The 115343-nt window shown below is 53.3% G+C and carries 101 protein-coding genes, 1 tRNA gene and 3 pseudogenes (1 of these 105 running past the window's edge); 66 read left to right on the forward strand and 39 right to left on the reverse strand.

Annotation, left to right across the window (positions count from 1 at the left end; translation table 11 throughout):
- Positions 1 to 276 precede the first annotated feature (276 nt).
- Entirely contained in the window at positions 277 to 999 is a 723-nt protein-coding gene (locus BUB22_RS04535; RefSeq protein ID WP_073114114.1) for a hypothetical protein, read from the forward strand.
- 33 nt (positions 1000 to 1032) lie between these two features.
- Here BUB22_RS04535 and BUB22_RS04540 read toward each other — a convergent pair whose 3' ends face one another.
- Genes BUB22_RS04540 through BUB22_RS04560 form a run of 6 tightly spaced genes read right to left on the reverse strand, consistent with a single transcriptional unit; the run spans position 1033 to position 6892 of the window.
- Positions 1033 to 1794: a tetratricopeptide repeat protein gene (locus tag BUB22_RS04540; protein ID WP_072807609.1), complete on the reverse strand. Its 762-nt coding sequence runs from the start codon at positions 1792 to 1794 to the stop codon at positions 1033 to 1035.
- The gene (locus BUB22_RS16625; protein ID WP_175547237.1) at positions 1795 to 1938 is read right to left on the reverse strand and encodes a hypothetical protein; all 144 of its coding nucleotides are present in this window, start codon (positions 1936 to 1938) and stop codon (positions 1795 to 1797) included.
- A 35-nt stretch (positions 1939 to 1973) separates the two neighbouring features.
- Positions 1974 to 3311 (reverse strand): ATP-dependent 6-phosphofructokinase, encoded by a 1338-nt coding sequence (locus BUB22_RS04545; RefSeq protein ID WP_072807610.1) that lies wholly within the window; start codon positions 3309 to 3311, stop codon positions 1974 to 1976.
- A 39-nt stretch (positions 3312 to 3350) separates the two neighbouring features.
- On the reverse strand, positions 3351 to 5228 hold the full coding sequence (locus BUB22_RS04550) for a sensor histidine kinase (protein ID WP_073114115.1): 1878 nt from the start codon (positions 5226 to 5228) through the stop codon (positions 3351 to 3353).
- Positions 5210 to 5938: a response regulator transcription factor gene (locus BUB22_RS04555; protein WP_072807612.1), complete on the reverse strand. Its 729-nt coding sequence runs from the start codon at positions 5936 to 5938 to the stop codon at positions 5210 to 5212. Before BUB22_RS04555 ends, BUB22_RS04550 begins: the two co-directional genes overlap by 19 nt.
- A gap of 36 nt (positions 5939 to 5974) precedes the next feature.
- Positions 5975 to 6892 carry a hypothetical protein gene (locus tag BUB22_RS04560; RefSeq protein ID WP_073114116.1) on the reverse strand — a complete coding sequence of 306 codons (918 nt, stop codon included), beginning with the start codon at positions 6890 to 6892 and terminating at the stop codon, positions 5975 to 5977.
- 249 nt (positions 6893 to 7141) lie between these two features.
- On the opposite strand from BUB22_RS04560, the gene BUB22_RS04565 reads away from it, so the two are divergent.
- A complete protein-coding gene (locus tag BUB22_RS04565; protein ID WP_073114117.1) occupies positions 7142 to 8113 on the forward strand; it encodes a DUF6175 family protein in 972 nt (323 codons plus the stop codon).
- A gap of 1 nt (position 8114) precedes the next feature.
- Positions 8115 to 9314: a hypothetical protein gene (locus BUB22_RS04570; protein ID WP_073114118.1), complete on the forward strand. Its 1200-nt coding sequence runs from the start codon at positions 8115 to 8117 to the stop codon at positions 9312 to 9314.
- An 84-nt stretch (positions 9315 to 9398) separates the two neighbouring features.
- Here the strand turns inward: BUB22_RS04570 and BUB22_RS04575 are convergent, their stop codons facing one another.
- A complete protein-coding gene (locus tag BUB22_RS04575) occupies positions 9399 to 9941 on the reverse strand; it encodes a PEGA domain-containing protein (protein ID WP_072807616.1) in 543 nt (180 codons plus the stop codon).
- 118 nt (positions 9942 to 10059) lie between these two features.
- Between BUB22_RS04575 and BUB22_RS04580 the strand changes: the two genes are divergently transcribed.
- Positions 10060 to 11745, forward strand: coding sequence for an ABC-ATPase domain-containing protein (locus tag BUB22_RS04580; RefSeq protein ID WP_073114119.1), 1686 nt, complete (start codon positions 10060 to 10062; stop codon positions 11743 to 11745).
- A gap of 57 nt (positions 11746 to 11802) precedes the next feature.
- Here the strand turns inward: BUB22_RS04580 and BUB22_RS04585 are convergent, their stop codons facing one another.
- Positions 11803 to 13323, reverse strand: coding sequence for an esterase (locus tag BUB22_RS04585; RefSeq protein WP_073114120.1), 1521 nt, complete (start codon positions 13321 to 13323; stop codon positions 11803 to 11805).
- A 208-nt stretch (positions 13324 to 13531) separates the two neighbouring features.
- Between BUB22_RS04585 and BUB22_RS04590 the strand changes: the two genes are divergently transcribed.
- Together BUB22_RS04590 and BUB22_RS04595 are read left to right on the forward strand one after the other, a co-directional pair.
- The gene (locus tag BUB22_RS04590) at positions 13532 to 17935 is read left to right on the forward strand and encodes a cadherin repeat domain-containing protein (RefSeq protein WP_083535384.1); all 4404 of its coding nucleotides are present in this window, start codon (positions 13532 to 13534) and stop codon (positions 17933 to 17935) included.
- Between the two features lie 62 nt (positions 17936 to 17997).
- On the forward strand, positions 17998 to 19803 hold the full coding sequence (locus BUB22_RS04595; protein ID WP_083535385.1) for an AAA family ATPase: 1806 nt from the start codon (positions 17998 to 18000) through the stop codon (positions 19801 to 19803).
- A gap of 2 nt (positions 19804 to 19805) precedes the next feature.
- On the opposite strand, the gene rsmA is transcribed toward BUB22_RS04595, so the two are convergent.
- Positions 19806 to 20588 (reverse strand): 16S rRNA (adenine(1518)-N(6)/adenine(1519)-N(6))-dimethyltransferase RsmA, encoded by a 783-nt coding sequence (gene rsmA, locus BUB22_RS04600; RefSeq protein WP_073114232.1) that lies wholly within the window; start codon positions 20586 to 20588, stop codon positions 19806 to 19808.
- Between the two features lie 44 nt (positions 20589 to 20632).
- On the opposite strand from rsmA, the gene BUB22_RS04605 reads away from it, so the two are divergent.
- From BUB22_RS04605 to BUB22_RS04615, 3 genes are all read left to right on the forward strand, one after another.
- Complete coding sequence (locus BUB22_RS04605) at positions 20633 to 21211, forward strand: DNA-deoxyinosine glycosylase (RefSeq protein ID WP_083535386.1); 579 nt, start codon at positions 20633 to 20635, stop codon at positions 21209 to 21211.
- A 77-nt stretch (positions 21212 to 21288) separates the two neighbouring features.
- A complete protein-coding gene (gene nhaA / locus BUB22_RS04610; protein ID WP_073114123.1) occupies positions 21289 to 22650 on the forward strand; it encodes a Na+/H+ antiporter NhaA in 1362 nt (453 codons plus the stop codon).
- Positions 22651 to 22724: 74 nt separating this feature from the next.
- Positions 22725 to 23147: a GIY-YIG nuclease family protein gene (locus tag BUB22_RS04615; protein WP_254794634.1), complete on the forward strand. Its 423-nt coding sequence runs from the start codon at positions 22725 to 22727 to the stop codon at positions 23145 to 23147.
- A gap of 103 nt (positions 23148 to 23250) precedes the next feature.
- Here the strand turns inward: BUB22_RS04615 and BUB22_RS04620 are convergent, their stop codons facing one another.
- Genes BUB22_RS04620 through BUB22_RS04630 form a run of 3 tightly spaced genes read right to left on the reverse strand, consistent with a single transcriptional unit; the run spans position 23251 to position 28772 of the window.
- Entirely contained in the window at positions 23251 to 24024 is a 774-nt protein-coding gene (locus tag BUB22_RS04620; RefSeq protein WP_073114125.1) for a sulfite exporter TauE/SafE family protein, read from the reverse strand.
- The gene (locus BUB22_RS04625; RefSeq protein WP_073114126.1) at positions 24021 to 25310 is read right to left on the reverse strand and encodes a hypothetical protein; all 1290 of its coding nucleotides are present in this window, start codon (positions 25308 to 25310) and stop codon (positions 24021 to 24023) included. The genes BUB22_RS04620 and BUB22_RS04625 overlap by 4 nt, the downstream gene beginning before the upstream one ends.
- 57 nt (positions 25311 to 25367) lie before the next feature.
- Positions 25368 to 28772, reverse strand: coding sequence for a transglycosylase domain-containing protein (locus BUB22_RS04630; RefSeq protein ID WP_254794635.1), 3405 nt, complete (start codon positions 28770 to 28772; stop codon positions 25368 to 25370).
- A 163-nt stretch (positions 28773 to 28935) separates the two neighbouring features.
- Here BUB22_RS04630 and BUB22_RS04635 point away from each other — a divergent pair.
- Positions 28936 to 29024 (forward strand) — tRNA-Ser (locus BUB22_RS04635).
- Positions 29025 to 29162: 138 nt separating this feature from the next.
- Entirely contained in the window at positions 29163 to 29522 is a 360-nt protein-coding gene (locus BUB22_RS04640; protein ID WP_072807625.1) for a hypothetical protein, read from the forward strand.
- Here the strand turns inward: BUB22_RS04640 and BUB22_RS04645 are convergent, their stop codons facing one another.
- On the reverse strand, positions 29523 to 29945 hold the full coding sequence (locus BUB22_RS04645) for a (deoxy)nucleoside triphosphate pyrophosphohydrolase (protein ID WP_073114127.1): 423 nt from the start codon (positions 29943 to 29945) through the stop codon (positions 29523 to 29525).
- Between the two features lie 159 nt (positions 29946 to 30104).
- Here BUB22_RS04645 and BUB22_RS04650 point away from each other — a divergent pair, with 159 nt between their 5' ends.
- Both BUB22_RS04650 and BUB22_RS04655 read left to right on the forward strand, forming a co-directional pair.
- Complete coding sequence (locus tag BUB22_RS04650; protein ID WP_073114128.1) at positions 30105 to 30650, forward strand: glutathione peroxidase; 546 nt, start codon at positions 30105 to 30107, stop codon at positions 30648 to 30650.
- Positions 30651 to 30658: 8 nt separating this feature from the next.
- Positions 30659 to 31093 (forward strand): MarR family winged helix-turn-helix transcriptional regulator, encoded by a 435-nt coding sequence (locus BUB22_RS04655; RefSeq protein WP_073114129.1) that lies wholly within the window; start codon positions 30659 to 30661, stop codon positions 31091 to 31093.
- Positions 31094 to 31114: 21 nt separating this feature from the next.
- Here BUB22_RS04655 and BUB22_RS04660 read toward each other — a convergent pair whose 3' ends face one another.
- The 4 genes from BUB22_RS04660 to BUB22_RS16290 all read right to left on the reverse strand — a co-directional run bounded on the left by BUB22_RS04660 (position 31115) and on the right by BUB22_RS16290 (position 33693).
- Entirely contained in the window at positions 31115 to 32479 is a 1365-nt protein-coding gene (locus BUB22_RS04660) for an ATP-binding protein (RefSeq protein ID WP_073114235.1), read from the reverse strand.
- Positions 32480 to 32658: 179 nt separating this feature from the next.
- Positions 32659 to 32835: a hypothetical protein gene (locus BUB22_RS16875; RefSeq protein ID WP_217650349.1), complete on the reverse strand. Its 177-nt coding sequence runs from the start codon at positions 32833 to 32835 to the stop codon at positions 32659 to 32661.
- Positions 32836 to 32924: 89 nt separating this feature from the next.
- Positions 32925 to 33524, reverse strand: coding sequence for a GNAT family N-acetyltransferase (locus BUB22_RS04670; protein ID WP_073114131.1), 600 nt, complete (start codon positions 33522 to 33524; stop codon positions 32925 to 32927).
- Positions 33499 to 33693, reverse strand: a complete 195-nt coding sequence (locus tag BUB22_RS16290) for a hypothetical protein (protein ID WP_073058087.1) — start codon at positions 33691 to 33693, stop codon at positions 33499 to 33501. The genes BUB22_RS04670 and BUB22_RS16290 overlap by 26 nt, the downstream gene beginning before the upstream one ends.
- 238 nt (positions 33694 to 33931) lie before the next feature.
- Between BUB22_RS16290 and BUB22_RS04675 the strand changes: the two genes are divergently transcribed.
- Positions 33932 to 34249: a hypothetical protein gene (locus BUB22_RS04675; protein WP_073114132.1), complete on the forward strand. Its 318-nt coding sequence runs from the start codon at positions 33932 to 33934 to the stop codon at positions 34247 to 34249.
- Between the two features lie 186 nt (positions 34250 to 34435).
- On the opposite strand, the gene BUB22_RS04680 is transcribed toward BUB22_RS04675, so the two are convergent.
- From BUB22_RS04680 to BUB22_RS16880, 3 genes are read right to left on the reverse strand one after another with little or no spacing between them, the layout of a single operon-like run.
- Complete coding sequence (locus BUB22_RS04680) at positions 34436 to 34819, reverse strand: (deoxy)nucleoside triphosphate pyrophosphohydrolase (protein WP_073114133.1); 384 nt, start codon at positions 34817 to 34819, stop codon at positions 34436 to 34438.
- 1 nt (position 34820) lies between these two features.
- Entirely contained in the window at positions 34821 to 37700 is a 2880-nt protein-coding gene (locus tag BUB22_RS04685; RefSeq protein ID WP_217650350.1) for a DEAD/DEAH box helicase, read from the reverse strand.
- Between the two features lie 24 nt (positions 37701 to 37724).
- Positions 37725 to 38222 carry a helix-turn-helix domain-containing protein gene (locus BUB22_RS16880; protein ID WP_217650351.1) on the reverse strand — a complete coding sequence of 166 codons (498 nt, stop codon included), beginning with the start codon at positions 38220 to 38222 and terminating at the stop codon, positions 37725 to 37727.
- Positions 38223 to 38557: 335 nt separating this feature from the next.
- On the opposite strand from BUB22_RS16880, the gene BUB22_RS04695 reads away from it, so the two are divergent.
- The 16 genes from BUB22_RS04695 to BUB22_RS04770 all read left to right on the forward strand — a co-directional run bounded on the left by BUB22_RS04695 (position 38558) and on the right by BUB22_RS04770 (position 54334).
- A complete protein-coding gene (locus tag BUB22_RS04695; protein ID WP_073114134.1) occupies positions 38558 to 38890 on the forward strand; it encodes a type II toxin-antitoxin system RelB/DinJ family antitoxin in 333 nt (110 codons plus the stop codon).
- A gap of 331 nt (positions 38891 to 39221) precedes the next feature.
- Positions 39222 to 40256, forward strand: a complete 1035-nt coding sequence (locus BUB22_RS04700; protein ID WP_073114135.1) for an ORF6N domain-containing protein — start codon at positions 39222 to 39224, stop codon at positions 40254 to 40256.
- A gap of 109 nt (positions 40257 to 40365) precedes the next feature.
- Positions 40366 to 41340 carry an ATP-binding protein gene (locus BUB22_RS04705; protein WP_073114136.1) on the forward strand — a complete coding sequence of 325 codons (975 nt, stop codon included), beginning with the start codon at positions 40366 to 40368 and terminating at the stop codon, positions 41338 to 41340.
- 415 nt (positions 41341 to 41755) lie between these two features.
- The gene (locus BUB22_RS04710; protein ID WP_073114137.1) at positions 41756 to 42796 is read left to right on the forward strand and encodes an ORF6N domain-containing protein; all 1041 of its coding nucleotides are present in this window, start codon (positions 41756 to 41758) and stop codon (positions 42794 to 42796) included.
- Between the two features lie 110 nt (positions 42797 to 42906).
- Positions 42907 to 43947 (forward strand): PDDEXK nuclease domain-containing protein, encoded by a 1041-nt coding sequence (locus BUB22_RS04715; RefSeq protein WP_073114236.1) that lies wholly within the window; start codon positions 42907 to 42909, stop codon positions 43945 to 43947.
- Complete coding sequence (locus BUB22_RS04720) at positions 43944 to 44189, forward strand: winged helix-turn-helix domain-containing protein (RefSeq protein WP_073114138.1); 246 nt, start codon at positions 43944 to 43946, stop codon at positions 44187 to 44189. Before BUB22_RS04715 ends, BUB22_RS04720 begins: the two co-directional genes overlap by 4 nt.
- Before the next feature lie 76 nt (positions 44190 to 44265).
- Positions 44266 to 45933 carry a thiamine pyrophosphate-dependent enzyme gene (locus BUB22_RS04725; protein WP_073114139.1) on the forward strand — a complete coding sequence of 556 codons (1668 nt, stop codon included), beginning with the start codon at positions 44266 to 44268 and terminating at the stop codon, positions 45931 to 45933.
- A gap of 15 nt (positions 45934 to 45948) precedes the next feature.
- The gene (locus tag BUB22_RS04730; RefSeq protein ID WP_072807646.1) at positions 45949 to 46422 is read left to right on the forward strand and encodes a 2-oxoacid:acceptor oxidoreductase family protein; all 474 of its coding nucleotides are present in this window, start codon (positions 45949 to 45951) and stop codon (positions 46420 to 46422) included.
- A gap of 183 nt (positions 46423 to 46605) precedes the next feature.
- Positions 46606 to 47529, forward strand: coding sequence for an LPS export ABC transporter periplasmic protein LptC (gene lptC, locus BUB22_RS16070; RefSeq protein WP_254794636.1), 924 nt, complete (start codon positions 46606 to 46608; stop codon positions 47527 to 47529).
- On the forward strand, positions 47526 to 48881 hold the full coding sequence (locus BUB22_RS04740) for an LPS-assembly protein LptD (RefSeq protein WP_073114140.1): 1356 nt from the start codon (positions 47526 to 47528) through the stop codon (positions 48879 to 48881). Before lptC ends, BUB22_RS04740 begins: the two co-directional genes overlap by 4 nt.
- Positions 48878 to 49615, forward strand: coding sequence for an LPS export ABC transporter ATP-binding protein (gene lptB / locus BUB22_RS04745; RefSeq protein WP_072807647.1), 738 nt, complete (start codon positions 48878 to 48880; stop codon positions 49613 to 49615). Before BUB22_RS04740 ends, lptB begins: the two co-directional genes overlap by 4 nt.
- Positions 49616 to 49623: 8 nt before the next feature.
- Positions 49624 to 51309, forward strand: a complete 1686-nt coding sequence (gene rpoN / locus BUB22_RS04750) for an RNA polymerase factor sigma-54 (protein ID WP_073114141.1) — start codon at positions 49624 to 49626, stop codon at positions 51307 to 51309.
- Positions 51310 to 51484: 175 nt separating this feature from the next.
- Entirely contained in the window at positions 51485 to 51802 is a 318-nt protein-coding gene (hpf, locus tag BUB22_RS04755) for a ribosome hibernation-promoting factor, HPF/YfiA family (protein ID WP_072807649.1), read from the forward strand.
- Between the two features lie 3 nt (positions 51803 to 51805).
- Positions 51806 to 52837 (forward strand): HPr(Ser) kinase/phosphatase, encoded by a 1032-nt coding sequence (gene hprK / locus BUB22_RS04760; protein WP_073114142.1) that lies wholly within the window; start codon positions 51806 to 51808, stop codon positions 52835 to 52837.
- A gap of 26 nt (positions 52838 to 52863) precedes the next feature.
- On the forward strand, positions 52864 to 53781 hold the full coding sequence (locus BUB22_RS04765; RefSeq protein WP_073114143.1) for an MlaD family protein: 918 nt from the start codon (positions 52864 to 52866) through the stop codon (positions 53779 to 53781).
- A 79-nt stretch (positions 53782 to 53860) separates the two neighbouring features.
- Positions 53861 to 54334 (forward strand): TraR/DksA family transcriptional regulator, encoded by a 474-nt coding sequence (locus BUB22_RS04770; protein ID WP_072807652.1) that lies wholly within the window; start codon positions 53861 to 53863, stop codon positions 54332 to 54334.
- A gap of 322 nt (positions 54335 to 54656) precedes the next feature.
- Here BUB22_RS04770 and BUB22_RS04775 read toward each other — a convergent pair whose 3' ends face one another.
- On the reverse strand, positions 54657 to 55784 hold the full coding sequence (locus BUB22_RS04775) for a serine hydrolase domain-containing protein (RefSeq protein WP_073114144.1): 1128 nt from the start codon (positions 55782 to 55784) through the stop codon (positions 54657 to 54659).
- Positions 55785 to 55917: 133 nt separating this feature from the next.
- Between BUB22_RS04775 and BUB22_RS04780 the strand changes: the two genes are divergently transcribed.
- Genes BUB22_RS04780 through BUB22_RS04800 form a run of 5 tightly spaced genes read left to right on the forward strand, consistent with a single transcriptional unit; the run spans position 55918 to position 59049 of the window.
- The gene (locus tag BUB22_RS04780) at positions 55918 to 56346 is read left to right on the forward strand and encodes a hypothetical protein (RefSeq protein ID WP_139258714.1); all 429 of its coding nucleotides are present in this window, start codon (positions 55918 to 55920) and stop codon (positions 56344 to 56346) included.
- 20 nt (positions 56347 to 56366) lie between these two features.
- Positions 56367 to 56906: an NUDIX hydrolase gene (locus BUB22_RS04785; protein WP_072807967.1), complete on the forward strand. Its 540-nt coding sequence runs from the start codon at positions 56367 to 56369 to the stop codon at positions 56904 to 56906.
- Positions 56903 to 57775 carry a patatin-like phospholipase family protein gene (locus BUB22_RS04790; protein ID WP_254794637.1) on the forward strand — a complete coding sequence of 291 codons (873 nt, stop codon included), beginning with the start codon at positions 56903 to 56905 and terminating at the stop codon, positions 57773 to 57775. Before BUB22_RS04785 ends, BUB22_RS04790 begins: the two co-directional genes overlap by 4 nt.
- A complete protein-coding gene (locus BUB22_RS04795; protein ID WP_073114147.1) occupies positions 57768 to 58007 on the forward strand; it encodes a DUF1653 domain-containing protein in 240 nt (79 codons plus the stop codon). The genes BUB22_RS04790 and BUB22_RS04795 overlap by 8 nt, the downstream gene beginning before the upstream one ends.
- 34 nt (positions 58008 to 58041) lie before the next feature.
- Positions 58042 to 59049 (forward strand): fibrobacter succinogenes major paralogous domain-containing protein, encoded by a 1008-nt coding sequence (locus BUB22_RS04800; RefSeq protein ID WP_073114148.1) that lies wholly within the window; start codon positions 58042 to 58044, stop codon positions 59047 to 59049.
- Positions 59050 to 59067: 18 nt separating this feature from the next.
- Here BUB22_RS04800 and BUB22_RS04805 read toward each other — a convergent pair whose 3' ends face one another.
- The 4 genes from BUB22_RS04805 to BUB22_RS04815 form a co-directional block, all read right to left on the reverse strand.
- Positions 59068 to 59982, reverse strand: a complete 915-nt coding sequence (locus BUB22_RS04805; RefSeq protein WP_083535389.1) for a DMT family transporter — start codon at positions 59980 to 59982, stop codon at positions 59068 to 59070.
- 28 nt (positions 59983 to 60010) lie between these two features.
- Positions 60011 to 60349 carry a hypothetical protein gene (locus tag BUB22_RS04810; RefSeq protein ID WP_073114149.1) on the reverse strand — a complete coding sequence of 113 codons (339 nt, stop codon included), beginning with the start codon at positions 60347 to 60349 and terminating at the stop codon, positions 60011 to 60013.
- A gap of 104 nt (positions 60350 to 60453) precedes the next feature.
- Positions 60454 to 60612, reverse strand: a complete 159-nt coding sequence (locus tag BUB22_RS16630; protein ID WP_175547238.1) for a hypothetical protein — start codon at positions 60610 to 60612, stop codon at positions 60454 to 60456.
- 126 nt (positions 60613 to 60738) lie between these two features.
- Positions 60739 to 62025, reverse strand: coding sequence for a hypothetical protein (locus BUB22_RS04815; RefSeq protein ID WP_073114150.1), 1287 nt, complete (start codon positions 62023 to 62025; stop codon positions 60739 to 60741).
- 466 nt (positions 62026 to 62491) lie between these two features.
- Here BUB22_RS04815 and BUB22_RS04820 point away from each other — a divergent pair, with 466 nt between their 5' ends.
- The 5 genes from BUB22_RS04820 (at position 62492) to BUB22_RS04840 (ending at position 70420) form a co-directional block, all read left to right on the forward strand.
- Entirely contained in the window at positions 62492 to 63985 is a 1494-nt protein-coding gene (locus BUB22_RS04820; protein WP_073114151.1) for a type I restriction-modification system subunit M, read from the forward strand.
- Positions 63986 to 64831: an FRG domain-containing protein gene (locus tag BUB22_RS04825; RefSeq protein ID WP_073114152.1), complete on the forward strand. Its 846-nt coding sequence runs from the start codon at positions 63986 to 63988 to the stop codon at positions 64829 to 64831. It abuts the gene before it with no gap.
- Positions 64831 to 66021, forward strand: coding sequence for a restriction endonuclease subunit S (locus BUB22_RS04830; protein WP_073114153.1), 1191 nt, complete (start codon positions 64831 to 64833; stop codon positions 66019 to 66021). Before BUB22_RS04825 ends, BUB22_RS04830 begins: the two co-directional genes overlap by 1 nt.
- A gap of 86 nt (positions 66022 to 66107) precedes the next feature.
- Positions 66108 to 68981 (forward strand): type I restriction endonuclease subunit R, encoded by a 2874-nt coding sequence (locus BUB22_RS04835; RefSeq protein ID WP_073114154.1) that lies wholly within the window; start codon positions 66108 to 66110, stop codon positions 68979 to 68981.
- A gap of 161 nt (positions 68982 to 69142) precedes the next feature.
- Positions 69143 to 70420, forward strand: a complete 1278-nt coding sequence (locus BUB22_RS04840) for an O-acetylhomoserine aminocarboxypropyltransferase/cysteine synthase family protein (protein ID WP_073114155.1) — start codon at positions 69143 to 69145, stop codon at positions 70418 to 70420.
- Between the two features lie 20 nt (positions 70421 to 70440).
- Here the strand turns inward: BUB22_RS04840 and BUB22_RS04850 are convergent.
- Positions 70441 to 72311: pseudogene (locus tag BUB22_RS04850) on the reverse strand (LTA synthase family protein).
- Between the two features lie 76 nt (positions 72312 to 72387).
- Positions 72388 to 73323: a hypothetical protein gene (locus BUB22_RS04855; RefSeq protein ID WP_083535390.1), complete on the reverse strand. Its 936-nt coding sequence runs from the start codon at positions 73321 to 73323 to the stop codon at positions 72388 to 72390.
- 30 nt (positions 73324 to 73353) lie between these two features.
- Here BUB22_RS04855 and BUB22_RS04860 point away from each other — a divergent pair, with 30 nt between their 5' ends.
- Positions 73354 to 73737 carry a co-chaperone GroES gene (locus tag BUB22_RS04860; protein WP_073114158.1) on the forward strand — a complete coding sequence of 128 codons (384 nt, stop codon included), beginning with the start codon at positions 73354 to 73356 and terminating at the stop codon, positions 73735 to 73737.
- A 27-nt stretch (positions 73738 to 73764) separates the two neighbouring features.
- On the opposite strand, the gene BUB22_RS04865 is transcribed toward BUB22_RS04860, so the two are convergent.
- The 3 genes from BUB22_RS04865 to aroC all read right to left on the reverse strand — a co-directional run bounded on the left by BUB22_RS04865 (position 73765) and on the right by aroC (position 77323).
- Positions 73765 to 75237: a hypothetical protein gene (locus tag BUB22_RS04865; protein ID WP_073114159.1), complete on the reverse strand. Its 1473-nt coding sequence runs from the start codon at positions 75235 to 75237 to the stop codon at positions 73765 to 73767.
- A gap of 97 nt (positions 75238 to 75334) precedes the next feature.
- On the reverse strand, positions 75335 to 76216 hold the full coding sequence (locus tag BUB22_RS04870; RefSeq protein WP_073114160.1) for a tetraacyldisaccharide 4'-kinase: 882 nt from the start codon (positions 76214 to 76216) through the stop codon (positions 75335 to 75337).
- 24 nt (positions 76217 to 76240) lie between these two features.
- On the reverse strand, positions 76241 to 77323 hold the full coding sequence (gene aroC, locus BUB22_RS04875; protein WP_073114161.1) for a chorismate synthase: 1083 nt from the start codon (positions 77321 to 77323) through the stop codon (positions 76241 to 76243).
- A gap of 106 nt (positions 77324 to 77429) precedes the next feature.
- Here aroC and BUB22_RS04880 point away from each other — a divergent pair, with 106 nt between their 5' ends.
- Positions 77430 to 78011, forward strand: coding sequence for a hypothetical protein (locus BUB22_RS04880; protein ID WP_073114162.1), 582 nt, complete (start codon positions 77430 to 77432; stop codon positions 78009 to 78011).
- Between the two features lie 107 nt (positions 78012 to 78118).
- Here BUB22_RS04880 and BUB22_RS04885 read toward each other — a convergent pair whose 3' ends face one another.
- From BUB22_RS04885 to BUB22_RS04895, 3 genes are read right to left on the reverse strand one after another with little or no spacing between them, the layout of a single operon-like run.
- The gene (locus BUB22_RS04885; protein WP_073114163.1) at positions 78119 to 78520 is read right to left on the reverse strand and encodes a Fur family transcriptional regulator; all 402 of its coding nucleotides are present in this window, start codon (positions 78518 to 78520) and stop codon (positions 78119 to 78121) included.
- A 21-nt stretch (positions 78521 to 78541) separates the two neighbouring features.
- The gene (locus BUB22_RS04890) at positions 78542 to 79198 is read right to left on the reverse strand and encodes a potassium channel family protein (protein WP_072807667.1); all 657 of its coding nucleotides are present in this window, start codon (positions 79196 to 79198) and stop codon (positions 78542 to 78544) included.
- A gap of 29 nt (positions 79199 to 79227) precedes the next feature.
- Entirely contained in the window at positions 79228 to 80631 is a 1404-nt protein-coding gene (locus BUB22_RS04895) for a TrkH family potassium uptake protein (RefSeq protein WP_083535391.1), read from the reverse strand.
- A gap of 88 nt (positions 80632 to 80719) precedes the next feature.
- On the opposite strand from BUB22_RS04895, the gene BUB22_RS04900 reads away from it, so the two are divergent.
- From BUB22_RS04900 to BUB22_RS04910, 3 genes are read left to right on the forward strand one after another with little or no spacing between them, the layout of a single operon-like run.
- Entirely contained in the window at positions 80720 to 82006 is a 1287-nt protein-coding gene (locus BUB22_RS04900) for a hypothetical protein (protein WP_175547239.1), read from the forward strand.
- A 12-nt stretch (positions 82007 to 82018) separates the two neighbouring features.
- A complete protein-coding gene (locus BUB22_RS04905) occupies positions 82019 to 83593 on the forward strand; it encodes an FISUMP domain-containing protein (protein ID WP_083535392.1) in 1575 nt (524 codons plus the stop codon).
- A gap of 23 nt (positions 83594 to 83616) precedes the next feature.
- Positions 83617 to 84528 carry a hypothetical protein gene (locus BUB22_RS04910; protein ID WP_073114166.1) on the forward strand — a complete coding sequence of 304 codons (912 nt, stop codon included), beginning with the start codon at positions 83617 to 83619 and terminating at the stop codon, positions 84526 to 84528.
- Here the strand turns inward: BUB22_RS04910 and BUB22_RS04915 are convergent.
- Positions 84500 to 85669 (reverse strand): acyltransferase, encoded by a 1170-nt coding sequence (locus tag BUB22_RS04915; protein WP_073114167.1) that lies wholly within the window; start codon positions 85667 to 85669, stop codon positions 84500 to 84502. The two genes, BUB22_RS04910 and BUB22_RS04915, sit on opposite strands and share 29 nt — an antisense overlap.
- A 56-nt stretch (positions 85670 to 85725) precedes the next feature.
- Here BUB22_RS04915 and BUB22_RS04920 point away from each other — a divergent pair, with 56 nt between their 5' ends.
- A complete protein-coding gene (locus BUB22_RS04920; RefSeq protein WP_073114168.1) occupies positions 85726 to 86487 on the forward strand; it encodes a DNA alkylation repair protein in 762 nt (253 codons plus the stop codon).
- 69 nt (positions 86488 to 86556) lie between these two features.
- Here BUB22_RS04920 and BUB22_RS04925 read toward each other — a convergent pair whose 3' ends face one another.
- Positions 86557 to 87447, reverse strand: coding sequence for a patatin-like phospholipase family protein (locus tag BUB22_RS04925; RefSeq protein ID WP_073114169.1), 891 nt, complete (start codon positions 87445 to 87447; stop codon positions 86557 to 86559).
- Between the two features lie 189 nt (positions 87448 to 87636).
- Between BUB22_RS04925 and BUB22_RS04930 the strand changes: the two genes are divergently transcribed.
- The 7 genes from BUB22_RS04930 (at position 87637) to BUB22_RS04955 (ending at position 95321) form a co-directional block, all read left to right on the forward strand.
- A complete protein-coding gene (locus tag BUB22_RS04930; protein WP_083535394.1) occupies positions 87637 to 89352 on the forward strand; it encodes an MATE family efflux transporter in 1716 nt (571 codons plus the stop codon).
- A 25-nt stretch (positions 89353 to 89377) separates the two neighbouring features.
- Positions 89378 to 89539, forward strand: a complete 162-nt coding sequence (locus tag BUB22_RS17040; RefSeq protein WP_254794638.1) for a hypothetical protein — start codon at positions 89378 to 89380, stop codon at positions 89537 to 89539.
- Between the two features lie 5 nt (positions 89540 to 89544).
- Positions 89545 to 89715, forward strand: coding sequence for a hypothetical protein (locus BUB22_RS17045; RefSeq protein ID WP_254794639.1), 171 nt, complete (start codon positions 89545 to 89547; stop codon positions 89713 to 89715).
- 191 nt (positions 89716 to 89906) lie between these two features.
- Complete coding sequence (locus BUB22_RS04940; RefSeq protein ID WP_139258716.1) at positions 89907 to 90644, forward strand: hypothetical protein; 738 nt, start codon at positions 89907 to 89909, stop codon at positions 90642 to 90644.
- Between the two features lie 80 nt (positions 90645 to 90724).
- The gene (locus BUB22_RS04945) at positions 90725 to 91366 is read left to right on the forward strand and encodes a hypothetical protein (RefSeq protein WP_175547240.1); all 642 of its coding nucleotides are present in this window, start codon (positions 90725 to 90727) and stop codon (positions 91364 to 91366) included.
- Between the two features lie 122 nt (positions 91367 to 91488).
- Positions 91489 to 92472 (forward strand): AAA family ATPase, encoded by a 984-nt coding sequence (locus tag BUB22_RS04950; protein WP_072807678.1) that lies wholly within the window; start codon positions 91489 to 91491, stop codon positions 92470 to 92472.
- A gap of 95 nt (positions 92473 to 92567) precedes the next feature.
- The gene (locus BUB22_RS04955; protein ID WP_083535395.1) at positions 92568 to 95321 is read left to right on the forward strand and encodes a TIGR02171 family lipoprotein; all 2754 of its coding nucleotides are present in this window, start codon (positions 92568 to 92570) and stop codon (positions 95319 to 95321) included.
- 116 nt (positions 95322 to 95437) lie between these two features.
- Here BUB22_RS04955 and BUB22_RS04960 read toward each other — a convergent pair whose 3' ends face one another.
- From BUB22_RS04960 to BUB22_RS04970, 3 genes are read right to left on the reverse strand one after another with little or no spacing between them, the layout of a single operon-like run.
- Entirely contained in the window at positions 95438 to 96724 is a 1287-nt protein-coding gene (locus BUB22_RS04960) for a hypothetical protein (RefSeq protein ID WP_139258721.1), read from the reverse strand.
- Between the two features lie 18 nt (positions 96725 to 96742).
- Positions 96743 to 97204: a hypothetical protein gene (locus BUB22_RS04965; protein WP_073114174.1), complete on the reverse strand. Its 462-nt coding sequence runs from the start codon at positions 97202 to 97204 to the stop codon at positions 96743 to 96745.
- Between the two features lie 34 nt (positions 97205 to 97238).
- Entirely contained in the window at positions 97239 to 98030 is a 792-nt protein-coding gene (locus BUB22_RS04970) for a hypothetical protein (protein ID WP_073114175.1), read from the reverse strand.
- A gap of 92 nt (positions 98031 to 98122) precedes the next feature.
- Here BUB22_RS04970 and BUB22_RS16300 point away from each other — a divergent pair, with 92 nt between their 5' ends.
- Positions 98123 to 98380 carry a hypothetical protein gene (locus tag BUB22_RS16300; protein WP_139258723.1) on the forward strand — a complete coding sequence of 86 codons (258 nt, stop codon included), beginning with the start codon at positions 98123 to 98125 and terminating at the stop codon, positions 98378 to 98380.
- A 142-nt stretch (positions 98381 to 98522) separates the two neighbouring features.
- Positions 98523 to 98642: pseudogene (locus BUB22_RS16305) on the forward strand (ATPase); the annotation flags it as partial.
- 127 nt (positions 98643 to 98769) lie between these two features.
- On the opposite strand, the gene BUB22_RS04975 reads toward BUB22_RS16305, so the two are convergent.
- Positions 98770 to 100413, reverse strand: a complete 1644-nt coding sequence (locus tag BUB22_RS04975; protein WP_254794641.1) for an SGNH/GDSL hydrolase family protein — start codon at positions 100411 to 100413, stop codon at positions 98770 to 98772.
- A gap of 178 nt (positions 100414 to 100591) precedes the next feature.
- Here BUB22_RS04975 and BUB22_RS04980 point away from each other — a divergent pair, with 178 nt between their 5' ends.
- The 11 genes and pseudogenes from BUB22_RS04980 to BUB22_RS05025 all read left to right on the forward strand — a co-directional run.
- Entirely contained in the window at positions 100592 to 101449 is an 858-nt protein-coding gene (locus BUB22_RS04980) for a TIGR02147 family protein (RefSeq protein WP_072976530.1), read from the forward strand.
- Positions 101450 to 101463: 14 nt separating this feature from the next.
- Positions 101464 to 102813, forward strand: coding sequence for a LamG-like jellyroll fold domain-containing protein (locus tag BUB22_RS04985; protein WP_073114176.1), 1350 nt, complete (start codon positions 101464 to 101466; stop codon positions 102811 to 102813).
- A 186-nt stretch (positions 102814 to 102999) separates the two neighbouring features.
- Complete coding sequence (locus tag BUB22_RS04990; RefSeq protein ID WP_254794642.1) at positions 103000 to 105123, forward strand: family 43 glycosylhydrolase; 2124 nt, start codon at positions 103000 to 103002, stop codon at positions 105121 to 105123.
- Between the two features lie 21 nt (positions 105124 to 105144).
- Entirely contained in the window at positions 105145 to 106728 is a 1584-nt protein-coding gene (locus BUB22_RS04995; protein ID WP_073114178.1) for a glycoside hydrolase family 43 protein, read from the forward strand.
- Positions 106729 to 106762: 34 nt separating this feature from the next.
- Positions 106763 to 107641: pseudogene (locus tag BUB22_RS17050) on the forward strand (glycoside hydrolase family 43 protein); the annotation flags it as partial.
- Between the two features lie 33 nt (positions 107642 to 107674).
- Positions 107675 to 108421 carry an RICIN domain-containing protein gene (locus BUB22_RS17055; protein ID WP_254794650.1) on the forward strand — a complete coding sequence of 249 codons (747 nt, stop codon included), beginning with the start codon at positions 107675 to 107677 and terminating at the stop codon, positions 108419 to 108421.
- Between the two features lie 384 nt (positions 108422 to 108805).
- Complete coding sequence (locus BUB22_RS05005) at positions 108806 to 109249, forward strand: mobile mystery protein A (RefSeq protein WP_073114179.1); 444 nt, start codon at positions 108806 to 108808, stop codon at positions 109247 to 109249.
- 59 nt (positions 109250 to 109308) lie between these two features.
- A complete protein-coding gene (locus tag BUB22_RS05010) occupies positions 109309 to 109896 on the forward strand; it encodes a mobile mystery protein B (protein WP_073114241.1) in 588 nt (195 codons plus the stop codon).
- Between the two features lie 156 nt (positions 109897 to 110052).
- Positions 110053 to 111873 carry a glycosyl hydrolase 53 family protein gene (locus BUB22_RS05015; RefSeq protein WP_254794643.1) on the forward strand — a complete coding sequence of 607 codons (1821 nt, stop codon included), beginning with the start codon at positions 110053 to 110055 and terminating at the stop codon, positions 111871 to 111873.
- A gap of 15 nt (positions 111874 to 111888) precedes the next feature.
- On the forward strand, positions 111889 to 113544 hold the full coding sequence (locus tag BUB22_RS05020) for a right-handed parallel beta-helix repeat-containing protein (RefSeq protein ID WP_139258725.1): 1656 nt from the start codon (positions 111889 to 111891) through the stop codon (positions 113542 to 113544).
- Positions 113545 to 113738: 194 nt separating this feature from the next.
- Positions 113739 to 115343: the 5' portion of a rhamnogalacturonan lyase family protein gene (locus BUB22_RS05025; protein ID WP_083535396.1), read on the forward strand. It continues 1305 nt past the right edge of the window; 1605 of the gene's 2910 nt are visible here — the first part of the coding sequence; it begins with the start codon at positions 113739 to 113741; its stop codon lies off the right edge, out of view.

A 115343-nucleotide genomic window follows, 5' to 3' on the forward strand; every position in this document is an offset into this window, starting at 1 on the left:
GTATACCACTTAACAAGAAAAAAGGATATATTTTAACTTAACCGGTAATGAATATGGTTGTTCATGAACCCACTATTAAAAAACCTACAAATCCAAGGTGAATGGGCGGGTTTTTTGTATGCGCCGAACGCAAAGGTTGTTCTTGGTCAGTCTAAATATAAGGTTGTTTATGGACAAATTCTTGGTAATGGCATAGATGTGCATCAGTATTCAAAGATATATAGAGTGAAATATATGCCTATAAAGGAAATGATTCTCGCGAGGAGGATATGATATATGAAAAAAATAGCGCTTATGTTATTGGTTGTTATAGGGATGGCGCCTGGACAGGTGACGATTACGACAAGTGTTGAGATGTCGTTTCCGGGTGATGTCTGGCATAATCTCGATACAGAATATTATTGGGATTCGCCAAAAGAAAGTCCCCGTTGCGATTCATGCTTTAATTTGGATAAAGGAAATTTCGGCGACCCTCTTTTTTATTCTGCCTTGGATACTAATGTGTTCTATATTACGGAAACGAATTTTTTGGGCAGAAATGGCAAGCTAGAATTTACCTTTTGGGTTCTTTCCTCTGCAACCCATTCCCTAAGCGAAGTTATAAGTGATGAATTTTCGCGTTTTAGGGAGTGTGGATTTATTGTGCTGTCTGAGGAACGCCTTGAAGAAATGTTGGATACGGTTACCGTCATCATTGATTCTGTTTTGGAACAATATCCCGATGGCTTCCTGTACGAACATAACTGTTTTGGCAACGAGGATCTTGGGCCTTGTACCTATTTTCCGACTATGCCTGCGGGGGGTGGGGACTCCTGGTATGTTCCTGACCCTCTCGAAGAAGAAATAGCCCGACAGAATGCCGCGCTGTCGGCCATCCCAGTGAAGTCGCGAGCGCGTATCGAAAAAAGATGGCCCTATCGGGCTTACGACGTGAAAGGTCGCACTCCGCAGAACGCGCACATGCGAGGAAGGTCTCCTATAAGACTCTTCTATAAATGAAAATGTGCATGGTCGAATTTTTTTATGGACAGGTTATTTCTTGTCTAACTTCGCGTTGATTTTCTTCTTCAGTTCTTTCAACTGCCAGCGCCCGCGCTTGTCTTCCATAAAGTAGCTCGTGCGTATTCCGCGGGAAAGTCCGCGCTCTATCAGGTCGAGCGCGTCGGCGTATCGCTTCTGCTCGAACCGCAGTTCGGCAAGGAAGAAGTAGTTGTATAGGTCCTTCGGGTCCTGCTGCAGGGCCATGTTCAGGTACTTGTCGGCGAGGTCCTTGTCGGGCCACGTGAGAATCAGGGGCACGTAGGGCAAAAGCTGGTGTGCGCGACCGAGCACTTGCCAGTCCTCGGTCTTCGTGGCCACGTCGCGCACGATTGTCGCAATCCCGTCCTTTACCGCCTGCAGCGGGTTCTTGTCGGCCCCCCACATCGATACCGCGGTTGCGTATATATGCGAGATGTCCTTGTTCTTCGGGAACTTCGCATAGGCCGCCTCGCTGATGTTTTTCAGGGAGTCCAGCTTCTGCGAGCGCTTCTTTTTGTCGAAGGGTACAAAACGGAAAGAAAAGTACAGGCTCTTCACGTAGCCCTCGGTCGCCGCCTCGGCAACAGATGCGTCGTCCATCGCCTTCCTGTAGGCATCGATCATGAGTTTCGCATTGTGCGCATCCGCCTTGTCGCCCTTTGCACGTTCGGCCCTGGCCGCATAGCACGAATCCGCAAAGCGCAGGTCGTCGTTTGCGAAAACCGTGAACGTACAGAGCAGTACGGCAAGTGCTATTTTGGATGCAATACGCATTTAGGTCTGCCAGTTCCTCAGAAACTTGTTGACGTGCGCAATCCTGTTCTTTTCTTCGTCGGTGCCATGGAATGTCTTGAACAGCAGGTTACGGTATTCCATCATGGCGGTGCGAATCAGAATCTTGTCTTCTTTCTTGAGCATAGTGCGGTAATAATACAAAAAAATTAAATGTTACTTTATTTGTTGCCCTTGCCCTTGCCTGCAAAGTAATCCTGCTGGCGGGTGGCCCCGAGCACGGCGTGCCACAGCGTGCCGTTCGGGTCGATCTTCTTCCTTTCGTTCACGGCGTACTCTATGGGTACGTGGCTGAACTGCTCGTTCATGCTGCCCACCACCATGTCGGTCTTGCCCGCCATGCCGGCGTGCACCGCGCTTTCTGCCAGCTGGAAGCAGAAGATGGCGTCGGTTCCCTTCGCGGGGATGCTTCGCACCATGTAGCTCGGGTCGAAGTACTTGATGTTCACTTCCTTGCCGACCTTGTCGAAGTGTTCCTTTATCTTGCGCGTCAGGAATTCGCCGATGTCGTTCTTCAGGATGTTCCCGCTCGCGTCGCGGCGTTCTTCCTGGTCCTTGAACAGTTCCTGCCCGGCGCCTTCGGCGACGGCGATAACCGCGTGAGTCTTGCCACTGCTGTAGCGGCTCTCGAGAGCCTTGAACAGGCCTTCCAGCGTGAAGGGAACCTCGGGCACGAGGCAGAAGTTCACGACCGTAGTCGCGAGCGCTGCGTATGCGGCAATGAAGCCCGAGTCGCGGCCCATGAGCTTCACTAACCCAAGCCCGTTGAATGCGCCGTTCGCCTCGTTGTGTGCGCTCGTAATCACGTCGGTCGCGCTGAGGACCGCGGTCTCGAAACCGAACGTGCGGTCGATGAGGTTCAGGTCGTTGTCGATAGTCTTCGGGATGCCGATAATCGAGATGGGCTGCCTGCGCTTCTTGACCTCTTCGGCAATCGCGTGTGCGCCGCGGAGGGTGCCGTCGCCGCCGATGCAGAACAGCACGTTGATGTTGAGGCGCATCAGGGTATCCACCATCACCACCGGGTCCTGCATGCCGCGCGAACTCCCGAGAATCGTGCCGCCGTCTTCCTGGATGGAATCGACCACGTCGGGGTTGAGCGTGATGGGCGAGTAGCCGTATGCGGGGTTGAGTCCGCGGTAGCCGTAGGGGATGCCAAAAATATTGCGGACGCCGTAATCGAACCAGAGCACCTGTACGAGGCCCTTGATCACGTTGTTGAGGCCGGGGCAGAGCCCGCCGCAGGTCACCACGCCGGCGCGTGTCCAGGCGGGGTCGTGGAAAATGGTTTCGCGCGGGCCGGCCGCCTCGAGCGACGGGACCTCGATACCCTTGTCTATGAATTCGTGTATGCGCTTGATGTCGGTGGTGAGGCTGATGCGGTCGTCTTCCGAGACGAACTTGATTCCCTTCATGGGGGATTTCAGCGTGCCTTTGCCGACGGTTTCAATAGAAAGGTCAAAATCTTTCGGGTTGGCGAGAATGTCTTCTTGGGTCATAGTGACCCTAAAATACTAAAAATCCGGAGCCCGCGCCCACTATACCATCGGCGGGAAATGGATTTTCGTGCGCAAACCGGGGTTCGCGTTCTCTATCTCGATTTTCATGTTCGAGAGCGCGCAGAGTTTTTTCACCATCGAGAGCCCGATGCCCGTGCCCTTCGTGGTGCGGGTCATCTCGTTTTCTACGCGGTAGAATTCCTGGAACACCTTCTTCATCTCGGAGGGCGGAATGCCCGGGCCGTAGTCGCGCACGGCGAGGTACACGTGGTCGCCTTCCGTCTTCATCTCGATGATAATCATCTTGTAGTCGGCGTTCTTCGAGAACTTGAGCGAGTTGTCCACGAGGTTCGTGAGAATCTGCATCACGGCGTCGCGGTCCATCATCAGCTGCACGCGGTCAATATCCGAGTCGCACGACACGGTGAGTGAAAAACCGTGGTCCTCGATGTTCTTGGTGTACATGGTCACGAAGTCGTCGAGCACGGCCTTCGGCCAGTCCTTCCTGATGTTTGCCACCCAGCGGTTGCCGTCAATTTTCGAGAGGTCGAGCACGTTCTGGATAAGCCTCGTGAGACGGTCGCTCTCGCTTGCAATCTGGTCAAAGCTGCGCTTGCGCTTGGCGTCGTCCATCTTCTGATAACTTGTCTGTAATATCTCGGCGCGCATCTTGATGGTGGTGAGCGGTGTCTTGAGCTCGTGACTCACCGCTGATATAAAGTCCTGCCGCTTCTGGGCCAGGTTGAGCTGGCTCTGCGTAAGCCGGTAGATAGAGATGAGGCCGCCCCCCAGAAGCAGGAACATGATTCCGCCTATCAGGAACAGCAGCTGCCCGTTGCTGATAATCTGGCCGTTGCCGCCTGCCTCCTGCACCGACTTGTCGACGTAGACGCTCATGGTGATGGCGTTCAGCGGTTCGGCGAGGTTTTCCTCGAACACCTTCACGGCGAATCGGGTGTCGATACCGAACGATACGAGGTCTCCCTTGTACGTAAACTTCAGGGCGAGGTGGTTGTCTTCGTTCGCGTAGTCGCCCACCTCGAGATCCACGATGCTCCTCAGGTATTCGCGAAGGTCTACCACGAACCCCTGCACAAAGTTCTCCTCGCCGCGCAGCACGTTCCTGTAGAACACGATGTATTGGCGGTTCAGTTCCGCCTGGAACGATTCGATGGCGATGTCCATCGTGCCCACGTACGGGAATATCCTGTACAGGCCCGAGGTGTCCATCTTGGCCGATTCCACGTTGAACGCGAACTGCTCCTGCTCGGAGGTGCGCTCCACGCGCATGCGCTTCTTGCGGTTCTTGCTCTTGGAAAGGTCCACCTCGTTGGCGAGCTGGTCAAGCGCGTTGGAACTTTCGCCTGCAATCTTGGAGGTATCCAGCGTGGCGGCCGTCCCCTTGTTCTTGATGCCCATGTCGCGCACGATGAACTTGAGCCTGTTCTGGAACGACTCGCGGATATCCTTGTTCTCGAGCTGCACCTGCCCGAGCGCGCCCGCCGGCAGGTAGGGGGTACTGAACACGCCGTCGGGGTCTATCTGGAAATGCCCGATAAGTCCGGCGTACTGGCTGCAGTAGTCCAGCTTGCTGGAATCGCTATTACACGATGTTACCGGGAAGTTGAGCGCGAGGTCCGAGTAGGTGGGCTGCTCGCCTGCAGAAATGGTCTTCGCGACCTTGATGAACCTGTACTCCATGAAGGAGCGCTTGTTCTCTATCGCGAGGTCGTCCTTGATGCGGTTGTTCGCCATCTTCAGGACCTGCGTTGCGTGCATGGCCCATTCCGCCTTCGACTCGTCCTGCATGTGCAGGTACGAATCGTAAAGCAGCCCCGCCACCGGGAGTGCAATCACGGCGAAGATGGCTGAATAGATGAGAACGAGACGTTTCTTTATTAAGCGGTTTTTGAGCATTCAGGTGTAGAACGCATCTGGTAGCCTTCGCCACGGAACGTGACCAAGAGCTTCGGATGGGAAGGATCGTCCTCGATTTTCTTGCGGAGCTTGGTGATGTGGATGTCGACGGTGCGGGTATCCACGGATTCGGCGTTCTCGTAGCCCCAGACTTCGCGGAGCAGTTCGGAGCGCGGGACCGCATGGTCACGGTTGTTCCACAGGTATTCGAGGATTTCGATTTCCTTGCGGGTGAATGCGAGTTCTTCCTTGCCGCGCGTGCCTGCGTATTCGCGGAAGTTCACGCGGAGGTTGCCTGCCACGAGCTTGCCTTCGTTTTCCATGGACTGGCGGCTGCGGCGGAGTACGGCCTCGATGCGTGCGAGCAGCATCGGGGTGGAGAACGGCTTCGGGATGTAGTCGTCGGCACCGAACTTGAGGCCGTTGATGATGTCTTCGTCGGTGTTCTTTGCAGAGAGGATTATAATGGGGAGGCTTCTGTCCTTTTCGCGAATCTTGTCGCAGACCTCGAAGCCGTTCATGCCCGGGAGCATCACGTCGAGGAGCACCAGGCCGTACTGTCCGGTGAGGGCCTCGGTAAGGCCGCTTTCGCCGTCGGCGACATGCTTTACGTGGTAGCCGTTGAGCTCGCAGAGGTCTACGAGGCTTTCTGCAATTGCAATTTCGTCTTCAACAATAAGAATGCTAGTGTTGCTAGTATTGTTAGCCATTTTTGTTTCCCTTAAACTCCTATGGGGGTATTTAGTTTAAATTGCGAGACCGACGCCGATTTCAGCAGCCATGCGCCCCGGTTCGATTTCTTCCGGGAAGTCGCCGCCGAAGTAGTACTTGAAGTTCGCGTATGCGGCAATCGGGATAATCGGAAGCTTTGCACGCAGGCCAACGAGAATGTGGCCGCCGATGCTGGTCTTGAGGCCTTCCTCGAGGGCGGCGTCCTGGATATTTTCGACGAGGGCGTCGGTGAGGCGCTGTGCCATTGCGTTCTGGTCGGGCAGGGCAATGGAATTGGGGTCGAGCGCCGCTGCCGGGTTGCTCATCACGCCGTCAATCGCGTTCTTCATTTCAGTCTCGAGTTCGGCCTTCACCACGTTGTAGGTGCCGCCCACGACCTTCGAGGTGAAGGGCTGGTTCAGGATGAACGTGTTCATGTAGTAGGTAAGGCCGCCGCCGATGTAGGGGCGGATAATGGGAATGAACGTGATGGGGTAGGTAATGGAGAGGTCGCCGTTCATCTGCACGAACTTCGGGTTCGCCTTGCCGAACGGGGTGCCGCCGAGTTCCACCTCGAGGTCAATCTGCTGGTAGGCGCTCGGGTCGGCTGCCGCAGGACCCGCGAGAACTGCGGTCGGGTCCTTGATGACGAACAGCGATGCGTCGTAGGAGCCGAACTGGATGTTGAAGGTCGCTTCGATGTCGATGATGGGGAGGATATCCACCCACACCTTGAAACCGAAACCGTGCATCATCTCGTCGAATCCACCGTGCCACAGCTTGACTTCGTTCGCACCGGAAACGTCGACGCTGTTGTTGAACCTGTCTGGGGTGGCCGAGAAACCGGTCATCTTCGTCCCGAAATTGGGGGTGTAGTGCGCGCCGATACCGATGATGGCGAACGACTGCGAGGCGAGCAGGGCACCTGCTGCGAGTAGGATTTTAGCGTTCATAAATGCTCCTAGGAAAACTTCTAGACTTGAAACTAGATAAAAATTTTCAAAATGGGGCGCCCCCTGGGGCGAAAAAGTGCCAAAATCCGCTTTTTTGTGATGTTCCGGCGCATTTTATCGGTATTTATGGCTTATTTATCAAGACAATGTAAACAAAATTGTATATACCCGCGAAAAAAAGTATATATTATGTAAGTTTTAAGGGGGTCCCTTGGGATTCCCGGCGACTTTCTTTCCAAGAGGAGAAATATGCGCAAACTGATAACACTGATCGCCCTTATGGGACTCATGGCGAGCCTTTCCTTTGCGGCAGACGATGCCGCTACCCGCCGCCGTTCCGCAAAGGCGTTCGACGAACTTGATGCCGACGAGGCAAGGCCCGCGAAGAGGCCCGCCTACGAGAAGCAGGCCCCTGCCAGGCAGGCGCCCGCTCCCAGACAGCAGTCTATAGCTATGGGCAACCAGGCGTTGCCTACGATTATCGTTGTCCCCGCCCAGAAGGCGAAGGGCATGAGCGACCTCCAGGCGTTCCAAAGCAACCCGAACAACCGTATGGCCATCGAGGCCATCAACGGCTACCTGACCCAGCGCCAGTACGAGGTGAAGTCGCTTGCCGGCGAGGAGACCCTCGGCGAGGTCATCCAGATGCAGCAGGATATCGCCGAGACGGAAGAAGACCTTTCGTACCTCGCGAGCCTCGCCCTGAGTGCCGATATCTACATCAAGTTCTCCGCCTCCATCGAAGGCGGTATCGTGCTTATCGAGCTGAGCGCCTACGAGGCGGCGACTGCGCGCCTGCTGGGTAGCCAGACGAGCCAGGCTGCCGCAAACGGGCAGAGCAAGGGCGCCATCGCGCAGGCGGTATTCGATGCCGCGAACCGTGCCATGCCGGGTCTCGAGAAGAAAATCAAGGGCTACTGGGAAGTGGACCGCAAGAACGGCGTTCAGTACAAGGTAATAATGAAGTTGCAGGGCGACTTTGACGAGCAGCGCGTGGAAGATATCCAGGACGACGTGAACATGCTCGCGAAGAAGGCGTTCAAGCGCGTGAACACGAACGTGCAGACGGCAAAGACTATCGACATGACCGTGTTTGCCGACATGGACAAGTTCGCCGACTCGCAGGAAGTCTACAGCTACATCCGTCGCGGGCTCAAGGGTTCCGTGACCGTGCGTAAGATAAACATTACCAAGAAACTGATTTTGATCGAACTCAAGTAGTATGAACATCAAGAAGTTTGCCTTTTTGCTGCTTTCCCTTTCTGTAGCCGCGTTTGCGGGCAAGGTAATCACGTACACCGCCTCCTCGGAGGTCTCGCAGGAACAGGCGAACAACACGGCCATCGCGGGTGTCGCCAAGCAGGTTTCCTCGACGGTCGTGACCGACGACAGGCTCCGTACCGAGGATGTTTCCGCGGGCGGCAAGGAAAAGATTTCGCAGACCTACACCTCGAACAAGAACGTGAAGACGAATGTCGACCTCAAGTGGGTGAAGGTGCAGCCGCTCCCGAAGGACGGCAAGAAGTTCCGCGCCACGGCGACGCTCGACGTGGACGAGATGACGAACAACATCCGCCTGCAGATGGCTAACGCGAAGGAGAAGATTGCGAAGTACGAGGCCGCCGGCCGTGCCGCGCTGGAAGCATCGCGTTACGACGAGGCTATCCGCATGCTCACTGCCGCAGAGGCGCTCATTGAGCCTTACAGCGCGCTGAAGAGCGAACTTGCGCAGGTGTTTACCCTGAACGAGTCGTTCAGCCTGAAGCATAACCTTCCGGGCCTGCGTGCCGATATCGCGTCTAAGCTCGGTAACCTGCAGGTAAAGACCGCGCCCGAAAAGCTCGTGCTCGAGAAGGACGTGATAGAGAACCTCACGGTGACGGTTACCGACGCGAAGGGCGCGGTGACGGACTTCCCGCTCAAGGCGGTGCAGGACGGCAAGAAGCTCGATTCCCGCCGCACGCAGGATAACGGAACTGCCGTGTTTACCATCCCGAACGTGAACTTTGGGGCGGGGACGCTTGCCATATCGTTCGTGCCCGACTTCCCGAAAGATATCCTGAAGGCGGCAAGGCTCGAGAAGGGCTTTGTGGTGCCCTACGAGGTGAAGCAGGCTTCGTGCAACGTGCGGTTTGACTGCACGGGTAGCCCCGAGGGCTGCAAGGCGCTTGCCGACCAGATGGCAAGGCAGGGGGTGCTCGTGGGCAAGAACGCGAAGGACCCGGTTATCAAGGCCGAGGTGAAGGCGACGCCCAAGGGCTCGCTCAACCAGCTGCTTTCCTTTGACGTGATGGTGTCTGTTTCCGGTGACAAGGTAAGTTTTACCAAGTCATCGAAGGGCGTGGGCAAGACCGAGGCCGAGGCGGTGACGAAGGCTGTCGGCAAGCTCAAGGTCAAGGAATTCGACAAGGTTTGCAAATAGAGACTAGGGCGGGCAAAACCCTCATCCTATAAAAAAAGAAAGGGCGCCGAGGGCGTCCTTTAATTGTAATGCCTGACTGAGCGATTACTTCTTTTTCTTCTTGCTGCCGCTGGTGGCGTCGAGCTCGATCTTGACGGTTTCTTCACCCTTCACGGTCACGAGCATTTCAGCAGACTTGCGGTTGGAGCATTCTGCGCGAACCAGGTGGTCGCCGGCATCCAGGTTGTGGATGGTGAGCGCTGCACCGTCGGTCTTGTCGGAGTTTTCACCGTCGACGTAGATGATGCACTTGCCCGGCTTGGTGGTCACTTCGATGTTGCCCTTCGGGATCTTGGTACCGTAGTCGAAGGTGTTACGCTTGTCGTTACCCGGCCACACGTTCACGCGCTGGTTCACCAGTTCGTAGCCCTGGTCGATGACGATAAGCGTCTGGCGGCCCGACTTGACCTGCATGTTCTCGATGGGGCTCTTGCCCAGGAGTTCGTTACCCAGGTACACGTCGCTGTTGGGCGGGTTGGTAATGATGGTCACGGTTGCGGCCTTACCGCGCGGGGGTGGATCTTCGTCGGCGACAGCCGCAGTAACAAGGAACGCCACCATAAGGGCGAAAATGTAGAGCTTTTTCATTTGCTTACTCCTATTTGCGTTTTACCCTAAAATATAAAGATTTCCTTGAAGTGGCTCGCATTTTATAATATTTTGTAGGTAAAATTCTTTTAAACGAGCCTTTCGGGCCTGATTTTATATGAAAGCACTGTACCAGAAGATACGTTCCCTCGATGGGAAACCCTACGGGACCTACAAGAACCTCGCCACGCGAGAATGGGATTTCGGCGATTTTGTGCTGGAATTCATCCACGTGCAGGGCGACCCGTATGCGCCGGCATCGCGCGTGCTGCTGCGTGCGAAACTCGCGACGCTCGGGTATGCGCCGGAGTGGGGTTCGGATTTCGAGCACCGGCTTGCGCTGAGCGACTTTCTGTACCGGAGGCTCGGACGTATGGTACAGGAACGCTACCCGGGTAAGGATGCCGCCGTGGTGTTCGACACGGCGGGACCCGAAATGCTGGTGCGGAACAGCCTGTGGATAGACAACGGCGAGATCCGCGCGTGCCTGCAGGTGAGGCTCCCGGGCGAGGGCCGCAAGATCCAGGCGGAACTCGCCGCAGAAATCCTCACGATGGTCATGCCCGACCTGGTAGCGGCGGGGCTCTACTACACGCAGGGCGACGAACCCGCGATGCAGCGACATTACCGCGTGCTTGCCGAACGCAGGGAAATCCTTGCGCAGCTGGACGGGCGCGGGCTCTGCGCGTTTGTGCCCGACGGGGCTGTGCTTCCGCGGGCATCGGGCCTGAGCGAAATGCCGCTTGAAGGGGCGGTGCCGTTTGCAGCGCCTGCGGAACTTGCGGTGACGTTGAATGCCTGCGGGCGCGAAATCCGCGGGATGGGTATCCCGAAGGGGATTACGGTAATTACCGGCGGTGCGTTCCACGGGAAGTCCACGCTGCTGCAGGCGCTTGTACGTGCGGTGTACCCGCATGTTCCGGGCGACGGGCGCGAGGGTATAGTCGTGGACGATACTGCTCTCCGTGTGGGCGTGGAGGACGGGCGCAGCGTACGCGGGACCGACCTCTCGATGTTCGTTCGTGACCTGCCCGGTGGTATAAGCACGAAGGATTTCAGCACGCTTTCGGCTTCGGGTTCCACGAGCGAGGCGGCGAACCTGCTCGAGGCGATGGAAGCGGGAGCGCGCACGTTCCTTATCGACGAGGATTCCTCGGCGGTGAACTTCCTGATTCGCGACGTGCGCGTGCGCAAGCTGCTGGGCGACGAGCGCGAACCGCTAATCCCGCTGACCGACCGCATTCGTTCTCTCGCTTCTGCGGGTATGAACTTTATCCTTGTCGCCGGTGCCTGCGGGGACTATCTCGACCTTGCAGACAACATAATTGTCATGGCGAACTATAGGGCGGAATGTGCAAAGTCCACAGTGTCATCCTGGAAGGCCGAAGGCCTGATAGGATCCACAGTAAATGCGCGCCCCTTCGCCGCCTACATGCAGCCCCTGCAGAAACATGTGCGGCCTGCCTCTGCGGTGGAGCGCCAGGTGAAGGTGAAACTCGCCGGCGATTCGCTTTTGCAGATTGGTTTCCTTGTGGCCGATACCTCGCGCCTCGTGACGCTTGTAGATAAGCAACAGCGGCTTGGTGCAGGGTTCATGCTGCTCAATATGCTCCAGAACGCGGCGAGCAATACCGCGGAGGGTTCTGCCCCCGCAGGTGATTCCGTTGCGGGTGTGGCGCAGAAACTCTGCGATGTGGTATGCAACGTGGGGTTCCGCAACCTGCCGCAGGGCATGAGCCGCGAGATGAGCCTGCCCCGCGCCGTCGATATCGCCTGCGTGGCTTTCCGGCTTAACGGAAAATAAAAAAAGGCCTGCCGTGTTACCGGCGGACCCTAGGGTAGTTTATGGAGGTGTAAAACTCTAGAACTGCTCGAAGAACTCGTGTACCGCTTCGGGAACCCAGGTCTGTTCCCAGTTCCAGCCGACGCCCATGTTGCCGGTGTCGTGCGCGGTCCACTGGTGGTCACCCGGCCAGGTGCACCACTTGACGGGGAAGCGTTCGTCTACGTTCTTGAAGTCGTAGCACACGTGGCCCGTATTGCCGCTGATTTCCTTGGGCTTCTCGGAACTTGCGTCGGTGAAGTCGCCGTTCGCGTCGGCCTTGCCGTTACGCTTGAGGATGCGCGGAAGGGCGCTGTTCTTTGCACGGTCGTAATTGCAACGGCCATCGTTTACGCCATGTACGTTCATCCAGGCGATGGGCAGGTCCTTCATGTTGTTGCCTTCGGGCAGCCAGATGTTGTAGTCGGCCACAGCGTAGGTCGCGGCGGCACGGACGCGGGTCTGCATATCTTGCATAAGCGAGTAGCTGAACATGGCGCCGAAGCTGAAGCCTGTAATGAACACGCGGCTCGTGTCGATGCAGTAGTTCTCCTCGAGGGTGGTGAGCGTCTGCGCGAAGAAGTCGTGGTCGCCCTGACCCTTGGTCCACAGGCCGCCAACCGCATCGAGAGAAACGAAGATGTAGTCGCCGTTCTTGTCGAGCACTTGCTGGCCGTAGTACGGAGTGGGGTGGTCGTAGTCGGCCTTGTGGTGCACGAAGTCCTCGCCATTGCTGCCGTAGCAGTGCAGTGCAAAGAGCACCTTGTGCGGCTTCTTGTTGTCGTAGTTCTTGGGCAGGGTAATAAAGTATTTGCGGGTATCGCTTCCGACCCGAATCTCGAACTGGTCGCCGTTTTCGACGCTCTTGACCTTTTGCAACTTGGAGTTGGAACCGCAGCCCTTGCTCGGGGTGGGTTCGTTCCCCAGCGCATAACCGAACTTGAACTGCGGTGCCACTGCCTTGAGTTTCACGTTGAGCGTGGTGTCGAGCGTGCCGAGCGGTACCGTGAGCGTGTCGAAGCCCTCTGCCACGAAGCGGATTGCCTCGCCCTGCGCTACCTCCTTCAGGAGTGCGCTTGCATGTGCGCTGAAGGTGTTGCTGTAGCTGCCCTCGGTAGAGAACTTGAAATTCTGCCTTGCGTTACCTACGGTTACCTGCGCGAAGTAGGTGCCGTGCGCCTTGATGGCCCTGTTCAGGTCGAACATGCCGGAGCCCTGCAGGGTCTTGCCGAAAACCTGGTTCCCCAGCGAGTTGAATATCTGCACGTGGACGGGCGCGCTGGTGCTCTGCGAGTAAGAGAGCACGCCGTTGTTGACGCTCACGTACCCGACGGAATTCCTGACGGCATGGAAGCCGATGGTTTCGTCCTCGAAGAGGGTGAATTTGCCCTGGTTGTCGGTGGTGGTCGCCTTGCCCTCTTTGAGGAGGCTTACCGAGACGCCCTCGAGCGCTTTGCCCTGCTCGTCGGAAACGCTGCCCGACACGGTGTAGGCGGAAGCGAGCCCGCAAAAAGCGAGAATGCCTGCCGTTACAAGAAAACTGCGCGTGATAATACTCATTTGTACTCCTTTTTTGCCCTAGTCCACCTACGGAGCACACCCTGACATTAAGTAATCTAATGTGGTATAGGAAAAATGTTCCCCGCCGTTCCTCGATACTTATGGATGAATTGTCTATAAAAGGGGCAATTGCGGACAAACGTTTACTTTTTTTTATTATATTTTTTTTACGTACGGGGTGCTTCGAGCATTTATTAGGAGAAAAACGATGAATCAGTGTAAATTGTCGTTTGCACTAGGGACGCTGTTCCTGTGCCTTGGGGGCGTGGCGGAACTTTTCGCCTCGGAAATTACGCCGTTCTATTTCGGTGCGAGTCCTGACGCGTTGACGGATAAGGAGCAGAACGACGAATGGCAGAGACTCATCAAGTACAAACTATGGGGGACGGGCATAAGTGGGGATGCCTATGGCGTCGCCTTCATTGGGCAGGACGTGCAGATTACTGATTCGGTCGGGTATTCGGGGAGCGCGATTGCCGGGCTTGAAATGCGCAACATCAAGCACAGCATTGGTGGCCCGCTCGCCTTTGCAGGGAATTTCCAAAACGGGGATGGCCAGGACAATATCGTGACTGGCCCTTCGTACTTCGGCGGAAATTTCAACATAGGCAATAACGCCGTTAACAGCGATAACGTGGAACTTCACGGGAACTTCTGCGTGCGTGGGGACAAGTCTACCATGACCAAGGGCTTGGCCAAGGGCGGGGGAAAACTTGACTGCGCCGCAAGTGATATCCCGGCACTTGATAGCACACTGGATGTGCCGCGCGTAGACCATTCCACGATTACCTATGACCTGGAAGTCGATTCGTACACGTTCAGCGATAAGACCAACTACATCGACATTCCATCAGGTTCCGGCCAGTTCTACAATATCCATGTGAAAGGGGACATGCTGCTGGACAACAACAACGACAACCTGTTCATTCGCATGTCGGGGAATCGTTATGTGAGAATCTTTGTCGACGGGAATCTTACGGTTACATCTACGTTGCACAACATTGTCATTTTGAACGTGACGGAGGGTTCCTGGAACGAGACGACACAGCAGTGGGAAGGCGGTACCCTGGACACCACGCTGAATAAGAACTACGGCGGAAATCTCCTTTTCTACACGCCGAACGACATCGCGTTCCCGGCAGAGAACTGCACTATCCAGGGAACGTATATTTCGGGTGGCACAATCAGTTTTCAGCAGCATTACAACTTTGCGGGGCAGCTCCTGGCAAAGAAGGTTTCCATCAATGCCGAATTCAAGGCGGGCGACTTCCGTTACGTGCCGTTCAGACCTCCTGTAATCAACATGGCGGTGGGTTCCATGGCCTACGAAGATAACGAGGCCCGCGGCGATACGGTGAAGCTCGTGCTTTCGAAGGACCCGCCGACCCGCGTGACGTTCGACTACTGTTTTTCCCTGAAGCCCGCGAGCGAATGCGACGGCTTCATGGACGACCCTGCCTGCAGCTTTGCAAACGCGAATGACGTGCTGGAATCGAACTACACCGAGATTCCGGTGTGCGGGAGAGATACGGGGCATGCGGCGTTCCCGCAGTTCTCGAAGGATTTGGAAACGCCCATCGTTTTCCACGCGAAGGACGACATGCTCGAGGAAGCGGACGAGCTCGTCTTGGTGAAGATTTTCAACCTGACGGCGGCGATTACCTCGGACGGCGACCGCAATGCGGATTCCAGCTACTCGATGGAGTATGTCATCGTGGATAACGACAAGCGGCCCGTATCGAAAGATACTTCCGTCACCGTCATGATGAACGAGACCTTGCCGATAACTGCTTTCCCGGCGTACGAGAATGACGGCGTGACTGTACTCGACAAGTACGGTGTGATTATCAAGACGCTCCCTGCCTCGGGCACGCTCAAGTACAACGGCGCTCCCGTAGCGGTTGGAGACTTCATCAAGTTCCCCGGTAGCCTGAACTACACTCCGGCGCATGACGAGTACGGCTCGCCCTATACGACATTTGAATTTATGGTGGCGAACATCCATAACCCGGACATCAGCGATTCCGCGAGGACGATGACGATAAACGTGGTGCGGTTCCAGTACACCATCAACGAGAACGCTTCGGTCGATACGCTCGTCGGGATTATAGATGAGCTGCGCATTAGCGACATCGAGAGCTGCGCTATCGTTTCGGGCGATACGGGTGCCACCTTCAGGTTCGATACTACGCGCATATACGTCAACGGGGTTCTCGATTTTGAGACGCAGTCCTCCTACGTGTTCTTTGTGAAGTGCGCAAACAGCACGTCCGAAGATTCGACCGCGGTGGAAATCCTGATTGTCGACGAGAACGATCCGCCTTCCGTGACGGATACGGTAATGCAGGTTTCCGAAAACATGCCCGTGGGGAAGACCGTCGGTACGATGCTCTACTACGACCAGGATGGCGAAAATTCCGGATTCTGCGTGAACAGCTTTAGCCTCGTGGGCGGCGATTCGAGCTTGTTCAAGATTGATGCGCAGACGGGCGTGATTACGACGCGCGAGGTGTTTGACTACGAGGCGCTCCCGGACAGCCAGAAGTACTACGTGGTAAAGGTCCAGATTGCCGATACCGACGGCAACAAGAGCGTGGCCGAAGTGAAAATCAACATCGTGAACGTGATGGAGACCTCCGTGATTGTCGTGACCCACGCGGAATCGGGCAACGGCAACTATAGCGAGTCGAACCCGAAGGAGCCGATTAAGATAAACGACAAGACGCTCACGCTCTCGTGGACGGGCGACGCCATTCCCCAGCCGGATACGACCCTCACGGACTTGCACGAGGGCTACAATGTGGTGACGCTTACCTATTACGACAAGACGAAGGACATGCCCGCCGTGAAGGAGGTGACGATATTCGTTTGTACGAAGACTCCCGAGGTGCAGGTTTCTACGACGGTCGAAAAGATGCCCGATGCGAATATCTATACCATCGCGGAAGAACCCGCCGAGGGCGATACCGCGTTCTACGTGAACAAGAAGCAGAACGATATCTCCGTCAAGGTCAAGGAACCGGTTCTCGATTCCACGTACACGGATTCTACCTGCAAGTACACGGAACGCGAAATCATCGTTTCTGCAGTTATGTTCGAGACGCTGAACGTACCGCAGGCGACGTTCAAGACGGTCGAAAAGATTGCTTCGGAAAAGCCCGTGCTGAACGATATGCCCGCTGGCAGCGTGAAGCAGGCGCCCTTCAACGACAGCCTCGTGCTCGTGAGCTACAGGGAGGCTATCGGGAACGATACCGTGACCGTCTCTTACGTGACGAACGTGAAGGGCGACGTGGTGGACGGGCAGATAAAGGTTTCGTTCACGACGAAGATTGACGGGAAGGCTGTCGAGATTTCGTATGTGGCGGATGCCTTCACCGGCGCGCCCGTGGAATCGGAAACGGGTGCGGTCTATACGGTAAGCTACCGCTATACCGACAGGAACGGTGAATCGGTCACGGTGGGCTATGCGCTGGATTCCAAGGGCAAGACCATCGAGGACAAGGACGGCAACGTGGGCTACGAGGTAACCTACACGTACGAGAATGCGTTCGGCAATGTATCTAGCCAGTCCATCTATATCGTGGTCGACGTGATTCCCCCGAAGGTGGAAATCCTTTCGCCGGAAAACAACGCTATATTCTATGCCAACTACGTGGACGTGAAATGGACCGTTGACAGGAACGACGGCAACGGCCCCGTGGTGATGGACACGCTTACCGAGCAGGGGCTCGTGAAGGGTGGCAATGCGATTGTGCGCTTCTACCGCGACAAGGCGGGCAACGTGGCGAGCGATACGGTGAAGGTCATTATGAAGAACTCGAAGGACCTGGATATTTCCGTGGTCACCCCGGTGACAATCGTGACCCGCGAGAAGACCGAGGAATACTATGCCAGCAACGAACCGAAGGAAGGGCAGACCTTCGCGGTGACCATCTACAATTCGAAGGCGGACAAGGAAATCGAGACGCTCCGTGGCGGCGATTTCAAGACGGAGGAAGGGAGCGGCGATGAACCGTACCCGGGACTCGAGGGGCACCTTGGCCCGACGCTCGCCATCGACACGAAGCTCTCCACGATTCGCCCCACGCTTGGCCTCGCCACGCTCGATGACCTTGTCGGGAAGGACGGCCTTGTAAACTACGATGGTATCGATTCCGAGAACGGCGACAAGCACACCGTCGAGGAATACGTGCGTGAACATTGCACTGCGAAATTCCAGGAATCCCTCGGGAGCGACATCTCGAAGGCGAGCCTGTACCACACGACGATGAAGGTAAAAATCTGGGTGTACACGACGCTCGGGAATTTTGTGGACTACTTCTCGTTCGAGCAGGAGCTCGACAAGCCCGAATACACGAACGATGCGGGCGTGATGACGCTTTACTTCGAGCAGAAACCGGACAAGGACGGCTACGTGAGAACGGCGGACGGACGCCAGTACGCGACCGGCGCATACCTGTACAAGACCGATGTCTCGGTCAGGTCCGAACTGCAGTGCGATACGCCTCCCGTGGAAAGGGACAAGGAATCCAACAGGAAGGGTTACGTGCGCAAGGTGCGCGACGACCTGCTGAAGCCCTTCGGCTACAAGAGGCCGAACCGCAAGTAATTTTCTGTTGTCCGCATGCCTGGCGCTCTTTTCCGGATATTATTTTATAGATTTGGAAAGGTATGCCGAGAAGAAAGATAAACCAGACAATGCTTACGTGCATCACCATCGTCATGATGTTGGTGATGCTTTTTGGGTCTTTTGGGATAATCAAGCTCACTACTATTCTCGGCCCATCTTCGTACTTCCTCTTTATTTTGCTTTTCCTGATCGTAGCGGTTATCGGATTCCATATATGGACCCGCTACCGCTCTACCGAGACCGCGCAGCAGGTTGCCGACCTCATGAAGGAGGTAATGACCTCCCCGCTGGAAAAGTCTCTCGCGGGCGATTCGCAGTATGCCGTCGCCGTAAGGCCCGATGGCAAGATAGACCCGAAGCTCACGAAGTACATGACAAAACTTGCACCAACGGTGAATGCCATCTCGAACTTTTTCAAGGATTTCATTTACTACGACGGCGTTGCCGAGAAATTGCGCCAGCATTTTGAACTGGGCGAAGGCACGGATACCTTCCAGGAACTTTCGACCGTATTCCTTTCGGATGTCAACTACCTCTCGGAAAAGCTCGGGCACGAGATGAGCCTGGACGATTACGAGTCGTGCGGATTTGTATCCCTGCTGTTGCGCCTGCGTACGAACGCCCCTGCCACTACGGACTGGAACCGCCTTGTACTGCAGTCGTTTGTCGACAGGGAAATAGAGATGGGCCCGCTGGTCCATAACCTCGAGAAGAACCACGCGCAGTTGGAATCTACGGGAGAACTCTTCCTGTTCTCTGCAATTTTTGGCGGGTATTCGCCCGATGCGGTCCGCAAGTACATGCGCCTGATGTACGATTACTCCGCGGCGCTCGCGAACATTGACGGCAGGCTCACTCCCGAAGAGGTACAGTGGCTGCAGTACCTGGAACGCTATATCGGCAACAACCGCTCGGCGGCGCGGCGCCCGGGATTCGTGAAATGCTCGACGCGCGTAGTGAACTACAAGGATACCCCGCTGAAGGATGCCGTAAAGCGGAATTTCCGCATACAGAAAGAGGAACACGTCCCGTCCGGCGAGGCGGTGAAGCAGCTCGATTCCCTCATCGGACTTTCGACGGTAAAGAAAGAAGTCGTCACGTTCTACAACTTTATCCGCGTGCAGAATGAACGCAAGAAGAAGGGACTCTCGGTGCCCCCGACATCGTACCACTTCGTATTCTCGGGGAATCCCGGTACCGGCAAGACGACGATTGCGCGCATCATGGCCGAAATTTTCAAGGACCTGGGTGTGCTCCGGAAGGGCCACTTGGTAGAGGCGACCCGTGCGGACTTGGTTGCGGGTTACATGGGGCAGACCGCCATCAAGACGAACAAGGTAATTGACGAGGCGCTGGACGGCGTATTGTTTATCGACGAGGCCTACACGCTCGCGCGCAGTGCGGAAAACGACTACGGGCAGGAGGCGATTGACACGCTCCTCAAGCGCATGGAAGATGACCGCGAAAGGCTGGTGGTGATTATCGCCGGCTATACCGAAGAAATCAAGCGCTTCGTGAATTCGAATCCGGGTCTATCCTCGAGGTTCAACAGGTACATAGACTTCCCCGACTACACTGAAGACGAGCTTGCGCAAATTTTCAGATCGTTCCTCAACAAATACGACTACAAGATGGGCACGGCCGCGGCTGCAGCCATGAAGCGCTGCATTGCAGAAGCGGTGAGCCGGAAGGATAGTAGGTTCGGTAACGGGCGCTACGTGCGCAACCTGTTCGAGAAGGTCATCGAGAAGCAGGCGAACCGCTTGGCGGCATCGCCCGACCTGGGCAGTGTTGACGTGAGCAGCCTTGCCGCGACTGACTTCGAGCAGGCCACGGCTGAAAAATAAGGTTATTCCCCGACGATGACCTTGTAGAATTCAAGGAACTGCGCGGGGGAAAGTTCCTCGGCGCGTACCGTAGTGGGGTAGTCCAAAAGCTCGATGGCTTCCTGGATTTTCTTCTTGTCGTAGGCGCGGCCGAACGAGTTCGCGAGTGTCTTCCTCTTTTGCGTGAAGGCGGCGCGTACGAACTCGAAGTAGCCCTCGGGAGCGGCAAGCGGGCATTCCTTGGGCGTGAGGAGCATCGTGGCGCTGTCTACGTTCGGGCGGGGCGTGAAGTGCTCGGGCCCGATCTTGCGCAATATCTGCGTGTCGGCGAACGCGGACACGAGCACGGAAAGGCTCCCGTAGTTGCTGCTGCAGGGGGTGGCGCAGATGCGTTCGGCGACTTCCAGCTGGACCATTCCCATGAATCCCTTCGTGAGGTGCAGGCGAGGCATGAGCCCCGCGATAATCGCGGTAGACACGTTGTAGGGCAGGTTCCCGGTAACCCACGGCTTTTCGTGCGCGTCGAGGAATGCTTGCAGGTCGAACTTGAGGAAGTCGCAGTTTACGATGTGGAAGTTCTCGCGGCCCTGGAATTTCTGTTGCAGAAATTCCACGCACTGCTCGTCGATTTCGACGGCAGTGAGTTGCACGGCGCGGTCGAGCAGGTGTTCCGTGAGGGCGCCGTGCCCAGGGCCGATCTCGAGCACTGCCTCTCCGGCATTTGCAGGCAAGTCGCCCGCAATCATCTGTGCGGTAGGTACATCCAGAAAGTTCTGGCCAAACTTGCGGCGGCGTGCTCTGTCCATGCAGGGAAAGATAGAAAATTTCATATTTTTACCCGCAGTTGCTTATGACCACCAGAACAGAAAATACAACGAACCGCGCGCATCTTGCTGCCGGCAAGAAGCCGACCGCAGGTAAAAAGCCGCCTGCCGGCAAAAACGTGCGCGCCCGCGTGACGCACGAGTTCCCCGCAGTTTACGACCGGGATTCGCGCGTGCTCCTGCTGGGCTCGATACCATCCCCCAAGTCGCGGGAAGTGGGCTTCTACTACGGGCATCCGCAGAATCGTTTCTGGAAGGTGCTCGCAACAGTCCTCGGCGAAAAAGTTCCCGAGACCATCCCGCAAAAGAAGGCCATGCTCAAGAGGCACCACATCGCCCTCTGGGACGTGCTCGAAAGCTGTACCATCGTGGGGGCGAACGACACGAGCATCGAGGATGCCGTCCCGAACAAGATAGCCGCGCTGGTGGCAAGGTCGAAGGTAACCCGCATATTCTGTACGGGCGCCACTGCGCACAAACTATACCAGAAGTACTGTGCCGCCGATGTAGGCATCGATGCGGTCAAACTCCCCTCCACGTCGCCCGCGAACTGCGCCATATCGCTCGAAAGGCTTGTGGATGCCTACCGCGATATACTCGTTTAGGCCCGTTTATCGTAAAATTTTGCAGTTTTTCGCTTTTCCGTCAAAGATTTTTTCAAAATAATCTATATTGTTTTTGTATGTCAGCAAAAGTTACTAGCAGCGACAAGATTGAAGATCTGTTCCCGGAAACCCCCGTCCGGAAAATCATTACCCCTGTTGAACGCCTGATGAAGGTGGAAACGACGGGCGGCATCGTGCTCATAATCATGACGCTTGCCGCTCTTGTCTGGGCGAACCTGAGCCCGGAATCGTACCACCACTTTTGGCATATGCCGTTCTCCATGACGATTGGCGGCTGGACTGGCGCTGGCGACCTGCACTGGTTTATCAACGATGCCCTGATGACGATATTCTTCTTCAATATCGGTCTCGAGGTCAAGGGCGAAATGACATACGGCGAACTGCATGACCCGAAGGCGGCGAGCTTGCCCGTGATTGCCGCTGCGGGCGGTATGCTTTTCCCTGCACTTATTTACTTGCTCCTTTGCCCGCATGGCGAACATAGCGCCGCCCACGGATGGGGCGTGCCGACTGCTACCGATATCGCCTTCGTGGTGGGCTGCATGGCCATTCTCGGGAAGAAGGTGCCGCATGCCCTGCGTGTGATGATTTTGACCCTCGCCATTGCCGATGATATCGGCGCCATCCTCGTGATTGCGATTGGCTACCCGAGCGGCGACGGCATCAACTTTGTGGCCCTCGGGACAGGCTTTGCACTGCTGGTGCTTATCAACGTGCTGTTCCGCATTGGCGTGCGTAACCTGCTGCTGCACGGCGTGATTGGCGTTGCGGTGTGGGCGTTCTTTGTGAAGAGCGGCGTGCACCCGACCATCGCGGGCGTGCTGCTTGGCCTCTCGGTACCGGCGAAGCCCGTGCTCGCGAAGGGCAGGCTTGCCCACTTTGCGGGTAGCCTGGGCGGCGCGCTTTCGGGCGAGGCGAAGGACAGGAACGAACAGTACGAGGTGTTCCAGCAGCTCAAGCGCGGTGCGCGCGAGAGTATCTCGATGCAGGAACGTTTCTTCAAGCCGCTGGTGCCCTGGGTGAACTTCTTCATTATGCCGCTGTTCGCGCTCAGCAATGCGGGTGTCGAAATCAAGCTCGGCGGCGTCGAGATTCCGGTGATGGGTGCCGTGGCAATCGCCCTCATTCTGGGCAAGCCTATCGGCATATTCCTGTTCAGTTTGCTCTCGGTCAAGATCGGCATTTCCAAGAAGCCGAGCTACCCCTGGAAGGTCCTTTGGGGTGGCGGCATGCTCGCGGGCATCGGCTTTACCATGGCGCTCTTTGTCGCGAACCTCGCCTTCGACGTGGGCGACCGCCAGGATTCCGCGAAACTCGGCATATTGCTCGGAAGCTTCTGCGCGGCAATCCTCGGTACGATATACATGAACATCGTGTCGAAGCCGCATGACGCTCCCGAAAAGCCGAAGAACGAATAATACATGAGATGTGAAATAATTCATTTCACATCTCACATTTCACATTCCACATTTTTTTACCCTCTTGTTTAATTGTGCCCCACTTCGTTTACATGCTTCGCTGTGCGGGTAACCGCATATACACGGGCTATGCCGTAGATGTCGAGGCGCGTTTTGAACAGCACAAATCCGGAAAGGGGGCGAAGTTCACCAAGGCGTTCCCGCCGGAGTGCATACTGCGCAAGTTCGAACTGCCCTCGCACGAGCAGGCGCTAAGGCTCGAGGCGCGTATCAAGAAGCTGGCCCGCGAGCAGAAGGAATTGCTTGCCGGCGGTGACGATGCGATTGCGACGGAACTGCTTGCGGGTTTGAACGAAACCCTCGAGGAAAAGTCTGCACGTGAAAGGAAAGAACGCCGCGCAGTCAAGACCTGCAATAAAACGGTCAAGACCTGCGATAAAAAAGTCAAGACTTGCAATAAAACAGTCAAGAACTGCGAAAAAAAAGCTGCGCGATAAACGGAAACGACTGAAGGAATCCGTTCAGGATGCGTGAATTCTAATTCATTAAATTAAATGAATTATACCTGTAAAACGCATTTAATTCGCATAATATTGCGAATTAAATAACAAGGTCCACAATCAGGTACACGGCCATCGCGACGCTACAGGCGCTGATAAAGTGCTGGACGAACCTGTTGCCCTTTTTCCTCTGCGTAAAGCTCCCGAGGTAACCGCCGAACCATGCACCCGCGGCCATCACGAGGGCGATGGGCCAGTCGATCTTGCCCGCGATGCCGAGTGCCATGGTACTCACGATAAGGAACACGTTGGTGAGCGCGTTCTTGAGCGCGTTCACGCGGACGGCGTCCATGCCGGTGTAGCGCGTAAGCCCGAATATCTGCACGAACCCGACACCCACCTGCACGATGCAGCCGTAGATGGCGATGCCGAAGAACCCGAGCGCACCCTTCCACGTGAGTTTTTCGGGGGGTGTCGCGGGAGGCTTGCCGAGGATGTCCTTGCGGAGGTTGCTCATGACCACCACGACGCAGATGACGACCGCGAGTATCGCCTGGAACGCCTTGTCGCCGATGTGCACGAGGAAGCATGCTCCCACGAGCGCGCCCAGGAAGGTGGGTATCACGAGCTGCATGAAGATTTTCTTGTTCAGGTAGCCGTGCTTCATCAGGTTGTATGCGCTGCTGCAGTTCCCGATGATGAGTCCGATTCGGTTGGTGCCGTTCGCGACGGTCGCGGGCATGCCGAGGAAAATCATGATGGGGAGGCTCAGCGTGGAACCGCCACCCGCGATGCTGTTGATGAGGCTGACTACTGCCCCCAGCACAAAGAATGCGGGGTACTGCGCGTATTGCCACACTTCGGAGTCAATCATTTCGCGAGTTCCTTCTCGAGGAAGCTCTTGTTGTCTACGACCTTCTGCTTCTGCGTGTATTCGGGGTATTCCGCGAGGCACTTGTCAAGCGGTGCGATGGCGTCCTGGAGCAACTTCTTTTTCTTTGTGGCATCCTTCTGCTTCTGCGCCTTCGCGAATAACTGCGATGTGGTTTTGCGCTGCGCGTTGCAGAACGTGTTGGCGAGTTCCTGGTACTTTGTACCCGCCTCCTTGCGTAGCTTGCTCGCCTTGAGTTTGGTGAGCAGCGACTTGGCTTCGGCGTACTTGCCTGCCTTTACGAGTTCGCCGGCTTTTGCGAGGGCCTCGGCGGGGTCGTGCGATTCCCAGTACTTGGTTGCCTCCTCGTCGTTTGCGGCCATGAGGCCCGCGATGTAGTCGATAAGCGCCTGGATCTGAATTTCTTTCTCGAAATCGCGGTAGCGCATCTGCAGTTCGTTTGCCTTCTGTGCCGCCTCCTTGAACTGGGCGTGGTCATCGGCGAGCGCCTTGATGCTTGCGTATTCCTTCTTTGCCTTCGCGAGCGTGTTCTTGTAGGCGACTTGCATCTGGCCGTTCGCCCAGTTCACGAGCGAGTCGCCCGGGGCGAGCGCGATGAGGCTATCCGCAGTCTCCTTGACCATGCTGTAGGCGGCCTGCACGCGGTTCATGTTCTGGATGGTAAGCACGTAGGGTTCGAACGCCTTCGCCTTCTCGGCGCGGGTCTTGCCGAACTCGTTCAGCATGGAATCGGTCTGCGTTTCCCAGGTGTTCCAGAGCGGCTTGATGATGCGGAAACGTTGCAGGTATGCGCTTGCGGAATCGGTCAGACCCTGCGCGTAGAGGGAATCCGCGTATGCGAACACGCGGGAGACCAGCGCGGGGAAGGCGGTGTAGGGGTCTACGGGAACGTCGCTCATTATGGGAATGGGCGTATTATGGGCAACGTTGTCTGCACTGCCGCCTTTGTGCGGGCTTGTCGCGGGAATGGAATCCGGAGAGGCGAGCCTGTAGCTGTCGAGCGCACTCGATGTAAAGACGGGCGATGCGTCAGATTGCGGGGCCACCGCCTGCTTGCCGGGCGCGGATGCGGACTTGTCGCCGGCTATGGAACTTTCACCCGCGGGCGCGTTGCCCTGCGGAACGGCCTGCGTGTCGGCCGCAACTTCACCTGCACTTGCCTGCGGTGCTGCGTCGGTCGCGGGGCAGGGCGTGTTCCCTGCGCAGGCGGCGAGCGCGAAAGCCACTGCCGGCATCAGGAGGGATTTGTACAAAAATTTCGTGCTCATTTCGCACTCCTCATTTCACACTTCTGTAGGCGCATCGCGCCGTTCTTTAACCTGGTCTTATTCCGCCTCGATAGGTACGAATGCGCCACCGTCCATACCGGCGGGCAGATCCCAGTCGTCGTCCTTCGGCATGGCGGCCTTCGGTTCTGCCGGGGCGGCCGCGCCGTTTAATGCCGCGCCGCTGTTTATAGGCGCTTCGGCCTGCGCGTTTTCAACCGGCGCAGGTGCCGCCGCAGCGTTGCCTGCGGGCGCGGCGGGCTGCTCTGCAGGGGGAACTGCTTGTGCGGGCTGCTCTGCAGGCGCCTGTGCTGCAGAATCCACTGTTGCTTGTTCCGCGACCGGTGCAGCATTATTCTGCATGGCGCCGGCATCCGGCCCGGCCTCTGCAGGTGCGGCAGCCGCCCCGCTATTGTCCATGGTGCCGTGCATTATGTCGGGCATCGGCATGCTCGTCATAATCCCGGTGGTCGCGATGGCCTCGGCCGCCTTCTCCTGGATTTGCGGCGGTACGTATCCCGGTACCTCTATGTAGGGGAGCGGCCTGCCCTGCGATGCGTCGGCGATGTAGAACCCGGTGACGGGATCCACGCTAATCTGCCCGCGCTCGTTTGCCAGGTGCAGCGGGACTTCGCCTGCGGCGAGCATCGAGATGTCGAAGAAGTCAATCATGTTCGGCGTCCCGAGGATTTCGATTTCTTCTTTAGCGAAGGCGGCCCATTGCGGCAGGCCACCCGAGGCTCCCGCGATGCGGGTCTTGCCCGACTTGAGCGGCTTGTTGTTGTCAAAGCCCACGTAGCTGCCGATTGCCACTACGGTATCGAGCGCCACGGCCTCCTTCTCGGTAACGTACACCGGGAGTGCGCCCATGAACGCCACGTTCCTGTAGTCGTTCGTGGTACCCGTCTTGCCGAGGGCGGGGTAACGGAGCGATGTTCCCTTGTCGGGGCTCGTTACCGTGAGGGCGCCCACCTGGCTACGTGCCGTACCGTTCGTGAACACGGAGCGCAGCATGGCGCCCATCTGCGATGTCACGAGCGAATCAAGAATCACCTTCGATTCCACGGAGTTCCTGAATATCGTCTGCCCGTCCTTCTTGATTTCCTTGATAAAGCACGGTTCGTTCCAGTCGCCGTCCTTGCACTTGTAAACCTTGCCCGTGAGTATGGACTGGTATGCCGTGCTGATTTCGGCAAGGGTAATCTCGTTCACGCCGAGCGGCATGCTGAACACCTTCTGCAACTTCTGGTTGATGCCGATTTCATGTGCGAAGCGTGCGTATTCCGCCATGGAAAGGGAGCGGCGGAAATCCGGCCAGTAGCGCAGGTGCTCCGCATCCAGGTAGTCCACCTCGGAATTTACCGGCTGCATCTTGACGGTAATGCGCTTCAGGTCGCCGAGGGTAAAGTTCCTGAACAGCTTTACGGAATCGAGCGGCGGGAGTGTTTCGGAGAGGTCCGGGTCGAGTTCCTGCACCTCGCGCTTGCGGAGTATCTCGGAGTAGTCCTTGAAGTTGTGCGCGATGAACGACTTTATCTTGTCGTCTTTCTTCGCCTGCTTTATGGCCACGTCGTTGTAGGTGCCGTAGCGCAGGTCAAGCACGTCGATGGCTCGGTCAAATTTTTCTTCGGCCTCGTATTCCGCGGCGAGCGCGTACTGGGCGCGCGTGAACTCGATTTCGCGCTTTACGTCTTCCTTGAGGGTGAGCCCGAACTTGTCGCGCAGCCTCTCGAAGTATGCCTTGGTGTCTTCTTCAGAAAGGCGGGCGTAGCCGTTTTCCTGTGCCACGGAATTGAACTCGTCTTGGTTCAGCTTGTCGAGCAGGTGGTCCAAAAGCCAGATGCTCGCGATGTTCTCGGAACGTGTTGCCGACCACGCGATGGTCACCAGGTCGCCCTTGTTCTTGTGGTCGGGGCGCGGGTAGTAGAACTGGTTCACGTACTGGAACACGTTGTAGTCGTTTTCGAGCATGCTCAGGTAGTTCCAGTTGTGCTTGAGCGCGAGCGCGTAGAGTATCGGTTTCCAGCTGGAACCGAGCTGGCGCAGCGCCTTGAAACTGCGGTCGAAGTCCGTGTTGTGGAAACCACCCTGGCTTGCCACGACCATGCCGTTCTTTATGGCGATAAGGCCGCCCTGCAGTACGGGTTCGGTCTCTATCTTGCAGGGCACGAACCCGTTCACCTTGGTCTCGTCGATGACGCTCACCAGGAGGATGGCGCCCTTCTTGATCTGGTTCCCGAGCACTGCTGCCGGGTCCTTGCCCACCTGCTTGCCGAATTCCTTGATGGCCTCCGTGCCAACCTCGCCCTTGAGCTGTCCAAAGCTCAGGCGTAGCGCCTTGAGCCCGCCCTTGTCGTCGTAGAGCACCGTGTCGATTGCGCCGTACAGGTAGTCGCCCTTGCGTGCGCTAACCGCCTTGTTCGCGTACTGCGCCTTGGGGAGCATGAACCCGCCCAGCTGCATCTGCAGGTTGCTGATGTTGGTCTGGAGCGCGCGCTTTGCCGCATCCTGGCTCTTCGCGTCGAGGGTAGATACGATTTCGAGCTGTGCCTTGCGCCAGTCGCCGATATCCTTCTCTTCGAAGAGTTTCTGGTAAAAGTCGCTCGAGAGCTTTTCGTCGATGCGTTCGAGGGTGGTGGAGACGCTGAAGCGGAAGTTCCCGTGCTTGAAGCGCAGCGGCTGTGCTAGCGCCTCGTCCATCTGTTCCTTGTCGATGTACTTCTCTTCGACCATGCGGCCCAGCACGTAGCGCAGGCGGTCCTCGCCGCGCTTAATTGCCCTTTCGCGGCGTTCCTCGGTGCGCTGGATAAACGGGTCGTAGTTGAACGGGCCCTTCACGGAGCCCGCGATAAACGCGCATTCCGCGAGCGAGAGGTCCTTGAGTTCCTTGTCGAAGAAGTACTGCGCGGCAATGGCCACGCCCTTGCCCGTACCGGAAACGTGGAACTGGTTCAGGTAGAATTCGAGGATGTCTTCCTTGCTAAAGTGCGTCTCGAGCCTGAGAGCGTTGATGAGTTCCTTCCACTTGGCCTTGATGCTCCTCTCCTCGCGCCCGAGCACGTTCTTTGCCGTCTGCTGCGTGAGTGTGGAACCGCCCTGGCGCATGTGGCCGCTCTTGATGTTTGCGACCATCGCGCGTATGAACCCCTGCAGGCTGAACCCGTTGTGGTTCCAGTAGCCGGCGTCTTCGGCGGCGATAAGTGCGTTCACGATATCCTTGGGAATGTCGCCGTAGGGCACGTAAATGCGGTGGTTCGCGTCGAAGAATGCGCCCAGGAGCTCGTCGCCGTCGTTGTAGTACACACGGGTCTCGCCCGAAAGCACCTGCAGTATGGAATCACGGTTGAACTGGTTGTCGGGGTCCCTCTCCGGGAGAATCCTGAACACGAAGATGTACGCCGGAATGCAGCAAATGAGCCCGACCAGCGCGAATGCAGCGGTAATCTTGAACAGCTTTCCTATCATGGAACCAGATTTCCTAGTTTTCCTTTTTCTTTTTGCCATAAAATCGCCAAAAAGACCCTGCGTGGTAGCGCAGCGCCCTTTATTATATAGGGAATTTAGCATTTTTTGTAAGGTACCCCTTGAAAAATGGCGAAAAATTAAGTAAAATTAGTGTCCCCAAGATGGGAAGATGGCCGAGTTGGCCGAAGGCGCGTCCCTGCTAAGGACGTATAGGACTTAATCCTATCGCGAGTTCGAATCTCGCTCTTCCCGCTGCAAAGGTCCCCCGGAGCAATCCGGGGGATTTTTGTTTTTTGGGGCTTTTTTCATTTTTTATGCTTGACTTTTTTGAAAATTTTATAGATTTCAAGCATAATCGGTTTAAAGACAATCTGTTCCAAGGAGTTTTTTATGAAGACTAGCAGTTTCCTTACGGGCCTTGCTCTCGGTGTCGCGGCGGCTTTTGCCCTCAACAAGAAGTTCCCCGGCAAGTTCTGCTCTTGCAGTTGCGGCGACGATTCCGACAACCCCGCCGTGAAGGATGCCGAGGAGACCGCCGAAAAGCTCCGCAGTTCCACCGATAGCCTGCTTGCGCAGCTCAGCAAGAGCAACGAGCAGAAGCACGAGTCCGAGGCGAAGGTGAAGGACCTCGAGGACAAGCTCTCGGACAAGGAAACCGAGATCGAGAACCTGAAGAACATCATCGACGCGAACAACGCCCAGACCAAGAAACTCGAGGAGGAACTCGAGCAGGTCAAGGCCGGCAAGTAGCTAGCCCTTTTCCAGGGCCTTTACGACCTCGATGTCGGCAGGCAGCCAGTCGACGCTGTGCAGTTCCGCGCGGTTCAGCCAGCGGGCCGCCTCGTGTTCCAGCAGTTCTGGCGTTTTTCCGCCCGCGATTGCACAGTAAAAGCAGTGCATGGTCAGGTGGAAGGCCGGGTAGTCGTAGTCGACGGTACATATAAACTCGCCAACGCTCACGTCGATGGCGAGTTCTTCTTTTAGTTCGCGAACCAGGGCCTGCTGCGGGGTTTCGCCGGGTTCCATCTTGCCGCCCGGGAATTCCCAGCCGTCCTTGTAGTCGCCGTACCCGCGCTGCGTGGCAAAAAACCGAACACCTGGCGTGCGAGGCTCAGCCGGATTCCCGAAAGGATCCGCGCAAATGATGCCTGCCACGACTTCTATGCGTTTCATGGGCGTAAAAATAGAAAAATCGCAAGAAAAATCATTTTTTTTTGCTTAAACCTATTGACTTTCGGCAATAAATTTTATAAAATTTAATTGTATACAATCAAATACAGCGAAAACCAATAAACCAATAAAACGCCGACACCTAAAAAACGGAGGCTCATTATGGCAAACATCTACGATTTCACCCTCATCGACGGCAAGGGGAACCAGGTCCCGCTCGCAAACTTCAAGGGCAAGGTGATGCTCATCGTGAACACCGCGACCGGCTGCGGCTTTACCCCGCACTACAAGCCCATTGAACAGATGTATTCCGACTTCCACGACAAGGGCTTCGAAGTCATCGACATTCCCTGCAACCAGTTCAAGGGCCAGACTCCCGGCACCGACGACGAGATCCACGAATTCTGCACGCTCAACTACGGCACCGAATTCCCGCAAATGAAAAAGTCCGACGTGAACGGCCCCGACGAACTCCCGCTCTACACCTACCTGAAATCGCAGAAGGGTTTCGAAGGCTTCGGCTTTGGCGTAAAGGCCGCCGCCATGGCGCTTTTGCTCAAGAGCATCGACAAGGATTACAAGAATAATCCCGACATCAAGTGGAACTTCACCAAGTTCGTGGTCGACCGCGAAGGCAACGTGGTCGCGCGCTTCGAACCCACCGCCGACATGGACGACGTGCGCGCCTGTGTAGAAAAGTTGCTCTAGGGGCTACCATGAACTGCCCCCAGTTAAAACTCGAAAACCAGCTGTGCTTCCCGCTGTATGCCGCATCCAAGGAGATTACGCGCCGTTACGCCCCGTACCTGGAGCCGCTCGACCTCACGTACACGCAGTACATTGTGATGCTCGTGCTGTGGGAAGAAAAGAAGTGCAACGTCTCGGAACTCGGCAAAAAGCTGTTCCTCGATTCTGGCACGCTCACCCCGCTTTTGAAAAAGCTCGAGGCCAAGGGCTACATCCAGCGCACCCGCGAACAGAGCGACGAGCGCTGCCTCTCGGTTAGCCTTACCGCCGAAGGCGAATCGCTCAAGCGCAAGGCCGCAAGCGTCCCCAAGTCCATGGCCAGCTGCGTGAACCTCTCCGATGCCGAAGCCAAGACCCTGTACACCCTGCTGTATAAGGTTTTGGAAGGGCTTGAGGCTCCTTAAAGAACTTTTACTCAACCAATTTTACTTTATCTGCGATATGGCGTAAAGCGGACATATTTGAACGTGGCGAATTGCATTTTCCGCTTCGGAATCATGGTAGTCGAATTGCCCTAAGTTTTCAAGAGAAATACGATAAGCGCTCGAAAGATTTTTCTCGCGCATCATATTCCATAGGCTCTTCATGCCCCCCTGGGTATCTGCCTTGACCTCGATAGGCATGACATGCCCACCAAGGGAATCCACATAATCCACTTCGGACTGGCTATTCTTTTGCATCCGCGTCCAATAGAACAATTCGTGCCGCATATTTGGCGTCTTGTTCCGTAAAAGTTCAAGCCCAGCAACCATTTCTGCCAACGAGCCTTTGTTCACAAGATCCGCGGCACTTGCCGTGAGAATCGCAGAGATTGTCTCGGAAATGTCGCCAAGGGACATATTCATTAGCCGTAATTGCAAACCGGAATCGAGAAGCAGGTATTTTTGGTAAGACGGATCCGCTTCGCTCCCCAAAGGGAGTCCGTTTGCTGCAGAACGTGTTACGGGAGTGACAATTCCCGCAAGGGTAAGCAACTGCATGGCTTCACGGATTTTTTCTGTTTTGTAACCGTTCCCTACCTTTGCATACGTGAATTTCTTTGTGATTTGCAATGCCGCACTTCGGAATGCAGACCTGAGTAAAGTAGGGTCGACATTCTTCTTGTATTTGGCAAAGTCATCTTCGTACGAAATCAGAATGTCGTCTTGGATAGATTGACACTGTAGATAGTCCTTGCTTTCAACCCATTTGGCGACTACTTCCGGCATTCCACCCACCATGAGGTAGGTTCTGAAAAGTTCCACGAATTTATTGTGAATCGTTTCCGGCAACGGCTTATCGCTCGATGCCTGGTCGCGGATTTTTAGAAGCTTGTCAAAACAATTTGCCTGCGCGAATTCGTCAAAGGTCATGGGGTACATGAACATGGAATGGATGCGACCCACGCCATAAGTCGGGAGTTCCTGTAGGGCGAATTCAAGCAGTGATCCGGCGGCAATCACGTGCAAGCAGGGCAAGTCTTCCTTAAAGAAACGGAGCGACATGATCGCTTCGGGGCAAAGCTGAACCTCATCTAGAAAAAGGAGCGTCTGTCCAGGAATAATAGGCCTGGCACTTATGGCGGAAATTTCAGCAACGATTCTATTCACATCCAGATTTTTGTTAAAAACCTCTTTGTATTCCGGATTCTTTTCAAAATTGATGCTGACGCAATTTTCGAAGTGCTCACCCAGGTGTTCAACAGAACTAGATTTCCCTACTTGGCGTGCCCCACGTAGCAGCAGCGGCTTGTGGCTTTTTTGCTTGGACCATTCCAACAAGAATCTGTCAATTTTTCGCTCAAAATACATTCTAGAACCGCCTTCGGACATTTTCCAAAGAAAAATATAGTCAATTTTGAATATTTTCCAAACAAATAATTCGTCATTTTTGGATATTTTCCAAAGAAATAATTCGAAAATGGCGATTTTAGCGATTTTTCATCATTCTTCATCAAAAAAACTCCTTTTTCACCGCCCCTAAAACCTTATTAGTTTATTTCGATAACTTGTTTTCCCCAATCGATTCCAGCACAGTCATCTGAGAAATGGCTATCTGGTTCAGCTTTTGCAGCCTTGAGACGCTGGTATTCGTGAATGAGAAGTAGGTGATTAGTGGAAAGTATCCATTGTTTTGTCGAAAGTACGAAATTGTTGCTTCCTGCCATATTTTTAATTGTACCGAATTCGGTATAATTAAAACCGAGATTGAAGAAAAACGTGTTCGTGCCCAATGTCACCAGTGGTGTCAAAATTTCTACGACACGAAGTCGATCAAGTCCAGATACATCATCCTGGTGTTCAACGACTGGCTCGAATCAACATGGAAGGCTTCTTTCTCGAGATTTTCGTCCGAATACAAAAAACGGAAACCGTTCTTTTGGTAAAAATTTATCGTTTCGGGCCTGTTGTAGGCATCGACAACCATAAAGCGACAACCAGTCTTGTTATCCGGGTGGATAAACCAGGAAATCAGGTAATCAATGACCTGACTCCCCAAGTGCAAGCCGCTGCGTTGGAACTGGCCGTTAACTCCCAATCGTCCAATCAGGAGCGCAGGATACGTACGCGTATGCTTTGCATTGGGCACCTTGCGTTCCAGGCGGTTCCGCGAAGACTTGGGAATCATTGTTGATTTGATGCTGTCGTTGGACAAAGTGAAGGCGCAGGCTATCTGCGGCGATTCCGTATTCGTTACAGCGATATAGCTTTTTCCCAACAATTGAGCGGAGTACAAGTACGCATCGTTCCGAAAGAAATCGTCTAGATCCTCATCGCCGCAGCAGAACGAGGACAGGTCGGTATTCTTGTCGATGGGGTAAAGAGTGCAATCAGATGCTAAACGGATTCTTTCCATTATGGGCCTCTCTGTAAGAACGGGCGCGGGCGGCCATCTCGTCGATTTGGGCGAAGGAAACCTTGAGCCCGAGACGACGCGGATTCTTTTCGTGTTCTTCGGCAGCACGAACGAACGACTCTGCCGTAGAGCCAGTAAGAACCGGGATATTTCTTATTTCAAGAGCCATAATACCCCCATAATCTACATTTATTTGCAGGTTCGGTCAACATCATCTATACCTCCTTCGGCGCCAACAAGCATGAAATGGCGTCGCACTACAGTTTTGCGCATTTGAGCACTATTAAATATAGAATCACGTCAAACGATTGTCAACCCCTTTCCCGAACAAAATCGCAAAAAATTCGCAGCCCTCAAAAAGTCATTTTCTGTCACTAGCATTATCTATCTTTCGGGGCGGAGGCACTATGGAAAACGACACTTTCGGCGGCGCGATACTCGCATGGGTCAAGAGCGCAAAGGCGTTCCTGAAAGTCCAGGCGGGCACCGGCGACAACCTGCTCGAAGAAGACATCCGGGAAGGGTTCACCGACTATTGCCTATGGTCCACGTTCCGGCCGGAAAGCATCGACACCGACGGCGAGCTTGACATGGAATGCCTGGACAGCGGCATGGTCCTGTTCAGGGAAAACTGCACCCCCGGAGAGGCGCTGGAATCGAGCTACCGGCAAGCCTTCGGCACCGACTTCGACAAGGACGACATCGCGGTACTGATGGAAGAATGACGCCGCCTTTTTACTTGGTGGGGGAAGAGTCCCCCTGCCTGCAGCCGCTTTGTCCGCGGGTTCCGCAGACTGTCATCCCCGCGACTTTCTCTCGTCATCCCCGCGCAGGCGGGGATCTCCATGCGTCTTCCGGACACCCCCTCTCCTAGGAGTTCCGCCCCTAAAACCCTGGAACCGCGTGCAGAATTACTTTTCCAAAGCCTTCACGACATCCACATCTGCGGGCAACCAGTTTACGGAATGAAGTTCTGACATGCTTAACCATTTGGCTGCTTCATGTTCCAAAAGTTCCGGTGCTTTGCCACCTACAATAGTGCAGAAAAAGCAATGCATGGTCAAATGAAATGTCGGATAATCGTAATCAACCGTGCATAGAAAATCACCGACAGAAACATTGATAGCGAGTTCTTCTTTCAGTTCACGAGCTAGAGCCTGTTGCGGTGTTTCGCCAGGTTCCATCTTGCCGCCGGGAAATTCCCAGCCATCTTTGAATTCTCCGTAACCGCGCTGGGTTGCGAATATCTTATCACCATCTTTGATGATGCCTGCTACAACTTCGATACGCTTCATTTTATCCTACCAAGTATTCATAAATGTCCTGTCGTACAGGAGTTTCAAGATTATAAGTTATTTCAACAGCCGTTTTTGTTGTTTCGGGCATAACAAAATCTATTGTTGAGCCTGTCGCATGTAAACGTCCTAAATAGTAAAATTCTTTAGAAGTATGGTCATCTTTATTCTTTCGAACAAATAAATCCATTTTGATGCCTCGTTGGTCAGCTTCAATGGCTGCTTTTACATCTTCTGATTTCGACGTTCTTCCCGATTTTGATATCGCTATAAGTGTTCCTTCGTTTACGAACCGATCTTCATATCGTGTTGTTGCGCTTATATTGTCGTTTTTCTCATAATTAATGAAAACAGGGTACGTCTGCGTGTTCTTATCATATTTATAACCACCAATATTCAGTGAGACTTCGCTCTTTTCCCAATCCAAAAGACGACACACATCTTCGTAAGTGTATTTTTCGTAAAGGCAGAATGAAGTGTCCTTGTAGCGATGGCCAAAATATTTTTTGTTGCGGAATAGACCGAACTTTACGACTTCCGTCATTTGGCGTCGGAACTCGTTATTAACAAGCAAGTCTTTGAACTTTGAGGAAATACAAAAATCAGTTTCATTGCTTTCGATGAAAGTAACGTCGGTATAAGTATCTTTTGCGGCACCCGATGCAAATTGACCAGTCAAAATATTTTCAACATTCTTTCGAGTTTTTTCGTTGACGCTAATGCCGAAATTGTTTTGCATTTTACTCATCACTCGGGACATGACATTTCTGTTATTTCCACCTAATAGTTCGTCAAGAATCAGAAGCTCGTGCAATCGCTTCCCGTTTGCAAATTTTGTCGAGACATATTCTAGATACTTTTCTTCAATGGTGCTGAAATCAACTTTGTATTCGTCTTTCTCGACTTTCTTCAGAAATTTATGATATGAACCTAAAGATGCATTTTCAAAAATACGCATAACGTCAATTTCGCCATATTCTTCGTAATCCATCAAGTTAGGAATTCTACCCAATTTGTATTTCAAGTTCTTGTAGCATTCCTTAATTAATTTCATCTCGCTGAAGTTAGCCGAGTCAATGGATTCATAAATTCGTTTGCGGGCAATTTCATCAAAATGTATTGTGGAGGCACCCTCTAATGCTTTGACTCCCTGACGGACATAACGTCGGATATTATCCTTGTTATATGTCCTGTCTCCTGACAAAGCGATGGGAATCATGTAGTTGTTACTATAATTTCCTATAAAATCAAGAATCATCACAAATTCTTTGTTTTCTGCCTTACGGAGACCTCGCCCCAGCTGCTGCACAAATATAATGGGAGATTCTGTAGGTCGAAGCATCAAAATCTGGTTTACTTGTGGAATGTCAATACCTTCGTTGAAAATATCCACCGTAAAGATGTAATCTAAACCACCATCCCATTCATCTTGCTCAAGTTGCTTGACACAATTTTCTCTTGTATCTTGGGAATCTGCTCCAGATAATGCGATTGTTCTATACCCACGTTCATTGAATTTTTTTGAGAGTTCTTTTGATTCTTCAAGAGTGCTGCAGAAAGCAAGTCCTTTTACACGATTTCCACTATGGTCAAAATATTCTGCTTTCTTGATAATGAAATCAACACGTTCATCGCATACAAGCCTTGCAAAATCTCGTTTATCTTTTTCCTCACCATCAACAAAGATATCCGTAATGCCATAATAATGAAATGGGCAAAGAAGGTTTAGCCGCATGGCTTCCTGCAAGCGTATTTCATGCGCGATGTTGTGGTCAAATGCTGAGTATACATCGAATTTATCAGTACGGTCAGGTGATGCAGTCATGCCAATCCATAAATCAGGATTGAAATATGCCATCATATTCTGATAACTCTCTGCACCTACGCGGTGGGCTTCATCTACAACGATCACTTGAAACTCTTGTTTTGCAAAATCCTCAAAATGCGTTGCCATCGTTTGCATGGTTGCGAAAATGAAATCACGATCAATTTCATGAGATGTGCCTGAATATAAACCAAATGTCTTTGTATCACCAAACACATTTTTGAATGACTCAATCGCCTTGCGAAGAATTTGCTCTCGATGAACTAGGAATAAAGCTCGCTTGGGGTTAATTTCTCTTAAAGCGAATGCCGCTGCATAAGTTTTTCCGGTTCCCGTTGCAGAAATCAATAGGGCGCGATGCTCGCCCATAGCACGGATTTCGTTCAACTTTCGAACGAATTCTAGCTGCATAGAATTCGGTTCCAGCAGAATTTGATCAAATGAGATTTTTTTAGATTCACGAATTACTATATCTTTTTCAAGTGCAATTTTTTGCTGTTGCAATTCTCTTGCAATACGTTTCTGCTCAATATAGATTTGTGTATACTCGTCAAGAATTTCTTCTGTAATTGGGAATGCGTTGGAGCTATTCCACAGGGATTCAAAATCTTCGATAACGCTTTTGTATAGCGAGGCATCATCTTCAACAGAAAAACAAGTATTCCATTCCTTATTGACTGCGAGAGCGTTTCCTGTAAGGTTTGAGCTTCCTATGGTGATGCTTATGACTTTTTCTTTAAAGAAAAGATATCCTTTAGTATGAAACCCTTTTATGTTTTTGTCGCATCGGAAAAGTTTTACTTCAATATTTCTGTATTTACTGAGAGATCTGAGAGCTCCCGGTTCTGTAAAAGTCAGATAGTCCGTTGTTAGGATTTTTCCCGGAATACCACGATTCTCCAATTCAAGCAAAGTCTGTTTTAATGAGGCTAGCCCACTTTTGGATATAAATGCTACACTGATTATAAACTGCTCACATTTAGACAATTCTTTTTCAAGAAACGCCTGCATGGTATTTCCGGGAGCATTAGAGATAAAGAAAATGTTATCTTCCATGACGCTTTTCAAATTTAATGGTTTTTATCTTATAATCTCGTTCAAAATTATCGGCTTTTTCTCACCCATATACGGCAGCGCTCCGATGGTGTTGTAATCGACGAATTCTGCGGCTTCTTCATATGTCATCCCTTCGTTTAAAGCGAGGTGTTGGAGCATTTTTGGGTACGAATAGATGACGCGACCATCTTCACTTACGCCAACGATTGCCGAAAGATAATCGGGACTTTCGAGGACAACTGCGTCTTCATACCCGAGCTCGCAGAGGTAATCCTTGAGCGAATCAATGGTGAGAGGAGGCTCGTCTGCCTGTTCGATTTTCTTGACAAATTCACTGGGGCTTATTTCAAAAAACTCGGCGAGTTTCTCGATTATCTCAAGTGAGACGTTCCGGCGTCCGTTCTCGATGTCGCTCATGTAGCGCCGACCGATGCCGGTTTCGAGTGCCAGTTTTTCTTGCGAGACGCCTTTCTGCGCGCGCAACGCTCGGATTGCCTTGCCGATATTGCATTGAAGAGACATGGATAAACGCCTTGGTGATGTTCTCTCCAAACATATAAAACACGCTGTTTTTTACCACGCCATATAGTGCACGTTTTTCGTTCGCGTTAGGGATAGTGACCCCTTGGGGACAAGACTCGCATAGCGAGGCTTGGTTCTAGGAGGCGAGCGGCAAGCGAAAGTGCAGGCGGTTGCCCCTAGAATATAGCCCGACCCGGCCCTTCGGCAAGCTCAGGGACCTGGGCCGGGGAACGCCCAGATAGACGCCCATTGCGTGCGAAATGAAGTAATTTCTAACACAAACGGTTGCATTTTGGTTTGTTTTTATTTATTTTTAGTAAAAAAGAGGTGAGTGTATGGCTCAGACGACCTTTAGCATCAGGATGGACAGCGACCTTAAAAAGGACTTCGACAAGCTGTGCGAGGATTTTGGGATGTCAATGAGTACCGCCATAAATGTCTTTGCGCGGGCAGTCGTGCGCGAGCGCCGCATACCGTTCGATGTCGCCTCGGCCGATGCTCCGGCGTATGCCGCAGACAGGCGTGTGTTCTATAACGCGAACCCGGTTGCGAGTCGCATGCTCCGGACCATGCAGCAACTTTCCGCCGATGCCGAGAAGGCCGGCTCCGCAGGCATGACGCTCGACGAAATAAACGCCGAGATCGCCGCAGCCAGGAGCGGGAAGTAACGCGCGGGTGTTGACTTCCTGCTGGCCTCTTTGTATATTTAACCCTGTATTACGACAATCCCTGCGACAGTCGGCATAGGCCTTGCGGCCCGTACGTGCATCCGCGGTGGGGTTCATCAACCTTCTTGTTGATGTTGTTGGATAGCTGGCAGGAACACGACCTGCTCGAGTGTGTGGCGAAAGCCGCGCCAGGTAACGCCGAGGAAGACCCTCGCCAACAGCATTACAAGAGCATCCCAAAACATAAATAAACCCTAATTGCGCCTTCAGTGCAGACGCAATTAAAACCGTTTTTAACGTTCGCTCATGCCGAGCGGGCTAGAGGATTATTATGGCAAGAAAAAAAGATAAATTGGCTGTCGCGGAATTCCCGCTTATTGACGAAACCCTGCTCAAATCGCGGATATATACCATCCGCGGGGTCAAGGTGATGCTCGATGCCGACCTGGCCGAGATTTACGGGTACGAGACGAGATTTTTCAATCGTCAGGTGAAAAACAACATTGATCGATTTGCGGAGGATTTTCGGTTTCAATTGAATGAGGATGAAATGCAAAACTTGATGTGCAAAAAATGCACATCAAGTTGGGGTGGAACACGAAAATTGCCGTATGCCTTCACCGAACAGGGTATCTATATGCTTATGACGGTTTTAAAAGGTGACCTTGCGATTCGTCAAAGTATGGCCCTTATTCGCCTTTTCAAGCAGATGAAGGACTATATCGTTGCGGAAAACCATCAACTACTCGGAACTGCGGGAATTGCCCAGATTGCGGCACAGACTGTTCAAAACACGCGCGAAATCGCAACGGTTTCCGCTGAAGTAAAGGAGCTTTCCGGCGAAGTTCGCGATATCCGGAGCGATCTGGGAAAAATCAATGTGGACCTCCAGATGGTCATGGAAAATTTCGTCGATCCCTCGACATACGAGCATTTCTTGATTCTGAACGGGCACAAGCTGGAGGCAGATGTCGCCTATGTGCAAATTTACGGTATGGCGAAAAAGTCGCTGTTGATTGTTGATAATTATGTGGATGTCAAGACACTGAATTTGCTGCGGAATGTGCACGAGGGCGTTTTCGTCCTGATTTTCAGCGACTTGCTCGGTGGAAGCCGCATGACAGATGACATGCTTGCCGATTATCGGGCCGCCCGACCGGACGTGTCGATTGACAAGAAACCCGCCATGCACAAGTTCCACGACCGCTACATTCTCGTGGATTTCAAGACCAAGAGCGAAAAGTTGTACCATTGCGGGGCGTCTTCCAAAGATGCCGGCAACAAGATTACGACCATCGTGCAACTGGACGACGTTGATGCATACCGGAACATGTTTGAGGAACTGTTGGAGCAAGCAAGAGGGTAAAATGGCTCATCAAATTTGACAGACACTGTCTATCAAATTGGGGCAACAGTGTTGCCCGAAATTTCTAGTTACAAATGAAGGTCGCAAATCGCGACCACATGGAGGCTGCATGGCTACTAAAGTTTCAATTAAAGAATGTCAATACGCTGAATTTAAACAGTCTTGGCAAGATGAATACCTGAAATGGATTTGCGCATTCGCAAATACCGAAGGCGGGTCGCTTTTTGTCGGTGTTGACGATAAAGGCTATACTTTGTTCATGCAGGGGCGCACTTGGGATTCCGTTCCTGTTCCCGGAATTTCGACGAAGGAGTTGGATCACGGAGCGCTAAAGTTGTTCAGGGAAAAGGCGGTCGAATCGCAGCGTCTCGATAAAAAGGCTGCCGGCGTCTCGGTGCAGAATCTTCTCCAGAATCTCCGCTGCACCGAAGGTAGCCATTTGACACGGGCGGCCATGATGTGTTTCCATCCTGACCCGGAAAGCTGGGTTACGGGAGCGTATATAAAGATTGGTTTTTATTACACTGAAACGACTCCTATCCAAATCAAGATTTATTCTGACCGTATCTGGATGTGGAATCCGGGCAACATGCCTGAAGAAGTGAAGGTGAAGGACCTTTTCAAAAAGCATGTTTCTAAACCGCGTAACCCCAATATCGCCAATGTGTTTTTTAAGAGCGGCTACGTGGAAAGCTGGGGACGCGGCTATTACAACATTGAATTGGCTTGCGAAGAAACTGATTCCAAGCTCCCTAAGCCAAAGGCCGAATTTGGCGGGCTTACGGTTGAATGCCGTGCAAGCGACCAGTATAAGGAACTTGCTAGTAAATGGAATATAGGTGGGGCGAATCCGCCTATAAATCCGCCTATAAATCTGCCTATAAATCTGCCTATAAATAGCACCCAAAAAGCATTGCTGAATTTGTTGCAAGAGAATAATTCTTACACTTATGACAAGTTAGCCGATAAGATGCAGAAAACTCGAGAAACCATACGTGAGAACTTGAAAAAACTTCAGGAACTCGGCCTCATCCGTAGAGTCGGTGCGCGCAAGAATGGCCATTGGGAAATTATTGAGAAATAAAATCCAAGTGTGGCCCCATGAAATATGGGAAGACGAAGACCTTCGCAAAAATCGCGGATGGAAAGCCGTCGAAGAATAGCGCGGGTGTTGACTTTTCTCAAACCTCTTTGTATATTTATCCCCGTATTGCGACAATCCCTGCGACAGTCGGCATAGGCCTTGCGGCCCGTACGTGCATCCGCGGTGGGGTTCATCAACCTTCTTGTTGATGTTGTTGGATAGCTGGCAGGAACACGACCTGCTCAAGTGCGCTCGCCAAGGCGGGTGCCAGGTAACGCCGGGGAAAGCCCCCGCCAACAGCACCGCAAGAGCATCCCAAATTAAAACACAAACAAACCTTAATTGCGCCTGCAGTGCAGACGCAATTAAAACCGTTTTTAACGTTCGCTCATGCCGAGCGGGCTAGAGGATTATTATGGCAAGAAAAACTGATAAATTGGCTGTTGCGGAATTCCCGCTCATCGACGAAGCCCTGCTCAAATCGCGGATATACACCATTCGCGGGGTCAAGGTGATGCTCGATGCCGACCTGGCCGAGATTTACGGGTATACGACCAAAGCATTCAATCAGCAGGTCAAGAATAATATCGAAAAATTCGATGACGATTTCCGGTTTCAGTTGACGAGGACGGAATATCGCGAAATTCTAGGGTCAAAATATTTGACCCTAGAACAGGGAAAATACTCAAAAACCAGTCCCTACGCCTTTACCGAGCAGGGCATCTACATGCTCATGACTGTGCTCAAGGGCGAACGGGCTACCGCCCAAAGCAAGGCTCTTATTCGCCTTTTCAAGCAGATGAAGGATTATATCGTTGCTGAAAACCATCAATTGCTCGGGACAGCGGGAATTGCCCAGATTGCAGCACAGACTGTTCAAAACACGCACGAAATCGCAACTGTTTCCGCTGAAGTAAAGGAGCTTTCCGGCGAAGTTCGCGATATCCGGAGCGATCTAGGAAAAATCAATGTGGATCTCCAGATGGTCATGGAAAATTTCGTCGATCCCTCGACATACGAGCATTTCTTGATTCTGAACGGGCACAAGCTGGAGGCGGACGTCGCTTACGCGCAGATTTACGGCATGGCGAAGAAGTCGGTGCTGATTATTGACAACTATGTGGATGTCAAGACGCTGAATTTGCTCCGGAACGTGCGCAAGGGCGTTTCCGTCTTGATTTTCAGCGACTTGCTCGGTGGAAGCCGCATGACTGACGACATGCTTGCCGATTATCGGGCCGCCCGACCGGACGTGTCGATTGACAAGAAACCCGCCATGCACAAGTTCCACGACCGCTACATTCTCGTGGATTTCAATACCAAGAGCGAAAAGCTGTACCATTGCGGGGCTTCGAGCAAGGATGCGGGCAACAAGATTACGACCATCGTGCAACTGGACGACGTTGATGCATACCGGAACATGTTTGAGGAACTGTTGGAGCAACCAAGAGGGTAAAATGGCTCATCAAATTTGACAGACACTGTCTATCAAATTGGGGCAACAGTGTTGCCCGAAATTTCTAGTTACAAATGAAGGTCGCAAATTGCGACCTCATGGAGGCTATAATGAAGTCTAAAGAAGTTATCTCTACGAAGCTGATCCAAGATGCCAAGCAAATCATCGAAAATGCGCGAAAGAATGCGGTCAGGAGTGTTGATTTCTGTCGTGTCCAGATGTACTGGAATCTTGGCAAGCGGATTTTCGAAGAAGAACAGCATGGTAAGAAGCGTGCCGATTACGGGGCGTATATAGTGAAATCGCTTGCTGAAAAGCTGGAAGCGGAATATGGGAGCGGTTTTTCTAAGCGTCAATTGGAATTTTGCCGCCAATTTTACAACATTTTCCCAATTGCGAACGCACTGCGTTCGCAATTGAACTGGTCGCAATATCGTATGCTGATTCAGATTTCTGACCCCGACAAGCGCGAATATTACGAATTAGAGGCGGTAAACAATTCCTGGAATGGCCGCGAACTTGAACGCCAAATCAACAGCCAGCTATACGAGCGCCTTTTGCTCAGCAACGACAAGGAATCCGTGTTGGCGGTCGCTCGCAAGGAGCGCATCCCTGAAACTCCGCAAGAGGTCATCAAGGATCCGATGATTCTGGAATTTGTTGGGCTGAAAATGAATTCTGCCTTTTATGAAAGTGATTTGGAAGGTGCGATTATTTCGCATATTACTGATTTTCTGCTCGAACTGGGTAAAGGATTTGCCTTTGTTGCCCGGCAGAAGCGGATTATGCTCGAAGACGATGAATTCTTCATTGATCTCGTTCTTTACAACAGGCTGCTTCGCTGTTTTGTCGTTATTGAAATCAAGACGGGCAAAATCACGCATCAGGATATAGGCCAACTCCAGATGTACGTGAATTACCACGACCGCATTGAAAAACTTCCCGATGAAAATCCTACCATCGGCATTCTTTTGTGCGCAGGCAAGAATGATTCTGCCGTGAAAATGACTTTGCCCGAAGGCAACAAAACTATCCTCGCTAGTGAGTACAAGTTGTATCTGCCCACCACCGAGCAACTGGTCGGCGAAATCAACGAGGCCAAGGAACTCGTGAAAAAAAGAACTGCTCAACCAAACAAAGGAGGACGTTGAAAATCCTTCTATTACGTATTGAAAAAAACTACCCAATCCCACCCAATCCTACCCAGAAAACTACCCAGAAAATACTTGATGCGATATCAAACAATCCTAATGTGACTAGGTTGGAGTTATCAGAAATTTGTGGAATAACTGCTGACGGCGTAAAATGGCAATTGAGAAATCTCACAAAGTCTGGGCGCATTGCTCGTATTGGCGGAGATCGCGGTGGTCACTGGGAGGTGCATGATAAATAATCCTGGCCATTTTTCTATATTTCCGTGCGTTTAAGGCCGTGCCTTAAGAACCATTTGACACAAGAAAAGGAACGCTATGCCAGCTTTTGATCCGAATGCGAAAAAGATGCTGATTTCGGGAAACGAGGCCATCTCGCTTTCCATGCGCCACTGCAACGTGCAGTTTGCCGCGGGCTACCCGGGAACCCCCTCCACCGAAATCCTCGAGGACTATTCTGAACTCGGCGGGTATGCCCAGTGGGCCCCGAACGAGAAGGTCGCCGCCGAAGTGGCCCTGGGTGCAGCCTTTGGCCATGCCCGCAGCGTGGTCACCATGAAGATGGTGGGCCTCAACGTGGCAAGCGACGTGCTCTACACCGCGACCTACACGGGCGTGGATGGCGGCATGGTGTGGATTGTTGCCGACGACCCGGGCCAGGGCAGTTCCCAGAACGAACAGGATACCCGCAACCACGCGAAGGCGTCCGTCTGCCCGATGTTCGAGCCCAGCAACTCGCAGGAAGCCTACGACTTCTTCCGCATCGCCATGCAGACGAGCGAAAAGTTCAAGATTCCGGTCATTCTCCGCATGACGACCCGCGTGGACCACTCCAAGTCCATCGTGGTGCCCAAGGAAGAACTCCCGGCGATGGTGCCGAACTTCGAACGCAACATCGCCCAGCACGTGATGGTGCCCGGCTTCTCTAAGCCCGCGGGCCGCAAGCTCCGCGCCAAGATGGACGAGATGGAAGCCTGGAACGTGGCCGAAGGCCCGAACAAGGTGGAAATGCGCAGCGCCGACATGGGCATTATCGTGAGCGGCATCAGCTACCACCACGTGCGTGAAGCCGCCCCGGAAGCGAGCATCCTCAAGCTCGGCATGACGTACCCGCTGCCGATGCAGCTCATCAAGGATTTCGCGAAGAAGTTCGAAGGCAAGCGCCTGCTCGTGATCGAAGAAAACGACCCGTGGCTCGCCGAGAACATCAAGGCCGCGGGCATCCAGTGCGAAAGCAAGTACGACCCGATTTTCCGCTTCGGCGAACTTGACGTGAACCGCGTGCGCCGCATTATCGCCGGCGACAAGAATCCGGACCCGGTTCCGGTCAAGGGCAAGCCGCCTATGCTCTGCCCGGGCTGCCCGCACCGCAGCTCTTTCGCGGTTCTCAAGGAACTCGACTGCATCGTCTCCGGCGACATCGGCTGCTACACGCTGGCAGCCCTCCCGCCCATCAGCGCGATGGACTACATGATTGACATGGGTGCCGCTATCGGCATGGGCATCGGCCTGCGTAACGTGCTCCCGCGCGAACAGGCCAAGAAGGTCGTCTCCGTGATTGGCGACTCCACGTTTGTTCACAGCGGCATTACCGGCCTCGTGGAAGCGGGCTACAACCGCCCCGACACCGGCCATGTGGTCGTCATCCTCGACAACAGCATCACCGCCATGACTGGCCAGCAGGAACACCCGGGTACGGGCCGCCATCTGGACCACAGCCCGGCCTACAAGCTGGACTACGGCGCCATCGCGAAGACTGCCGGTTTCGACAACGTGTACGAAGTGAACCAGGTCAAGGAACCCGAGAAGTTCAAGGAACTCGTGAAGGAAGCGCTCGAGAAGGACGAGCTCACGCTCATCGTGGCGAAGAGCCCCTGCATTCTTGCCCTCAAGAGCATCCTCGCCTGGGACAAGGCCAACAAGGAAAAGGCGGAAAAGGCTCTCGCCGAGTCCGAAGCCGCCGCAAAGAAGAACGGCAACTTTTAACGGAGATTAATTTGTATGAGCGTAGTTAACGTGAAATTTGCCGGCCTCGGTGGCACAGGCGTTATCAAGGCGAGCGACGTGATGGCGGAACTCGTGTTCGAACAGGGTTACGACGTGAAGAAGGCCGAAGTGCACGGCATGAGCCAGCGCGGCGGTTCAATTGCTTCTGACGTCCGCTTCGCGAAGGGCGAAGAGGTGCAGTCCCCGATGATCCCGACGGGCGAGGCCGACTACCTGGTGGTATTCGACGAGACGCAGGTCGTGGTGAACGAGGCCTTCCTCAAGCAGGGCGGCGTGCTCCTCACTCCGGCGGACATCGATGTCTCGAAGCTCGAGAACGTGAAGGCCCTGAACGTCGCGATGCTCGGCAAGCTCAGCAAGCATTTCGACTTCACGGTGGACCAGTGGACGGTCGCCCTGAACAAGCTCTTCGCCGAAAAGTTCCACGAAGGCAACAAGAAGGCGTTCATGCTTGGCCGTGAAGGGTAATCGCTAACTGTCATCCTGGAGGGTTCGCAGAACCCGATAGGATCTATGCCTCATTTAGGCCTTTGAGGGTCCGGAAACACCAATCCGGGCCCTTAAATATTTGTACTTTGTGCATAAATGGCACGGTTTTTGCAGTATATACTGCGCGCGCTGAAAAGTGCGCTGTACCGCGGTTCTCGGTGTATGCCCGGACCGCGTTATGCCGTTGTGCCTGTGGCGCTGTGCGTGGCCCTGTTCATGGGCTGCGAAGAAATCGAAGAAGAAAAGCCGTGGATTCACGTGGACCGTCCGCAGATGCTGTTCACCGACACGACGCTTTTGGACTGCTACGACAAGGACGTGCTTTCGTGGAAATTGAAGACCGCGTATCTGGAACGCTGGTCCGACAAGGAGGTGGTGTTCATGCGTCCGGTGCTCGTGGATATCTACGATTCCGTGGGCGAACGCGTTGCCTTCTTGCGTGCGGACTCGGGCCGCATGGATATGCACTTTACCTACGTGTATGCCTACGGGCACGTGTACGCGTTGACTCCGAAGGGGGCGTCGGTGCGTGCGGATTCGCTTTTGTGGAACAAGCGCGACAACATGGTGCGTACCGACAGCTACGTGCGCGTGGTTTCCGAAGATGGCGACGTGCTGCAGGGCAAGGGATTCGAGAGCGACGCCCGTATGGACAACTGGCGTATTCTCTCGAACGTGACGGGTATTTTCCAGGATGCGGCGAAGCGCATGAAGGAAGAGGACAAGAAGCAGGCGGAAGAACTCGAGAAGAAACCCGACTCCGCCGCGGCGCCTGCCGTGGCGCACCCGGCTCCGGTCGCTAAAACTGCGCCGCCACAGCCCGCGAAAGTCGCTCCGGCTACTGCACCGCCGGTAAAGGCTGCGCCTGCAAATGCTGCGCCGGTAAAGAATGCGCCGGGCAAGGCTCCGGCCGCCCAGCCCGCGGATTCCGCGTCCACCAGGCAGAAAGGCCGCTTCAAGTCGATTGTGCGCCGGGGTGTTTCTGAGAAAATTACGGAAGACGCTGCCGCGATGCCTGCACCTCAAGAAGAACCTGCCGCAGACCCGAATGGGGGAACGCGCCCGCGGGCAAAGAGGCGCGAATGATGCAGGCATTTGGACAACGTTGTCTTGAACTGCGGGGGCGCCGTTACCCGCGGGTCTGCCTACGGGTTTTCGCCGTCCTGCTTGCACTTGCATTGCTCCTCCCGGTAGGTGCGTTCGCGCAGTCGTCCCCGCTTATCATGAAGCACGCGGATAACCTCGCTGTCGCGCGCAAGCGGGGTTCCCTGTTGCTGGAAGGCCGCGTGTTCTTTGTGCACGATAGCGTGCAGTTCCGTACCCAGCGCGCCACCTGGAACAAGGATGCGGAAGTTGTGAACTGCGACGGCGGTTTTTTGTTCACGCACCCTTCGGGCTTTATCCAGGCGAAGAGCGGCATGTACCGCAAAAAGCAGAGCCTTGCCACCGCGATGGGCGATGTAATTGCGGGTGACTCCGCAAGCTCGTACAGGTTTACGGGTGACTTTTTGGAATACGACCGCGAGAACGAAATCCTCACGATGCCGCAGAAGCCCAAGCTGTACCAGTACGAAAAGCGCAAGGACGGCGGTACGGACACGCTCACCATCGAGGCGAACAAGATTATCTACAACAAGAAGGCCTCCTTTGCCGAGGCGTACAAGAACGTGAAGGTGACGCAGAGCGACATGGTGGTCACTTGCGATACGGGCTATTTTGACCGCGCGAACAGCTGGCTTTCGCTGAAGGGCCACCCCACGTTCGACATGAAGAACTACCACCTCACGGGCGATTCCATCTACCTCACGATTGACGAGAACAAGAAGACCCTCACCTCGGCGCTCGTGATAAGGAACGCGCACGGCATTTCGAAGGAAGACCCGAAGAAGAACGCCCCCGGCAACGTGACGGAAGCGTTCGGCGATACGCTGTACTGCGAATTCAAGGACAACAAGATCGAGCGCCTGTACGTGAACCTGAACGCGAAGGGGTTCTTCTACGAGACCGACCTGCCCGACTACAGGAACCTGATGGACGGGAACCGCCTCGACATGTATTTCAAGAAGGGCAAGATGGACCACGCCGTCGTTTCGGGCAAGGCGCAGAGCACCTACTTCTACGTGAAGAAGGACCGCACGGTCTCGGGCAAGAACGAGGCGGCGGGCGATACCATCAACATCGTGTTCGACCCGCTCAAGAATGCGGTAAAGACGCTCAGGCTGCTGGGCCGCAGTACCATCGCGAGCGGGCGCTACGTGGACCTCGAAAAGGAACAGCGCGAGAAGGCCGCGAAGGAAAAGGCCGATACCACATTGACAAAACTGCGTGGTGGCAACGATAAGAAGGAGCGCCGCAAGCCGAGTGCGCTCAGGCCCTCGATGAACAAGATGATAAAACGCGCGAAGGAAACCAAAAGGAAGGAGGAAGAATCTCCATGAAAAGCTTGGTAAGTACAATCCGTACGGACAAACTCCGCAAGGTCTACGGCGGTCGCCAGGTGGTGAGCGACGTGTCCATCAGCGTTTCGCAGGGCGAAATCGTCGGGCTTCTCGGGCCCAACGGTGCCGGCAAGACAACTTCCTTCTACATGATTGTGGGCATGGTACGCCCCGATTCGGGCCACATATTCCTCGACGATATCGAGATGACGGACAAGCCCATGTACAAGCGCGCTCGCCTCGGGGTGGGCTACCTCCCGCAGGAGGCTTCCATATTCCGCAAGCTCTCCGTTGAAGACAACATAATGGCGATTCTCGAGACGCAGGGCCTCAAGCGCCGCGAGCGCAAGATGCGCCTGGAGCAGCTGCTCGAGGAATTCAAGATTACGCATATCCGCAAGACTAAATCCATGAGCTGCTCGGGTGGCGAACGCCGCCGCCTCGAGATTGCGCGTGCGCTCGCGAGCGACCCCTCCTTCCTGTTGCTCGACGAACCTTTCGCGGGTATCGACCCGATTGCCGTTGCCGACATCCAGTCCATCATTTCGGGGCTCAAGGACCGCGGCATGGGCATCCTCATTACCGACCATAACGTGCGCGAGACGCTTTCCATTACCGACCGTGCCTACATTATGTACAAGAGCCAGGTGCTGACCGAGGGTTCGTCCGAATACCTGGCGAACGACCCGGAAGCGCGCCGTATATACCTGGGCGACAGTTTCCGCCTGGACTAGGAGTTTTGATGAACTTAGGCATGCAAATAGGACAGTCCCAGCGACTCGAGCAGAACATCTCGCCGCAGATGTTGCAGGCGGCTGCTATTCTGCAGAAGACTTCGCAGGAACTGGATATCGCCATCAACGAGGAACTTTCGGCAAACCCGCTCCTTGAAATGGACGATGAGGTGCCCGAGGATACGGGTGCCGAAGAGAGTGCGGACGATTCGGGCGACGACGGTGAAATTCGCGAGATGGATTTTGAGAGCGGGAATCTTGAGGATACCGCCGACCACGATTACGACATTTCGGACAACGTTATCGATACCGACATGGAGCGCCGCCTGACTGACGGGTCCTATGACGAGGACGCTCCGTTCAAGGACTTGAACGCCCCCTCGAAGGATGCCTCGGACGAGTGGGACCGCCCGCAGAAGGACCGCGACAAGAGCCTGCAGGATAACCTCCGCGACCAGTTGCGCGACTGGAACGGCAATTCGCTATTGGTGGAGCAACTCAAGGACGAGGGCTGCTCCGAGGAACATTTCCGCACGCTGGTGCAGTACCTTATCGATAGCCTCGACGAGGACGGTTTTTTGCAGGGTGCGCCCGACGAAGTGATGGTGAAGATGGCCGCCGATAGGGGCGAGGACAAGTTTATTGTCGAGATGGAACGCGTAATCCGCGACGAGATACCGCTGGAAAGCGCGAGCATGCCCGTGGCGGAGGCTTTCCACGTGCTGCAGGGGTTTACTCCCCGCGGTATCGGAGCCCGCGGGATGCAGGAATCCTTCATTATCCAGGCGCAGTACGTCGAGGGCTTCCCGGAACTCACTCTCCGTATACTGAAGGAACATTTCGACGACCTGATGGAACTGCGCTACCCGAAGATTGCGAAGGCGCTCTCCGTGCCGGTAGATGAAGTGCTGAAGGCTGTCCGGTATATTTCGAAGCTTACGCCGCACCCGGGCAGGCTCATCTCCAACGCGCCCACGCAGATAAAGCAGGTGGACCTGCGTGTGGAACGCAAGGGTGGCAGGTTCGAGGTGGAATGCACGCAGGATTCCTGGAAGAAGGTCAAGCGCCTTCACGTGAACAAGCTGTATGCCGACATGCTCACCGACGGTTCCAAGCTCGACAAGGAAACGCGCGAGTACATCCTGAACAACAAGCGCAAGGCGGAAGAGTTTATCAGTGCGGCGAACAACAGGTTCTCTACCATGGAACTCGTGATGAGGGCTATCGTGAAGCGGCAGCCTGCATTCTTCAAGAACGGCCCTGCATTTTTAAAGCCGATGGTGCTGCAAGATATCGCGAGCGAGGTGAAGCGCGACCTTTCGACGATTAGCCGCGTGACTAACGGCAAGTACGTGGAGACCCCCTTCGGGATATTCGAGCTCAAGGACTTCTTTACCTCGGGCGTGCGCCAGCAGGGCAAGCGCGCGGGCGTGCAGCCTGCCGCCGAGGATGCTCCGCTGGGCCCGGCCGTGAATGCCGGGGAAGAGGGTGACGAGGATGTCGTCGGCTCGGCCCGGATCCTCGAGGCCATCAAGGACCTGGTGGACGGCGAGAACAAGAAAAAGCCCCTCTCGGACCAGGCCATCGCCGACGCCCTGGCTGCCCAGGGCATCCAGGTGGCGCGCCGCACGGTGGCAAAATACCGCGAGGAACGCCTCAAGATACTCCCTGCCCGCCAGCGAAAGCTGCTCTAAAAAGCCTTTTTGGGGCAAATTTCGCCATTTTGGGGCCCTTATATTCCAATTCGGATTAATTATTCGTAAAAAAACTTTCATTTACTTGGTTTTTTCGGAAAAAAAGATGTATATACTCTAGATGCGAGGCGAACGGCCTTGCAAAAATGCCATCTTTACTTACGGAGGTATCAATATGGATATTCAGTTTTCTGCTCGTCACTTCAACGCATCTGCAGGTCTCCAGGACCGTATTCAGGAAGAAATGGACAAGTTGGCCAAGTTCTACCCTAACATCACGAATGCTTCCGTAATCCTTGACCACGAAGTCGAACACCAGCGCCACTGCGAAATCACCGTGAACATTACCGGTTCCGTGGTCGTGGGTTCTGCCGACGAAGACAACATGGGCAAGGCGGTAGACGTGGCGCTCGAACGTGTGAAGGTCCAGCTGAAGAAGGCGAACGACAAGCAGAACGACCACCGCGCACAACCCGTTTCCAACCTGACGTAAGCCGTGTCTGAATCCAGGTTGAAAGACATCAAGATCCTGCACCGGGAAAAACTCTCGGTGCGGGACTTTTTTGCACATTTCGGAAAGGACCTGCAGCTCGCGCTCCATTCCCCGGAAGGCGACCTCGACACGAACATCGCCGAAAGCGGTATCCACCGCCCCGGGCTTGCGATGGCGGGCTACACGAAGGTCTACAGTTCCAAGCAGATTCAGGTGGTGGGCCATACGGAATGGAACTACCTCGAAAGCCTCGGGCCCGAGGGCCGCAAGAAGGTGTTCGAGAACCTCTCCGTGTTCCGTGCCCCGATGTGGGTGGTGACCCACGCGCAGATGCCGCATGCCGAACTCAGGGAGATGTGCTCCAAGCTGCATATCCCGCTGTTCTCGACCACGTTGCATACCTACGAGTTCAACAAGGTTGCCCAGAGGATTCTCGAGGAATTCTTTGCGCCGCACTCCATTATCCATGGGAGCCTCGTGGACGTGTACGGCATCGGCATGCTCTTTATTGGCGATAGCAACGTGGGCAAGTCGGAATGCGTGCTCGAACTTGTGGAAAGCGGACACCGCATGGTTGCAGACGACGTTGTACACATCAGTCACGTGGGGAACGCGATTATCGGGCGCCCCGACCCGCTGATACGCCACCACATGGAAATTCGCGGCGTGGGCATTCTCGATATCCGCTCCATGTTCGGCATCCACGCCATCCGCAAGGTGAAGAAAATCGAGGTGATCGTTGAACTCCAGCCGTGGCAGCGCGACGGGCGGTACGAACGCACGGGCCTCAACGAGCAGGAAGAAATCGTTATGGGGGTCCATATCCCGAAGATTGTGCTCCCCGTGGCGCCGGGCAAGAACCTCACCGTGATTTCCGAGGTTATCGCGATGAACTCGCTCATGAAGATGAACGGCCAGGACGTGGCCCGCGACTTCAACGAGGACCTGATGAAGAAAATTAAGGCGAAAGCGAAGGGCGAGTACACCGATGGCCTGCAAGAAATGGACATCGAACACTGGTCGCTCTACGAATAACCTTATAAATGCTATCTTTCCCGCCGATGAACCAGCTCCTGAAGACAATCAAGGCAAACCTGTTCCCCTTTATCGTGTTCATGATATTGGTGTCGGCGTGTGTTTTTGGATGGTACTTCTACCACCCCTCGAGCCCGTACCACGCGCGCTACAGCTTTGTGGTGAGCTACCAGGAAGTCGGTACGCTCTCGCCGGGTAACCGCGTGGTGGTTCGCGGTATCGCGAAGGGCCAGATCCTGAAGGTGGAACTGACCGACGATGCCGTGTTCGTGAAGGTGGAAGTGCTTGCCGATGCGAAGATTTCCAGGCATTCCGAGTTCAGGCTCATCAACGCGGGCCTTATGGGCGAACGCGAAATGAACATCTTGACTGCGGATGACAATGACTGGATTGCAGACGGCGATACCGTGCTGGGCGCCTACGACGACGGTATTGCCGGTGTCGGGATGGTGTTCTTGAATGCGATTGCCGACCTCGACACGATGAGGCAGATGGTGGTCGCCCTGAAGGATTCCCTTACGATCGGTACGTCGGGCAAGAAGATGGAACGAATCGTGAAGAAGGGCAAGAACCTGGTGCGCGCGGGAGAGAACCTGGTTACGGAGACGCGTAACGACGCGCAGGCCGTGCTCGACAAGGCCGAGTCTACGCTCCAGAAGGTCCGTGGCGTGATTGACGATGCTGCCTCCAAGGGGGCGGTATCTGTCGAGAAGGGTTCTGCCATGCTTGCCCACGTAGATAGCGTGCTGGCCCAGGTGAAGGCCGCCAAGGAAGAACTTGACGCGGTGGCGGCGAAACTGGACAAGACCGACAATACGGCCGGCCTGGTCAATACGGGCAAGGGAAAGTTGGTTAAGGAATTAGACAAGATTTCGGTTGACATTGACAAGCTGACTTCCGATATAAAAAAGAGCGGTTTGAAGTTAAATGTGGATATTTTTTAAAAAAATTGTTCCACTTTGTAAAAAAAAAGATATTTTCCGCATATAATGTGTTTAACGGACCCTATGAAAGGAGCGTGCCATGAGTGAAAAGAAACCCGCTAAAATGAGTGATGCCGACCTGAAGTTCTTCGAGGAGATGCTCATCGAGAAACGTCGCCAGCTGGTGACGGCTCAGAGCGATTCTGAAAGGGCAAGTTCGTTCCAGGGCCAGAAGAACCAGGCGGGCGACGGTAGCGATTCCGACAGCGCCGACTCCGCGACGGACTACAACACGCTCGAGACCACGTTCTCGCTCGCGGCCCGCGAAGGCAAGTACCTCGTGTACTTGGAAGAGGCGTTGAAGCGCATTCACGACGGTACGTTCGGCGTGTGCAAGGTCTGCAAGAAGCTTATCCCGAAGGCCCGCCTCATGGCCGTGCCGACTGCCACCAAGTGCGTGAACTGCAAGGAAGAGACGAAGAAGAAGGAACAGGAAAACAACCGTATGGAAATGGCCCGACTCTTCGCCGAAGCGCAGCGCAAGGAGATGCAAAAGAGAGCCGCCGGCCGCTAATGCGAATGCGGCCCGCATTTTTTCATCGTCACGCCGAAGCCCGCAGGGGCAAGGGCGTCCACTGTCATCCCCGGCTCCGGCCGGGGATCTATGTTTATAGCGGATTTTTGGAAAAAAGCAGACCAAATGGGTGGAAGGCGCACGTTTAGTCTGCTTTTTTATAGTTTGTGTGTAAAGAAAGGCCTCGAAAAAGGTGTTCGGGGAGGCAAAATAGGGCCAGACGGGGGCGAAATAGGAGAATTTGCCTCTTTTGCAGCCCGAATTTGTTTAATTTATCCGTAAAACGGCAGACCAAATCGCACTTTTGATTGCCACAGGTCTGCTAAAATCCAAAAAACGCGTCGGCAAGCGATGCGCGGAAGGCGTGGATGCGGTCGGCGCTTGCCTCGCGGTGCGGGTACGTGAAGTCACTGAGAAGCACGACTGCGGCGCCGGCGATGGGGTCGGCGACGATGCTCGCCCCGGTGAACCCGGTCTTCCCGAACGCATGGGGCGACACGCGCGACCCCATGAACTTGCCCTGGGCAAGTTCCCAGCCGAGGGCTGTGCAGGCGCCGTTCGCAGCACCTGCCGGCGAATCTCCCGCAGTAGAATTGCCCGCCGGCAAAAACTGTGCGGCACCTTCCCGAGTAAACGCGTTCTCGCTTACCATCTTCAATATGCCCGCGGGTGCGACGCGGATCTCGCTCCCGTTCGCGCTGGCTGCAATCCCGTCGTTCATGACCATATGCACGAACTTGAGCAGGTCGGGCACGCAGCTGAACATGCCGGCGCTCCCTACCGGGAAAAGCTTGCGCAATACCCACGCGCTTTCGTCGTGAATCTCCCCGCAAATCTCGCGCCCGCGGAACTCGCATATTTCCGTCGGGGCAATTTCTTCGCGAGGAATCGCATTCCACTCGCGGGTCAGCGGGTCCCAGCCGCTGCGCGTCATGCCGAGCGGCTCGAAGAACCGCTCGCAGCCCTGCTGTTGCAGGTCCTTGCCCGTAAGACGCTGCAGTATAATCCCGAGCAGCACGCTGGCCGGGTTCCCGTAGTTGAAATCCGCTCCGGGCGCCTTTGCGAACTTGTATGTAAATAGGGCGTTCAGGATACCTTCGGGCGGGAGCGTGCGCAAGGTCTTCATCGGCACGCGGTAATCCAGGCTGTGCGTCAGCAGGTGGAATACGCAGATATCCTCGCGGTAGTTTGTCTGCAATTCGGGGATGTAGTCTATTGCCCGGTCGTCAAGGTGCAACTTGCCCTCCAGAATGTAGCAGAGGGCGAGTGTCGACGTGGGGCAGACCTTCGTGAGGCTAGCGATGTCGAAAACCGTATCTGCGGGCGTATTGAGCGCGACCGTGCGCGTGGTGCCGTCGGGCAGAATGAATCCCGCGACCGCCTTGTGGAACACCCCGGCGGATTCCCCCTGCGAAAGGAGCCTTTCGATATTGCTTTCGTTGAATGCCATGGCTGGAATTATAGCAAACCCGTGGATGGCCCTGATACTGTTTTGTCCGACAGGCTGCTTTTTGGGCCGATTGGCGGCGCTCGTTTTGCTCGTTAAGAACTTATTTTACAAGAAAAAGCGATGCGAGTTTATTATGAAAAAGTCTATTGCGAAATATTTTGTTCTGTTTGTCCTTTTGGCGGCCGTGCTTAACCTCACCGGTTGCGCCATATTGCTGAACGTTAAGAAAGACACCCAGGACATCATCATCGTAGCGGAAGATGGCGGGGTATACGATTTTTATGTGGATAACAGTATCGTTTGCCGTAATACCGATAGGTGTGTCTATGTCCATAGCAAGGGAACCCCCTGCCAGCATACCTTCGACCTCAAGAGAGAGGATGATATTTACGGCACCTTGTTTTACGGCTATTGGGAAGAAAAGTCGACTTTAGCCAAGATGATGTCCGTATCCAAGCGTGAAGACAACGCATGCCCCGAAGAATGGGAAGGGGAAGCGATACACGTAATCGTGGAAATAGACCCCGATATCGATGGTCGCGAGGATTCTGCTGCCAGATAGTTTTTATTATCTTGTCTTTTATGCAAGAAGAGCAAATTGACATCCTGAACGCCGACGGCACCCCCGCGGGTTATTCCTGCGGGCGCACGCGCGTGCATGCGGAAGGCCTGTGGCACCGCACGGTACATATCTGGGCGTTCAACCGCGAAGGGAAAATTCTTTTCCAGTTGCGGGCCCGCGTGAAGGAAAATAACCCCGGACTTCTGGACACGAGCTGCGCGGGGCATATCTCTGCGGGTGATACCAGCGTGAACGCCGCCGTGCGCGAACTGCGCGAGGAACTGGGCGTGCGAAAAAGTTCGCGCGACCTCGAATATTTATTCGAGGCGACACACGAAAGTGTGCTCAACGGCGGCAGCTACCTGGACAACGAATACTACGACGTTTACAGGACTACCCTCACCGACGAGGAGGCTGCATCCCTCGTGCCGCAACCCGGTGAAGTCGACGATTTTGTCTGGATGACGCGCGATGAATTTTTCGCGAAGCGCAAGCTGCACCCCGAAAAGTTCGTGGATCACCCGAAGGATTACCAGTGGCTCATGGAGAATGCAAAATGACGATGTACAGGAATGCGGCCCTCGTGCTTGAAGGCGGCGGAATGCGTGGCGCCTACCTTTCGGGCGTGCTCGACGTGATGCACGATAACGGGCTCAAGTTCGGTGGCTATGCTGGGACGTCCGCGGGTGCCACGCACCTTTGCAGCTACCTTTCGGAACAGCGCGAAAGAAACAGGCGCATCGATGTCGTCCATTCGGCGAGCAAGCGCTACATGGGCTGGGGGAACCTCATCCGCACTGGCGAATTCTTTGAGGTCGATTACTGCTACAGGCAGATTCCCTACGTTATTGACCCGTTCGATTTCGAGAAGTTCCGCGAGAATGCGACCGAGTCCGAGTTCTATGCGGCGGCATCGAACCTGGAAACGGGCGAGGCGGCTTACCTGCTGACCCGCGACCTCGACACGCCCGAAGGCATGGACAGGATCCGTGCGTCGGCATCGCTCCCGCTGATGAGCCACATCGTAAATGTCGATGGCATGAAGCTCTTGGATGGCGGTGTCGCCGATAGCATCCCGTTCGAAATCATGGCGAAGAAGGGATTTGAAAAGCTGATCGTCATCGTGACGCAGCCCGAGGGCTACGTGAAGAAACCGAACTCGCTTGTTCCTTTGTTCAAAATCATCTACCGCAAGTACCCGAAGTTTATCGAGGCGGTAAGGACGCGCCACATACGCTATAACGAGTGCCTGAAAACGCTCGATGAATGGTGCAATCGCGGGACTGCGTTCCGTATCCGCCCGAGCGAAAGTTTCGATATCTCGCGCCTCGAAAAGGACAAGTCCAAGCTCGCGCGCCTCTACGATTTGGGCGTGAAGGACATGACCGCCCTCATGCCGAGGCTGATGGAGTTTCTTAACAATGTCTAAAGCAATTGCCGGTCACAAGTACCGCCATTACAAGAAAGATACGATGATCTATACGGTCGTTACCGCCGATGCCCTTGACTGCGAAACGGTCGAACCGCTTGTCCTTTATCGCAGCGAGTACGAGACTCCCGACCACCCGAAGGGAACGCTCTGGGTGCGCTCCCGCAAGGATTTCGAGAGCCGCGTGATGCTCCCCGATGGCGTTGAGATGGACCGCTTTACGGAAATTTAGCGGGGCAATCTATATTTAAGGAAAGGAGAAACAAATGAATCTCAAGAAACTTTATACAGCCACTGCGGCACTTGCATTCGGGCTTGCGTTTGTCGCCTGTGACGACAGTTCCAGCGGGCCTTCGTCCGAACCGGGCTCCAGCGAGTCCCAGGGCCCTTCCGATGTCACACCGCAGTCGAGCGATAGCGAGACAAGCGTGTCCAGCAGCAGTGCCGCGGCGCCTGCAAGTTCTGCTGCGAAAGAATGCTTCAAGGACGGCATGGCAAGCATTACCGTGCGCAACATGGAACGCAAGAATATTACGTGCCCGAACACCATGACGATTTACGATTACGACTTGCAGATTCTCTACAAGTGCGTAGGCGATGCGCTTATTGAGACAGACATGGCGCCCTGCGAAAGCGACGAACCATCTGGCGTCACACCGCAGTCAAGCGATAGCGAGACAAGTGTGTCCAGTTCATCTAGCGCAGCCGTCTCGAACGTGGAATACGGCACGCTCACTGATTCCCGCGACGGCAAGAGCTACAAGACTGTCGTTATCGGCAACCTCACGTGGATGGCCGAGAACCTGAACTATGACAACAGTGCTACCGCCACGGGTTCCATCGATTCCAGCTTCTGCTACGACGGTATTCCCGCGAACTGCGAAAAGTACGGCCGCCTCTACCAGGAATACGCCGCGACGGCCGTGTGCCCCGAGGGTTGGCGCCTCCCCACTGCAAATGACTGGCGCGACCTGACCACTACGGCGAAGAGCGAATTCGGCGACGACAACGGCTCCCTGCGCGCCGTGGGTGAATGGGAAAATACGATTTTTGGAGACAACGTAACAGCCACGAACGCAAGCGGGTTCTCCGCTCTCCCGGCAGGTTACCGCGCCAAGACGGGCGAATGCGACGGCGAGGGCACCAAGGCCTATTTCTGGGGCGAAGACAACATGAATCACTACGCCTGGATACTCTCGAACCAGTACGACATGGAGAAGGAATCCATGCAGCGCGGGTACTTCGCCTACGCCGTGCGTTGCGTCAAGGACTAGTAAATCAGGAACCGCGGACTAGGAACCGCGTTTCATCTCGGCCATGACCATGCCCGCGACAATCGCTACCGCACCCGCGATGGCGACAGGCGTGATGCGTTCCCCGAGGGCGATGACCGCCGTGATGATGGTGACGAGCGGTATGGCGTAGATGTAGTTGCTTGCGAGCACCGTGCCGAGCTGCTTCAGCACCTTGTTCCATGCGAGGTAGCCGAGCAGCGACGAGAAAACCGTGAGGCAGACGAAGTTGAACAATACGACCGGCTCTGCGAAGTTCTGCCACGGGATATCGAGCGTTTTGTGGATATTGCCACCCGCCTCGAAGAATAGCGCGGGCAGCGACATGAGTGCCCCGTAAAAGAACATCTTGCGGGTTATGAACAAAGTAGAATACACGCCGTTGAACTGGCGCACAACAAGCGAATAGATGGCCCACATGACGGACGAGGTGAACGCGAGCATGTCGCCTACGGGCGAAAGCTTCAGGATGAATTTCCCGTTCAGCACCACGAGCACCATCCCGACAAACGTGATCAGGCACCCGAGAACCTGCCGCTTGCCGAGGCGCTCCGCCTTGTACAGGATGCCCCCGAAAATCATGGTGAGCAGCGGGTTCGTGCACACGATAAGCGAGACGTTGCTGCTGGGCGAAAGCGAGAGCGCCGTGTTCTCGGCCCAGAAGTAGAGCGTACAGCCCGTGATACCGCAGATGAACAGGATGAATTCGTGTTTCCAGTTCTCGCAGCGGAATTGCTTGTGGGATGCCGCGAGCAAGATAAGGTAGGTGACCGCGAACCGCAACGTAAAAATCTGCACCGCGGTAAAGCCGTGATTCAGCAGCACCTTCGTGCTCACGAAACTCGTGCCCCAGAACGCAATCGTCGCGATGGCGAGGATATGCCAGAGGGCCATGTTGTTGCGCGCGGGTGTCATCGAAGCCAAAGATAGAAAAAAGGGGCTTTTACGGATCGTCAGAAAAGGCCCGTTCCTCCTTGATGCTATCACAGATTAGGGCGATTTCATCCAGTTTCTCCCTATAGAAACATGTCAGTTCCGTTTCTTGGTCGTATTTTTCGCACAGGGCGTTTACGTGCTGCAAGAAATGGTTGTAATTGCACAGGATTCGTGCCGCAACGTCAATGTAAATGGAGTAATTGTCCAGGAGTTCATCAAGGCAGCCGGGACCGTTTTTCGCAAGATGTTCCAATTCTGTGGCAAAATCGCGCAAGGTCGCGTTGAATCCGACACCCGCAAGTGCTGAGAACGTCCGCCTTTCGCTGTCATCTAGTTTTAGGATCATATTTTTCCTCGTTCGTGTTAGTGATGAGATATAAAAAGTGCCCCGGTTTTAGTCATTCCCGGGGCTTATTGGATACATGGCCAGTAGTCTTTTAGAGAAGCTACTTATTTGAGCTTCTTGCTGAAATGGTCAACGGCATACGACCAGCGGCTCGGCGAATCCCGGAATACCGTGCACATGTGGCGCGTAAAGGCGCCCGGGTTCGGACTAGAGACTGCCCTGTCGTAGGACCTTGCGATAGACTGGAGAGACATCTTCTTCATGATGTTTTTCCTTGTTTGTCTCCAAGCGGAATTGCTTGGAGGTAAGGATTAATTTAAGTATTAATCATCGAAAAAGCAAGTGGTTGCAAGATTATCGAAATTGTATAACAATTTGAAAAATTATTGTCATTTTAGTTGGGGATTATAACTTTGTATTTGTAGCTTTAGTTTATCTATTTCTTCAGACTTATAAATTTTCTGGATTTTTGGCCTAATGAAAATTCTACGCATTCTTTCCAATGAAACGAGATCTCCTTCTTTCTCAAGCCTTTCTCCAATGTTTTTGAGAAGAGTGACTGCGCCACTTCCATTTTTTTGGTTCTCATTTTTATCAAGAAAATCTATAGCCAAATTATTTTTTTCTTTATCCCATTCTTCTTCAGTATCAAATGGAATTTTTTTGTCAATATACTCCATAAATTGAGGTACTAAGCCTATATAAATATATTGGTCTGTTTTTTCTAAAAAAGTTAGCGTTTTTATTAGTTGCTTAACTTTATTTTTCATTTCATATTCTGACGATATTTTTTTGCCAGAATTTTTTTGCATATATTCTAATTCAGTGTGAAATTCTTTTAGCATGTTTCGGATGTCATGAATGCAGTAGCATGCTTTAATAAATTCTTCTCGTGGCACTTCTATTGAGTTGGTATTATTTAAAAAATTGAAATCAGAATCTGTTAAGGATGACTTTTTGTCCAACTCCCGATAATCTTTCAGCATGTTTTTACTCTGTTTTTTTAAGGACGGAGATATACAATGTCGCCGTAAGAAATCAATATCGTTATCTATAATAAAATGAATAAAATCCAATTTGTCTATTCCATGCCCATTAGAATTTATTCGCTCTAATCTGTTGTCATTGAATGGAACAGGAATAATGGGATCTTTTTGATATTTAGGTTTAAGAACTGACTCTATTTCTTTCCATTTAGAAACGGCTCTTGATTTTAATTGAGTAACAAGATTTTGCTCGCCAAAGACCATATTAGGTTTAAGTTTTTCGATTCTTTTTAAGAGGACATCACAATAAAGTTCAAAATTAAGTTCCTTTGTAATAAGGGTGTTATTGTCATTCGCTATTCGAAGATTGTAAAAGGCGATGTTCTTTATGCTAATACGAACCACTAGGTTCGATTGTTCTTTCAGTTCTTGTTTGATTTTTGAGACAATCTTCTTTTGAATATCTTTGCATTTTTTATCGGTTCCAGTCATCAAATATTCACAGTAGCTTTTTTTCTGACCATTACCATTGTATTCGTCCCAACAATTGTTGCGATCTCCAAGAAAGAGAATTTTCAGTTCTCCTTTTTTAGATTTGACACCATTTTGGTAATTATTTCCAACAAATGGTTTATACCGAGGATCCTTAAGGATGTCTTCGGGCGATTTATTTATTTTATTTCCTTTCATAGTATGAAATATATACATTTTTTTTCAACTTGTTATACAATTACCTCCTTGTCGTGACCTATTGCATTATGGGAGATGATAATGTATATTGGTATTCAAGAAAGCAGCTCACTCCCAAACCACCCCAGAGTGAACGGCCTAATAGAACAGCGGGTGGCTTTATGGAACGGCATACCGCTCCGAGGATGAATAAATGTCAGAAAATGACGAAAATCAGTTTCGCGAAGAGGCCGACGGGTTCTTTGACGGATGCGACCGAGACGATATTGAAGACTGGTTCGAAGGCGATGACTAGTCTCACTATAGACTCAATGCAAGAAGACTAAAAATGGCCATGGCCAATTAGACAAACCGGTACTTGCAAGCAAAAATGACTACACTCTCTCCTATGGAGGCCACCGAATGACAAATGGGGGCCTCAATTTTTTTATTATATTCCCCTCATAACGCATTCTAGGGACTTCACATGATTACTGGCGAAATCAAGAACCGCATCGATTCTATCTGGGACACTTTCTGGACGGGCGGCATCACCAACTCCATCACCATCTTGGAGCAGATGACCTACCTCTTCTTTATGAAGATGCTGGACGACGCCCAGAAAAAGAAAGAAGCGGCGGCGAACGCCATGGGCGTGAAGGTCAAGGATCCGGTCTTTAAGGCGGGCAAGTGGCACAACCCCGATTTCGACCGCGACGTCCCTTACAGCAGCCTGCGCTGGAGCGTGTTCAAGAACATGGAATCCGAGGCGATGTATGCGACGGTTTCCCGCGATGTGTTCACGTTCATCAAGACTCTGAACGATGGCAAGGAAAGCGCCTACAGCCGCTTTATGAACAATGCGACGTTCATGATTCAGAGTGCGCGCACGCTCACGAAAATCGTGGAAGGTATCGACGGGCTCGACATGAACAACCGCGACACCATGGGCGATGTCTATGAATACATCTTGGGCAAGATGGCGGCCAGCGGCACCAACGGGCAGTTCCGTACCCCGCGCCACATTATCCGCATGATGGTAGATATGATGCAGCCCACCCTGAAGGATGCCGTTTGCGATCCGGCGATGGGTTCGGCGGGGTTTATCGTGGAGGCAGCGAAGTTTGTGCAGGAGCACCACAAGAAGGAACTCCTGAAGAAGGAAAATTCGGACCATTACCGCGGCGAGATGTTTCACGGGTTCGATACCGACCAGACAATGTTGCGCATTGGGGCGATGAACCTGATGCTGCACGGCGTCGATAACCCCGAAATTGCCTACCGCGACAGCCTGAGTTCCGAGAACACCGACGAGAACCTTTATACGCTTTGCCTTGCGAACCCGCCGTTTGCGGGCAGCCTCGACTACGAGGTGGTAAGCAAGAGCGTGCTTGCCATTACCAAGACCAAGAAGACGGAACTCTTGTTCCTCGCGCTGTTCGTGCGCATGCTCAGGCCGGGTGGCCGCTGTGCCTCCATTGTGCCCGATGGCGTGCTCTTTGGAAACAGTACGGGACACAAGGCTATCCGCAAGGAGCTTATCGAGAATCAGCGTTTGCAGGCGGTTATCAGCATGCCGAGCGGCGTGTTCCAGCCGTACAGTGGCGTTTCGACGGCGATTCTCGTGTTTACCAAGACAAACGCGGGCGGCACGGACAAGGTCTGGTTCTACGACATGAAGGCTGACGGCTACACGCTGGACCAGAAGCGCACCGAGTGCAAGGAAAACGACATTCCCGACATTGTCGCGCGCTGGAAGAACCTCGCTGCCGAAGAAAATCGCACTCGCAAGGAACAGTCGTTCTTTGTGCCGGTAGAAGAAATCGTCGCGAACGATTACGACCTCAGCATCAACAAGTACAAGGAAGTGGAAAAAGTCAAGGTCGAATACGAAAATCCCAAGACAGTGTTCAAGCGCATTACGAAACTCCAGGACGAAATCAACGCGGCGATGGATGAATTTAAGGAAAAATATTTATAGATGAAGTTGGTTGATTATAAATCTTTAGAAGAAAAGGGAGAAATATTTAAATCTTCCGGTTATTTAAGGATTGATACGGTCGCTAGTTTTTGCGATTGGTTTGATGCATTTCCTAAAGAAGATGTTTTGTTTCGAGGAGTAAAAGAGGCTAAATATAAGATATATACTTCTGCACAACGGTTATATATTACGCATGACTTGGCTTTGTCGGGAAGAACTGTTGAGGATGTGATTGCGGAAACGTTAGAACAGGCGAAACAGGTAGATAATGGAATACTAAAAAAATATTTTAGTTTGTTGGATGTAATAGACCATGATATGCTGTATTTGAGTTTTTTACAGCATTATTCCGGAATATCGCCGTTGATAGATTTTACGACGAGTATTGAAAAAGCGTTGTTTTTTATGCAAGAAGGAGTGACTTTTTCAGATGTTGGAGAGGACGGAATAGATAATTATTGTTCGTTATATTATAAGTTACAATCTCCTGTGACAAGGAAACTAAGGGATCTTTCTGAGACTGATGCCCGCGAAATATTTTCTTTTTCTGAAATGCATCAAAATGCTAGGAGTGTTGTATTTCAATCGGAACAAATAGATATTAGTTCTCAGAAGAAATGTAGTTTTGCTAATTTAAATCTTGTTGCTCAAGATGGACGATTCCTTTTCTATAGTGACGGGATTAATCCTTTGGAAGAGAATATCTCGTGTGTGGATATTCACAAATCTTTAGCGCCTTATATAAAAAAGAGATTAGAAGAAAAGGGTATAACAAAGGAATCGATTTACCCGCAGGAAGAAACTATTGCTAAAATGGCTTTGCAAAGGGCCCTTGAGAATATATAATGAAGCGTAATTGGAAATATCTTTCAATAGGAGAGTGCTTCCCCTCGATAAAAAATGGGGCGAATATTAAACAGATCGCTGGCGCTAACGGCTATCCTATAACTCGCATAGAAACTCTCTCTGGTGGTATTTTTAATAGAGACCGTATGGGGTATGCAAATATTGTTGATTTGACTAAGTATCAGGATTATATTCTTGAATCTGGTGATTTGTTGCTGTCTCATATCAATAGTAAAGCTTATATTGGAAGAACGGTTAAGTATGAAAAACAAGGCGATGAAAAAATCATTCATGGAATGAACCTTTTACGGTTACGGGCAAATCCAGAAGTTATAAGTTCTTCGCTGTTTGCATATTATTCAAAATCAATGAAATTTAAAGATGCTGTAGCTAGAATAAGAAAAGATGCTGTAAATCAATCTAGTATGGCAATTTCTGATTTAAGGAAAATTGTTGTTCCTGTCCCGCCGCTTGATGAACAATCTCGTATTGTTGCGGAGCTGGATTTGCTGACGGGTATCATCGACAAGCAGAACGCGCAGCTCAAGGAACTGGATAACCTCGCTCAGACCATCTTTTACGACATGTTTGGCGACCCCATCGAAAACCCCAAACGCTGGGAAGTAAAAAAATTGGGGGATGTGAGTACAAGCGTTTCTTATGGGACTAGTTCTCCGTCGTCAACGGTGGGAAAATACAAGTACCTTCGAATGAATAATATCACCTATGAGGGATTTCTTGATTTAACAGATTTGAAATACATTGATATGGATGATGCCGAATTCGAAAAATATTCGGTTAGAGAAGGAGATGTGTTGTTTAACAGAACCAATTCAATGGACTTGATTGGTAAAACGACTTATATCCACAATATGGAGCCAATGATTATTGCTGGCTACATTATTCGCGTTCGTTTGGTTGATTCTGTGCTGCCTGTGTATGTGTCAAAATTTATGAATATGCCTGCAATGAAGAAAAAACTGAAAGGTATGGCGAAGGGCGCTGTTAATCAGGCTAATATAAATTCAAAGGAATTAAAAAGCATAGACATTCCGCTCCCGCCCCTCGCTCTCCAGCAATCCTTTGCCGAAAAAATCCAGTCCATCGAAAAGCAAAAAGAAACCATCCGCGCTTCCATCGTCGACACGCAAAAGCTCCTCGACTATACCATGGACAAGTATTTTGGGTGATAGGCACCTGTCGGTTGCTATATTTTTTTTGCCCATTTTTGCACAAAAGATTCCTGTCGCAGTTGTAAAAACATATATTATACTCGATGGCAAACCTAGACGACATCGATGGAACGCCCGAGTCCGAGGCAGAAACCCGCAGGGTCCTGATTGACCGCATGCTCCGCGAGGCGGGGTGGACTGTGCTTACGGTCAAGGGGGTCGTGAAGCCTTCGAAGGCGTGTATCGAGGTCGAAGTGGAAGGGATGCCGAACGGGGAGGGTGTCGGTTTTGCCGATTACGTGCTGTTCGGTGCGGACGGGCTCCCGCTGGCTGTAATCGAGGCGAAAAAGACGACGGTTTCGCCAATAAAGGGCAAGCACCAGGCGGAACTCTATGCCGACTGCCTTGAAAAGCAGTATGGCCGCCGCCCCGTAATCTATTACACCAACGGTTACGAGACGAACATCATCGACGGTCTTGGCTACCCGCCGAGGCGGCTCTACGCGTTCCATACCGAGGGCGACCTGGAACTCTTGATTCAGAAGCGGGGCCGCAAGGATATCAGCGACTTTAGCGTGAAGGGCTACATTACCGACCGCTATTACCAGAAGATGGCCATCAAGTCCGTGTGCGAATGGTTCAACGGCAAGCACCGCCGCGGTCTCTTGGTGATGGCAACTGGTACGGGCAAGACCCGCGTCGCGATTTCTACGGTAGATGTGCTCATGCGGAATGGCTGGGTCAAGAACGTGCTTTTCCTTGCCGACCGTACGTCGCTGGTGGGTCAGGCGAAGAAGAATTTTGCAAAGTTGTTGCCGAATACCCCTGTTGCCGTTTTGAGCGATTCCAGTGATGAAAACATTATTCGTGATAAAAACGGCGAAGTGGTCGAGGTCAATGCCCGAATCGTGTTCAGTACTTACCAGACTATGATCAACTGCGTCGATACTGAGAAGAAGCCTTTCTCGGTGGGGCGATTCGACCTGATTATCATTGACGAGGCGCACCGCAGTATTTTTGGAAAGTTCGGCGCCATCTTCAACTATTTCGATAGTTTGCTGCTCGGGCTTACGGCGACCCCTCGTGACGAGGTGGACAAGAGCACCTACGATATTTTCGAGATGGAGAACGGCTGCCCGAATTACGCCTACGAACTCGACGATGCCGTGGCCGATGGCTTCCTGGTGAATTATCACGGGTTCAAGCGTGGCTCCATGATTCTGAAGGACGGAATCAAGTACAGCGACCTTTCGGAAGAGGAAAGGGAACAGCTGGAGCAGGTGTGGGATTACGAAGAGACGCTGCAGGAACTTGGCCCGGGTGCTGTGCCGCCGGAAGCGGGCGGGAATATCCGCGGGCGCGATATCGGCAGCGAGGAAATCTTCAAGTACATCTACAACGAAGGCACGGTGGATAACGTGCTGCAGGACCTGATGAAGAATGGCCTGAAAGTCCAGAGCGGCGAACGTATCGGCAAGAGTATTATTTTCGCATACAACCACAAGCATGCCGAACTCATCGTGGAGAGGTTCCACAAGCTTTATCCTGAATACGGCTCCGATTTTTGCGCGCTGATAGATAACTATGTGACCTATTCGCAGGATTTGATTGACAAGTTCGAAGTTCGCGACGGGAACCCGCAGGTTGCCGTGTCTGTGGATATGCTGGATACGGGTATCGATGTGCCCGATGTACTGAACCTTGTGTTCTTCAAGCCGGTCAAGTCGAAAATCAAGTTCATGCAGATGATAGGCCGTGGCACGCGCCTTTCTGAAGATATCTACGGGGTGGGCAAGGACAAGGAATGTTTCTACATCTTTGACTGGTGCAGGAATTTCGAGTACTTCGAGCAGAATCCGGATGGCAAGATTGTGCAGCAGAGCATGTCGCTGACGGAGCGCCTGTTCGCATTGCGTGCCGAGGTGGCGTTCTACCTGCAGCACCAGACGTACCAGGAAGATGAATTTGCGAAAAGCCTTCACGACGATTTGAAGGCAGGCTTGAAAGCACAGGTCGCTACGCTGTCGGATGCCCATATTTCGGTGCGGAACCGCTGGGCCGCCGTTTGCCATTTCAAGAGTGACGATGCGTGGGTGTGCTTGACTGCTAGCGATGTGCAGACCTTGAAGTTTGATATTGCACCGCTGTTGCCGCACAACACGCAGGACGAAAATGCCAAGAAGTTCGACGTACTTGTGCTAGCGATTGAACTTGAATTCGTGAATAGCGAATATAATGCGAGCAGGCCTGTTGCAAGTGTATGCGGGCTTGCCGAACGCCTGCTTTCCAAGGCTACAATCCCGCAGGTGGTTGCCAAGATGGGGACCATCAAGGAAGTGCTAAACCAGACCTCGTGGGAAAACAGGAGCCTGCAGTGGCTCGAGAAGGTGCGCACCGAACTCCGCGACCTCATGAAGTTCCTGGTGGGCGATGGCGGCAAGACGTTCACGATTGACATCGACGATGTCGTTACCGATGACGGCGAGAGCGCCGGCGTAGAGACCCGCGTGACTTACAGGCAGAAGGTGATGGATTACCTTGCCCAAAAGGACTACAATCCCGTGCTCCAGAAAATCTACAATCTGGAGCCGCTCACGAATGACGACGTGCTGGAACTGCAGCGAATAATGTGGTCTGAATTGGGTAGCAAGGAAGACTTCGAGAAGTTTGCCGACGGCAGGCCCTGTGACGGGAATGTGGCCATATTGATTCGTTCGTTTATTGGTGTTGACCGCAAGCAGGCGCTGGAAAGGTTCAACGCGTTCCTTTCGGGGAGCGAACTCAATTCCGACCAGGAAGAATTCCTGAACGACATTATTTCGTACGTTTGCGAGAACGGTGACATTAGGCCGGAAACTGTCGTGAACGACGCCCCGTTTGACGAGCGCTTGGAAGTGTTCAACGACAAGATGATTCCGCTAAGGCGTTATCTCGAGAATATCCACGAAGTTGTTGACCCCGCAGGAATGCAGGGGTAGGACAGTGTTTGTTGATACACGAAAGGTTTTATGCAAATATTTGCATAAATGCATTGACAAGGTATAGTCTTTTTCTATATTTACCTACATAACAAATAGGTTTGGCGACCCCGGGTCGATGACTATCTATATTTGAATGCGTAATTAAACAAGAGGCAAAAATGTCCAAGATCGAAACTTTGTGCGTACAGGGCGGCTGGCAGCCGAAAAACGGCGAACCGCGCGTCCTCCCCATCTACCAGAGCACCACTTTCAAGTACGAGTCCAGCAACGCGATGGCCGACCTGTTCGACCTGAAGGCCAGCGGCTACTTCTACACGCGTCTGCAGAACCCGACCAACGATGCCGTGGCATCCAAGATTGCGGCCATGGAAGGCGGTGTCGCTGCGATGCTCACGAGTTCCGGTCAGGCGGCGAACTTCTTCGCCGTGTTCAACATCTGCGAGGCGGGCGACCACTTCATCAGCACCAGCGCCATCTACGGCGGTACGAGCAACCTCTTCAGCGTTACCATGAAGAAGCTCGGCATCGAATGCACGTTCGTTGACCAGGACGCTAGCGACGAGGAAATCGAGAAGGCCTTCCGCCCGAACACCAAGTGCTTCTTCGGCGAGACGGTGGCAAACCCCGCCGGCAAGATTCTGGACCTGGAACGTTTCGCGAAGCTTGCCCACAAGCACGGCGTGCCGATGATTGTGGACAACACGTTCCCGACCCCGATTCTCTGCCGCCCGATCGAATTCGGCGTTGACATCGTGACGCATTCCACCACCAAGTACATGGACGGTCACGCGATGGCCGTGGGCGGCTGCATCGTGGATAGCGGTAACTTTGACTGGGAAGCCCATCACGACAAGTTCAAGGGCTTAACCGAACCGGACCCGAGCTACCACGGTCTTGCCTACACGAAGGCTTTCGGCAAGGGCGCCTTCATCACGAAGGCTACGGCCCAGCTCATGCGCGACCTCGGCAGCATCCAGGCTCCGCAGAACGCGTTCCTCCTGAACGTTGGCCTTGAAACGCTTCACCTGCGCATGCCGCGCCACTGCGAAAACGCTCTCGCCTGCGCGAAGTTCCTGCAGAACCACCCGAAGGTGGCCTGGGTCGATTACGCGGGCCTCGAGGGCAACAAGTACCACGAACTTGCGAAGAAGCAGTTCAAGGGTGGCCTCCCGTGCGGCGTGCTCACGTTCGGTATCAAGGGTGGCCGCGAAAAGAGTATCCAGTTCATGGACAACCTCAAGATGATTTGCATCGTGACCCACGTGGCCGACGCCCGCAGCTGTGTGCTGCACCCGGCAAGCCACACGCACCGCCAGCTCAGCGACGAACAGCTCATCGAAGCAGGCGTCGCTCCGGACCTGATCCGCTTCAGCGTGGGTATCGAGAACGTCGAAGACATCATCGCCGACCTCACGCAGGCTCTCGACAAGGTGTAATTCAAACGGCGCATAAGCGCCTAGAAGAACACTTTGTTCCGCTTGTTGTCGAAGATGGAATTGTGCTGCAGGAATCTATATTCTTGCAGCATTTCTTTTTCTTTGCCGCTGGCGTAGTTGTAGTTGAGGAACTTGTGGTGTTCTGTGGAATAGAATCCCCAGGAGTTCATGGCGGGGATTTGCTGCTGCATGTCGTTCAGGAACCTGTTGTAGGCCGGGAATTCGATGCCCGCGACTTTGTACACATAGTTGCCCAGGTAGTTGAGGCTTGTCAGGGGTACGTCTACGGATTTTGATTCGTAGTTTGTCCACACGAAGAAGGGTACTTTGTACAACTTTTGACGGTCCTTCAGGGTTGCGAAATTTTTGCCGTAGAGGTCTATGTAGAAATGTTTGTTTAGCCCCGGGAAGTGGTCGCCATAGAATACAATGACGACTTTCTCTTTAACTTGTTCAAAATAGTGCAGCAGGTATTTTAGCGCCTTGTCGGATTCGCGGATGAGGCCTGTGTAGAGTTCTGCGTCGGGGTATCCTGGGTATTGCTTTAGCGAGACCTGGAGCTTTTGGCTTTTCCCGTCGGGAATGTAGCCGCTGTGGTTCTGCATGGTGACGCCGTAAGGAACAACGGCTTTTTCTTGTGCTTGAATTTGTCGATGATGTATTCGAACATCTCCTGGTCGCTCACGTAGCCGCGGAGCATTTTCTTTTGCGGGTAATCTTCCAGGAAGGTGGTAGTTTCGAAACCGAGAAGCGGCCAGATGGTTTCTCTGGACCAGCCCTGCCTATGGAACGGGTGCGTGGCGATGGTCTCGTAGCCGAGCCCCCTGAGGTAGGTGGCCATGGAGTAGGCGGGCGCCTTTATGTACATCTGGTAGACGGATATGCCGTGGTTGAAGAACGCCATGGAATTGCCCGTCAGGAATTCGTATTCGGAGTTGGCCGTGCCGCCGCCATAGACGGACGAAAGCGCGAGCCCTTTGACGGTGTTCTTGTGGAGCGTCTTGTAGAAAAGCGTGTCGCCGAATTCCGGGTTCAATGTGCTGATGTCTGCATAGGCTTCGTCCATGATGACGATGATGGAGGGGCGCTCCGCAGTGGAGTCGGCGCGTGTAGAGTCGGCGGAAGTTGTGCTGGCGGGAACTGTGCCGGCGGCAGAGTCGGTGGGATGTGCGGCGTAGCGCTCGGCGATTTTTTCTGTTATCTCGTAGGAATACCCTTCCGGAACCTGCTTGAGGGTGGTGACAATCTGCGCGAAGAAGTTGACCAGGAACCCGTTGTGGGTCGAGCCCATCTTTTCCCAGCTCATCACGTAGACGGAGGGGAGCCTCGCGATGGAAATGCCTGCCGCCGCCACACACAAGATGGCAGAAACAATGCGTACAAGCTTTCGCTTGTTGAATTGTGCGGGCTTGAGGCAGAAGCCCATGTGCAAAATAAGCAGGTACGAGAACAGCCCGCAGGTGGGGTTGAATGTCCAGCCGAAATCGTAGTTGCCAGCGACGTTTTTTGCAATCCCGATGGCCAAGAAATCCATAGGGGTGAACTCGTTCCCGCGGAATTTGAAAATGTAGTAGTTCGCAAGGGAAAGGAGCAAAAACGGAATGATGCCTACGGCAAATGAAAGTCTCGGCTTTAGCGTGATGGCCAGCAGGAGCAGCGGGAATGTAGCAAGCATCAGGAGTTCTGCTATAAAGTTCCTCCAGTGCGCAATAATGACGAGCCCGATGTGCGTGTCGGCAAAACTCTGCGAGACCTGGGTAGAAAGGAAGCAGGCTATGAAAAACCAGATGAAGGTGTAGGTAGTGTTCTTTTGCGGGGTCGTTTCGATTTTTTTGCAGCCGATGAGGGCAAAGGCGATGCCGAAGGGGATGCCTGCCACGATATGGCCCATCGCCGTGAAGGTCAAAAAAGCGATTGTGCCTAGTGCGATTCCGATGTTGCGGTGTGTAAGGTAGGCGCGGAGCAATTTATTTTATCCCGTTTGCCTTGTAGTACGGCACGTCGTTCAGCACTTCCTTGACCCACCCGCTCTTGAGCGGGCTCTTGCGCCATTCAACGCCGACCCCTTGCAGGTCGCGTTCCGGGTAGAACGTGGCGATGGCGTCCTCGTCATTTTGTGCGGAATCGAGCGCGGCGCGGAGTCTCTTTGCCCCGAGGTAAATCTGTGCCAGCCCTTCGCCGGAATCGAGCGCGAGCAGGCCCCTGCGGCGGTTCGCGCTCTCGTAATTGAAGTCGAAATCGGAAATGTGACGCATGAGCGACATGAGCACGGCTGGGTCCACCTTCTCGCGGATGCTTGCCTCCATGGCAGGCAGCGCGCAGAGTTGCTCGTTGTTCCACTTCGTTCCCTTGTACGTAATTGTCAGCTGGTGGCTTTCGCCGATACTCTGCATACCCATCGTGTAGCGGGGCCCGAGTTTCTTCTTTACGCCCTTGAGGATGTTTATGGTGCGGTTCCTGAACTGTTTGTAGCCATCGAACGATAGCGTGAGCGTGTCATCGAGCCGCACGAGCCTTGCGGTGGTGGGCTTCTTGACCACGTCCTTGTAGACGGCGACGAGGGCGGGCATCATGTAGGCGAGTTCGGGTTGCGCCTGGTCGAGGTTGCAGGCAGTATCGATGGTGATGGCGCCCTGGTCGCGCATGCCGATGATGATTCCGCGGGAGTAGTCCGTAAACAGCGTGTCGGTCTCGAGCGCGGGTACCTCTTCGCCGGAGCGCTGGTACACGAATGCGAGCGCGATGGCGAGGATGCACAAGGGCGGTATCGCGACGGCGATGCGGACCTTGTTGCTGCGCCAGAGCACGCGGAACATGCGCATACCTTTCTGCGTGCGCAAGAAGAGCAGCACGATGCATGCGGCTATGATAAGCCAGAGGATTATGAGCGCTATAAATACCACACGTGTAATATAAATTCTATTTTTGTACCTATGATGGATTCTTTGAAAAATGTTGTCGTAATTGGCGACCGCGTATTGATAAAGCCTCTCGAAGCGTCGAACCGTACGGGCAGCGGGCTGTACCTGCCGCCGAGTGTAAAGGACCACGATGCCGTGCATGCGGGGCTCGTGATGCGCGTTGGCCCGGGTTACCCGATTCCTGCAAACCGCGACCCGGATTCCATCTTTACCGGCGAGAACAACGAGCAGGTGAACTACGTGCCCCTGCAGGTGCACGAGGGCGACGAGGCCCTGTACCTGCACGCAAGCGGAACCGAGATAGAGATAAACGGCGAGAAGTACGTTATCGTGGGGCAGAACGCGATTCTGCTCGTGCTCCGTAACGAGATTCCCGACAGTATCGACAACCTCTAGTTTTCAGCATTCGGGTTTATAGAAAACCTATGCGCCCTTGCTCACAAGCAGCTCGTGCGCTTCCTTGATTTTCGTGATAATGCCGGAGGCGGATTCGAAGATGTCCTTGATCTGGTTCAGGATCTCGTCGAATAGTTTCTGGTTGCAGAACAGTTCGTTCCTGTGTTTTTTCAGGTCGCGGTAGACGTCGCGCAGGCGGATGAGGTTCTTCGATTCCTTTTCCATCGTCTCGTTGATTTCCTTTCGGATTTCCTCGATTTCTGCCTTCTTCTGGGCGATGATATCGGGGTCGTTTTCCTTGAGGATGTACGTCGGGAGCGTCGCGTAGTCTTCGAACTTGCCGCCCTTGAAGGTCACGTTGTTGTTGGACCTTACGGCATTGGTACGCAGCCCGATTCCCTTTACCGAGGAGTCGATGGCGATGCTGCAGTTCGTGGTGCCATGGAAGTTGCAGCGCACGCGGGTCTCGACCTTGCGCAGTTCGTTATAGGGGTTGAAGTCTTCTTCGGTTTCGATATAGCGGACGGGCACGTACAGCGGGGTGGATTCGCCGGCGATTGTTACCTTGTATGTGACGCATGTTTCGCCTGCGAATTCGCGGGTGTCGTACGTGTTGTTGCTGGTGAACAGGTTGCGCTTGATGCGCTTCATCAGGTTTTCGGTATCGTATTGTTCGCCGAGAATCTCGGGGATATCCTTCAGGAGGATTTCTACCGCGATGTTCTTGAAACCTTCAATAATTACGTTGTTGGTAATCGTGCGGCCCCAGATGTTTGTGCCCAGGAAGAACGTGTCCATGAGGCTCGTTTCGCTACGGTCGTTGAAGAATGCGGATGCCTTCGCTATCTTGCTCAGCACGAGCCACTTCTTGACGGATACGTAGATGTTGTTCTTGTCGCAGAGTTCCGCAAGCTTGCCGATCATGGTGAGGGAGTTCTGCGAGAATACGACCTTCTGGATATCCTGCCCCCACTTGCCGAATTCATCCCGGGTGATGGTGAGGTCGGGATTGATGTTTGTCTCTGTCACGTCGTTCTGTGCGGTCAGCAGCTGGCACAGGCTCTGCGGGGAAATGCTGTCGGGCAACGATACGGTAAGGGCGAGCTTGTCGATGATGTCGCCGCGGGTAAGGGCCACCTCGGGGCGTATGTCGCCGGAAACGATGAGCGGGATGCGGTCGCGGTCCTGCAGCGCAATCTGTACCCAGTTCCTGATGTTCTCGTTGCTCGGGTCGTAGCTCTTGAACACGATGATGTCGTAGGCGTTTAATTTGGAGGGGACTTCTTGCTGGCGGCGGCCTACCTTGAGTGCCTTGGCGTCCTTGAAGGCGGCGATTAGCCTGTCGAGGATAATTCCCTTGCCCGAGCCGGAACGGCCGTAGATGTAGAACGGTTCGCCGATAATCATGGTGAGGAATGCGAGCTGGATGCAGTACTCGCGTTCCGGAATCCCTACGGAAAGCTGTTCCATCAGTTCGGTAATGCGCTGTTTCAAAGCCATTTTCAATCCCTTTTAGTCATTATGTTGATGCGGGGCCGGTGGCCGCGGCAATCTGCCAAATAATATAAAAATAAGATTCCTGTAGAATGTGCCCGGCTTAGGCGCCGAGCCCGCAACAGGCCCTAATGGCCTCCGCCGCGGGGGCGGAAACCTCGATTTCCTGGTAGGCGACAAACACGTTCGGGTGCAGGCGCCACTTTTCGGGAAGGCGCGCGAAGTCCTTTTCCGTCATCACGAGCGATGCTCCCTGGGCCAGGAACTTCATGATAGTTTGTTCAAAACGGCGGTCGTGGTCGGGGCGGGCGATGAAACCCGCGGGTTCAATGCCATAGGAGGCGAGGTCTTGCCGAAAACGCTCCGGATCGCCTATGCCGCAGATGGCGACGGGGCCCGCGGGGCAGGGCTCGTTGCCCGCGTTGGCGATGCGCCCGATACGGAACCGGATGTCGCCTTGCCCGAGGGTGACTGCGGGCTCTTCGTGGTCGCGGGGGAGGCTGCGGTTCCTGCCGGCGGGCACGAGGTCCGCAATCCGCTGCGGGGTGCCTGCGCGATCTAGCCGGATGGTGATGGCGCCCGAAAGCCGCGAGTCCTCAAACCCGTCGTCGCAGATGATGAAGTCGTAATCGCTATCGAGCGCGTGTGCGGTGCGGTAGCGGTTAGGGGTCGCGATTACGTGTACCTGCGGCATGCCCGCGAATTTCTGCCGGAGCATTGCGGCTTCGTCTTGCGCGCGGTCGTGGCACAGGATGGCAATTCGGGGCGCGGCGCCTTTTTTACCCGCGGCATCGTTCTCGGAAATAAACTGCGCGAGCCATGCGACAAACGGGGTCTTGCCCGCGCCGCCCGCAAGGAAGCTCCCGACGACAATCAGGCGCGCATGCCCGAGGGGGCTGCCCTGCCGTAGGCAAAAGCGGTGATGCACTTTGTACGCAATGTAGTAGATGCCCGCAAGGGCGAGGAGTATCAGGCGGAAAAGCATGGGCGCTGCCCTCCTGTCCCTTGATTACAGGCAGTTGCGCTTCTGCTGCAGGTACAGGTCTGCAAGCACGAGCGCGGCCATGCTCTCGACAATTACGGGAGCGCGTACGGCGACGCAAGGGTCGTGCCGGCCCTTGGCGGCGAGTTCGCCGTTTTCGCCATCCCTGCTGGCCGTCTTCTGCGACTGCGAAATCGTCGCCGTCGGCTTGAACGCGAGCCTGCATTCGATATCGGCGCCGTTGCTGATTCCGCCGACGCAGCCGCCTGCATTGTTCGTGCGTGTGCGGAATTTGCCGTCTTCAAAGTAAATCTCGTCGTTGTGCTCGCGGCCGCGCATTCTCGTTCCGGCAAAGCCGCTCCCGATCTCGAATCCCTTGCACGCCGGGATGCTGAGCATCGCCTGCGCGAGCAGCGCGTCGAGCCTGTCGAACACGGGTTCGCCGAGCGCTGCGGGAACGTTCTTCACGAGCAGTTTCACCGTACCGCCTACGCTGTCCCCGTCCTTCTTCGCGGCGAGGATTTCCTGTTCCATCTTCTCGCTGAACGTTTCTACCGGGCAGCGTACCGGGGATGCCTCTATCTTTTCGCGCGTGAGCGTGCCGGTATCGAATTTGCCGCAATCGATCGTGCCGACGGAATCCACCCAGGCGAGGAACTCCGTGCCTGCCACCTGGGCCAAAAACTTCTGGGCCACCGCTCCCGCACATACGCGACCGATGGTCTCGCGCGCGGAACTGCGTCCGCCCCCGCGGTAGTCGCGGAACCCGTACTTGAGGTCGTAGCAGAGGTCTGCGTGCCCCGGCCTGTACCACTTGGCGATTTCGGAATAGTCTCCGCTTCTCTGGTCCTCGTTGAACACCGCGAACGATATCGGGGTGCCGGTCGTCTTGCCCTCGAAGACACCGCTCAGGATGCGGACCTGGTCCTTCTCGTCGCGGGCGGTGGTCAGCTTGCCCTGTCCGGGTCGCCTGCGGTCCAGGAACGCCTGGATGTCGGCTTCGCAAAGGGGGAGGCCTGCGGGGCAGCCGTCCAGGACGGCACCGACTGCCTGTCCGTGGGATTCACCCCATGTGGTAACGGAAAAAATTTTGCCAAAAGTGCTAGACATGCCCCAAAATATAGATAATGCGCAAAAAAAACATTTTTGGTCACATTTGGACTCGCTACGGGCTCAAAGTTTATTATCTTTTACATAGGTTTTAGGAGATATCCTAGTGTCTAAGTTTGGAAACATATTGCTGTTGCTGGTCCTCGCACTTTCCATGGAAGTGTTCGCCCAGCGCAATAACGAATTGGAGTTCGCAGGGATTCCGTTCGGTGCTTCCCGTGAAACTGTCATCGAAGAAGTCATGAAGATGGGCTACGAGCCCTACGGCCAGATGGGTGCCGGTGAACGCGTCGTGCTTCCGATGTTCAGGTTCGGGGAACTGCCGGTCCAGGTGTCCTTCATTTTTAACGGCAACGACAAGTTCTATGCCTTCGAGATCCGTACCGGCAAGGTGGAAGAATCCCGCAAGTTCAAGGCCATCGAGGCCGCCGAATACATGTCGGACCAGTTTACGCTCAAGTACGGCAAGCCCGCCCAGGCGCCTACGGTCAACGAGACGAACCTGGTCGATGGCCGCAACAACTACCAGGAGTGGTACGGCGTCAAGCTGCTGAACGCCTTCACCGCAGTCATCAAGAAGGGCGGCAAGTACTTCGTGCTCGGCTACGTGGAACACCGCACGCTCATGAAGGAAACTGCCGGCGGCAAGACGAAGAAGGAAAAGGCTTCCGCGGCCCCGGTATTCTAGCCCGGACCTCCACCCTAAGTCTAAGATACAAAACAAGTTAGGCTTCCTTTCCGGAAGCCTGTTTTCGTTTTATACAAAGTAAAAGAAGTGTCGCTCGGGCCTTGGATTTACTTGTTGCAGGCGGCGCACTTCCCGTACAGGTACAGCGAGACGGCGCTCAGGGAGGATCCCTTGGGGAGCATCTTCTCGCAGTTTTCGGGAATGGTGAAGATGTCGCTCACCGCACCGCACTTTTCGCACTTGAAGTGCGTGTGCGGCTTGATTTCGCCGTCGTATCTCAGGTAGCCTTCCCCGAAATCGAGCGAGAGGATGAGCCCGTGCTTCGCGAAGAGTTCGAGCGTGTTGTACACGGTGGTGCGCGAGAGTCCGGGGTTTTCGGGCAGCAGCGCCTTGTAGATGGTGTCGACCGAGGGGTGGCTGTGTACGCTCTTGATGTAGTCGAGGATTTGCACCCGCTGTGCCGACGGGCGAATCCTGTGTTCCTGTAAGGTGACTGCCGAAGAACTCACTGCCTGCTCCCCTGCGGTGGCCTAGCTCTTGAACTTGTCCACCGCCTCGTTCGGGCCGATGAGGAAGAGCACGTCGTCCTCTTGCAGCACGATGTCGGCGAGGTTACCGATCTTTGGGGTCGGTTCCTGCGGGTCGCGGATGGCGATGACCTGCACGCCATACTTGTGGGTGATGTTCAGGTCCTTGAGCGTCTTCCCGATGAAGTCCTTGGGGCATACCACCTCGACGATGCTGAAGCCTTCCATGAACGGGAGGAAGTCGAGCATGTTCGGGCGGTTCAGGCGCTCGGCAAGCGCGATGGCGCTGTCGCGTTCCGGGTGGAAGATGTCGGAGACGCCGAGTTTCTCGAGAATGCTCGAGTGTGCGGCGCTACTCGACTTCGCGATGATATGCTTCACGCCGAGTTCTTTCAGGTTCAGTACGGTAAGCAGGCTCGCCTCGAGGTTCTCGCCGATACAGACGATAACGCAGTCCGCCTTCTGGAGCGGGATGCTCGCGAGTTGCTTTTTGCGGGTAGAGTCGGCGACCATCGCCTGAGATACGATGCTCGAGATGTCCTGCACCTTCTCGGGGTGGTTGTCGACCACGAGCACGTCGTGCCCAAGGCTCGTCAGGTGACGCGCCAAAAAGATAGCCGAGTTTCCGAGGCCGATGATGATGTACTGTTTAGATGCCATGGGCTATAATGTAGTAAAGGTTGGGCCGCTTAGCCCACCATGATGTCTTCTTCGGCGTACCAGGTGGTGTTCTGCACCCTGCCCGCGACTGCGGAAATCAGGAAAAGCGGACCCATACGGCCGATAAACATCACACAGCAGATTACAATCTGGCCCACGGTGGAAAGTTCGCCGGTAAGCCCCATCGAGAGCCCGCAGGTACTGTAGGCGCTGATGACCTCGAAGAGAATCTTGAGGAAGGGGGAGCCGTTCTCGTTGAACCCGGTACCCGCCGGGATTTCGGTAATGAGGAGAACCATCGTCGCGAGCGCGATGACCACGATTGCCACCACGAAGATTCGCACGGCCTTGTCGACCGTGGTTTCGGGAATGGTGCGGTTCATGACCTGGGTCTTTTCTCGCCCGAGCAGGCGGTTGAACCCGAGTAGCCCGATGACCGCCGCCGTGGTGACCTTGATGCCGCCACCGCAGCTTCCGGGGTTTGCCCCGATGAACATGATGATGGCGAAGAAGAACAGCGAGGAGGCGCACAGTGCCGGGGTGTCTACGGTGTTGAGGCCCGCGGTACGGCTCGTGAAGGCCATGAAGAACGTCGTCTGGAGCTTATCGAAAAAGCTTAGGCCGTTGAGCGTGTTGCCCCATTCGGTTATCATGAAGGCGACGATGCTTACCCCGATGATGACGAACGTGCAGAACGTGGCGACGCGGGTATGGAGCGATATCTTGCGGAACTTGCGCTCCTTGAAGTCGAAGGCGTACTGCAGTTCGGTGATGGCGAGGAACCCGAAGGCGCCGGCCAGCGCGAGTATGCAGGTGGTGATGTTCATGACCGGGTTCAGCTGGAACCGCACGAGTGAGTCGGGGAACAGCGTGAAACCGACGTTACAGAACGAACTTACCGCCTGGAACAGCGAGCAGAAGATGCGGTCGGAGAGTTCCATGTCGCCAAACTGCGTAAAGTAGAGTACGCCGCCGATGGCTTCCAGTATGAACGTGAAGGGGAGGACGGCCATGAGGATGCGCTTGGCATCGACGTTGCCTTCCTGCGTGAAGTCGGCGAGCAGCACGGACTGGTGGTTAAAGCCCGGATGCATGCCTGCAAGCAATATGAGCACGGTAGATACGGTCATGATACCGAGGCCGCCCAGCTGCATGAGGACGATGAGCACCCAGTTGCCGAATGTCGAGAATGTACTGCTGATGTCGATGACGGAAAGGCCGGTCACGCACACTGCGGATGTGGCCGTGAAGAGCGCCTGGAGGAAGTCAATGGGTTCGCGTGTCGAGACCGGCAGGCGAAGGAGTACCGCGCCCACGGTTATGAGCATCAGGTAGCCGAGAACCACCAGGGTAATCGGGTTGGCCTGCCTCTTCGGCTTGAAGACGTTTTCGGACGTCGTATCGGCGAATGCTTGATACTTGGAACGAAGCATGGGTAGAAAGATAGTTTTTTTTGACGCGAAAAAAATTATATTTTTAGAGGCAACATTAATTAAGTGTGTTTGGGATAGGAGGATGAAAATGAAGAATACGCTACTTGTTATTCTTTTTATGGCGGCCGGCATTATGGCCGCCTTGCCGGATTCTATTAGGCATGCTTTACCGGGTTTAGGAACGGCAGATGATCCATACCTGTTGAGTAATAGAGACGATTTGCTTTTGTTCAACCGTATTCTGTCGGATAGCGCTTATGGTGTGAGCATGTCGAAATATTGCTATAGAATGACCGACGATATTGTGCTCGAACCAACCGATAAATGGAAACCTGTAGCTTTTCGCGGTACCTTTTATGGAGATAATCACACTATTAGCGGTCTTGTTGTAAGCGGAGATACTGCAGGCTTGTTTTCTGTGGTAAAGCAATCCCGGATTCAAGATTTGGGGATAGTTGATTCACACATAGAGGGCGTAATTGCAGGTGCTATTGCAGGCGTGATTGCTTCTACTGATACTTCATTTATTGAACACTGCTGGAACTTGAATACCTTTGTATATGGAGCGTTCTATGCCGGCGGCCTTATCGGGAATAGCGATCCTAAGTGTTATTCTAGCGACACTTGCGAAACAATTATCAACAGGTCGTACAATACGGGGAATATAACCGGGGGAGGATTTGTTGGCGGAATCATAGGATATATGGCAACCTCGTTCAAAAATGAAAATTTTATTATAACGAATAGTTTCAATCGCGGATGGATTGAGTCGACGATGGATGGCAATTCTGAATACATTGCGGGCATAACTAATGGACATACTTCGGGTCATACAATAATTAGAAATGTCTATAATGCCGGACCGGTAGTGTATGAAAGCGAGTCTACGCCTGTACCCTTGGCGAGTTATCGTTTACTGGGAGGGAAGAATCCCTTTGTCAAGAATATATTCAAGCGCGAAAATATTTGGCGGCTAAGGTCATCTAGAACTGATACGGCAAGCGAAGCCATCACGAACGAAGATATGAAATCGAGAGAGTTTGCGTTGGTCATGGGCGAGGCCTTTGCGTATGACTCGCTGAACATCAATGATGGCTATCCTGTCATATCTACGCGGAAGGTGTCATGGAAATCCATTAGTGATATCCCGTCCAAGAAAAACGTTGAGCCCGAATCAATTACGATTTCAGTGCTGTCGGGAGATATTGTCGTGCATGGGTTGAAAAAAGGCGAACGAATGCTCCTGGTCAACCTGAAGGGCGATAAGGTTTGGGCGGGCAGTGCCGAGGGCGCAATGCATATTGTTCCAATAAAGGGCCGAGGTGTGTATCTGCTCAAGTCGGAGCGTGCAACCTCTAAGATTTTCGTGAAGTAGAGGGCTGTGCAGATGAAAAAATGGATTTTTGCTATTGTCGCTCTGGTTTTTATGGCTTGTGGGGACGATGATTCCGATTTTCTGTCGTCTCCTCCTAAAGATGTCGGCGAGGAAGATGATGGCTACGGTGTCTCCTCTTCTTCTGAGAAAATGTCTTCGAGTGGGAATGCCTCCAGTTCATCTTCGTCCAAGAAGGGCGATAGCAGTTCTAGTTCCGAGTATGCGTACGTAAGCACGTCGGAGGATACCTCGTCGTACCTGCACATAGAACCGACAAGGCGTGAGTTTGCTTGGAGGATTGAGAACTCGGAGATGGTGCTTGACCTGAAAAAGATGGTCGTAACGGACAAGCGCGATGGTCGCGTGTACGAGGTTGATATAGAAGATTCTGCAGTCTTTATGGCGCAGAACTTAGCCTATGAAACCCTCAAGAGCTGGTGTTACAATGATTACGAACTGAACTGCGAAAAGTATGGCCGTCTCTATACCTACCGCGGCGCGCTTTCCTCTAATATTTCTACGATAGATGTGCCCCCCAAGGGTGCTTGCCCGCTTGACTGGAAAGTGGCTACGATAGGGCCTAGTTATGGTTATGGTGGCCGTAGGGACAAGGATGGATTTTATACCAAGCTGACTAAAGAAAGTTGGTACTGGTGGCGTGAAAAATGGGAAGCTTCGATGGACGTGATACCGTCCAAATTTCCTGCAAAGCATTCTTGTGTAAATAGTGATACCTGTAGTCAAGAAGATAGGGATCCGTGGGAGGCGGTCTCTGTCCGTTGCGAGTACCGTTGGCCCGTTCATGTTCCTGATAGTGTGAAGCTCGAACCCAAGGTAGACTATAAAAAACTTAAGACACCAGAGGATATTCCCACATATACGGGCGCCTACGGTGAAGTTGTAGATGTTCGTGACGGGAATGTCTACAAGACTGTTGCTATTGGCGACCAAGTCTGGTTTGCGGAAAACCTAAGGTACAAAAAGGGCATTTGCTTTGATAGGTCTTGCGAAGAGTACGAGCATCTTGGCCGATTGTATAGATGGAATGATGCGACCGGACTAGCGGACTATGCCGATGATTCGATTCCGACTCCGTATCAGGGCGTGTGCCCGATGGGGTGGCATATTCCAACTATGGGTGATTGGCAGAAGTTGGTGAATTTTGTTTTGGAAAAAACCGATGGTGTATACATAGGACGTCCGCTGCTATCTACGGATGATTGGGGGTTAGACGAACCTGCCGGAACAAATTCGTTCGGCTTCAATGTCATACCTGCCGGTGGTGCGTACGAATCTGATAACTATTTTTGGAATATCGGGCTTAATGGTGATAGTTATTACCTGATGGCGGATGATAGCCTTACCAGTATCTATTGGTATATGGTGTTCAAAAGTCCCGAGAAAGGACTGGAGTCAAAAATTTATCAATCCGTAGACGGTCGTAAGTATTGGGGCCATGTCCGCTGTATCAAGGGTGCGGGTTCCCGTACGATTATTGATCCTGCAGAAGATGATCTGCTCAAGGATGCCACAAGCGTAGATACTACGGGCATAGAGCCGTCTGCGGATCCGGACGGCGACGGGTAAACATTTCTAGATTTGGGCGCGTTATGAAGAACCTGCGTGCCATTTTGATGCCTGTAGCGATTCTCCTCGGAATTCTGATTCCGCAGGCGCATGTGCTTTCGCCCATAATGCCGTTTTTGATCGGCACCATGATGTTCCTGACCTTCGTGACGAAAATTCCCCCGCAGACGCATGGTTATACCTTCAAGATTGAAATCCGGGCGCTCGTGGTGAGTCTTTTGCTTGTCGCCGCCCTTGCCGGAATCGTGAAGCTGTTCGACCTCCCGCGCGAGGTACTGCTCGGTGGGGCCATCATCGCGCTCTGCCCGCCTGCAAATGCCGCCCCCGCGATGGCCAAGATGCTCGGCGGTTCGGCGTCGCTCGCCCTCAAGATATTCCTGAGCGGAAACCTCATCGCGTGCTTCTCCATCCCGATTGTTTTCGGGTACCTTACCGGCGCCGATGCGAGCCTGAGCGAAATCTCGATGAAGATTTTCAACACCATCCAGCCCATCATCAGTATCCCGCTGGCGTTCGCGCTCGGGCTCCGCGCTTTTTACCCGGAACTCGCCGACCGTGCGGCAAAGTTCCAGAAATACACGATGTTCGTGTGGACTTTCTCGGTATTCGTAATCCTCGCGAAGGCAAGTTACGACATACGCGAGATGGGATTCTGGGACCTGTGGAATAGCGGCAAGCTCCCGATGATGGCGGGGATTTCGCTTTTGCTCTGCATACTGCTTTATGCCCTCGGGTGGTATGTTGAAAGGAACCGCCGCCCGATTGAAAGCGCGCAGAGCATGGGGCAGAAGAACACGACTCTCGTCATCTGGATTTCTACTTTGTACGCAGGCCCCGTGGTGGCGCTCGCCCCCACGTGCTACGTGGTGTGGCAGAACCTGGTGCTCAGTTATTTGAGCGCGAGAATCAAGACGAAGGATTCGAATCCGGAATAGCGCCAGAAGGGCCGGCGTGGATGCCGGATTTTTTCTTCCGGTCGAAAATCCATGCGACCGGTTTTTCTACGGCAAACCTGAAAATGAGTGCGATGACGAAGGTAATCGCAAGTACGATGAACGCGAAGGAGAAGTAGTAGGCCGCGGTATTCGGGAATGTCGATATGTTGGAGAATTTGCTAATGAGTTCGAATTGCCATGTCTTGGTTTCGCGGATGACGATGTAATGGAACAGGTAGATGGCGAAGGTGCACGAACCGATGAAGTTGATGATTCTGGCGGGAATCCCGTGCGCCTTGATGAAGGAACCTAGCGTGTAGATTGTGATGAAGAGCCCGGTCGCAGTTACAAAACAGGGCGAGCACTGGAGCCAGCGGAAACGGTTCTGGATATACCCGTACTCGGCGTGCATGTATTTCTGCAGCAGGATCTTCACGGCAATTCCGAGGATATACAATCCGAGGCCGACAAGGATGAGCTTCATTTTCCGGTTATCGAACCTGCGCACGAACAGGGAGAGTTCGTACCCGATAATCAGGAAGATGGTGCAGTAGCCCCAGAGGTACTTGTCTATGTCGAGCAAGTTCATCTTGAAAAAGTACTGGACGTCGGTGATTACGGCACACCCGATGGCGATGCCGAGCAAGGTGCGCCTCACCTTGTTCTTTTGGGGAGTGTCCTGGCAGACGAAGGCGAGCATCGGGAAAAAGAAGACGAAGGACATGTAGGTGCAGATATACCACAGGTGGTCGCCAGGGGCGAGCCTGAAGACGAATCTGCCTAGGTAGTTCCAGTCGGCTGTCAAAATGGAGCCTTGCGGCCCGGTAAAATAGCGGTAAAGGATGTTGATAATTATATAGGCGATGGTGGGAATGTATATGCGGCTAAGGAACGTTTTTGCCTTGTGCGGGAATGCCGGGACGATGTCGCTGTCCGAGTGAATCCGGTGGAAAAAAAAGAAACCTGTCACCAGGAGGAAGAGTGGGACATCGTCGGCGATAATGGTCGAGAAGAAAAGCCGCCCTGTTACAATGGAATTGCCGTCGTTGATGACGACCTGGATGTGCGCCATGATGACAAGCAGGCATGCGATGATCCTTACAAGTTCAATGGCGTGATTTCTGGTTGCGGTTCTAGACATATCGCCCCTTTGGGTATTAGTGTGAGAAAGATAGATAATTTATCTATCTTTTTTCTATGACCCCTGCCGAACTTGTCAAGCGCCTCCTGGCCGAACAGGACCTCAAGTACCGCGATTTTCACGCGTCGCTCCTGCCGAATATCAACAAGAAGACGATTATCGGCGTGCGGGTGCCCACGATGAGGAAGATTGTGAAGGAGTTCGCGGCGGCTGGTTCCGCGGCCGCAAAATCCGTGCCGGCCGATGTTGCACGCTTCTTGGACAAGCTCCCGCACAAGTATTTCGAAGAAAACCAGGTACACCTCCTTGTGGTCGAGCGCATCAAGGATGCGGACGAGTGCCTGCGCCGTATCGAGCAGTTTTTGCCGTACATAGACAACTGGGCGGTTTGCGACGGCAAGTCCCCGAAGGCGCTGCTCAGGGATGAGGCTCGTTTTTTGGCCCGCATCAAGGCGTGGCTCAAGTCGCGCGAGCCTTACACGGTGCGCTTCGGCGTGAACATGCTCATGAACTTTTTCCTGGACGAACGTTTCGACAAAAAGCACCTGGAAATGGTAGCCGCGATAGACGAGAACCGGTTTTGCGATTCCGATACCGGTGCCGCGGGCGGTAAGGTACGTGCCACGGACCGCTACTATGTGCAGATGGTAATCGCCTGGTACTTCGCGACCGCGCTCGCCAAGCAGTGGAACGCGACCTTCCTCTATATTAAGAACCGCAGGCTTTCGCCCTGGATTCACGCGAAGACTATCCAGAAGGCCTGCGAGAGCTACCGCATTACCGACGAGCAGAAAAAGATACTGCGCGCCCTGAAGTAGTTTCGGGCAAAAGAAATTTGGGACAGCCGAGGGGCTGCCCCAAATTGTGTGTTGAGGTGTAAGTTCTTGTTATTTTTCCGGGGTTTCTGTAATGAACTTGACGACATCCTTGCCGACTTCGTCGTAGTACTTGTCCCAGATGTCCGAAACTTCGTCGATAATCTTCATGTTGTCCATCTCGTAAGGCTTCGTTACCTTGGGAGCGAGGCGCAGTACGTTGTCCTTGCCGAGGTTCGCCTTCGCCATGAACTTGCCGGAGTTGCCCGTGCGTGCCACCCATTCGTCGAGAATGTACTTGCCCCAGCCGATGATGCTCTTGTCCGTGAGTTCTGCAGGCGGGTGGTCCATTCCCGTGTTGAACGAGATGATGCGCAGGTTGCCCTTGTAGGCCTTGTACCTGACCAGTGCGGATTCGAGAACCATGACGGGGTCGTTCGCCCACATGCCGCCATCGCAGTAGGTTTCGGTATTGCCCTTCCATTCGCGGCTCACGGTGTTGAAGTACGTGGGCGCAGAACAGCTCGAAAGCACGGCGAACCACTGCGGCGTATCGCCGTCGTCCTTGCCCCATACCTTTTCCACGCTCTTGCCGTTCAGGAACGTTGCCGGAATGTAGACGGGCTTCTTGAATTCGTACATGTGCTTCTTGAAGTTTTCCTGGAGCATCTTCTTCAGGTACGAATTGTCGTAGCGGTAGTAGCTCTTCGACAATATGCGGGTCGAACTGACCTTCTTGAAAATCTTGGGAAGGTTATCCTTGTACAGGTTGTAGAGCGTTTCTGCGGACATCCCGTTTGCAAGGCCGGTGGCTACGATGGAACCGGTAGACGTGCCCGCAAAGGCATCGCCGACGCTTGCAAGAGTCTTCTTTTTACCGAGATCCGCTTCAAGGCGGCACATAAACTGGAGAGGCCCGATTCCGAGCGCCCCGCCGCCGGTGATAGAGATGCCGAGTTTCATTCTATTACTCCTGTTGTAGATAACGTTGTTCTTTGAATGGCGTATAAAATAATTATTTTTATCCGGCCGGAACATTGTTTCTTGGTAAAAGATTTTCTACATTTTGGTCACTTTTTGGGGTAGAAGGCGAGGTCGTTCCGGTTTTAGGCTTGGGTCGGGTGGTCCGGAATATCTATATTTTCTGTTGAAATGCGTATCAGGGAATCATTTAGTGGTCGCCGGTTCAGGTCGATGCTCTTTACGGCATCGGTATCCGTCTGTGCTGAATTCGTGAACGTGTTCATCGACAAGGTGGTCGCGGCGCAGTTCCTGGGCGATACCGCACTTGCTGCAATCTCGTTCTTCACTCCGCTATTCTCGTTCATATTCTTCATGAGCGCCGTCGTGATGGTGGGGAGCCTCGTGTGCTATTCCATCGAGCTGGGGCGCATGAACAAGGAGAAGGCTGACCGCTTTTTTGGCCAGAGCCTTATTCTCTCGTTTATTGTCGGCGTGTTCATGGTCGTGCTGTTTTCTGCAGGCAAGGGAATCATGTTCGGCGTCATGGAGGTTGAACCCGAACTGCTCAACTACGTGAACGAGTTCTACGGCTGGTTCCTAGGGCTCGCCTTCATTATCCCGCTGAACAATACGTTGCAGGAGATGGTCTACGTGGACGGCGACACGGGAACCTGCAAGGCCTCGTATGCCGCGCTCCTGCTCGGCAACCTCGTACTTTCGTGCATATTCTGTCGGTTCATGGGAATGTCCGGGATTGCCCTCGGTACGCTCCTGTCGGTGATGCTCAGCATCATAGTACTTTGTACGCACTTTGCCCGCAAGAACAATTCGCTCCGGTTCGTGTGGCACTTTAACATGCGCGATTCCATGTCGGTAATCCGGTTCAGCATCGCGGAGGCGTGCGAGTTCTTTTTCTTTGCGCTGTTCGCTGGTCTCATGAACCTTTACTTTGTTGCAAATTTCAGCAGTGACCGCATTACGGTGCTTTCGGTTGTTTACGAAATCGTGGAACTGAGCGTCGTGTTTAACGGCATATGGATGGCGGCGGAACCGCTCATAAACATCTATCGTGGCGAAGATAATGACCGTGGAGTGCTCCAAGTGATGCGCTTCGTGAACTGGACGGTGCTCAAGGAGAGCCTGCTTGCGACCGCGATTCTCCTGTTTTGTGCCCCGCTGCTCACGCACGTGTTCCATATCCGTTCCGAGGAACTTGCCGGCGAAATGGCCTTTGCGATACGCGCGTGTGCCGTAGGCCTATGCCCGCTTGCTCTGGTGAAAATCTACGCGGCGTTCCACGTGCACGAAAAGCCGGTGCTCTCCTTCATATTCATTCTCTTCGTGATGTTCCTGAGCCCTGTCGTATGCGTGATGGGTGCGGGTGCGCTGTGGGGCGGCGAATACGTGTGGCTGGGCTTTGGCGCGGCTCCCTTCTTGGCGATGGGGCTATGCGCGGGCGTACAGGTGCTGATTTATGGCAGGGCGCGATTCCCGCTGTTGCTCGAACACCTCACGGTTGCGGATTACTGGCACATGCACGACATGCTCCTGACACCGGAAAACCTGATTGCCTACCGCGACAGCGTGGGGGAACTGCTCAAGCGCAAGTCGGTGAACGAGATGAGTGTCGTGAAGGCGATGCTGTTGCTCGAGGAGATGGGCATGAGCGTTTACGAACGCAATGCCGGCCGCCGCGTGTTTGTCGAATTTGCCGTGCTCTTGCGCGAAAAGGACTTTGTGCTTGTTATCAAGGACGACGGCAAGATTATGGACCTTACCGATTTGGAACAGTCGGTGACGGGTCTGCGCGCCTACCTGGTGAACATGTTCATGACGGTCCAGCGCGAAAAGCAGTACCTGCTTACGTCGAACTACAACCGGCACGTTTTCCGGTTTGACCGCTAGTCAAACTAATTGTTGTGTTGTAACCATGCCGAGTTCAGAGAAGTTTCGTGACAATATCGTGGCGCAGTTCAATGCTGAATTGCCCAATGGCGCCTTCCGCGTGACCACCCGCAAGATGATGGGCGAGTACATTCTGTATGCTGACGGGAAAGTCTTCGGCGGAATTATGATGACCGCTTGCTGGTGAAGCCCGTGCCGGCGGCGCTTAAGCTGTTGCCGAACGCGAAAAAGCAGTTACCCTACGAAGGTGCGAAGCCCATGCTCCGTGTGACTAACGACCAGATTGAAGACAGCAAGTTCTTGGCGAAGCTCCTGGACGTGATGTTGCCGGAACTGCCCGCCCCGAAAGCGAAGAAGAAATAAACGACGGTATGTCATTCCCGCCGCTTTACTTGTCATCCCCGTCGCTATACTAGTCATCCCCGCCGCTTTACTTGTCATGCCCGCGTAGGCGGGCATCTTTAAAATAATCCCGACGAACGCACGGAATTTGCTGATAACCTACGCTCATTTTCAAGCGCGTTAATATATCTTCATGAATATGGGGGTTAGTTATGTTCTCGCCGAAACACAATTTGTGGATGATTCTGGTATGCGTGTGCATGCTTGTTTTTCCAGCATGGGCGGGTTCTTCAAAATCATATAGCGAGGACGAAAAGCCTACCGTACTGGAGGTGATTTTGGGCCTTGCTGATTGGGCGACTTCTTGCGACAAGGACGATACGGAATGCCAGCGGAGAAAGGCGGCAGACGAGAAAGGTGCAGGCGAGGCGAGAGAACGGGAGAGGGAGCGCACACTCAAGGAGAACAGGAAAAAGTGGAACGAGAAAAACCGGAATTACAAGGACCATTATTTGGGATTGTCCTTGACTGCTCCGTTTGTCGCCGAAGATAGGGAGGTAATGTTTGGGCTGGATCTTGTTTTCGGCTTTGTTTTCCGGTTTGGTGAGTTTTACGCAATGGCGGGCGGGGGAGCGAATGCGTCGATGTACTTCATCAATGGGGAATTATTCTACAGGCCGCCAATCGACATGAACGGCATCTGGAAAATCGCGCCCGAAGTTGGTATAGGCGTGACATCTTATAGGCCGTTCGATAGCGAGGATCGTGTTGAACCCTTGTACCATTATTCAGTGGGCGTGCGCTACGAACATACATTGCAGAACCGCAAGAATATCATCGAAGACGAGGACGTGCTTATCAACGGCGTGAGCGCCGGTTGCGCCGTGTGGATGAACTACGCCGATTTTGCCGGCATCAAGTGCGACATCCGATTAGGGCTGTATTTGTAAGTCCGTTTTGTTTGATGAAGCTTGCAAATTGTTGGATGGAGTGAATTCGGTTTTTGCCTAGATATTCTATTTTATAGATAATGGCTCGCGGAATTTTATGGATAGTCTTGGCTATGTGCTCCCTGCTGCTTGCGGGGTGCTCAAGTCATCCGCCTTCTGCGGCACAGTTTATGAATGTGAAAGAAGACGAAGGTGATATTGTTGTTGGAGGGACCGCTAAAATCGGTGACCTCCATCGAGGCAAGAATCGGTTGCAGAGTGACTATTCTGATGTAGAACTCTTTGGTGATTTAGATGTTTCTCTTTTGTTTAGATACAGCCATTTGGTTCTGGGACTTTATTCGGAAAATCTTTATTCGATAAGCGGCCTTGCTGGTTCCCGATGGGAATACGTAGGCGTTCAAGGCTGGTTCGGTATGTCTGTTTTAGTGGTTGACAAGCAAGTCCCTATTTACGGCGGATTGATGTTAATCGAAGAATATCCTGTAAGTAAAAATCTTAGAGTGGGGCTAAGTGAACACATTTCGCGTAATGCCCACGGTGTAGATAAGAATGAAGCTGGTTTAGGTTCTCCGGCTACGGGTTTTTATCATGAGTTTGGTACCGGAATTTATTTGGCGTATAAGGCTTTCTCGGTAGAGTTGCGATATGGACGGGAAATTGATGAACCGAGAAATCGCTTTTATTTTATGGTAAATTATGGCTTTGATTCTGATGGCTAGGCTTTTAAAAAAGGGCAAAATGTCTAAGTTCTAAGCTCTAAGTTATGCCAACTTAATCCCCTATTTGCTTTTCTCCGCGGAATTTTGTATCTTAATTCGCGAAAACAGAAGAGGTTAACTAAATGGATATTCAGGAACTTTCGGAAAAGGTGCGCCAGCAGAGCGCTTTTTGCATGAACTTGCTGCGTGAAGTGGAAGGGACGGTGATTGGCCAGAAGGCTCTGGTCGAAAGCATTCTGACGGGTATTTTGGCGGACGGTCACGTGCTGCTGGAAGGCTTGCCGGGCCTTGCCAAGACGACTGCGGTGAAGGCTTTTGCCGATGCCGTGTCGCTGGATTTCAAGCGCATCCAGTTCACTCCCGACCTGTTGCCGGCGGACTTGCTGGGTACCACGATTTACAACGCGAAGGAAGCGAAGTTCGAGACCCGCAAGGGCCCGCTGTTTACGAACCTGGTGCTGGCCGACGAAATCAACCGTGCTCCTTCGAAGGTGCAGAGCGCCTTGCTCGAAGCCATGCAGGAACGCCACATCACCATCGGCGATGAGACGTTCAAGCTGGACGAGCCGTTCCTGGTGCTCGCTACGCAGAACCCGATTGAGCAGGAAGGTACGTATCCGCTGCCCGAAGCCCAGGTGGACCGTTTCCTGTTGAAGGTGAAGGTCAGCTACCCGAACAAGGCCGACGAAATGAAGATTCTGGACGCCGTCGCCGGTGCGGGGCTCCGCCAGCCGCAGGCCGTCGCCACGAAGGAAGATATCCTTGCCGCCCGCCAGCTGGTGAAGCAGGTGTACGTGGACGAACGCGTGCGCGAATACATCGTGAACCTGGTGCTTGCGACCCGCGATCCGGGCAGCATCAAGCGCAGCGACCTGGTGGGCTTTGTGGAAGTGGGCGCCTCTCCGCGTGCTTCTATCGGTCTTGCCCAGGCTTCGAAGGCCCATGCGTTCATCCAGGGCCGCGCCTACGTGACGCCCGAAGACGTGAAGGCCGTCGCCATGGAAGTGCTCCGCCACCGCATTATCCTGAGCTACGAGGCCGAAGCGGAAGAAGTTTCCGCCGAGACTGTGGTGCAGAAGATTCTGGATTCTGTTGAGGTTCCGTAAACTTCGCGGTCATCTTTGGCGCATTAAACCCGCGCAGAAATCATTTGAAAAAAGAACGTCTCTTATCGGGGCGATCTTTTTCTATTTTAAAAACCATGAAACCTTGGCTGCCCCTATTTATGCAGTACTGCGCCATTCTCGCTTTGGCGCTTTTGGGGGCGTGCTCGAATTCCCAGATGGAATGTGTGGGGGATTCCAGCGAAAATGCGGGCATCCTGGCAGTTGACTCGGTCAAGGTGCCTGTGATATCGGTCGATTCCCTTAGGCCGGGAATGATGCGTGTCGCGCCTAACGGGGCATATGTCCTGTTGGGCGATGGCCGGATGCGGGTAAAATTGGATTATGATTATTCGCTTGGAATTCACGAAGTGACGTGTGGAGAATTTGATGCTGTCGCTAGGGAAGAAGATTGGTATTTCGTTTTGGATTGTGCGCAAGACGACTTGCCAGTGACTAATGTGACATATTATGATGCCGTGCTTTTTGCAAATGCCTACAGTAAATCGCTTGGTTATGATACAGTTTATACCTATCACCGGCAATTATTTAACTCGAGTTCACATTTCGTGAATCTGGAGGGCCTTGCGGTTCGTACGGATGTGGATGGTTTCCGCTTGCCAACGGAGGCGGAATGGGTGATGGCTGCATCGCTGTCGTGGAATCCTTGGCAGTATAGTTGGAATTCGTCGAATTCGAATTACGAGATTCATGCGCCTTGCGCTTTCCCGGATTCGCTAGGCTTTTGTGACCTGGCAGGAAACGTGCTTGAACTGACAAATGACTGGGCTGGCGATATTGTTGATGCGACTATCGCGAACAGCATGGGAGCGCTAGCGGGGAACATCTTGCTTGAGAAGGTGGTAAAGGGAGGTTCTGTGTATCAGTCGGCGAACAACATGGACTTAGGTGGCAGGAAGGATGTCTATCCGGTGCAGGCTTCGGCTTTTTCGTCGTATATGGGCTTTCGTCTTGCTTTTGGAAAAATTCCGCATGCCACTTGGCTGGATGCTGGTGGTGATGTCGCTTTGAATCCAGTGACATTGAAAACATTTTCTTCGGATATTCGTCAAAAAATGGGAACCGTCCATTCGAAACTTGCGTTTAGGAACGATAAGTCGGGTAATTTGGCGTATGTGGATTTTTATGGAGGAATGCCTGGTGTTGTTGAGATTCCTGATAGTGTGCCCGTTTATCATCCGGAAATTTCTCCAGATGGCAATAAGGTCGCTTTTTGTACGGGGATGGAAGGTGTCGGTGGCCCGTCTTCGGTATATGTGAGGAGCCTGAATGCGGCCGGTCGGCTTATCAAGCTTGACGTGGAGAATGCGGCAATTCCTCGTTGGTATGTAAGTGAATATGGAGATACCTCTATCGTTTATGTTGATAATGCCGGTGACAATAGCAATGACGCTGATTTTTTTGCGAGTGGAACATGGATGGTTCCTTTTTCAAATGAGCAGTTCGGGAAACCGGAGAAAATTTTGGTGGGTGCCTATCATGGGGGTGTGTCACTGGCTGACCGCTATGCTGTTTCAGGTGCGCGCCGCCTTCGTGTGCATAGAAATGGTAAGGATGAAATCTGGTATGGTGGTGCGCAGGCGTGTAATGCGTCGCTTTCGAAGGATGGAAATAATCAAACGCTTTTTCTTGATTTTGGCGGTGATGTGGGAAGGGCGTTTGCTAACGAGAAGTATGGTGTACACGAACGGCTGCTAGTTGTTGATAGTACCGGAAAGTTGATACATGCAATTCCAGCACCGAAAGGATATTCGTTTGACCATCCGGAATGGGTCAATCGTGATAATTGGGTGGTGACTGCGCTAGTTAATGCAAAAGGTGAACACGTAAAACTTGTACTAGTGAATGTTCTTGATTCTAGCGTGGTGGATTTGGTTGATGGCGAGGAGTTATGGCATCCAAATTTATGGGTGATGCCGGAAGTTCCTTTCGGTGATGGCTATTTTGACTTGGACAGTGCCGGCATGTATTGGGACCCTATTTATCAGGGTGGCTTAAGAACTGTAGGGCTGAAAATGCGGATGTTCTGGGATATGCATGATTCCTTGGAGGTGATTGCTGTAGGTAGTTCTCGCACGGAAAGTGGATTTGATCCCGCATATATTTCGAAACAGGCGCTTAATTTTGGATATCCAGGCGGAGATATATGGGCTGGTCTCTATTTGATGGAAAACTATTTCGTGCCGCATACAAGGAATTTGAAATATTTAATATTCGAAATATCGTATGATTTGATGAATCAGTCATTGAATGCCAGAAATCAAACTGCATTAGGGCAAGCATCGGGATACTTTTATGATAAGAACCATAACTTCTGGAAGGATGGAGTGCCAGAAAACTTTGTGCGGGTTGTTGATGCGAATGTCCCATATACGAGCGAAGATTCGTTGCTCTATGTTAGTACGCGCGGATTGCTTAAGAAGGAATCACATGGTTGGGGGGATGAACCTATAATTGATCGGGACTCGATTATGCGAGAGGGTGAGTACCGACGTTTTATGAAAAGTATTGACAGCTTGACTGCTTTTATTGATAGTACGCAGGACAAAGGGTTTAAAATAGTTGGGTTGATTTTCCCGCAATCTCCGGAATATGCTAATACGGGAAGTTATGGACGGCATGGAGTTAGTAGAAGCCTTGCGATGAAAGTGGCTGCGTATTTTGATTCGTTAGCGAATGTGTATCCTCATTTCGCCTTGATGGACGAGAATAAATTCGGAGCACATGACTACACGGATGCAATGACGAACGATTGCGACCATCTGAGTGTTGCTGGCGCGAAACAATTGTCTGTCCGATTAGATTCGCTGCTAAATGTTATTTCGCGATGACATCTGTCTTGGCGATTCTGTCGCCAATGCGTTTTCTCGTGATGATGAATGCGAGTATCTCGATCCAGTTCAATAGCCAGGGAATGTTGCGCAGGATCCTTGTATAGTTTTCTTTTTTAGTTCCCGCCGGTTTCACCCCAGCTCCAACTAGAGGCATTCTTCAGTCCGTTGAAGTTGACGCTGCTTGTCACCTTTTCGTTGTCCCATTTCTGCCAGAGGTGAATGACCTTGCCTTCCTTTGTCGAGATGACATATTCCTTTGCTGTGCTGCTCTTGTCGGATGTCTCGTACAGTTCGATATTGGTGATGGTGATGGGAATGCTCTTGCTTGTTTCCGTTGTTTCGACATTGGATGCGGCGTAGCCGGTGCCACCGATTGCCATCTTCGTAATCTTGGGCTCTTCCCAGTCGAAGGTCAACTCAACTTTTTTCCTGTCCTTGACGCCGATGAATGCGAGAATGTCGGAATCTACCCGAATCATGAGCGTTTCCCATTCCTGTGGAGCCTTCTTTACGTACTTTGCGGCGCTTGCCTTGTCCATCTTCTTGTAGATGAGCCCGCAGTCGCCCTTGCTCTTGCTGAATTCCTCAATGGCATTCCGGAACTTGACTGCCGTTTCTTCGATTTGCTTGTATTCTGCATCGGCATCCTGTGCGCTCTTCTGCGCTTCGCCTGCAACCGCGCGCTGTTGCGATTCCCACTGGGCTTGCTGCATTGCGTAGGTGGGCTGCTTTCTCATGGTCTGAGCCATTATTTCGGCGTCTTCGTCGGTCATGCTGGGGTCGCTTGCGCGCATCTGCGCGACAATGCTTTCTGCGTAGTCTTTAGGTATGCCGTTGGATTTTCCGGCGTTGATTGCGGAAGCATTTGTGGAGGGCGAGCCACCTGCTTGTGCGGCGCCCGCAGTTGTGCTAGCTGCAGTTGCATTGCCCGCGGAATCGTCTATTCCGTTCGTCGCGGCGATGACTGCCTTTTCGTTCGCCTTCACGACCTTGCAGTCTTTCTGGTTGGTTTTCTGCTTTAGTTCGGCGAACGGATCGACGCCCATTTGCTTGAGTGTTGCCATCGTGTTCGCATCGATGTCCGCTTCGGCCATGACAAGCGATGCGCACTGGTTTATCATTGCGATTTTGTTCAAACGGTTTGGTGCCGCGATACCGTACTTCTGCAGGATAGTTTCGGCCTTCGCCTTATCCTGCTTGCTTGTGCCTCCGATGTCATCGCGCGAGAAGCCCGCTTCGTCAAGCGAGATGCCTGCATCGCTGAACTCGTTCTGAATTTGCTTGTAGTTCTTGGCCCAACTCTTTACGTCGGTATCGGTGATGCCTGCGGATTTTGCGTTCTGCGCGAATGCGGCAGATGCCATGGCGCAAGATGTGGCTAGGATAAGCAACTTTTTCATGTTACCTCGCTTTTCGGATTACTTCTTTTTGCGGAGTTTCAAGCAATCTTTTTGGATTTTATGGGCGTGTTTCTTGAAATCCTTTATCTTTTTCCAAAGGACCGTTTTGGGGACGAGAATGGTATATGCTGGTCCGGTACTTAGTTTGTTGGATAACGTTGCGGTGGAATCCTCGATTCCGCAATAGTCAAAGAGCCAGAAATTTTCGCCGATATCGTGAGCGGACGTAATGGAGATGGCGTCGTCGTAGCAGCAATGCTCGATATTGCCTGCACAAGTGCAGCCGCAAAGGTCTGGTATTTTCGGGATGGTGAATTCACCCTTGCTCCAACGGGCGTATAGGGAATCGTCAATCGCCTGGATTTCCTTTTGCAGGGAAGGCTCCGACGATATGTCGCACTTTTGCCCGTGAAAATGCAGCGCTGGCTCTGCGTATATGTAGCATGCCAAAAGAAGGATTGTTTTTAAGAGCGATTTCATTTAAGAAGAATTATAGTTTAATTCTTATGCGGTTTTATTTGAAGTGTGCCTTGATGTATCCTTGCACCTGTTTTGCGGAGAGCGGGGTGGTGCTGCTTTCGAATGTTGCGATGAGGTTCTTGCCGAGGATGTATCCGCTTGCGGCGTAATGCGCGATTTTCTGGAGGGCATTTTCGGTGTAGTCAGTGTCGCCCATCAGGCCGAAGTGCTCCCAGATGATTTCCTTGCGGGTGCGAACGTCGAGGCAGGTGAAGTCCGGGTAGAGCGTGCCCCAGCCCTTAATGCTTGCGGGGAATTCGTAGCGGTAGGGGATGCCCGCGCGGTCGAGGGCGTCCGCGATGATGATCTCGGATTTTGAGCGGACGCGCACGCCCGTGTTCGTGAAGAATTCGGGTGCGTTGATTTCGAAGGGCTTGCCGGTGTAGGGGAGGTGCTGCCATGCAGCGATGAAATCCTCGTCGGGCTCACGCACGGGCGTCACAAGGGGGCGGCGGCCGGGGGGTAGCCCCGTGAACGCGGTGTCGATTTCTTCGGGATGGTAATTCTCCGTCAGGTTGTTGAGTGCGATGATTTGCCTGCCGATGATGCTTGCAACAGCCGCGTTGTAATCGCGTTGCGCGATTGCCGCCGCCCTGCGTCGTTCTTTGCGGGGGAGGTATTTTCCGTTAGAGTTGCTGCCCTTGTCTACGAGATAGTATTGCGACCGGTCATGGTTGGTTATGACTCGCAATCTTCCTGTGGGTTGCTTTCCCTTGGGGAGTTTGGCCTTCAGTTCGATCAGTTGCTGAATCCGCTCGTTGGCGATTTGAATGAGTTGGTCTGCCATTTCCGTTCCTTTTTTCTGTGAAACAAAAAAGCGCTGATACGCCGTTTTAACGGACAATATCAACGCTTATGTGTTCATAATATACAAAGTGTGTGGCAAAAAAACAAGTTGATGCTTTAGGCGGCAGTTGGATAGCATTTTTTTTGACTTTTGAACGTCTGTTTTGCGGGGGCTTACATACCAAAGACGCAAATAGTGGTGGTTGGTATGTAAAAAAGGTTGCGAAAGAGCGAAAAGTGTCCCAAATGGGGTCGCGGATGACGAAATTAGGGCAATTTTTGCTTAGTTTGTCTGTGTTTTGGCTGTTTTTTTACATACTAAAACATTGCTTCGGGAAAATTGGTATGTAGGGTCTGTGAATGCTGATTACGGATTGCATACTAATTGAACTTTTTTGGTGTTTTAGTATGTAAATAGATGCGTTTTTCCCGCTCCTAGACGGCTTCTCCGAGGCTTGCGGGCGTTATTTTGCAGCCTATAGGCGGTTTTCCGCAGGCCGTCGCCATGGAAGTGCTCCGCCACCGCATTATCTTGAGCTACGAGGCCGAAGCGGAAGAAGTTTCTGCTGAAACTGTGGTGCAGAAGATTCTCGACAGCGTCGAAGTGCCGTAAGGCGAGTGTCGCGGGCTGAGAGCCTCGCAAGTCGCAGGTTGAGAACGTCGCGGCCATCTCCCTTAAAGTCTAAAATCTCCAGCCGAGATGGCCGGGGATTTTTTGGAGGTGTGTTGCTTCGAGAGAGTTATCGCCTTACGGCCTTGAATATCCCGAGGGTTCTGTTGCCTTGCGCGACCTTGACGAGGTAGGCGCCTTGCCGCAGGGTGACGTGGAGTTCGTGCCCCTGCATGGCGCGGAATTCCGCGATGCGGTGGCCTTGCATGTCGAAGACGCTGATGTCGTGCGCGCCGCCGTCGATGCCTTCAAGATGGAGCGTGCTACCTTCGATTCGCCCGCTGATGGCGTTGCTTTGCATCATGGACTCGGCGGCGGTGATGCCCTCGGTTCCTTCTGCGCTGGAAGACTGCGGCCTGGCGATTTCTGCGCTTGAAGAAGAATCCGTTTCTTCGGAACTGCTGGACTCCGGTTCCACTTGGACAAGCCCGCCCTCTGTGATAGGCGCTTTTGCCTGTGTGAGGATGTCAAGAGGGTCGGGCTTGCTGGAATCGAACGCTTCATGATCGTCGCGCAGGTGCTTGGCGAGTTCGGGTACCTTCGCCTTGATTTCTTCGATGTTCGCGCGGGCAAGTTCATAGGCGCCGTATTCGCAGAAGTGCGTCTTGTCGCTCGCGGTGTACATGTACATTTTTTCCTTGTTGCCTCCGAGCGCCTTGCCGAGCGTGATGCTGTGCTGGTTCAGGTCGAGCACGGTGACGCCGAGTTTTTTCCCGAGGGCGCGCATGCGTTCGGGAAGCCCGCCCACGGCTGTTTTCGGGTCGGTCTCGTTCTGCCTTGCGGTGGATGTCACGAACAGCGGGGTAGCGCCCTTCGCCTTGATTTCGTTTGCGTACTTGGTGAGTGTCGCTTCGTAGTTGTTCACGTCGTTTTGATTCTTCTGGTCGTTATGCGCGAACTGCACGGTCACGAAGTCGCCCTTCTTGACCTCGGAGAGAATCTTTGCGAGACGCTTCATGCTGTAGAACCCGCTGGCGGTAAGGCCCGATTCGGCGTAGTTCGCGATGGCAAGGCTGGATTTGAAAAATTCCGGGGCCATCTGGCCCCAGCCCGCCCAAGGAGCCGTCAGTTGGTCGACCACGGTGGAGTTTCCGCAAAGCCAGAGCGTAGTCACGTTGTCGTTACGCTTGATTTCGATTCCTGCGACGGCGGGCGCCTTGCCGCTGATGACGAAGGTGAGCTTCTTGTCCCAGGTGCGGTAATCCTTTTCGCGATCCTTGATGCTCATGGTCACCGAGCCGTCCATGCTTCTTGTTTCCATGCGCCTGAGCGAAACGGTCTGCCTGCTGAACACGCCGCCGGCGAGGGTGATGCGGTCGAGCATGAGCTTGCGGTTTTCTGCCCATACGGTGGTTTCGCTTTCGTTTTCGCCGTCACCGAGAATGAACGTTACCTCGTAATTGCCTTGCGGGAGCGCCACCGAGAAAACCATGTCGCCTTTCGCCGTCAAGAAATCCGTGGTGAGGTCGTCGTCCCATAGGCGGTCTACCGAAGAAACCGTCCCGCTTTCGAAACCGTAGCCCTGCGAGTCGCTGTACTTGGTGTTGGCCTTGACCTGCGTGTAGCCCGCGGCAACCGGGCCCTCGCCAAAGTCAAACTTGTAGTTCTCGGCGGCTTCAGCCAAGGAGAATGCTGCCAGAAGCGCTGCGACAGTCACCATCGTGGCTGTTTTGACAAGGGTGTCGTAGCCCTTGATTTCAGTTTTGTAATCCATAATAACATCCCTTTTACACGCGTTTGTGTTTGTACTATAAAATGTACTATAAAATTTTTAAAAAAGCAAGAAAAAATTGAATAATTCTCAAATTTTAGAAAAAAAAATTGGGTAAATAGCATATATTTTTGTTTTTTTTACTATACCATGTACTACATTTTTATGTATATTTAATATCATGAATACCTTCGTAAACATTTTCGAGTTTACCAAGTTCCGCAAGTTCCTGGCAGAATACCAAGAGCGCCGTCAGGCGGCGGAGCCTTCGTTTTCGCGTACCGAGTTCTGCAACTTGCTGGGGCTCCCGAATACTCGCAGCTATTTCAACGACGTGGTGCAGGGCAAGCGCGTGACCGACAACATGCGCGAGCGCTTTATAAACGTCATCGGGCTCAAGGGGAACGAGGCGAGGTATTTCGAGGCGATGGTCGATTTCGACCAGGGGAAGACTGCCCAGGTGCGCGAGGCGGCGTTCGATGCCATGATGCGCCTGAACAAGAACCCGCAGGCGATTGTGGACCCGGACAGTTACGAGTTCTTTGGCAACTGGTACAACAGCACGGTCTACGCGATTCTCGAGGTGATGGATGTGGGCGACGACGTATCGGAACTTGCGGCGAAGATTTTCCCGCCCGTGTCCGAGAAGCGCCTGAAGGCAAGCCTTGAACTCATGCAGAAGATGTCGCTCGTGCGCAAGGACGAACGCGGATTCTGGAAGCCGACGAAGGATAGTCTTGCCACGGTGCAGCAGAGCAAGAGCCAGATGGTACTCCAGTTCCAGAAGCAGTGCCTGGAACTCTCGAAGCAGGCGCTGGAGTCCGAAGGGAGCGAATCCCGCGACATGACCACGTTCACGTTCGCGGTGTCGAAATCCGCGCAGGCGAAGGTCGAGAAGGCTGCCGAAAAATTCAAGGCGCAGGTGCGCCAGATCGTGATGGCCGATAGCGAGACGCCGACCGTCGTGGAACATGTGAACCTGCACGTGTTCAGCAACATCCGCGAAAACAATAAACCGTCCGGTGCGGGCGAGGCGTAGGGAGGGAAGTGTTTATGGGATGCTTTAGGAATATCTTTGATGCGGGGCGACTCGCGTTCGCTTTTGTCGCGGTGTGCGTGCTCGCCTTCTTTGCGGGCTGCAGCAATACGTCTTCTACGGATTCCGCAGGAATTTTGATCGAGACGAATACGGGCAACAAGGGGCTTGCGCGGATTCTTGTTTCTGTCGAGAACCTGGATGTTGTCGCGGGCGATACTGTCGTGGTGTTCAAGGCCAGCGCCGATACCGTAGGCGATACTTTGTATGTAGATACGGTGGACTACAGGCATGTGGCGACCTCGATCGAGTGCGCGTCGGGCGTGATGTCGCTCGATAGCCTGCCCGTGGGCGATTACGAATCCGTTTCGGTGCACCCTCTGGAAGGTGACGTGCGTACGGTGGTTGTTTCCTGGAACGTCGAGGAAAATTCCACGAATATCGACCGTGCGCTGGAAGCTGAATTCAAGGGCGCTGTCGCGCTCGTGCTTCCCGAGGGGTTCGAAGATTTGGCCAGTTCGGACGAGGTGTTCGAAAGCGTGCCCTTCGCGGTCCGTCTCCCGGATGTGAAGAACCCCTGCCTGCTGGATGCTGACGGCAACATGGTGCGTCTCAGTCGTGCCGAACTTGCGGATGTCCCCACGGCAAAGGTTTCCGACTCGGCCGTTTATTGGGGCGTGCTGCCGCAGGTCTCCTTCGACGGGAATGGCGCGATTTCCCTTGACATCGTAGAATCGTGCCAGTCCAGCGACCACATTGACTTGGCTCTGGCCCGCTATGTGGAGCATTTTGATTCGATAGTTCCTTCCGAAGCGGCGCTCGCTACCGGCAACGAGCTTGCGTCTGTGCTCGGCAATTCCCGCTGGGTGGATTCTACCGACAACTGGTTCTACATTTCTGATTTCAAGCCCTTCTCCGAAGACGGCTACTACATGGGACTTTCCATCTGGTTCAATATCGATTCCATGCAGGTGGGCGAGTACGCACAAATTATTTCGGCCAAGAAGGATAGCGTGGGTTTCACCCTGCAGAAGCGCGGAACATCGGGTGCGGTGAACCTCAGGCTCGATACGCGCACGGGTGTCTACAACACGGTCGTGGGGCGTGCGAACGGGGTGCTTGACGGAACCTGGCATAACTACTCGTTCAAGATTCACGGCGATAGCGTGACCACGTTCATCGACGGAGCGCTGCTGGAATCCAGACAGTTCGATTCGGGCGAGGGCTTTGCGGCTGCATTCAACCCCTCGATCGGCTATGGCGGTATCCGCGGCGGTATCGACGAGGTGTTCTTCTTCGACGGTACGCAGTCCAACAACTGGATGCGGCTCTTCTACGCCCTGCAATATGCGGTTATAAAGGAATAAACGGGTGTTTAAGGCGCCTTTCGGGGCGTGTTTTGCGAAATGTGGACTTTTTTTTAAGCAAAGTGTTGTAAAAATTACATCATTTAGTTTGAAATTGCGTAGAAACTATTGACTTTTAATAAAAATGGTCGTATATTTGAAGTAGTAAACCTTATAGTAAAAAGGGAGATAAATATGTTTGGTGTAATGGGATTAAATTCTCGCGGAGTGGTGTCCGCGGCAATTTTCACGCTCGCCTTGGCGGGCCAAGGTGCGTTCGCTCAGTCGTGGTATGCAACTGACGTGCGCCAAGGGGGCCATGACCCCTCCATGTACAGGGACGAGAATGGCTACATCCTTATGTCCACGAATAACAACCTGGCGATGTGGACCTCGACGGACATGGTCAAGTGGAGTTCGAAGGGCCAGATTTTCAGGGATAGCCCGCAGTGGCTCAAGAATGCCGTGGGCGGAAGGACTGACGGCATCTGGGCTCCGGACCTGTTCCATTTCAATAACCAGTACGGCGTGTTCTACTGCGGCTCCGTTTTTGGTCAGCGCACCTCTGCAATCGGTGTCGCGACGAACGCGAACCTGGACTTTTCCAATCCGGCAAGTGGCTGGACGGACCAGGGCGAAGTGACGCGCACCACGAACAGCAACAACTATAACGCGATTGATGCCGACGTGGTGGTGACTCCCGATGGCCAGTACTGGATGACTTACGGCTCGTGGAATGCGGGCGGTATCCGCTTGATCAAGCTGGACCCCAAGACAGGCAAGCAGGCGAGCGACGACAAGACGAACTACATGATTGCGACGCGCGGCGGTACGGGTATCGAAGGCCCGAGCCTCATCGAGCACGGCGGACAGTATTTCTTGTTCACGGCCTGGGACGTATGTTGCAAACAAGGTAACGAAATTGAACAGACCACCTACAAGACGGCCATGGGCCGCGCCGACAAGGTGAACGGAACCTACAAGGACCGCAGCGGCAAGGAACTCAACAAGGGTGGCGGAACCATCCTGATGCAGCGTTACAGCCGTTACGTGGGCCCGGGCGGCGGCGAAGCCTTCAAGGACCTGAACCGCATCCGCTTTGTGCATCATTACTACGACCTGACCGGCGACAAGTACAACCACATCCACATTCGCGACCTGGTGTTTACCGACGACAACTGGCCCGAAATGGGGCAGCCCTTCCTCGGACGCTACCTGAGTGCCGAGGCGGAACACGGCATTATGACACGCGGTGCGACGGATGACCTGACCTTCAATTACACGAAGGAAGCCTCGAACGGCGAATACGTGGGCTACATCAATACGAAGGGCTCCAAGATTCGCTTGCCGATGAACATTATGCAGGCGGGCGACTACATTATGCGTTACCGTTACGCGAACGGCGGCGATAATGATGCTACACATAAAGTAACGGTGAATGGAAAGGCGCAGACGGTAAAGCTCCCGAAGACGGGCGCCTGGGGCAGTTTCCCCGAAAAGTCCGTGGCGATGGTGCCTGCAAAGCTCAAGCGCGGCGGCAACTTTATCGAGGTGGAGCCCGACCAGAATTTTGCGGAACTGGACCGCATCGACTTCTTGCGCGTGATTCGCGATACCATTCCGGGCAACGGATTCGATAACGGCATCAAGGTGCGTCTCACGAAGGACGACAAGCTTGCCGTCAAGAGCGGTGGCTACGCCATCTTCGAAAACGTGGTGACGGATTCTATCAAGAGCACCGAAGTCAAGGTCGAACTGCAACAGTGCAACGGCGGAACGCTCAGTATCCGCGAGGGTTCTGCCTCGGGTACGGAACTTTCCAAGTGCACTGTTCCTTCGAGCTGCGCAAATGGCGCCTGGACCGAAGTGAACTGCTCTGCCACCAAGAAGCTTTCGGGCGTCAAGGACTTCTACCTCACGGGTAGCGGCATGAGCGGCGAAGTGCTGGTCGGCAACATCCGCTTCGGAAAAATTGCCGAACCGCCGGCATCTAGTTCTAGCGTGAATCCGCCGGCATCCAGTTCTAGCGCGGCTCCAGAAGAATCTAGTTCCAGCGACCCTTCGACCAGCTCAGGGACCGCTGAACCGCAGTCAAGCTCCAGCAGCGGAACGACTGCGATTGCGCAGGCGAAATCTTTGAAAGCCAATTACAAAATGACGACGAATGCTTCTGGCTATACCTTCCATTTTGATCGTCCCGGTAATTACGAAATCATCGTGATGAATCCGCTGGGTCAGCTGATGGCTCGAAAGACGGTGCGCATGGAATCTGAAGTGTCACTGCAGGGACTGCCAAAAGGAAAGTACATCTTCAAGGTGATGAATCGCTAACAGAAAAAGGGATGTTTGGGTATGTTTAAACGTGCTTTATCTATGCTGATGGGGGTAGCGGCTGTTGCGATGGCTGCAAACCCGCTCACTACAAAATTCTACTCTGCCGATGCCGCGGCGCTCGTGCACAACGATAGCCTGTTCATTTTTGCTGGCCACGACGAGCAGGGCGCTCAGGGGGATAACAACAAGTTCTTCTTGATGAATGACTGGCACGTGCTGGTGACCGACGACATGGAAAACTACCATGACTACGGTGCGGTACTTTCGTGGCGGACCTTCGAGTGGGCGAGCGGCAACGCCTTCGCGGGCCATTGCGAATACCGTAACGGCAAGTTCTACTGGTACGTGGCGGTGCATCATAAGACCATCAAACAAGACGAAGGCTTTGCGATTGGTGTCGCGGTGGCGGATCATCCCTCGGGCCCGTGGAAAGATGCTATTGGCAAGGCGCTCGTGACCGACAACACCACGAACGATGTCGCGCTGAATATCGACCCCGCGATTTTCTACGACGGGAACGATATCTGGATGTATTGGGGCTCGTGGAATGCGGGTCGTCGCGTGAAGCTCAAGGAAAACATGATTGAGCTTGCGAGTACGCCCGAAGACATCAAGATCAAGGACTTTTTCGAGGCTCCCTGGATGCACAAGTACCGTGGCAACTACTACTTCAGTTACGCCTCGGGTTACCCTTCTACGACAAACTACTCCATGGCCACGAGCCTGAATGGCCCGTGGACGCAGAAGGGCGTGCTGAACGACAAGCTCGACAACTCCGAGACGAACCACCAGGCGATTTTCAAGTATCTCGGGCACTGGTATTTTATGTATCACGGCGCAAACGCGCCAGGTGGCTGGACCTACCGCCGCTCCGTGAATATTGACTACCTCTACTACGACGAGAATGCGAATATCCAGAAAATCAAGCGTACCACCACGGGTGTGGACAAGGTAAACAACGCGCTCGTGGAAAACGGCACGTACCGCCTGACTGTTTCGCACAGCGCCTTGTCGCTGGTCGAAGAAAACGGAATCGTGGTGCAGCGTCCCGAAAGCGAAAAGGATGCAAACCAGTTCTGGACCGTGGAACGCAGCGCGAAAAATGCCCGCCATTACACGCTCAAGAATTACGGCACCGGCCGCTACTATTGCCCGCCCAAGACGTTGCTCGATACTGTCAAGACGTCGGCGACCGCCTGCGAAATCCGCATCGAGAACGCCTCTGTCGCGAAGGGCTACTACCTGTACGGCGATTACGACAGCGACTTTGTGGGTGACGTGCTGAACGTCTCGAAGGATGCGGGCATGCCCGTGATTACCTGGGTGCGCACCGGTGCGGACAACCAGAAGGTGAAACTCGCGAAGGCGACCCCGCCGACTGTTGAACCGGAATCGTCTTCTAGCATCAAGGAGTCTTCCAGTTCTGTTGTCGCCGAAAATTCTTCGAGCAGCGAAGTTGCGCCCGAAAGTTCTAGCAGCGGAACTACCGCGATTGCTCCGCGCGCAACACGCCAGGGAGTGCAGGTGCCTGCTCGCAAGGGTTACCGTGACCTCAAGGGCCGCAGTTTTGACAGGCAGATTCCGTACCGGGTGATGTTCTAACAAAAATTAGTTTGTTAAAAACAGGAGTGTTTGGATGTATGGATTGGGAAACGCCCTTCGGGGTGGTTTTATAGGTGCCGGGTTGTCGCTTGCTGTTGGTGCATTTGCCGCAAGCAATCCCGTTGTCACGAACATGTTCACGGCAGACCCCGCAGGGCTCGTTTACAACGATACCATGTATATCTTCACGGGACATGACGAGGCGCCCGCCGGTCACGAAGGTTACATAATGAACGACTGGCACATATTCTCTTCGGGAGATATGGATACCTGGGTGGATCGCGGGGCCGCGCTTTCTATCAAGTCGTTCAAGTGGGCGCGTGGCAGTGCTTGGGCGAGCCAGACTATCGAACGTAACGGCAAGTTCTACTGGTACGTGACCGTGCACGACGGCAGGGACTTTGCGGTTGGCGTCGCGGTCGCGGACCATCCGGCTGGCCCGTACAAGGATGCCATTGGCAAGGCGCTCATTACCAGCGACATGACTCCGGCGAATAGCGGCGTGAATTAAGATATCGACCCGACCGTCTTTATCGATGACGACGGACAGGCTTATATTTATTGGGGCAACGGCGCCGTGATGGGCTACAGGCTCAAGGAAAACATGGTCGAACTGCAAGGCGGCATGTTCAACGTGACGCCGCCCAGTTTTACCGAGGCTCCGTACGTTCACAAAAGGAACGGCTATTACTTTTTGACGTATGCCTACGGCTGGGAAGAACGCATTGGCCAGGCGACCATGAAAAGCCCGACGGGGCCCGTATCCAATTCCAAGGTCATTGTCGGCTACAACAAGAATTCCAATACGAGCCACCAGGCGTTCGTTGAATTCCATAACCAGTGGTATTACATATACCATACGGGCGCGATTGGCGGCAGTTTCCGTCGTGCGCTGTGCGTGGACTATGCCTACTACGAAAACGACTCGACCATCGCGAACATCACTATGACCGACGCAGGCGTAAAGAAGGTTGACCACGCGCCAATCAGGGATGGCGTTTACCGCATCAAGGCGCGGCACAGCGGCCTGAGTCTCGAAGACAGCCGTAGCGTCGTAATCCAGATGGATTCCGAAGAAAGCGAATCGCAGTTGTGGGCGCTCAAGAGAATCGACGGCTACACCTACACGCTTAGGAATATCGAAACGGGGAAGTATCTCTCGTTCGGAAAGGGAAACCTGCTTGATACGGCAAGAACTGTTGTGGCCGAAAACCGCATTGTCATCGAGAACTTTAACGTGGATGATGGTTACCGCCTGTACGCAGATACCGCAAGTGAATATCTGGGCGATGTCCTGAACATCTCTACGGAGGCGGGAATGCCGCTTGTTGTGTGGAAACAGACTGGGACGCAGAACCAGTCGTTCAAGTTTGAATATATGGGCGACGAATCTGCATATAGTTCTTCCAGCGTAGAGGTCGCGCCCGAAAGTTCCAGCTCCGAGGCTGTATCGAGCAGTTCCACGGAAATTACGTCGTTAGTCGCAGCGCCCCAAAAATTCGGTGCGCGGATTGTCGGGGTTTCTCGCGTGGATGGGTTGCGGTTCTCGCAGGCTGCGGATTACGCCCTGATGAACCTGCACGGCATGGTTGTTGCCCGCGGTCACGCGGCGCAAGTTGCGGTGAGGGATCTTGCTCCCGGCGCATACGTGGTAAGGCTCGGCGGCCGCATCCAGAAAATCGAACTGAGGTAAAACATGTTCGACCGTGAAAATTTCGCCATCGTCAAGCAGATTGCGGTGCTTAGCCTGCTCGCTACCGTGCTAGGGCTTGTTTACGGGTGAGGTCTGCTGCGGAGTGCGGTGATCTCGGTAATGGGACTGTGAAAGGGAGAAATCAAGGGGATTAAAGATTTGACAATCACTGTCTGTCAAATTGGATGAATCTTTTTTGTTTTAATTTTGCAAGTGTCGCTTGCAAAAAACGGGCATAGTCCACTTCGTTTTTATTGCAAGAAATCGCGTTTTTGAGATTATCAGTGCTATTATTCGCCTTATAATAAAAAAGTTATATTCTATTGCAAAAGTATAATATATTTATTATATTTATTAAGAAAATTATAATAAATAGGTTGTTTTATGAATAAAAGGCTGATTTTGCTCAGGGCTCTTGCCCATAAAACGGGGAAGCTCGCCCAACTTCGCGAAGCCATGCCTCCCAAGCAAGGGTGGATTTCCGCTGTTCGCCAGGCCCTCGGAATGACGGCCAAGCAACTTGCGGAACGGGTCGGGCTATCTCAGCCGCGCATCGCCAAGATGGAGCTCAACGAAAACAACCTAAAGATTTCGACCATGAAAAAAATCGCGGAAGGACTTGACTGCGACTTCGTTTACGGTTTTGTCCCCAAGTGCAGCCTGCAAGAGACGATTAAGCGGCAGGCACGCAAGAAGGCCGAAGCAATTCTGTCGAGCGTCAACACGAACATGGCTTTGGAAGACCAACTTGCCGACGATCCGCATATCTTGATGGACATGGCTGACGAGATGATTGCCAAGAATATCAGGCGCATTTGGGATAAGTAAAATTTTTTCCATTCGTCATTTTGTCATTATGTGACATGTCCATAATTTATATTTTGGGTATGGCTGATATATTTACATCCGACGACAATTCTACGCCCCTTACGCCAGAAGAACGCGAAGGGTTAAAACCTAAATGGATAACGCTTCGGCGCGAACTCAACGATTTCGAGACGCGCAATATTTTGGATGCGGAAATGTGGCTTGCCACTCATAAGCAGCGCGATATTCTTAATGACACGTTCCTTATGAGGTTGCATAGGAGAATGTTCGGCCAGGTGTGGAAATGGGCGGGCGAGTATAGGACTACGGAAAGAAATATCGGAGCCGCGCCATATCAAATTCCTGTCAAATTGAAGACGTTGTTCGATGATGTGAGATTCTGGGTAGAAAATCATACATTTTCCAACTTGGAAATTGCTGTTCGACTTCACCACAGGCTTGTTTTAATCCACCCGTTCCCTAACGGCAATGGTAGAATTTCGCGACTGATGGCTGACCTGCTTATGCAACAACTCGGTGAACCGCGACTCTACTGGGGTGACGCTAGTCTAACTGACATTACGGATTTGCGAAAGAAGTACATTGATGCGCTTCATGCTGCTGATTCTGGGGATTACACGGAATTGATTAAGTTCGTGACGGCATAAAATCCCCGTTTTTCGCCCAAAAACGCCGATTTTAAAATTTTTCAAAAAAATATAGTACGCTTTGTAGTAAAAAGAGTTATATTTATAGAAAATTGTAGTACAACTTATAGTACAACAAAATATTAACTAAAAACAAAGGAGTGAAGGATGTTTGGAATGGGTAAAATCATCAGGAAAACGGCGCTGGTCCTGGGTGTCGTGGCGGTTGCGGCGCTTGCGCGCCCGTATATCGTGGGTGTTGATGTCTCGTGGGTGCTCGAAGACGAGTCCTTGGGGGCAAAATACTACGATAACGGCAAGCAGCAGGATCTCTTTGATATCCTGCAGAATCACGGAATCAACTTTATCCGCGTGCGCACCTTCGTAAATTCGTGCATCGGCTACGCCAAGGAGAGTTACTCCGGTGCAAATTCCAACGTGTGCTGGTGCGACCTGGAACATACCATCGCGCTCGCCAAGCGCATCAAGGCGCACAACATGGGATTCTTCCTGGATTTCCACATGAGCGACACGTGGGCATCCATCGGCCACCAGAATGTTCCGGCTTCCTGGGCGGGCAAGAGCAATGCCGAGATGGGCAAGCTCGCCTATAACCACGTGAAGACGACCATGGATGCACTCATGAAGGCGGGACTGCGACCCGACATGGTGCAGGTGGGCAACGAAATCAACTCGAAGGTGGCAGGCGTTTCGCTGAGCAAGACGGCGGACTTCGCGAACATCATCAATTCGGGCGTGCGTGCGGTGCGCGAGACGGATCCTTCCATCAAGATTGTGATGCAGCATGGCCAGCCGCGCCCCGAGAAGGGCTTTGCGGATTGGTACAGCAAGATTCACGCGAACATCGACTACGATGCCATTTGCGGTTCCACCTACGGCACCACGAACAACGGGCAGGATTGGCGCGATATGTTCGGGCTCGTGGTCAAGAACAAGAAGGCGGTGCTGAGCTGCGAATATACGGGCGAACGTACGGCCCTCGTGAACTCGGTGTTCTATGAGTTTGGCGATCTGGGCTGGGGAACCTTCGTGTGGGAGCCGACCCGCTACAGCAACAAGCCGATGTTCGATCGCGACGGCCAGAAATATACGGCGAATGCGCGCCTTAGGGAATTGCGCGATATTGCGAAAAAATACAACGCGACGCTCCCGGACTGGGTGCAGGTCGGCAAGGCCGTAAAGAAGTACAACGTGAAGACGACTGTCGCTTACGGCGGCTCGATTGCGCAGAGCATTGAAGGCAGTGAAATTCCGGAAGGCAGCAAGGTGACCTTTACGGCCGTTCCGCAGGAGGGCTGGGAATTTGTGGCGTGGACCGGCGACAATACGGGTAACGGCAAGGAATACACGGTGGCAAGTCTCGGCAAGGATGTGAACCTAGGCGCGACCTTCAAGTTCGTGGGCAAGGATTCGCTCAAGTACGAAGCGGAAAACGGCGTGTTCAACAAGACGGTTCTCGAGTCGACGCACGAGGGCTTTTCGGGCAAGGGCTACGCGAATCTCGATAACGAGGTGGGGTCTTCGGTGACGCTTTCCGTGGTTGCTGCCGACGAGGGCGATAAGGAAGTGAAGATTGTCTTTGCGAACGGCTCTACGGCAAATCGCCCGGTAAGTGTTGCGGTGAATGGCAAGGTGCAGGTGGAATCGGTGGACTTCGAATCGACGGGTGCTTGGGAATCGTGGGATTCGAGCACGGTGACGCTCAAGTTGCCTGCGGGTGCAAGCACCATCACTATCGCCTCGCTCACGAAGGATGGCGGCCCGAATATCGACCGTATCGAGTTCGTGAATAAGAATGCGGTAATCCCCGTCAATCCCGGCGACTCGGTGGTGGGCGACAGCGGCACGACGGTACTCCAGAGGATTCCCGTGCGTAGCAATACGCTCCGTAACGGTGGCCGGAACTTCCTGGTGAACGGGCGTTCTGCGGGTGCATTGAAGAATCGTGCATCGAAAATCAAGATATATTCAAAGTAACGGGATGAGGTGTTTATGAAAATGAAGCGCGTGTTGTGTGCGGCCGTGATTGCCTTGGCTGCTGCGGAAACTTTCGGGGCGACCTACTATGTGGCCCCCGCTGGCAAGAATACGAACAAGGGAACGAAGGATAGCCCGTTTGCGACCCTCAACAAGGCGAATTCCGTGGTGAACGCGGGCGATACCGTGTGGATTCGCGGCGGAACCTACCTGCATACGGACACGAACTATGTGAAAAACGACAACATGTTCGCGGGCATTCACCTGACCAAGAGCGGTTCAAGCGACAACAAGCGCATTCATTACCTCGCATACCCGGGCGAAAAGCCGGTCATCGACTTCAGCAAGATGCCGATTGCCAACGGTTCGAACAACGTAAGGTACACTTCTGGTATCCTTATCCAGGCGCAGTACTTGCACTTGAAGGGGCTCGAAGTCAAGAATGTTCCCATGAAGGGCGAATCAAATGTGGGCGTGTACGTGTCCCGCAGTAAGCATATCTTCTTGGAACTGATCGATAGCCACCACAACGGCGGTTCGGGATTCTTCGTGAACGAGAAGGGTTCGGGAAGCGGCGGCGGACATTTGTTCTTGAACTGCGACAGTCACGACAACTACGACCCGAACGGGCGCCAGGGAGATGGTCAGAATGCCGACGGCTTTGGCGTGCACTACCAGCAGGGTGGCGATACGACAAAGTTCATCGGTTGCCGTGCCTGGTGGAACAGCGATGACGGCTGGGATTTTATTAGCCAGGAATTCCCGGTGGTTATTGAGAACAGCTGGGCGATGGGCCACGGCTACAGCAACTACGGCACCGGCAAGCCGAAGGATGGCAACGGCAACGGTTTCAAGGCGGGGAGCAGCAAGACGGGGGTGCGCCACACCATCCGCAACTGCGTGGCCTGGAAAAACAAGGCGTCTGGTTTCTATGCAAATCACAGCAGCGGTGGTAACGACTGGTTCAACAATACGGCTTATATGAACGGCACTGCGTTCAACATGTGGGCGAGTACCTGGGATGCAAATGACAACCGCACCGACGGCGTCGTGCTCAAGGGGAGCAAGGCTCACGTGATGAAGAACAACATCGCCTTCCCGAACAAGACGGCCTACATTGGCGGCGAATATGCGGCGGGCGAATACAATACCTGGAACCTGAACATCACCCCGAAGGAATCGGATTTCGTGAGCGTGTCTGACCCGAGCATGACCGTGACGGGCAAGGAACTCGGGCCTCTCGGTGGTGCTTTCGGCCCGCGCCAGGCCGACGGTAGCCTTCCGGATATCGACTTCCTGAAACTTGCGAAGAACAGCCAGATGATTGACAAGGGCGTGAATGTGGGGCTCAAGTACGAGGGCAAGGCTCCGGATTTGGGTGCGTACGAATACGGCTATGTGGCGCCTGTTATAGTGCCGGTCGATACCACGCCGAAGGATACTGCTGTAACGCCGATTGTCGTTCCGGTCGATACGTCTGTTGCGCCGGTCGATTCGACTGCGGATTCTACGGATGTTTCTGTGAGTGATTCGACGACCCTTGTGCGCCCGCTTTCGCAACGCAGGTTAAATATGCAGCAACCGGGACGCCTGTTCTACGTGAACGGTCGCTCGGTGAATGCCCGGCGCGTAGGTAACCGCAAGGCAGTGCAGCCCACATTCGCAAAGTAGTTTTCAATACCAAACAAGGCGTCCCGACGAATGTCGGGGCGTTTTTTTTATAAAGATTATGGAAAATTATTTCCCGCCGTTGTCTATGGACAACCGGAAGTGTGGTGGTGAAGGTACTATTTGGAGTGCCGGAGATATATTATAGGTGCAAGTTCCCGGTGGTGCGGGGGCCTGTAATTCAAAGAAAGGATTGGATGATGAAAAAGTTGTGGATGTTTGGGCTTTCGCTCGCGCTTGGAGTGGGCATGTCGCAGGCGGCTCGCCAGATGGAATGGCTGAACCGCGGGCTTGTGGCGGTTAAGACCGGCGGGGGCGTGTTCCTCAGCTGGCGCGTCCTTGGGACCGAGGGCTCCGAGACGGGCTTTAACCTGTACCGCGATGGCGAGAAAATCGCGAGCCTCAGTGGGACACAGGCGAGCAACTATACCGACGCGAAAGGGACAACCTCGAGCAGGTATTCCGTAAAGGCTGTCATAAACGGCAAGGAACTTGCATCTGACGATGCCGTACCCGTGTGGGGCGAGCAGTTCTTGACAGTGAACCTGGACAGGCCTGCAGGCGGTAGCGACTACACCTACAGTCCCAACGATATTGCCGTGGGCGATGTGGATGGTGATGGCGAGTTCGAGTTGGTTCTCAAGTGGGATCCGAGCAATTCCAAGGACAATTCCCAGAAGGGAAAGACGGGCAACGTCATCATTGACTGTTACAAGATGAGCGGCAAAAAACTTTGGCGCATCGACCTAGGCGTAAACATCCGCGCGGGGGCGCACTACACGCAGATGCTCGTGGGTGACTACGATGGCGACGGCAAGGCGGAACTTGCCGTAAAGACAGCGCCGGGAACGAAGGATGCCAGCGGAAAGTACTTGAGCAAGGGCGCAGCGGCCAATGCGGCACATACCAGCGATTACCGCAATTCGAGTGGATACATTCTGACCGGTGACGAATACCTCACGGTTTTCAACGGCGAAACGGGACTTGAAATGGCGACCGTCGCCTATAATCCAGGGCGCGGTACGGTAAAGAACTGGGGCGACAGTTACGGGAACCGCGTCGACCGCTTCCTTGCGACAAATGCCTATCTCGATGGCAAGAAACCGAGCATGGTTTTCCAGCGCGGCTATTACACGCGCATGGCGCTCACGGCCTACGACTGGGACGGAAAATCGCTGACGCAGCGCTGGTACCACAATTCGGCGACGAGCGGCAAGGAATGCTACGGGCAGGGAAACCATAACCTTTCGGCGGGTGACGTGGATGGCGACGGATTTGATGAAATAATGGAGGGTAACTGCGCTATCGATCACGATGGTAAGTTCATGTACCGTGTAGGTTACGGTCACGGTGATGCAATCCACTTTGGCGATTTGGACCCCGACAACGACGGCCTCGAGGTTTGGCAGGTCCACGAGGAAAAACCCTACGGCTACAACTTGCACGACGCACGTACTGGCAAGGTGCTTTTCTACGAAACCAGTTCGGGCGATAACGGGCGCGGTGTCGCGGGCGATGTTGATTCCAACAGCCGCGGACATGAGCTCTGGTCTGCTGCAAACTGGAACACCTATACGGCTAAGGGAAAAATCTGGAAGGCCGACAAGCGCCCCGCCTACAACTTCCGTATCTACTGGGATGGTGATCTGCTTGACGAATTGTTGGACAATACGACCATCAGCAAGTGGGACCATGCAAAGCAACAGAGCAATACGCTTTTCCAGATGCAGGGCAACAGTTGCAATACCACCAAGGCGACACCGAATTTCAGCGGTGACATTCTGGGCGACTGGCGCGAGGAA

The sequence above is a fragment of the Fibrobacter sp. UWCM genome, from assembly GCF_900129735.1.
GTDB lineage: Bacteria > Fibrobacterota > Fibrobacteria > Fibrobacterales > Fibrobacteraceae > Fibrobacter.

Coding starts and splice junctions, on each gene's coding strand:
- BUB22_RS04705 (WP_073114136.1), top strand. CDS start 40,366: ATGGCTACTAAAGTTTCAATTAAAGAATGTCAATACGCTGAATTTAAA.
- nhaA (WP_073114123.1), top strand. CDS start 21,289: ATGTCAGCAAAAGTTACTAGCAGCGACAAGATTGAAGATCTGTTCCCG.
- BUB22_RS04940 (WP_139258716.1), top strand. CDS start 89,907: ATGTTCTCGCCGAAACACAATTTGTGGATGATTCTGGTATGCGTGTGC.
- lptB (WP_072807647.1), top strand. CDS start 48,878: ATGAAAAGCTTGGTAAGTACAATCCGTACGGACAAACTCCGCAAGGTC.
- BUB22_RS04865 (WP_073114159.1), bottom strand. CDS start 75,237: ATGGCTTTGAAACAGCGCATTACCGAACTGATGGAACAGCTTTCCGTA.
- BUB22_RS04545 (WP_072807610.1), bottom strand. CDS start 3,311: ATGACCCAAGAAGACATTCTCGCCAACCCGAAAGATTTTGACCTTTCT.
- BUB22_RS04980 (WP_072976530.1), top strand. CDS start 100,592: ATGAATACCTTCGTAAACATTTTCGAGTTTACCAAGTTCCGCAAGTTC.
- BUB22_RS04685 (WP_217650350.1), bottom strand. CDS start 37,700: ATGGAAGATAACATTTTCTTTATCTCTAATGCTCCCGGAAATACCATG.
- BUB22_RS04805 (WP_083535389.1), bottom strand. CDS start 59,982: ATGACACCCGCGCGCAACAACATGGCCCTCTGGCATATCCTCGCCATC.
- BUB22_RS04965 (WP_073114174.1), bottom strand. CDS start 97,204: ATGAAATCGCTCTTAAAAACAATCCTTCTTTTGGCATGCTACATATAC.
- BUB22_RS04655 (WP_073114129.1), top strand. CDS start 30,659: ATGAACTGCCCCCAGTTAAAACTCGAAAACCAGCTGTGCTTCCCGCTG.
- BUB22_RS04570 (WP_073114118.1), top strand. CDS start 8,115: ATGAACATCAAGAAGTTTGCCTTTTTGCTGCTTTCCCTTTCTGTAGCC.
- BUB22_RS04785 (WP_072807967.1), top strand. CDS start 56,367: ATGCAAGAAGAGCAAATTGACATCCTGAACGCCGACGGCACCCCCGCG.
- BUB22_RS04815 (WP_073114150.1), bottom strand. CDS start 62,025: ATGAAAGGAAATAAAATAAATAAATCGCCCGAAGACATCCTTAAGGAT.
- BUB22_RS04535 (WP_073114114.1), top strand. CDS start 277: ATGAAAAAAATAGCGCTTATGTTATTGGTTGTTATAGGGATGGCGCCT.
- BUB22_RS05020 (WP_139258725.1), top strand. CDS start 111,889: ATGAAAATGAAGCGCGTGTTGTGTGCGGCCGTGATTGCCTTGGCTGCT.
- BUB22_RS04555 (WP_072807612.1), bottom strand. CDS start 5,938: ATGGCTAACAATACTAGCAACACTAGCATTCTTATTGTTGAAGACGAA.
- aroC (WP_073114161.1), bottom strand. CDS start 77,323: ATGTCTAGCACTTTTGGCAAAATTTTTTCCGTTACCACATGGGGTGAA.
- rsmA (WP_073114232.1), bottom strand. CDS start 20,588: ATGGACAGAGCACGCCGCCGCAAGTTTGGCCAGAACTTTCTGGATGTA.
- BUB22_RS04710 (WP_073114137.1), top strand. CDS start 41,756: ATGGCAAGAAAAACTGATAAATTGGCTGTTGCGGAATTCCCGCTCATC.
- BUB22_RS04835 (WP_073114154.1), top strand. CDS start 66,108: ATGGCAAACCTAGACGACATCGATGGAACGCCCGAGTCCGAGGCAGAA.
- BUB22_RS04995 (WP_073114178.1), top strand. CDS start 105,145: ATGTTTAAACGTGCTTTATCTATGCTGATGGGGGTAGCGGCTGTTGCG.
- BUB22_RS04915 (WP_073114167.1), bottom strand. CDS start 85,669: ATGTCTAGAACCGCAACCAGAAATCACGCCATTGAACTTGTAAGGATC.
- BUB22_RS05010 (WP_073114241.1), top strand. CDS start 109,309: ATGGCTGATATATTTACATCCGACGACAATTCTACGCCCCTTACGCCA.
- BUB22_RS04740 (WP_073114140.1), top strand. CDS start 47,526: ATGATGCAGGCATTTGGACAACGTTGTCTTGAACTGCGGGGGCGCCGT.
- BUB22_RS16290 (WP_073058087.1), bottom strand. CDS start 33,693: ATGGCTCTTGAAATAAGAAATATCCCGGTTCTTACTGGCTCTACGGCA.
- BUB22_RS04725 (WP_073114139.1), top strand. CDS start 44,266: ATGCCAGCTTTTGATCCGAATGCGAAAAAGATGCTGATTTCGGGAAAC.
- BUB22_RS04650 (WP_073114128.1), top strand. CDS start 30,105: ATGGCAAACATCTACGATTTCACCCTCATCGACGGCAAGGGGAACCAG.
- BUB22_RS16875 (WP_217650349.1), bottom strand. CDS start 32,835: ATGGCAGGAAGCAACAATTTCGTACTTTCGACAAAACAATGGATACTT.
- BUB22_RS04625 (WP_073114126.1), bottom strand. CDS start 25,310: ATGAGCACGAAATTTTTGTACAAATCCCTCCTGATGCCGGCAGTGGCT.
- BUB22_RS04590 (WP_083535384.1), top strand. CDS start 13,532: ATGAATCAGTGTAAATTGTCGTTTGCACTAGGGACGCTGTTCCTGTGC.
- BUB22_RS04645 (WP_073114127.1), bottom strand. CDS start 29,945: ATGAAACGCATAGAAGTCGTGGCAGGCATCATTTGCGCGGATCCTTTC.
- BUB22_RS04560 (WP_073114116.1), bottom strand. CDS start 6,892: ATGAACGCTAAAATCCTACTCGCAGCAGGTGCCCTGCTCGCCTCGCAG.
- BUB22_RS04830 (WP_073114153.1), top strand. CDS start 64,831: ATGAAGCGTAATTGGAAATATCTTTCAATAGGAGAGTGCTTCCCCTCG.
- BUB22_RS04970 (WP_073114175.1), bottom strand. CDS start 98,030: ATGGCAGACCAACTCATTCAAATCGCCAACGAGCGGATTCAGCAACTG.
- BUB22_RS04695 (WP_073114134.1), top strand. CDS start 38,558: ATGGCTCAGACGACCTTTAGCATCAGGATGGACAGCGACCTTAAAAAG.
- BUB22_RS05015 (WP_254794643.1), top strand. CDS start 110,053: ATGGGTAAAATCATCAGGAAAACGGCGCTGGTCCTGGGTGTCGTGGCG.
- BUB22_RS04860 (WP_073114158.1), top strand. CDS start 73,354: ATGATGGATTCTTTGAAAAATGTTGTCGTAATTGGCGACCGCGTATTG.
- BUB22_RS04810 (WP_073114149.1), bottom strand. CDS start 60,349: ATGATCCTAAAACTAGATGACAGCGAAAGGCGGACGTTCTCAGCACTT.
- BUB22_RS04675 (WP_073114132.1), top strand. CDS start 33,932: ATGGAAAACGACACTTTCGGCGGCGCGATACTCGCATGGGTCAAGAGC.
- BUB22_RS04930 (WP_083535394.1), top strand. CDS start 87,637: ATGCGTATCAGGGAATCATTTAGTGGTCGCCGGTTCAGGTCGATGCTC.
- BUB22_RS04960 (WP_139258721.1), bottom strand. CDS start 96,724: ATGAAAAAGTTGCTTATCCTAGCCACATCTTGCGCCATGGCATCTGCC.
- BUB22_RS04575 (WP_072807616.1), bottom strand. CDS start 9,941: ATGAAAAAGCTCTACATTTTCGCCCTTATGGTGGCGTTCCTTGTTACT.
- lptC (WP_254794636.1), top strand. CDS start 46,606: ATGCCCGGACCGCGTTATGCCGTTGTGCCTGTGGCGCTGTGCGTGGCC.
- BUB22_RS04945 (WP_175547240.1), top strand. CDS start 90,725: ATGGCTCGCGGAATTTTATGGATAGTCTTGGCTATGTGCTCCCTGCTG.
- BUB22_RS04700 (WP_073114135.1), top strand. CDS start 39,222: ATGGCAAGAAAAAAAGATAAATTGGCTGTCGCGGAATTCCCGCTTATT.
- BUB22_RS04630 (WP_254794635.1), bottom strand. CDS start 28,772: ATGATAGGAAAGCTGTTCAAGATTACCGCTGCATTCGCGCTGGTCGGG.
- BUB22_RS04605 (WP_083535386.1), top strand. CDS start 20,633: ATGACCACCAGAACAGAAAATACAACGAACCGCGCGCATCTTGCTGCC.
- BUB22_RS04975 (WP_254794641.1), bottom strand. CDS start 100,413: ATGGATTACAAAACTGAAATCAAGGGCTACGACACCCTTGTCAAAACA.
- rpoN (WP_073114141.1), top strand. CDS start 49,624: ATGAACTTAGGCATGCAAATAGGACAGTCCCAGCGACTCGAGCAGAAC.
- BUB22_RS04765 (WP_073114143.1), top strand. CDS start 52,864: ATGAACCAGCTCCTGAAGACAATCAAGGCAAACCTGTTCCCCTTTATC.
- BUB22_RS16880 (WP_217650351.1), bottom strand. CDS start 38,222: ATGTCTCTTCAATGCAATATCGGCAAGGCAATCCGAGCGTTGCGCGCG.
- BUB22_RS04640 (WP_072807625.1), top strand. CDS start 29,163: ATGAAGACTAGCAGTTTCCTTACGGGCCTTGCTCTCGGTGTCGCGGCG.
- BUB22_RS04800 (WP_073114148.1), top strand. CDS start 58,042: ATGAATCTCAAGAAACTTTATACAGCCACTGCGGCACTTGCATTCGGG.
- BUB22_RS04680 (WP_073114133.1), bottom strand. CDS start 34,819: ATGAAGCGTATCGAAGTTGTAGCAGGCATCATCAAAGATGGTGATAAG.
- BUB22_RS04660 (WP_073114235.1), bottom strand. CDS start 32,479: ATGTATTTTGAGCGAAAAATTGACAGATTCTTGTTGGAATGGTCCAAG.
- BUB22_RS04730 (WP_072807646.1), top strand. CDS start 45,949: ATGAGCGTAGTTAACGTGAAATTTGCCGGCCTCGGTGGCACAGGCGTT.
- BUB22_RS04825 (WP_073114152.1), top strand. CDS start 63,986: ATGAAGTTGGTTGATTATAAATCTTTAGAAGAAAAGGGAGAAATATTT.
- BUB22_RS04900 (WP_175547239.1), top strand. CDS start 80,720: ATGAAGAATACGCTACTTGTTATTCTTTTTATGGCGGCCGGCATTATG.
- BUB22_RS17040 (WP_254794638.1), top strand. CDS start 89,378: ATGCCGAGTTCAGAGAAGTTTCGTGACAATATCGTGGCGCAGTTCAAT.
- BUB22_RS04595 (WP_083535385.1), top strand. CDS start 17,998: ATGCCGAGAAGAAAGATAAACCAGACAATGCTTACGTGCATCACCATC.
- BUB22_RS04905 (WP_083535392.1), top strand. CDS start 82,019: ATGAAAAAATGGATTTTTGCTATTGTCGCTCTGGTTTTTATGGCTTGT.
- BUB22_RS04715 (WP_073114236.1), top strand. CDS start 42,907: ATGAAGTCTAAAGAAGTTATCTCTACGAAGCTGATCCAAGATGCCAAG.
- BUB22_RS04770 (WP_072807652.1), top strand. CDS start 53,861: ATGAGTGAAAAGAAACCCGCTAAAATGAGTGATGCCGACCTGAAGTTC.
- BUB22_RS04910 (WP_073114166.1), top strand. CDS start 83,617: ATGAAGAACCTGCGTGCCATTTTGATGCCTGTAGCGATTCTCCTCGGA.
- BUB22_RS04895 (WP_083535391.1), bottom strand. CDS start 80,631: ATGCTTCGTTCCAAGTATCAAGCATTCGCCGATACGACGTCCGAAAAC.
- BUB22_RS04925 (WP_073114169.1), bottom strand. CDS start 87,447: ATGAAACTCGGCATCTCTATCACCGGCGGCGGGGCGCTCGGAATCGGG.
- BUB22_RS04820 (WP_073114151.1), top strand. CDS start 62,492: ATGATTACTGGCGAAATCAAGAACCGCATCGATTCTATCTGGGACACT.
- BUB22_RS04780 (WP_139258714.1), top strand. CDS start 55,918: ATGAAAAAGTCTATTGCGAAATATTTTGTTCTGTTTGTCCTTTTGGCG.
- BUB22_RS04550 (WP_073114115.1), bottom strand. CDS start 5,228: ATGCTCAAAAACCGCTTAATAAAGAAACGTCTCGTTCTCATCTATTCA.
- BUB22_RS04790 (WP_254794637.1), top strand. CDS start 56,903: ATGACGATGTACAGGAATGCGGCCCTCGTGCTTGAAGGCGGCGGAATG.
- BUB22_RS04955 (WP_083535395.1), top strand. CDS start 92,568: ATGAAACCTTGGCTGCCCCTATTTATGCAGTACTGCGCCATTCTCGCT.
- BUB22_RS05005 (WP_073114179.1), top strand. CDS start 108,806: ATGAATAAAAGGCTGATTTTGCTCAGGGCTCTTGCCCATAAAACGGGG.
- BUB22_RS04580 (WP_073114119.1), top strand. CDS start 10,060: ATGAAAGCACTGTACCAGAAGATACGTTCCCTCGATGGGAAACCCTAC.
- BUB22_RS17055 (WP_254794650.1), top strand. CDS start 107,675: ATGACCGACGCAGGCGTAAAGAAGGTTGACCACGCGCCAATCAGGGAT.
- BUB22_RS04540 (WP_072807609.1), bottom strand. CDS start 1,794: ATGCGTATTGCATCCAAAATAGCACTTGCCGTACTGCTCTGTACGTTC.
- BUB22_RS04870 (WP_073114160.1), bottom strand. CDS start 76,216: ATGCTTTTCCGCCTGATACTCCTCGCCCTTGCGGGCATCTACTACATT.
- BUB22_RS04775 (WP_073114144.1), bottom strand. CDS start 55,784: ATGGCATTCAACGAAAGCAATATCGAAAGGCTCCTTTCGCAGGGGGAA.
- BUB22_RS16630 (WP_175547238.1), bottom strand. CDS start 60,612: ATGAAGAAGATGTCTCTCCAGTCTATCGCAAGGTCCTACGACAGGGCA.
- BUB22_RS04840 (WP_073114155.1), top strand. CDS start 69,143: ATGTCCAAGATCGAAACTTTGTGCGTACAGGGCGGCTGGCAGCCGAAA.
- BUB22_RS04565 (WP_073114117.1), top strand. CDS start 7,142: ATGCGCAAACTGATAACACTGATCGCCCTTATGGGACTCATGGCGAGC.
- hpf (WP_072807649.1), top strand. CDS start 51,485: ATGGATATTCAGTTTTCTGCTCGTCACTTCAACGCATCTGCAGGTCTC.
- BUB22_RS04890 (WP_072807667.1), bottom strand. CDS start 79,198: ATGGCATCTAAACAGTACATCATCATCGGCCTCGGAAACTCGGCTATC.
- BUB22_RS04795 (WP_073114147.1), top strand. CDS start 57,768: ATGTCTAAAGCAATTGCCGGTCACAAGTACCGCCATTACAAGAAAGAT.
- BUB22_RS16625 (WP_175547237.1), bottom strand. CDS start 1,938: ATGCTCAAGAAAGAAGACAAGATTCTGATTCGCACCGCCATGATGGAA.
- BUB22_RS04585 (WP_073114120.1), bottom strand. CDS start 13,323: ATGAGTATTATCACGCGCAGTTTTCTTGTAACGGCAGGCATTCTCGCT.
- BUB22_RS04670 (WP_073114131.1), bottom strand. CDS start 33,524: ATGGAAAGAATCCGTTTAGCATCTGATTGCACTCTTTACCCCATCGAC.
- BUB22_RS04920 (WP_073114168.1), top strand. CDS start 85,726: ATGACCCCTGCCGAACTTGTCAAGCGCCTCCTGGCCGAACAGGACCTC.
- BUB22_RS04620 (WP_073114125.1), bottom strand. CDS start 24,024: ATGATTGACTCCGAAGTGTGGCAATACGCGCAGTACCCCGCATTCTTT.
- BUB22_RS04990 (WP_254794642.1), top strand. CDS start 103,000: ATGGGATTAAATTCTCGCGGAGTGGTGTCCGCGGCAATTTTCACGCTC.
- BUB22_RS04950 (WP_072807678.1), top strand. CDS start 91,489: ATGGATATTCAGGAACTTTCGGAAAAGGTGCGCCAGCAGAGCGCTTTT.
- BUB22_RS04985 (WP_073114176.1), top strand. CDS start 101,464: ATGGGATGCTTTAGGAATATCTTTGATGCGGGGCGACTCGCGTTCGCT.